Here is a 97,337-nt window from a genome sequence, read left to right as displayed (position 1 = left end):
CGGCTGACGGCTGACGGCTGACGGCTGACGGCTGACGGCTGACGGCTGACGGCTGACGGCTGACGGCTGACGGCTGACGGCTGACGGCTGACGGCTGACGGCTCCGGACGCGGGAGCCGTACTGACGGCGGCATCCCTGACGGCTGAGTTCTTCAAACTCACGACCAGGCTGCGCGTCGGCACGTACGAACCCGCACCGTGCGCCCCTCCAACACCGGACGTGTACCGGATTCACGATGCCCACACCAGTACGCTCTACCTAGTTCCGGACAATCACCCAAAGTGGTGCTTTGGCCAAGTTGCGCCGTAGCCGAAACATGAACTACCGCCCATCCTGGGCTTTACGGAGGATTGCCGAGCCCGGCACTTCGCACCTGGATCCGAACCGGCCGGATTCATACGCTTGATAGTTACTCATTCTGGTATGTGGCAAATACTTTCGATTGCCGACCTCTGCACCGGCATCCACCCTGATGTGTCGAATATGCCGCCGACCCCTGCACGCCCAACCGGGCAGGGGAATCGACCATGGGGGACGCGTTGGACATCATGCAGGTCGCGGGCGTGGGAGCTGCCGCTCTCGTCACCGAGATGGTCAGGAACACCTGGGACTCGGTGCGGGGTGCGGTGGCCCGGATCCTTCGTCGAGACGGCGAGCAGGGTGCCGGGCAAGTACTGCAACTGATCGACACGGCACGGCAGCAGCTCGTCGACAGCCCCGAAAGTGAACGTGGGACGGTGGAGGAGCAGCTGCGCCGTGACCTGCTGATCCAGTTGGCTGCTTTCCTCCAGAGGCATCCGGACGCGGCGCAAGAGCTTCAAGAGCTGGCCGACAAGGTCCAAGGGGACGACGAGGATTCCGGCGCGCGGACGAGCGTGCACCACAACACCAACAGCCAGGTCGTCATCGCCGGCGGTGCCATCAACGCCTCGGGCGGCTTCCACTACCGGACGCCGGAGGCAGGCCGGTGAGCGAGGAGAACGTTCCCGGCGCTGTCCCGCCCCCGCCTTCCGCTCCACCGACTGCCATCCCGGTACCCGGACTGCGAGTGGACGTAGGCAACAACCAGAACTCGAAGATCATCGTGGCTGCAGGCTCCGTCACCATGACGAGCAAGCCACAGCTGCCCGTGACCGATATTCCGCAGGCCGATCTCGACGTCGTACGCCTCGCCTGGGTGGGCCTGAGCTCGCGGGACGAGGAGGTGCGGACGGCGAGCCAAGTTATCGATCGTCTCACCGGAGGTGGACCTCGACTGGCCGTCGTCGCCGGACCGGGCGGCTACGGCAAACGCACTGCCGGGATCAAAGCCCTGTGGGAGGTCTCCCAGAAGGAACAGGCCGCTCCTGGCAAGCCGCTGACCCTTCGGGAGATCCGGCCCGACTGGGAGAAGCCCCGCTCGCCGGACATCTCCGTGCTGCCCGATGAGCCGGGCACGGGTTATCTGCTGGACGTGGCCGCAGAGATCAGTTCCTGGCACAACGTGGGCAACTTCGCGGAACAGCTAGTGAGTTACGCCGAGCAGCTGCTCTATGTGGGCTCGTACCTGGTCGTGATCGCCGACGAGCACGGGTGGCCCGAAGCCGCCTCCGGAACGCTGGCCCGGGTCGTCGCCCGCGCAACGACCAGGCCCTGCGCCCAACGAGTGGCACGGACGCACCTGGAGTACGTGCATCGCAAGCCGGAGCGGCTGCGTTGGCTGAACACGGCTTCCTCCGGGACAGGTCTGGTCGGCGAGGCCGCACATCTGCTGACCCACGACAGCCGTCCTGCGGATGGCGCCCGCCTGGCCGACAAGCTCGCCTCCGCCGAGGACTCCACAGAGGGGCTGAAGGCGGCGCTCAGCGCCTTCCAGGAGTGGCGGTCCGACGTCCAGAAGGTCTTCGCCAAGACGGAGGACAAGCCGGAGGACCGCGCCCTGCTCGTCTCCACCCTGTTCCTCAACAACAAGGACGCGCTGACCATCCAGGACGGATCCAGAATGCTCCTGGACGAGCCTCGGGAGACCAGCGTCCGGACGATCCTGACCGGACCCGATCTGACCACCCGGCTCAAGGCCTTGGGCGCGAAAGTCACCGGGCGGACCGTCACGCTCGACCACCAGAGCGGATACGCCCGCGCCGTGCTGCTCCACCTCTGGCAACAACGCGCTGACATCCACCTGCCGTTGCTGACCTGGCTCGACACCATCACGTCACCCAAGGGACCCGGTGCCGATCAACTCGCCTCCATCGGCGACCTCCTGGTCGAGCTGGCCGTCGCGGAGAACGACATCCGCGTCATCAAGCAGATCCACGCCTGGATCGACAACGGCGACAACAGCCCCGAGCACTTGGAGCTGATCGCTCGCGTCCTCACGGTCGCCGCCGAGGCGGACACCTTGGGCGCCGAAGTCCGTTCCCTGCTGCTGGACTCGGCACAAGAGACCTCGGAAGCCGTGGCGACCGTCGTCGCCCTGGTCTGCCAGGGAGACTTCGCCGACCACTATCCCCGCCAGGCCCTCGTCCGCCTGCGGCACATCCTCGACCGGCCCGACCCCGATGGCGCCGTGCTCGTAGCCCAGCGCGCGCTGCGCGACATCGCCGCGCGCGACGGTCAACTGCCCCGCGTGTGGAGCACCGTCATCAAGTGGGCCACCGAGAAGAAGCACCTGGCCGGGCACCGGGCCTTCCTCTCGCTCCTGGATCCACGTGTCGATCCGTACGTCTTGCAGGTCATGCTGGCGGCCGCGGAGCAAAAGGACGACGTCAAAGAGGCGCTCATCCAGGGCTGGAACGTGGCACTGGCCGACAACCGGGTCGACGCGGAGTGCCGGGAGCTGCTGACCGCCTGGGCGCAGTTCCGGCAGACGACAGAGGTGTCGCGCGGACTCGTGACGGAGATCCTCAACGAAATCGTCGTGCAGCACCTGTACTCCACGCCGATCTCGGCGCTCATCTTCGGCGAACCCGGCGTGGCCAACGACGAGGCCGTAATCGAACTGCGCAAGGACCTCAGGTTGCCCGCGGCGCTGTCAGCCGCGCGACTCAATTACGAGCCCACATCCGTGGAGTTCTGATCCGTGGCCTCCTCAGCCTGGTCGCGTCGCCGTATGCGCAAGGCAGTGCGGCGCGGCCTGACCGACTTCGAGGTCCGGCTGCGCAGCTCGCGCCCTGGAATCGGCTTCGCCGCCCGCATCACGGCCACGGTCCTCACCGAGCCGCCCTATCCGGCCACAAGCGAGGAGATCGCAGCGGCCGTCCGTGCGGTCCTCAGGAAGGCGGCGGCCGATGTCGCCGTGGCATGCGATCCGGCCGATCTCGCCACCGCGCGGGACGTAGTCGGGGAACACCTGCGCAGCAGACGCTCGCTGTCCACAGATCCGCCTGTCGACTTTCGGGCCTCACTCACGCTTGATCTGCCGCCCGACGACCAGGCCGCCGTCGCCGCTCTGCTGGCCGCGCAACGACAGCAGGCCATGACCGACATCCTGCGCCGACAGGCGGCCGAAGCCGTTGCCGTCGAACTCGCCGACCCTGTCGCCCTGTTGGTGCGATGGGTCGAGCGGGACGACGCCGACTGGTCCAAGGTCTCCACCGTGCTCGGCGACGCGGACAAGGTGGCGGAGGTGTTCGCCCGGTACCGGCCCGAGCACGAGCGGACGGTCGAGCATCAGGCTCTTGAGGTACTGCGCGAGTTCCTGGCCAGCTTCCCCGAGCCTAGTCAGAAACGCATGCTCTACACGTTGCTGGCCGCGGGCATGGAGAGCGCCCAGCGTCCTCAACACGCCTTGAAGGCACAGGCGTTGCTCAACGGGCACGCGTCGTCCGTCCTGACAGGTGACGCGTGACCGCCCCGAAGGCTACTCGTCCTGCGCACGAGATGGCGGGATGCCGGTGAGCACTCTTCTACTGCGGTGGCTGCTGTCGCCGCGGACCAGTTGGCATGCGTGGCGCCTGGTGCAGGCCAGCAACGGCGCCGTCTCCTTCGATACCGCGTGGCGGCGCACGCGAGTGGACAGGCACCCTGAAGAAAGGCCCTACCAGGAGTACGGCCACCGTTCTCCCGGGGACCCGGCGCCCCGTAGCGGCCGGCCTCCTCACGCAGCTCGCCCCTCCGATGGAGAGCGGTGAGCTCGCGTCACACGGCCCACCCAGGAAGCAAGCAAAATGGCCGTATGCAAGAAACTCATGTCAGAAGCGGGACGCCTGCTTGGCAGCTTCCGACCGACTGCACGCAGTCGGTCCTGGCTGGCACCCGCTGCTGCTGCGGCTGCACGAGCGACTGCTCGCCGTTGGGTCGGACTATCGAATCGAGGACCTGAAGGAAAAGCTCGGCGAGGTCCGGACGCACGTCACGGCGCCTTCCGCCACCGCGCGCTCAGAGATGCGCGGCCTCATCACTGAGGCCGAGAAGCAGTCCGCGACAATCTGTGAGTTCTGCGGGGGAGCCCGGGCGCCCGCAGGCGACGCATCGATGCCGCAGTAGGCTGGATAAAACGGTCAGCCGCTGGGAGCCATGGCTCTCTCAACCCTGGGCTGAGCGGCACGAAGGATCACCACAAACTGAGTGGTCTTCCTTCTGCGACAGCAGCTTGAATGCGGGCCGCGATCTCCCGCTCGGACTCACGGTCCGCCAGGCCGGCACGGATGGCCTTGCCGATGGCGCGGGAGCGCCTAGCGGGTCCGCGGATGTCGGCCAGAGGGCTGCACGGATCTCCGCGACGGATCAGCCATTCCGCCCGATTCTCAGCCGCCGTGCCCAGCCGAAGGTGCGCAGGCTGCTGGCACGAGTGGTTGTCGCAGGTGTGGCAAACGGTCGGGCTTTCGTTTCCCCAGCCCAGGCGGGGGATCACGCCGTGTGCGAGCTGGTATCCGTACAGATGGCTTGGCACGGTACCGCGCCGTGTCCGGCCCGGCCGCGATGCCGCCCTGAAGCTCGCGTGGCCCGTACTGGAAATGCCGCCAAGGAAGAACCAACAGTCCGTCTGTGACGAGGTCCGGTAGACCTTGGCCCAGTAGCGGGCCCGAACCGACTCGTTCGCCAGCCATGCCGCCCACTCAACAGCCGGGATGCGCACGGGCGTTGGCTCGCCGATGAGTGCGAGCTGTTCGTCAACGGGAGCGGGCCCGGACTTGTTCATCGCTGTAAGCGGGAACAGTCCGGGCCCGAGGTCATTCTCAGGAGGCATCGGCCTGGCCGCGGTACGGCGAGGAATCCAAGGCCGGTGCAGCGGGGGCAGGGGGCGGCGAGCCCGGTGGCCCTGCCTCGGGTGTGCGGGTTCGACGAGCGCCCGGTCGCTCGGCGCGGGCCCGCAGCGTCTCGATGACCTCCTTCGCGCGAGCGGCGGTAACAGGCTTCGCCTCACGCTCCAGTTCCTCCGCGGGTACGCCCACCAGCTCCGCGACCAACTCAGCGTCATTGTTGAACAGCCGCAGGGCGACCGCAGCGGCCTCCCGTGCTGCGACATCGGCCTGCTCCTTCGCCTGGGCGGCCTTGACCGCGGCCTCTCGTGTGACCAACACCTTCGCCGCTGCTATCTCGCGCGTCTTCGCCTGAAGTGCTTCGACAGCTCGAACGCGCCGCCTCAGCTCCGCCGCACTTACAGACGCTGCCGGAGTCGTGCTCATCCCTTCCCCCAGTTCCGTTCGAAACCACTGCTCATCGCGCGCACCGTAGACACAGGTCTGCGGACATCTCGAACCGGACAGGGGGTGCTGGCCTCAAGACTTGATGCCTCTGGCGGGTCCTCTCTTGGAGGGGGTGGGGGCTGGTTGGTTGGGTGCGGCGTCGTTGTGGTGCGGGTGAAGGCGGGGTTCCCTCCTCGGCCGGACACCCCAGGGGGCGTACCAGGAACCCGGACACGGCGTCCAGGCCGGGCCGCTGCGCGGTCGCTGCGCGAGCCAGGACACCGCGCCCGGAACCCTGGTACGGCGGAGCTGTCCGACCGAGGAGGGAACCCCGCCCAGGCCCGTTGTGGGCCGGGCCCGGCCGAGCGGGTGCGGACCGGTGACACGGGAAAAGGGCAGTTCAGAGCGTGTATTCGGGTTGACCCAACCCCTAGAACATGGTTTAATTAGTGATGTCGGAAGGGGAGGGTAACCCCCGACCGGCACCGGTAGGCCGACCGGCCGCCGACAACCCCTCTCACCAGGAGAACGAACGTGAGCACCACGAAGGCCCCTGCGAAGCTCGAAACCATCCGCGCCCTGCTCGCCAAGGCGGAAGACCCCCGTACGCCGGAGTCGGAGGCGGAGTTGGCCCGGAAGCGGGCGTTCGAGATGATGGCGAAGTACGGCGTCGAGCAGGCGATGCTCAACGACGCGGACCCGGCCGGCGATGCCCCGACGGACCGTCAGATCGTTCTGGACAACCCGTGGGCGATGGAGCGGGTCCGCCTTATCAACCGCATCGCGCTCGCTCTCGGTTGCCAGCTCATCCACCTTGGCCGGGAGGGTGGCGGCCCGTCCCGCCGAGTGCACATCTTCGGGTATGCGAGCGATCTCCAGCGCGTCGAGCTGCTGTACACCTCCCTTCTTCTCCAGATGAACAGCGGACTGGCCGCCCAGTCGGTCCCGGCCGGGCAGGGGGCGCGCGCATGGCGTCGCTCCTGGCTCCTCGGCTTCATCAACCGGGTGGGCGACCGCATCGAGGAGGCCGAGCGCGGCGCACGCGAAGAGGCCAGGGGTGAGACCACTGCCACCGGCCGCAGCGCGGCCCTCGTGCTCGCGGACCGCAAGGCCGTCGTTTCGCGCAACTACCAGCAGGCGTACCCGCGTTCGCGGAAGGGCGGCACCACCACCATGACCGGCAACGGGTACGGAGCCGGATGGATCGCAGGAAGCCGCGCCGACATCGGCGGTAAGCGGATCGGCCACACTGCGGCGGGTTCCATAGCCGCGTAGCCCCATCGAGGCCGGGGGCGGCCGTCCGCCGCCCCCGGCCATCGACCCGCGACCTACCCCAGGAGATATGACCGTGCCGTCTCGAAAGCCACCGGCCACCCCCGCCCGCATCCTCACCGCCGCCGCCGACCACATCGAACGCGTCGGTCTCTATCAGGGTGACCACCTCTGGCAGCCCGGCCGGTTGGGCGACACCGCCCCGTGCACAGTGCTGTACGCGTGGGAGCGCGGCGTACGTTCCGCCCGGCCCCGCTGGTCTGTACGCGGCGAACCGTGGGACATCTTCCAGCGAGCCCGATTCGACTCCCTTGTGGTGCTCAGCAACCACATCAACGGCCGCCCCGTGTCCGGCGTTCGGTGGCGAAAGCTGAAGCTCACGGAGGACGCCTACCGGCGCACCCTGCTGTGGTGCTGGGGAGACGAGCCCGAGCGGACCACCGCTGAGGCCGCCGCGATGATCCGCGCCGCCGCAGCCCTGCACCCGAGTGACGGCGATCACAGCATCCCCGGTTGCCTCACCCTCAAGAACATGGTTTAATTAATTGTGTCGGAAGGGGGAGGGCAACCCCCCGACCGACACCATCACCGGGCCGAACGGCCCGGTGAACTCTCACCAGAAAGAGAAGGACCGATGACCAACGTCAAGACCCAGGCCGGCGTCCAGACTGCCCCTGCCCCGTGGCCGACCCTCGCGGTCGCCGAACTCGCCGCGCACCCCGGCAACGTCCGGGACATCGAGGCCCCGGCCGATCTGCTGGCCGACGTGAAGGACAACGGCGTCGTGGAGCCGCTGTACGTCGTGCGCACCCACGGCGACGTGCCGCAGATCATCGACGGGTTCCAGCGGCTGGCCGCCGCCGTCGCCGCAGGGCTGGAGACCGTGCCGGTCACGCCCCGCCCCGTCATCCGGATTGACACGCTCACCCCGCACCCGAAGAACGCCCGCGAAGACCTCGACATCAACGCGCCGTTCGTGGAATCGCTCCGCGCCGAGGGGTGCCGCATCCCTGTCAAGATCCAGCGGCTTGACGGCGGGGTCCTCCAGGTCAACGACGGAAACCGCCGCTACCACGCAGCGAAGGACGCGGGCCTTACCCACCTGCCGTACGAGTGGGAGGACGACGACCGCGACGAGGCCGGGCAGTTCCTCGACATGATCACGACCGCCCAGCACCGTAAGAGCCTCACCACGGCCGAGATGAACCAGGCCATGTTCAGCGCCGCCGAAGCGGGCGCGCAGGTCGGCCGCATCGCCAAGGCCGCAGGCGTGCGGCAGAAGGACGTGAAGACGCTGGTCAAGGTGCGGTCGGACGAGAAGTTGAGCGCCGCCGTCGCGGGCGCTAGTAGTTATGAGTGGATGTTCGAACACCTGGCCGCGCTCTCGGAGTTTGCCGACGACCCCGAAGCGCTCGCCGCGATCACCGAGGCCGCCGCCGAGGACGACGCCGACGCCGGAGACGTCGACTGGGCCATTGCCATCGAGCGGACCAAGCGCGACAAGCGGACCAAGGCCGAGGCCCACCGCGCGGAGCTGGAGACGGCCGGGCAGAAGATTCGGGACGCCGAGGAGCTGTCCGAGCGCGCCATGCCCGTGTGGCGACTGCGTGGCATCAGCGCCGAGGAGCACGCCGACTGCAAGGGGCTTGTCTGGGTGTTCGACGAGCGGCGGGGGGACCGGTACGAGCCCTACTGCTCCGCCCCCGGCCTGTACGGGCACGCGGTGCCCGAGGGGGTCAGCGCCAGCGGCGGCACGAAGACCACCGCCGAGAAGGAAGCCGAGCGTTCCGCCCGCGCCGCCGTCAAGAAGGGGAACATCGACTGGGACGCGGCCGAGGCCCTGCGCCGGAAGTGGATCACGGACCTGATCAAGCGGCGCAACCTCCCGAAGGCCACCACCAACACCCTGATCGGGCACGTCAATAACGCTCTGCTGAACGGCAGTTGGGGAATCTGCGACGACCTGAACAAGGACGGCACCACCGAGATCCTGGCCGGATTCCTGGGCCTGAACGCCCAGCAGGCCAAGGACCGGGGCAGCTTCGCCGGACATGTCGCCAAGGACCCGCGCCGCGCCCCCCAGCTCCAGTTCGCGGCCATCGCCGCAGTCCGGGAGAAGTGCGCGAACCGGTCGGCGTGGCGGACGGACAGCCAGCACGCCCCGTGGACGCGGAAGCCCACCGGCCGCTGGTTCCAGGTGCTCGCATCCCTGGGGTACCCGCTCACGCCCATCGAGCAGTCCGTCGTGGACGACGAGCCCTACGACCCGTCGAAGAAGAAGCCCCGCGCCGCGATCACGTCCGGCAGTGAGCCGGAGACCGAGCAGGAGTCCGGCACCGACGAAAAGGCGGACGAGCCGGAGGTCGAGGAGGGCGACGAACCGGCGCACGACGACGAAGCCGCCGCCTAAGCACCTCAGCCCGATGCCGGGGCGGGAACCCACCCGCCCCGGCCGCCCCAGGAGCCCCACAATGACCCGTACAGCTCTGTTCGAGACCCACGCCGACGACCACGGTTGCGGATGCGTCCCCGCCCCCGCCGAGCCCGACCCCGGCACCACCGCCGACATCATGCAGGCCCGCGCCATCGCGGCCGGACTCGCGGAGTTCGGCATCGGGCCCGCCCGCTGGTCCGCCGCCTACGACCACCAGGCCGCCGCCGTCGTCCTGCGCGTGGACACCCCGCGCGGACTGTACGCACTCGCCATCCCGGCCCCCGGCCAGCCGTTCCCCGTCCGCCACCGGGGCGAGCGCATCGGCGCGCTGGACTGCCGCCGCACGTACGGCACCGCCGACAGCTACACCGCCGCCCTGTTCGCCGCGTTCCTGCGCGACCGCGCCGCACTCGACATTCCCGGCCGGGATGCTTGCCCCACACCCCAAAACATGGTTTAATTAATGATGTCGGAGGGGGAGGGCAACCCCCCTCCGACACCACGGGCCGCACGTCGGCCCCGACCCCGGCCGTACGCGGAGGGCAACCCGCCCGGCCGGGCGCTCGATTCCTCTCTCACCAGCAGGAGCACCCACGATGACCAGCGCAGCCATGCGTTTTTCCATCCCCGCCACGGCCGAGTCCCGCGTCCGTCAGCTTGTCGAGGCCACCAACGCCCGCGCCGCCGTCCACCAGCTCACCGCGTACACGCTCGACATCTCCACGCCGTTCCTGGCGGACTACCACGACGTGGACGGCCGCCTGATCGGCAAGCGTCCCACCGTCACCGTGACGATCTCCGGTGACATCCCCCGTCACCACGGCTGGACCGTCATCGCCCGCCTGGACCACGACGATGAGGGCGAGACGATCACCAGCCTGTTCCCCGGTCTGCCCGAGCAGGACGCCGAGGCCGCGCGCCAGTACCGCGCGATCGAGAACTTCTGCCACGGGTGCGCCATCGCCCGCCACCGCACCGCCACCTATCTCGCCCGCCACGAGAACGGCGAGATGCGGCAGTTGGGCACGACTTGCGTCGAGCCGTACACCGGTCTGCCGATCAAGGGTCTTGAGGCCCTGTGGAGGTTCGGCACGCTGAAGGACTCCGATTGGGACGGGGACGAGGGCGGCATCCCGGCCGATCTCCGCGTCCCGGTGGACAAGGTGCTGCGGGTGACCGCCGCCCTCGTGAAGGCCGAAGGCCGGTTCTACAGCCGATCCGAGCAGTGGAAGGACACCAGTCCGACCGCCGACGGCGTCGAGGCGTACTTCTTCGACCGCAAGGCCCCGAAGGAGTGGCGGGACGCGCTCGATGCCGACCCGGACGCGCCGGGCACTGCCGCCGCCGTCCGGGCATGGGCCATCCAGGGTTACGGCAGCCTCTCTGACTACCGCCACAAGGTGGGCCAGCTGGCCAAGGGTGAAACCGTCGACCCCCGCCACCTGCCGACGTTGGTGTCTGCCATCGCGGGTTGGTGCCGCGATCAGGAGAAGGAGGCCGCCGAGCGGGCCGCCCAGAACAGCAAGCCGCAGGGCACCGTGGGTGAGCGCATCACCACCACCGCCACCGTCACCACCGTGATCGAGCTGGAGGGCCGGACGTACGGCTACCACACCCAGCGCCGCCGACTGGTGAAGTTCCAGGACCCGAGCGGCAACGTGTTCGTCTGGTTCAGCTCCGCCGCCGACGTCCCCGACCAGGGCGACGAGGTCGAGCTGACCGGCACGGTCAAGGACCACAGCATCTACGGCGAGACCGCACAGACCGTGCTCACCCGGTGCCGCGTCGCCGCACGCGAACCGGTCGCCGCGTAGCAGCAGCCCCGGCCGGGCGGGAGCCACCGCCCGGCCGGGCCCCGGCCGCCGGGCCGTGGAGCGGGCGGCATCGAGCCGCCCACCCCACGCTCCGCCCACCACTGGTCCGGGGACGCCCGCGTCGGCGGCCGGCCCTGCTCACCGGCCCCGTACGAAGGGCGTCCCCCCGGGACGGCTCAGCCTGGCCCGGCTCGCAGCCGGCCGGAACGTCCGGGCCGCGGACGGCCCTCCCGCCCCGTCTGGACGTCGGGCCAACGGGCGTGCCCTGCGGGCACGACAGCACTGTCCATCGCGCTGGGCGCGACCACAGGCGGCACCTCTCCGACGGAGGAACGGCACACCGCCGACTGCACCACCGACAGACTCCGAGGAACATCCCCATGCCCGAGAACGCGTGCGCCGTCCAATCCCAGGTTGGCCCGGTAGGAGACCCGTCTCCGCAGACCTGTCTTCAGGTCGCCAGGCAGGCCGCGATCCTCGCCGTCACGGCAGCCGACGACGCCATGACCGCTGCGTGCCACAGCCGAGCCGGTGCCGCCGCCCGTCTGGAGGCGGTCATGCACGCGGCCCACAAGGAAGCCGTCGAGGTCGAGAAGTGGGCCGACCGCGCCGAGGAGTACGCCGACGACCCCACCATGCCGAGCAATGCCCTGCTGTACTGCGCCCGTGAGGCCGTCGACCACGCTGTTCGGGCGCAGTCGGCCGCCGGAGTCGAGACGACGGCCACCGACCTGCGGGCCGAGCTGGAGCGGAAGTTGACGACGGCCGAGTACGCCGAGCGGGAGACCGCACGCCGCCGAGAGGAAGCCGAGCGGGAGGCCGAGGAGCGCGCGGCCACCGGCATGGACCGGGAGAACCGCGACCGGGCGGCGAGGAATCGGTATCTCGCGGAAGGTCACGTTGCCGAACTCGGCTGGACGGCCGGACACGTCCGGGTGTTGGAGGCCGCCGAATCCGGACGCCTGTACTGGCGAGACGGGCGAGCCCGGCAGACAGCACGTCACGGCGTGTGGAACGGTGGCCGGCGGATCAGCCGCGAGCGGACCCAGGCCCTGTTCGCCGCACGCTTCCTCGCCGCCGTCCGCCAGGAGGACGGCACCCGCGTACTGACCCCAACCCCGATGGGCCAAACCGCCCTTGAACTGGCCCGCCTCCACCCGGCCGGGCTCCACGACAGCGACCAGGCCGCCTACGAGGCACGGCTCGCCCGAGTCCGGCGACGCCACAAGCGCCGCGACGACCAGAAGGCCGCCGCCCGAGTACTCCCGCCCCTCGATTCCAGCGCCCTGAAGCGGTACCGCAAACCGCTCCTGCTCACCGAACAGCAGGCCCGCGCCGAGCGCGACGCCGTTGACCGCTGGGAGGACGAAGGCGGCTACTGCCCCGCGGTCAAGGCGCCCCGCCCAGCAACCACCCCGGCCCGAGCCGGCCCCTGCCCCGACAAGTTCATGGTCGGGCGCGAAGTCCGCCGTGCAGCCCGCCTTGTGGTGACACCGGGCGCCGGCCGGAAAGACTTCTTGCCTCCGGCGGGTCCTCTCTTGGAGGGGGTGGGGGCTGGTTGGTTGGGTGCGGCGTCGTTGTGGTGCGGGTGAAGGCGGGGTTCCCTCCTCGGCCGGACACCCCAGGGGGCGTACCAGGAACCCGGACACGGCGTCCAGGCCGGGCCGCTGCGCGGTCGCTGCGCGAGCCAGGACACCGCGCCCGGAACCCTGGTACGGCGGAGCTGTCCGACCGAGGAGGGAACCCCGCCCAGGCCCGTTGTGGGCCGGGCCCGGCCGGGCAGGTGCGGGCCGGTGAGGTGAGAAAGAGCAGGTCAGAGCCTCTACCGGGGTTGACCAAAACCCTAAAACATGGTTTAATTAGTGATGCCGGAAGGGGAGGGCAACCCCCGACCGGCAGCCCCGGGTGAACGGCCCGGTGGAACCCCTCTCACCAGGAGATAGAAATGGACCAGCGGCCCACCGTCGCGGACTTGGCCCACCTGATCGCCATCGAACTCGGCGGGAACTGGCGACCGCAGCAGGCGTACTACGGCCCTAAGGCCCTGGACTATGCCGCCACTCTCACCCATCTTGACGGCCGACAGCTCCACCTCTCTGAGCGCTTTGATGACCCCGGTCACCTGCACATTCGAGGCGTATTCCCCGTCACCGACTATCCGTTCCGCAGGGGCGAGCGCGACAGCGTCCGCGTCGCCGCGGGCGAGGACCCTGCGGACATCGCGGCCCTGATCTCAGATGACCTGATTCCCGTACACCGTGACGTTCACGAGCGCGTGAAAGAGCACAACCGTGAACAAGCCGAGACGCGGCGGAGTGTTGAAGAGGTGGCTCGCGACCTCTCCGCCCGGCTCCCCGGAGCCCGAACCCGCATCGACGGGACAAGCGCCTACGTATACATAAACCTTGAGCCGGGCGAAGTGCGGATCGGGCTCGACGGAGAAGCGGTGAACATCGCGCTCAACGACGCTCCCCGGATCATCGCTGACGCCGTCGTCTTCGCCGTGAGCCGATTCCTTCCCCATGTTCAGACCCCAGAAGGCGAGCACGGATACGTCGACGGATACATCCTCTGACTCCCGAACACCTCCCGGCGGCGCGCTCTTGCAGCGCGCCGCCCCCTCCCCACAGCGAAAGATCAGTCATGAGTGCCGACATATTCGTCATCACGCCGCGATGGACCGTTCAGGCCCGCCATCTGCGGTGCACGCTCCAACGGGCTCTTGCCCTCCAGGCCATGCAGAATGTCTGGTCCGGAACCGAGAACATCAACAACGCCGTAGCCATGGCGTACGGCAACGAACTGCCAGACTCCGGAAGCTGGTTGCTCACCCGCTCGCAACTCCGCACGCTCAAAATCGCCATCGAGTGGCGCAGGGTGACGCGAGCAGCCCGTGACCGGAAAGCCGCACCCGACATCATCGAACATTGGACAGAGATCGAGGACCAGGTCATAGAGGCATACCGCGCCGCCAGCCACGCGGAAGGACTGCACTGGATTTAAGGAGTTGCCGAACAGCTCGGAACGTGGTTTAATTAATGATGTCGGGAGGGGAGGGCAACACCCCGAAACGACACCACAGGGCCAGCCGGCCCCGGACGCCAATTTCTCACCAGGAGGACCGCGATATGCCCCGCAAGCCGATGACCGACGAAGACCGCCGCGCCTACAGCGCCAAGATGCGCGGTGAACTCGAAGCCGTGATGGACCGCGCGTACGGCGCGATGGTCACCAGCGAAGAGTTCTGGGTCACGGTCATGCGCGCCGCCGCGACCCTGACCGACCGTAGTCCCGTCAACTCCATCGCCATCGCCGCCCAGTGCCCCCACGCCACCCGCGTACTCAGCTCCGGAGACTGGCGGAAGGTCGGACGGTTCCCGGTCAAGGGCTCCACCTCCATCCGTATATGGACGCCGATCAAGCGCCGGTCGGAAGAGGCCCAGGACGCCACGGCCGCAGCCGCCGACGGCGGGCAGCGGGACGCCGCCACCAGTGCCGAGGGCGGGGAGCGGAAGGTGTCCGGTTTCAAGGCCGGGCCGGTATTCGATATCAGCCAGACCGACGGCGACGCCTACGAGCCGCCCGCCGCCGCCCCGCTCGCCGCCGAGGTCATCCGGGACGTTCTGGTCAGCCAGTACCGGGACTGGTACCGCGAGGACCCCGAACAGGCCGGAGGGTTTGCATTCACCCAGGAAGCTCCCGACAACGCCGTCCGCATCCTGCTGTACGGCCACGCATGGCGACGCATCACCGAGGTCGCCGCCCCGCTCCCCGGCCGGCACGCCGCCGAAGTCGCCTCGGCCGCCCACGTCGCCGCGCTCATCCTCGGGATCGCTCCCGGACCGGCCGTCATGCCCCCGCTCGCGGGCATCATGACCCAGGACAAGAAGCCCCCGATTCACGAGTCCGCCGTCCGCGTCATCGAGACCGGCCGCGCCATCGCCCACGCCGTCACCATAGCCGCCGAGCGCCGCCGCGAACTTGCCCCGGCTGGTTGACCCAAGAGCATCAACATGGTTTAATTAATGGTACCGGAAGGGGGAGGGCAACCCCCCGACCGACACCCCCGCCGGGGCCAACCGGCCCCGGCGGAACCTCTCACCAGACAGGACACGACATGCTCACGACCGACAAGAAGCCCACCGTCCAGGACTTCCCCACCGCGACGCTCGTACTGGCCGGGCCCTGGTTCCGGGGCCACCAGCTCGACACCCGCCCCGCTGTCGTCGTCGGCCCGTTCGGCGGACCGGAGTTCGCGGACGAGGCCACCATGGCGGTCGTCTGGTTCTTCACCCTCGGGGCCCCGGAGCCCGGCGACAGCGTCCAGGCGATGTTCCCGCACGAGCTGACGCCGCTTGACGACACGCTGACCACGATGAACCAGGACGTTTTCCGCGACATCGTGTGCGGTCTGCGCCGGGGACGGTTCGCCTACGACGACGGGGACGCACTCCGCGCCGCCGTCCGCCAGGCATGGCGCGAGCGGACCGGACTGGCCGACGCCGACCCGGCCGCCCGCCACACACTCCACCGCAGCTGAACCAGGCCCCGCCGGTCCGGGGGAGGGCAACACCTCCGGACCGGCAGGCCCCCAGCACCCAAGCGGACACCCCTTCGGGGCGGCAGGACAGGTCCGGTGCGTTCACCGCCGTCGGCCGACTCCGCCGCCGGCCGACTCCGCCGCAGGCCGACTCCGCCGCAGGCCGACTCCGCCGCAGGCGGCTCCGCCGACCGACGACGGGCACCGGACCAAAGCGGACGCGCCCCGCGGGGGCGCGGCAGCCTCTGCCGTCGCGCAGGGCGCGACGGCCCGCGAGCCGCTCGTCCCTCACGGCCCGCGCCCGTGGTGCAGCGCCGCTTCCAACGCAAGGTCCGCCCTCCGGCCGGACCACAAACTCTCACCAGAAAAGACCAGTTCAGTGACTATCAAGATCACCCACACCCGCGCAGACGGCACCCTCGTGGAGGGCAGCAGTAAGGGCGACGGTGTGTACGAATTGATCCGCCCCTGCGGCTTCCGCTACTTCCGCTCCCTCGGGATGCTGGGCATCCAGCAGTCCCGCGACAAGGCCGCCAAGCGCTGGAAGATCAACGCCGCCGCCGAGGCCCTGCGCCAGGCCGGATGGACCGTCGAGATCGAGATCGACGAGGACACCCGCCGCACCTTCGCCGAAGCCGAACAGGAGCGGTACGAGCGGGCCGAGAGCCGCACCGAGCGGTTCGGCGAGTACGCCGACAACGCGGCGGGCCGATCCGAGGCCGCCCGCGAGCGCGGTAACCAGATCGCCGACGGCATCCCCTTCGGCCAGCCCATCCTTGTCGGGCACCACAGCGAGGCCCGCGCCCGCCGTGACCAGGAGCGCATCGACAGCGCCCTGCGTACGCACGTCGAGGAGGGCAAGCGCGCCGGGTACTGGGCAGCTCGTGAGAGGGCTGCCGCCGCCTACAAGGCGTTCCGCACCGATCCCGGCCGCACACTGCGCCGCATCGAGACGCTGGAGGTGGAGGACCGGCGCGTCGATAAGTGGCTGGACGGCCAGTCCGCCGGAGGCTACACCCGCTCCGACACCGACGAGCTCCACCGTAGGAAGGCCGAGATCGCGGAGCAGCTGGCCTACTGGCGCGAGGTCATCGCCGAGGCCGAGCGGCGAGGCTTCAAGGTGTGGCGTCCCGCCGACTTCGCGAAGGGCGACTTCGTCAACACCGGCGGCACCTGGTACCAGGTCCAGCGCGTGAACAAGAAGACGCTGACGATCCCGCACATCCACGGAGGGGTGGGCGTCCCGGTCCTGCGCAAGGACCCCAAGGAGAAGGCCCGCGGCGGCTTCACCATCCCCTACGACAGCGTGCGGGGGTGGGCATCCGCCGCGGACATCGCCCGGCTTGAGGCCACCGAACCGGAGCCCGAGGCCGAGCGCACCGTGTGCCCCCACTGCGTGAGGGTTGCGAACGGACAGAAGCGCTTCAGCGAAGCCCGCGGCATGTGCACGGTGTGCGGCCACGCCCAGCCAAGGAACTTCAAGGCGGCGCCCGCGCCCGCCCCGGAAGCCGCCGAACACCAGGAGCAGACCGAGCAGGCCCCGCCGGTCGAGGAGCTGGCACCGGCGGCCGAGACCTGCCCCATGTGCCACTCCAGCCAGTGGCACGCGGAAGCACGCCGCTGCGCTCACTGCCACCCCACCCCCGAGGAGAAGCCGGTCCCCGCGTCGGCCCCCACTGCGGGGGAGAGCTGGCAGGAGGACATGGCGCTGGTGTTCATCGCCTCGAAGAACTCCCGCCGCTCCCGCAAGCGCGCCCTGTGGGCGATGACCCGCCGCGAGGCACAGGCCGTGTGCGGTGACCCCCGCACCTCCGGCCGCTCGTACATGCTCACCTGGACCGATCGGCCCGGCACCGAAGGCCCTGACTGGGACTGGGTCCCGGACAACGGGAGCCTCGCCCCGGTCCTTGAGGACCTGGGCATCACCCCGCGCCGTGAATGGACCGCCGCCCCGAAGGCCCCGGCTGACGCCGCGTAACGACTGCCCCGTCCGCCCCGGCGGCCGAGCGCGCCGGGGCGGGCCCCTCTCTCACCAGAACAGGGCCCCACCATGACCACTGAACTTCTCGAACGACCCGCGACCGTCACCGTCCCCGACACCGGAGCGGGCAGGCTCATCGTCCCCGCGACCGAGGGCACCACCACCGTCCCGACGTACCGCGTCGGTTCCCCCGACATCCAGTGCCGATACCCCGTGATCGTTGGCGAAGACCAGGTCATCGGCCGCGCCTACCGCTGGCACCGGGACTGGTTCGTCCTCACCACCGAGGGCGAACGCAACCTCCGCCGCCCGCCGAAGGGGACACCCGGCACCGAGATGGCCGCCGCCCATCTCGCGGAGGAGTACGCCGCCGGTCGGATCGGCGCCGTCCCCCTGGACAAGGTGCTTGCCGAGACCCCCACGCCGTTGTGCGGGCCGGTGCCTCTCCTGCACCCCCGGATGCCGGTCAACGATCGCAACATCGAGAGCGCCCAGACCGCGTTTGCGGGACTCCGGGTCCACCACTGGCGGGCAGTCCTCACCGGGTTCCCCGGCAGCGACAACCACTGGTTCCTCAGCTGTGAATTGTGCCCCTGGGAAGGCCCGAAATTCTGGAGCCACCTGCGCGGGCGCAACGGAGAGCCGCCGAGCGCGCGCCGTCACAAGGGCGGGTGCATCGGAGAGGACAAGGTCCGCCGCTTGATCCCCGCCTACCAGTAGCAGCCCGACCGAGGGGCGGCGGCAGCGCGCCGCCGCCCCCGCTTTCCCGAAGGACAGCACCGTGCAGACTCGCCACACCCCCGAAAGCCTCGTCATCGCGGACACGCCCGCCGCGATCCTGGAATGGGCCGCCCGCCACATCGAACACGTCGGCATCTACCAAGGCCCCCGGCTGTTCGCTGGTCCGGGCCGTACGGCCACACTGTCGTGCTGGCCGCGCGGCGCCCTCGAAGTCGCCGCTGGCCACGGGCGGGGAGCCGCCGGCCGGACCTACGACTGGGACCGCATCAACCACGCCCGCGACCAGGCGTTCGGCATCCTCGCGGAAATCCTCACCGGTCACCCCGTCGACGCCGACGAACCCGCCGCCAAGGCCCTGCACCGCGAGGTCATCGACCGGTGGAGCGCCGAGCCCGGCCGCACCGCCGCCGACGCCGCCCGCGCGTTCCGCACCGCCGCCGCCCGCGCCGAACACGCCCTGTTCTGACACCCGCCACCCGCCAGCATCCCGAGTCATCGAAGGTCAGCACGATGGACGAGACGACAGACAACCGCAGTACCACCAGACGCCGAGCCGCCGAGGAGCCGCTACCCCCAGCCGGGACGGCGCCCATCGGCTCAGCGTGCCCCTCCACCCCCGGCTCAGCGCGACCGAGCTGATCCGCGTACTCCTCGCGGCTCCGGTGGAGACCGACCTTCACACCCTTGACCCCGTGCAGGTCCGATCGCTCATCGCCGACGTGCTCACCCAGCACGGCTATGCCGTGCTCGACCGATCGCCGTACTACCCGGAACTCGACCGCCACCAGGACGCTCGCCGCGCAGTGGACCGCGCGTACGGGCCGCGGTTCCTCGACTCCCCCGACGAACAGGCCGTGCTCGCTGATCCTCTCTGCGAAGTGCTCGCCGCCGCCGGAGGCGGGAAGTCGTGACCGCGTCCGTCACCGAGCCGACCGGAGCACGGACACGGCAGACGTACTACTGGCGGGTGCGCAACGCACGGACCCACCATCGCCCCGAGAGCGCGGGGCAGACATGGCACATCCAGCCCGGACACCCCGGCGGCGCGTACTGCGACCTCGGCCACGAGCTGAACCCACCCGCACACCACACACCCCGACCCTGCTCTCCCGCAGCCGGCCGACCGGCCGCCGGGGGGACGAGCAGGAGTTCCGGGGCGGGTGCCTCACCTGCGACTGGGAGGGCCCCGTCCACCGCGGCGACGGATACGGCGACGGCGACAACGAGGCGGTGGAGGACGCCCATGATCACGCGTTCCCGGGTTGGCGAACGCTGCCGCCGATCACCAGAGTCGAGGACAGATGGGAGATCCCGCGGAGCCGGGGCCGCTGGGCTCAGCTGACCTCCCGGTACCCGGTGGGGTGGGTCAACCAGGGCGCTCCCATCCTGGCCTGGAGCCGCTACCGCCGCGAAGTCCACGCCCCGCCGCACCGCGGACGCCCCCGCTACGAACTCCGGGTCGACCGGCCGCCGAGCAACCAGGGCGAGCGCCCAATAGATCAGGGGGCCCTTTTCTGATGAACTCCGTCCTCTGGCCGAGGGCCCCGCCACTTCACCGTAAAGGTGGTTTAATTACTTCGCCGTCAGCGGAGTAGGGCAACCTCCGACCGGCCGAGCGTCGAACCGACGACGCATGCCCCAAACAACGAACGACGGCCAGCGCACAAGGGCAACAAGGCGCTGGCCGTCAGCGTTCTCTCACCAGAAAGAACCCCACCATGCTATGCGACCGACACCCCGACTGTCCCCAGCCCGGCGATCTCGCCCAGCTCAAGAGGGGTAACAGCATCGGCGCCGACGACACCGACAGATTCGTCATCGTCGAGGACTACCCCCCGACCGGCAAACACCTCGTGCTCAACCTCCCTGCCAACCACCCCGGCCGGGCCGACTGGGCCGCCGCCGTCCCTCTGGACGAGATAGCTACGCTCACCCGGCTCGAACCGAGCGGCAGCCGCACATGGGCGCCGGCCCCAGAACCGGACGACACCGAGTGACCCCGCGAGCGGTCACGACCCCGACCAGGAACAGGAGACGAACGTGCCCCGCAAGACCGGCCGCACGCTCTACTCGCGCGCGGACCTGCGCCGCGTCCACAACATCAGTGAGCCCACACTTCAGAACCTCTGGACCGACCGCGAGAACAATGGCCACCCGCCCGTCGCGGAGACCATCGGCGGCGTCATGCACTGGGATGGCGACACCTGGGCGAAGTGGCACCACGAGCTTCAGCGTCAGCGTGCCGCCGCGAACACCACGAACCCTCCGAAGCTCGACGGCGACCCGGAAGAAGAGGTGGGGCCGGCCGAAGCCGCGAAGGTCTGCGGGTTCGCCGACTCCGCCACCGTCTCGCACTACGTCAAGAACCCGCCGGAGGGATGGCCCGAACCCGACGGATGGGATGAGCTTCCGACCCGGCGGCGCCCGAAGTGGAAGCGGTGGCGGCTGTGGCAGTACGTCGCGGAGCGGAAGGGCCGAGGGCATGCCGGCGGGCGGCCCCGGGGCCGCCGTGGACTGGCCTACCCCTACCAGGGGGACGAGCGGCTCACACTCGCGCGGCAGGCACTCGCCGCGAACCCTGCAGCTAGGAACGCCGAACTCATCGAAGAGCTTCAGGAGCAGACGGAGAAGACGTACTCCCGTACGGTCTGGAACCTAATCCTTAAGTCCGCACGAGAGCACCCCGAGGAGTGATTGTTGCCTGAGACCAGTTGCCCGCGCTGCGGCGGCCCACTCGGCGAACTGTCCGCGCGTTCCCGGCTGACGATCGAGCGTGAAGTTCGGATCTGCACCGCGTGTGGAACGGACGAGGCAGTCAGGGAAGCCACTGGTCGAACGCCGCTACCGTTCGGCGAGTGGCCGATCAGTCGATAGCAGTCCTGATGGCCAACCCGTTGCTGGGACGGACTCCGACGATGTGGGGGTCCGTCCCAGCACCCGGTGGGAGAGCCGCCCCTCAAGACAGCAAGATCATCAACATGCTCAGCGTGAGCGTCATCGATCCCACGAAGGTACCGGCGCCCCACCCCACGGCCTGAAGCCCGCGGCCCCCTGTGGCATACGCGAGGAGCGCTGCGGACTGCGCTGCGATGAGCGAGAGAAGAACCGCGACCACCACGAGTAGCACCCTCGTGTGAAAGTCCCAGTGCATGAATCCGTCCTCTACAGGGCTGCCGCCCCGAAGAGGGCTAAGCAGCTAGGGTCATGGTTATTTGCTGAGGCCATGACCGGACGCCCGGCGCACCCGGGATGATGGGCGCGGCTAGTCGCAGGACACCGCACGGCGACGACTCATGGGGTGGTACGGCGACGAGATACTGAAGGTGTTGGACGCCGCCGCAGAGAAATCCCTGGGTCAGAGCTCGAAGGAACTCCCCCAGTACCTCCGCGTCGTTGACAAGGCGCGTAAGGAACGATGCCGTCTGGATCCGCTCTGCTCGGTTCACCCGGCCTGCTCGCTGAAGCAGGGTGGTCAGTGCGGTGAAGGTCTTGCCGCTGCCCATGGCGGCGTAGACGATCTCGTTGACTGCTCCGATGTGATGCTCGTGGTTATGCCAGAGCTGGACCGGAGGCGGTGTGGGTTCGAGCCCCTGAATCAGCCCGGAAGTGATAGACGGGACGCCAGAGGCTTCCTCCACCGTGCGGAGCAAGAGCAACGTCAGCTCTTTGGCGAAGTCAGATGCGTGATCGCGTAGACCCTTGAGCTTTGAAGACCAGGTCTCTAGAACGTTCTGAGCCCGCCAAGCGGCCCCGGCGCGGCTGCCCTTCGCCTCAACGACGACGGTCATCGTGTCGGTGGTCCACAGGAAGTCGGGTCGCTGGAAGCCCGGATTTGCCTTGCCGAGGTAGAGGTAGTCCGGCAGTGCCTCCGCCGCAAGTTCCCAGAACGATGCCGTGTGGTGCGGCGTCTCCGGGAGTTGGGGGGAGTGCGAGGCGGTCACGTAGGCAGGTTACGTCACTTGCTGCTGCTTAAACCCGCGCTTGTGTCAACTGGCCAGCTCCGGCCCACCAGTACCTCTTGTCGAGCCGAAATCGGCTCGACAAGAGGTACCAGCGTCCCACCGAGCCCAGCCCGCAAACGGAAGAGGATTCCCCGCGGAACAGAGCAACCTCAGCCTTCTGTGCATCGATCTTGATGAATTAGGACCAAGGTATCGTCACTTCGTGACGATACAATCAGCCAAGACGACCGAATTTCACCGAATGGAAGCGGGGGGTGAGCGGGCCGGTGGGGTGGGTGACCATGATCGGCCCGTCCGACGAGCAGGTTGAGTACCGCCTTACCGGCGGTCACGGCTGCGGGAAGTCCACCACGGTCGACGCGGCCCTCCTCGTCGCCGCCATCGAGGCCAAGGCCGAAGCGGCAGGCGCTCCCGTCGCGTCCTTGCTCGGCTCCCGCGAGGCCAAGCGCGCCTTCTTCCGAGCCCGCGGGCTCATACGCAGCAAGGGCACGGCGCGGTTCACCGGGTTCGACGCCGTCGAAGTCGCTGCCGCCGCCGGCCTCGATGCCCGCGACCTCTACGGCGACCAGGCCCTTCCCCAACCAGCCGCCGACGGCCAGGTGGACTACCACCTCGATGCCAGCGAACGCCCCCTGGTCTGGATCGGCAACGGCCTCACCGAGTTCGACATCACCCCCGGCAGCATCCTCGCCCCCGAGCACTTCCAGGCCGCCCGACGCCTCATGCACGGTGAGGACCCCCGGACCGGGCAAACCCTCGTGGAACCCAAGCTCGCTATCGCGCCGGCCGCCAAGCTCCCCGCCGCCCCGCTGGCCCGCGCCATCCGCCGCGCCGCCGCCGAACGCAGCGTGAACCCCATCTCCCTGCTGGACTCCAAGCGCAAGCAGGAAGCCTTCCGAAGGATGGAGAGCCAGCTCAAGCGGTTCGGGGAATCGCACCGCATCCCAGCCTCCACCCTGCTCAAACTCGCCGACGCCGTCGGCATCGACGCCGTCGACCTGTACGGCGAAGACACATTGGAGAAGGCCGTGGCCGCCGAGGCGGGCGGCCACCTGGACGCCCGCGCACTCCTGCGCGCCGTCGAGGCGCGCGCTACCGAGATCGGTCAGCAACCCGCCGACCTGTTCACCGCTGCGTCCATGAAGCGCCGGTACGTCCAGACCGCGGGCGAGGGTGAACGACGGCTTCGGGACCTGTCTATGGACGTCCGTGAAGCCGTCGCCATGGCCAAGGCGGCAGGACTCGCGCCCGAGGACGTGTGGGACGCCGAGGAGATCAAAGCCGCCCTCCTCGAAGGCCGAGTGCAGGTCGGCAACTTCGGTGCCGACGTCACCTTGGACCTCGCGAAGTCGAAGTCCGCGTTCCTCGCCTACGCGCCCGAGGAGATCGCCGCCCAGGTCGAGGGCATCTACACCTCCGCCGGCCGCGAGTCCATCACCGCCCTGGAACGGTGGACCGCGTACGCCATGCGCGGCCACCACGGCGACGGTGACGAGGCCGAGACCGTGAAGACGAGCGGGTTCTCCGGCTGGATGATGGTGCACCGCGCCGCCCGGCCCGTGGACGGCGCCCCGTACGGCGACCCCCACTTCCACCTGCACTTCACCCTGGCCAACATGGTCAAGGGCGCCGACGGCAAGTGGTCCACTATGGCCAGCGGGGGCCGCGACCTGCACCGGCACGCCCGCGCCACACAGTCCCTCATGAACGCCCGCATTCGGCGCGAGTTGACTGACGAGTTCGGCATCTCCTTCCGTCGGGACGAGCGGACCGGTGCTTGGGAGATCGCCGCGATCCCCGAGGCCACGATCCGCCTCTTCAGCAAGCGCGACAGCCAGGTCCGGGAGCTGCTGACCAAGCTGGGCATCGATTACGACAGCGCCACGACCCGCGAGCGCACCGCGGCCTCCACCGCGTCCAAGGCCGCGAAGAACGGAGAAGCCGCAGGAGTAGCGGACGACGTCCTGCGCGACTACTGGCAGGCCGAAGGCCGCGCTGCCGGTGATGACCCCGACGCCATCGCGGCCAGCGCGATGGAGCCGAGCAACTCCGAGGAGAACCCGGGCCTGGGCGAACTGTGCGCCCAGGTCTTCGACCCGAAGACCGGCTTGACCAGCCACTCCAAGGAATTCACCCACGCCGCTGCCATCGCCGCCGTCCTGGACGCCCTCCCGTACGGAGTTGCAGACGTCGAGGAGGCCGAACACCTCACCAACTCGGTCCTCCGACACGCGGGGTACGCGGTCAAGCTGAACCCGAAGGGTGCCCAGCACTTCACGCACGCCGACCGATACACGACGGCGGATGTCGTCGCCGCGGAAACGCTCATCGTCTCCGAGACAACGAGCCGTCTCGACACACAGACCGCCGTCGTGAGCCGCGACACGGTCGACATGACCCTGTCGACCGTCGAAGCCCAGCACGGCGGCAGCTTCCAGTTCTCCGACGAACAGCGCGCGGTCCTCGAACGGCTGCTGACCGCCGGACACGGGATCGACGCCGTGGTGGGCATCGCCGGATCGGGCAAGACCACCATCATGGACTCCGCCCGGCAGGCGTGGGAGGCCAACGGACTCGTCATCGCCGGAGCCAGTACGGCCGCCGTCGCCGCCGCGAACCTCAAAGCCGAAGCAGGGATCACTTCACGCACCCTCGCGTCCTGGCTCACCGGCATCCGTACCGGCGGAGCCGGCCTCAACGGCGTTGACGTGCTGGTCGTGGACGAGGCTGCGATGTGCGATGACCGCGACATCGCCGAACTCCTCACTCACGCGGCGAAGACCGGCACGAAGGTCGTCGGCATTGGTGACCCGAAGCAGCTGCACTCGCCGGGCATCGGCGGCAGCTTCGCCGCTGTCCACCACCTTGTTGGAGGGCTCACCCTCAGCCAGAACTTCCGGCAGAAGGACGCGATCGAGCGCCGGGCACTGGAGCTGTGGCGCGACGACAGCCGCGTGGAAGCGCTCCGTACCTTCGCTGGAACCGGCCGCGTGCACGCTCTCGCTGACAAGGACGCCACCCTCGCCGCGATGCTCACCGTCTGGGCCGACAAGCGCGCCGAGCACACCGACGACCACACCGCCGTACAGCAGCTCCTCATGCTGGCCGCCACCAACGAGATCGTGGAGGAACTGAATGTCGGGGCCCGCGCCCTGCGGAAGGCGAGCGGCGACCTCACCGGCCCGGAACACGTCTACGCCCTCCCCGGCGGTGGCGAACTGACGCTGTCCGTCGGGGACCAGGTCCTCCTTCGGACCAACGACTACCGGGGCAAGCGAAGCCGAGGCGAGCACGAGGACGTACTGAACGGGTACCGCGGAATCGTTCGCGCCGTCGATGAGGAACGCCGGGTCCTGGTCGAGTGGCGCGAGAAGACCGCCGATGGCCACCGAGACGTAGCCGAATGGGTCGACGCCGACTACATCGCTCAAGGAGGACTCAGCCTCGGGTACGCGATCACCGGCCACAAGTCCCAGGGCCTGAGCGTCCAAGAGGCCCTGGTCTACGGTCCCGGTGCGCAGGCGAATGCGCTGTACACGATGATGAGCCGCGACAAGAAGGAGTCCCACCTCTTCCTGCCGCTGTCCGTCTACGAAACCGACGCTGACCGTGCCCACGGAGGCGACGCGCTCACCGAGCAGGAACAGCTTGACCGCGCTGTCGCGGGCCTCATCCGCGAGATCGAGAGCGGCACCGAAGAGCGCATGATCCTCACCGAACTCCCGAAGGCCGCAGTCCCCGCCCCCGTCCGGGAGGCGGTAGCCGATCTGCCGACCCCGCGCGCTCCCGGAACCGGTGACCCGCACGAGACGGACGACCCCGAGGACGCGCCGGAGACCGAAGGACGGCACACCCCGAGCACTGCGGAGCGGTACACCGCGCCGGCCTCAGCACCGGATACCGCGCCGACGGCTGACCGCCCGTACGCACATCTCAGCAACGCGGCCCTTCGCGACGCTGCGCGCAAAGCTGCCACGGCCGCGCGTGCCACCAGGACGGCGGCCGAGAAAGCGGAAGCGGCAGCCGACCGCGCCGAACAGCAAGCCGCCGCTGGAACCGGCCCGAACGTGCTCGCGCTCGACCGTCGCCAGCAGGACATTGCCCACCGCGCTGCCGCGATCGGTGAAGTCCAAGCGTTGAGGGGGGTTGTCGCCGAACGGACCGCTGATCTACGCGGCGTCGAGGAACGTCTTGAAAGGCTCCAGCAGCAGCTGACTGCCACCGGTCGATTCGGGCGACCGGTGTTGCGCGGGGATGCCCGGAGCACAGTCGAAGCCGACCGTGGCGAACTGCTTCACGGGTACGAAGAGGCCGTGCGTGAGCTGGAGCAGTTGAACGGGCGGCTCCGCGACGTGTCCGAGTCCGCAGGTCCTGCCGATGAGTTCGACGCCGTGCTCATCGAGGCGAACATGTCCGAGCCAGACAAGATCGCGCTCCGGCGGCGAGCCCAGGAGAAGGACAACCAAAGCGCCAAGAACCTCCGAGCAGAGGCAGTCACGGCGCGGAGCACCGCTCGCGGTGCTGAACACCGAGCGTCCGGTCTTCAAGAGGAGATGACGCGGCGGACTCAGGATGGACGTCGGCGGGCCGAGGTTGGAAAGCCCCCGACGCCGTACACCGCGAACCCGGAATCTCCGTACGCCAGCCGCACTACAGCGGAGTTCTCGCATCCCGATCAGTCTCCGGAGGCTGCCCCGGACACGCCAACGATGTAAGGAGCCCTTCGAGGCGCGCGAAGCCGACGTTCAGCACTGTCGAGGCCAGTCGAGGACGAGGCGGCTGGCGGGCTTATCAATGACGAAGCGCGGGACGGCGGCGCCGATCTGGTCGCGGGCGTCACCGACTGCCATGCGGAAGCTGGGGGCCGGTACCTCGTTGCCCCAGTGTCGATGCCATTTGTGAATTTCGGTGGCGACCTGTTCGGCGAGGTCTGCGGCCTGTGGGCCGTGACCGATGACACCGAGCTGCCAGAACGTGCCGTGCTCGTCCTCACCGTCGCGCTTGGTGAGGTAGGCGAGGGTCGCACCGTCGAGTGCTGTCATGGAGCCCCAACCGAAGTTGGGAATGAGGCCGGGGCGTGATCCGGGCATCCGGGACAGGCCGTTGGGAAGAACGTAGGCCAGGTACAAGTACAGCCACTCGTAGGAGTCGCCCGTGCGGAACTTCACGCTCGTGTTGATCTCGGCCGGGGGCTGGTCCAAGGCAGTGCGGATCGCGTCGCGGTCGACGTCTTGCTCCGCGTAGGTCTCCAAGCGGACGTCGCCCTCTCCGGCCATGTCGACCATGGTGCGAGTGTCGTCACAGACCCCCTTGCGTAGCGGCACGAACGTCATCATCTCCGTGGAAACGGTCTTCCACGCCTGACCGTCGCGTTCAAAGGCGAAGCTACGGGAGATGCTGCCGCGAACCCGAAGCGGGATAACCAGGCGTCCGTTTGGGGACAGTTGGTCGGGGATCTTGACGGGGATGTCGCTGGCTCCGACGGTGAATTGGATGCGGTCGAAGGGGGCGTGCTCGGGTAGACCGGCAGCGCCGTCGCCCAGCACGACGGTCACATTCGTGGCCCCGGCCTGCGTGAGGTTCTGCTGGGCGCCGTCGACAAGGTCCTGGTCGACGTCCACGGTCCACACGTGACCTTCGGGGGCCACGAGTTGTCCGAGCAGGTAGGCGTTGTAGCCGGTGGCGGCCCCCGCTTCCAGGATCTTGTGTCCGGGCTCGGCGCCCATCTGTTCCAGTTGAGTGGCGACGATCGAGGGTGCTGAGATGCAGGAGATCATCTCGCCGGTCTTGTCGTGTTTGGTGGGCACGGCGTCCTCGCTGTACGCGGCTGGTAGGTCGACACCGGGGAGGAACTGGTGGCGCTCGGTGCCCCGGAAGGCAGCGATGATTGCGGGGGTTCGCAGGTGTCCGCCGTCGATGAGACGAGTCACGAGCGCTTCGCGCAGTTCGGCGGGGCCGGTGACGGGGGTCAAGGGTGGTCTCCATTCGAGTGTGGTTGGGGCCGGAAAGTCTTCCGACGGCGATTGCCGCAAGTCCCCTACGTACGCGAGGCCCGGCGGGCGCGGATGAGCTGTACGACAACGGGGTTGTCGGCCTCGGGAGCATGGAGCAGATCGAGCGACTCCACCCGGAAGCCGTAGTCGACTAGTAGGTCCTCCCACAGTTGTGGAGTAAGCACCCACATCTGCACGGGGATTGGTTCCTGGTCGCGGATGCGGATCATCTCCTGCCGGGGCGCGACGGCAGGGGAAGGACCCTGATCGTGAAGGTTGGTGTGCAGGACGGAGAAGACCAGCGGTGCTCCGGCAATGAGTCCGTCCCGCAACGCTGGCAGTAGGTGGTGAGGGTCGGCGTAGGCGAGGGTGCCGATTGCGTACGCCGCCTCGTACGGCGCTGCCGGGCTCAGGTGGTCGACGACATCGCCCTGCACGAAGCGGACACCGCGTTCGTCGCCGAACCGATGAAGGGCCCGCTCGTGCTGTGTCGGTGACAACTCGATCGCGTCCACGAGGGCGCCGTGGGCGCGCGCGAGGTGTACGGCGTGGTGTCCAGGACCTGATCCGATGTCCAGGACCAGTCTTCCGGCCAGCGGTCCGAGGACCTCGTCGCCGGGTCCGACTCCGTCCCAGAACCCCCACCTGATCTGTTCGGGAACGGGCGGGAGGTAGCCGCGATCCAGCTGGATCTGCCCGTAGCGGGCCCAGCTCTCCCGGTTTCCTGACTGGCTGCTCACAGTGGTCTTCTCCGATCGGATTGGCGGGGTCACGGGCGGAGGGCGAAGCAGGCAAGCTGGTCGAGGTTGACGGCGGTCACGCTGGACCAGCGGGCGGTGAGGAGTTCTACGTCGGGCGCGGTGATGCCCAAGTCCTTGAGGGGATCGTTGTCGGCCCGCCGGTCAGCGAGCTCGGTGACCACCCAGAAGGTCCCGCCGGGGACGAGGAGCTGACGGACCTGGTCCAGGAAGCCGGCCTTGTCGGCGATGAACCGGAAGACGAGCCGACAGGTGATGACCGCGTATGCCGGGTCGGGCAGCTGGCTCACGTCGTCAGCCGCGAAGTCCATGACCTGGAACCTGGGCTGATCGCTTGAGCCCGGTTCAGCATCCATGGCAACGGTGATGGCACTGGGAGCACAGTCGACGCCGATGGTCCGGTAGCCGAGCTGGTGGTGTAGATGGCGGGCCAAGGCGCCGTCGCCGCATCCCGCATCGAGGGCCGGCCGTCCGTGGCCGGGACCGAGATGGTCGGCGAGGAGCTGGGTCTCGGCGTCGGTGATCTGCCGGTAGCGGCGGCCGGAGGCCCACCGGGGTTCCCAGTAGTCGACAGGGGAGGTGATCACGTGTTGTTCCCCCCGGCGCGATAGTCGGCCGTCGGTGCGGTGTGGCTGGCCGCGGGCCGAGTGGCGCCCTCTGCCACCAGGTCCCGAGAGGCGATGCGGTCCATGTGGCGTGCGAACACGGCCTGGGCATCAGGGTTCATACGGGCCAGAGCGACCATGCCGGTGACGATGACGTCGCAGATCTCGGCTTCGACGTCGTCCCAGGTGTGCGAGTGCCCTTTGCGGGGGTTCTGCCCCATAGCTCCGATCACCGCCTCGGCGACCTCGCCCGCCTCCTCCTGGATCTTGAGGAGCTGGAGCAGGATGCGTTGCTCGCGGGGAAGGGTCGAGTGGTCTTCCAACCGGTCGGCAAGGTCGGCGATCGTCTTCCAGGTATCAGTCATGCGCGTCTCGCTTCTGTGGAGGGAATGACTCTGTGCCGGTACGGTCAACGGTCTTGGGCCAGAGCGACGAGTTCGGCGAACAAGCCACCGGAGCTGACCAGGTCCTCGTACCGGCCGTGCTCGATGACTCGGCCCTTGTCCATGACAAGGATCCGGTCGGCGAGGCGGGTGTTTTCCAACTGGTGCGTGACCACGATCGTGATGCGGTCAGCGGCGCCGCGTTTGATCTTCTCGAAGATCTGGTGCTCGCCTCGGGCGTCCATCTGGGAGGTGGGTTCATCCAGGATGAGCAGTTCAGGGCGCCTGTAGATCGCGCGCGAGCAGGCCAGGCGCTGCCACTGCCCGCCGGAGAGTTCGGCGCCCCCGAAGACTTCCCGGGCAAGCAGCGTCTCGATCCCGTCGGGCAGCGCCTCGACCGCCTCTCGCATGCCTACGGCGTCGATCGCATCCCATACAGGCCCGTCGTCGCGGGTGCGGGGCTGCCCGAGGGTGACGTTCTCGCGGACCCGCAGGGGCCACTGGGCAAAGAGCTGCGGCACGAGCCCGGTACGGGCCCAGACACTGTTCTGGTCCAGGGTGGCGAGGTCCGCGCCGTTCCACAGAACGCGACCCTTGTCCGCAAGATAGATGCCAGTGATCAAGCGCAGGAGGGTGGACTTGCCGCTGCCGTTTTCGCCGACGATGGCCAGGATCTCGCCACGGCGCAGCGAGAGGGATACGCCGTCCACGGCCGGGCGGTCCTTGCCGGGGTACTGATAGATCACGTCGTCGATCCGGATTTCCTCCAGGGACGCTGGAGCTGACAACTCACCGCGCTGCGGGGCCCGTTGCGCGGCGTTGTCGAGGAACGTCTGCATGTCGGTCAGGTAGAGGCTGGTGTGGAACAGGGCCGCCCCGTTGATGACGACTTGGGAGAGCGCTGCGAGCGTGGTCTGAACGGCGACGACCGCGGTCGCGGCAATGGCGAGTTCGATGCGCCCGGTGATGGCCAGCCAGGCGAGGGCGGCCCAGGCCAGAAGCAGGAAGAAGCCGCCGACTGTCGAGGACAGCAGGGTGATGCGCAAGGTCCGTGGGGCGGCGTCCAGCAGGCGGCGGTCGATGCGTTCGGACAGTGACCGGTACCAGAACAGCAGATAGCCGGTCATGCCGTTGGCGCGGACTTCGTCACCGTGTTTCGGCGTGGTGGCCCACCAGCGCATCATGTGGCGCACGTTGCGGTCCGACACGTTCGCGTAGTGCATCTCGTAGTCGACACGCGCGGTGAGCACGGCGCCGACTCCGGCCGGCAGGACGGCGAGGAGGAGCAGCGGCAGCATCGCCCAGTGCAGCACGGACAGGACTCCGCTCGCGGCCACCATCTTGATGAGAGCGGCCACGAACCGCTGCGCGTCGGTCACCATCACGTGCGTGCGCACCACGCCCATCTCGGCGGCTTCCTGCCGGTCAGCGAACCCGTCCTGGGCGTAGGCAGCGGCTTCAACTCGGCACACAGCCTCGACCAGCGAGGAGTCTGCGTAGGTCGTCAGCGGCGGGGTGAGCCTGCGACCTGCGTACGAGGCGAGCGCGCTGGACAGCCGCCCGAGTGCCGCCGCGCCGGCCACGACGAGCAGCGCGGGTAGCGCCTGATGAAGCCTGTCGGCCACAGCTCCGGGGCCGAGGATCGGCTGCATGGCGCGGGCAGTTGCGGCCAGGCCCACCGCGGCGGCGGCGCCGGTGACCAGTTGGCAGGCGGCGAGGAGGAGAACGGCCGTGCGGTCGAGCTGCCAGGCCATGCGGCAGATGCGACGCAGCACAGCCGGCAGGCGGCCGCACATCTGCGTGAAGGACACGTCGCCGAGCGGGTTGACGGAGTACTCGCCGCTGTAGCGGATCTCCGCAGGTGGCGGAGGGGGCGGCGTCTCAGCGTTGGCAGTCGAGGCGTCAGTCACAGTCACCTGTGTCCCTCCTAGGGGGTCGGGGGCCGCACCTGGATGGCTCGGCGGTGCACGGCATAACGACGCGGCGCCGGAATCGAACGCGCTCGATTCCGGACGCCGTGGGGGCCTTGAAACGCAAGGGGTCGAACATGCGGACACGGTGGTGGAGCCGTTCCCGAGCGGAGAGGAATGGCCGAATCGCCGACGTCTGAAACGCCTGTGGCACAGGAGGTTTTCGGTGGGTGATCGGTGGTGCCTCGCTCAGGTACGGAGGGCCCGAATCAGGACGTCTTCCGTGCTTTCGACCGATGCCAACAACTCGGCGAGCAGGGAGGGCGGGATCGATCCGCGGCCGAGGCCAGCCCTGCGGACAAGCGTGTTCAGCGTTTCACTCTCCGCTGGCGTCATCTGCCCGCGAGCGGCGTTGTGGCGTAGGACCTCCCTGGCTGCGAAGGCATCTTCGGATTCCGCGGCGGCCCGGATCAGCTCGGAGCACAGGGCCTCCGCCTGTCCCGGGCACGTCTCAGTGGCGAGATCAACTGCAGTGAGGCCGAGCCGGAAGTGGAAGTGGGCCATGTCCTGGGCCGGTGATTGCCGGGCGTTCCGAACCACATCCAACGCCCGCGCGACGCCTTTGGGCGTCAGCTGATTGGTGCGCAGGTCGATGTAGCTGCGCAGACACGCCGCGACTGCCCGCTCCCATGGTTCGGTGGTCACGCTGGCTTCGAGGGTCGTGACTGCTGAGCGGGTATGCCCGTTGTGCAGGCTTTCAATGATCTGTGTTTGTCGGGACTCGCGCAGGCGTTCACCAGCGTCGTCGTACAGTGCGGCGTGCGCTGCGGCCCTCGTCCACTGGCCTGTGGATGCCAGGAGACGGGTGCCGTCTTCGAGCATGATTGCGCGCAGCCACGTGGTGGCCTCTTGCCGGTCTGCGTCTGTGGTGACGAAGTGGTCGAAGGGGATGGTCGTGCCGTGGACCAGGGCGTTTCCACCGTGGTGTACGGCGTGGTTCATGGCGTGCAGCGCATGGTAGGCGCCGTGAGGATCCCCGGCCCGATGGGTGAGACGAGCGAGGTTGACGAGCGGCTGGAGTGAGGCGATCGCCGTGCGACCGGTCACTGGCCACGCGGCCTGGAAGATATGAAACTGGCGTTCGCATAGGGATGCGGCGAGGTCGGGCATGCTGCAGTCCGCCGCGATCAGCGCCGCCAGGTTCCAGACCACGCAGGCTCGGTGACGCCGCTCGGCTGGTTCTGTCTGGTGCTCGCAAGCATTCGCATACCTCTGGACCTCCGCGATCCGGGTTTCGAGATCCGGGCAGGTCAGGCGGGGCCGGCACACCGCGGGAAAGTACGAAACCGCGCGATGTGCGATGGGACTACCGGGGAGGCGGTGTTGTGCCGTCGCGTTCATGTCGCGGCCTGCCCATCGCCGCGCTGCGCCACGAGCGATGATCCGCACTCTGCGCGGAGTCTTGTCCTGGTGATTCGTGCAACCGGCGCTGGGGCACCTGTCGGGCAGCCGTGCCGTACACCGTTCCTGCGCTCAATTGGCTGGCTGGGGAACAGCGCGCCCCAGGAGACGTTCAGCGCGGCGGCGAAGGGGGTCCGCGAGTTCGAGGTTGCCACCGTGGGTCGTGCTGTGAAGGAGCTGAGTGATGACGGCGAGTTCGGCATACCGGCCCTCGGGGGTGTTGAGAACGTCCTCCAGTTCGCGGCGGACGCAGGCGGCGACGGATGGGATGAGCAGACTGTGGCTGTGGAGCACAGCAGCGTCGTAGCCCGTCGGGGCGAGGCCCCACCCTTCCCAGTCGAATATGCGGAGTTCGGGAGCGCAGAGGTTCGCCCAGTGGAAGTCACCATGCGCTGTGGACCACGATGGCGGCGTGGTGTCGATTGGCTCGCCGAGGAACTGCGGCATGGCGCGATCGAGAAAGGGCTGGTGTACGGAGAAACGCTCTGTGGGCACTTGAGCGATGTCGCTCAGTACGGATCGGACGGCTTTCCACCAAGTGGACGGAAGATCCGGACTGGTAGCGAGTGTGGCGGTGGGCGAGGCGGGTCTGGCAGTGATCCGGTCGTACAGTTCCGCGCGGTACGCCCATTGCTCGTCGCTCCAGTCGTGGACGGTCCGCAGCCGAGGGCGCGGCACCGATGCCGGGATGGCCTGCTCGGCCGCAATGGAGCCGTCCCAGAATCGGGCGTCGATCGCGGTGGACGGGGCAGCGCCGACGCGGAGCCAGGCTGGACCGCTGGGGGTGAACACGGGCAGGCTCAGCGTTCGTCCGCGCCACCCCCACGCCTCGTCGGGTCCCTGTTCCGGGCGGATTCCAAGCGCGGTGCAGGCTCGGAGATGGGCGGTTCGCATCCGTGTAGTGACGGCGGGATCGTCGGGTTCCCCGTACATCAACTTCCCTCCGACGAGGGGGCATCGAGCCTGATGGCCCGTGGGGTCATTGCGGTTTCACGTGCCGCTCGCGCGAGGATGCCCTGTGTTCGGCTATCGAGGCCCAGCCGGTTCCAGGCGAAGATCACGTGGTGCGCAAGGATGTCCCGCATGCCCCGCGGGAGAGAGCCGGTGTGTGCCGCGAGGCTCAGGCGCCGACCCGCACTCTCGAATGCAGCGGCCCAGGGCGCGATGAAGGCGAGCGAGCCGCCCTCGTTGAACAAGGGGCTGGTGGCGCTGGTGTCGAGTTGCATCAGGACCTGAAGGGCCGCAGCCATCCCGGTCAGCCGGTCGGCGGGCGTATCAGACGGCAGAGGTCGCAGCTGTTCGACGCGGTGCCAGATGTCGGCCTGCTCGTGCGGTTCTTGACCAGCGCCGAAGAATAGGGTGCTGCACAGCAGGACGGACAGCTCTCGACGGCCAAGGGTGGTTCCAGGCAGTGCATCGGCGTCATGGCGGCCGACGTAGTCGAGGACACCCTTGCTGTCGGCATGGAATAGATCGTGGGCGATGACCATGCTGTGGGGACCGCCGAACACCAGGGACTCGGGCTCGTAGATGGTCTGCCACCATCGGTCAACGACTCCCTCGGCCATGAGCCTGCCCAGGATGTTGCTCACGGCGTTCCCGGCATCGGCGCGGGTGGCCGCAGGGCCGGGTCGACAGCGGAGACGCCAGCAGGGGTGCTTGCGAAGGAACCACCAACCCGTGAGCGCCCCCGTGTGCTCCGCCCGCTCCAGTTGTGGACCGAGGACGGTGGTGGCGGTCTGCTCGGCGGCACTCCAGTCCGCAAACTGAATGGAGACTGAGTACCAGCCACACGCGGCCTCAGCCTGCGCTTCGAGGGCGTACTCTCCGGCGGCCTGGTAGACCTCGACGGCATTGGAGAGATCATCGGTCTTCATCCCAGCACGGGCGGCAGCCTGGTGGAGCGGGACGCCGGCCAGAACCTCCAGAACGCTCTTGGCCACCTCGTGCGGCGAGACGGAATCTTCCACCCTTCCTCATCCCTTCCTGGCCCGGGGGCAGCTCAGTTGATCAAAAGGCACGAGTCCCACCCGGAGATCGGCGGTGTGGTGCGTGCGGCAGCGTGGAGGGCGAGGGCGAGTCCCGTGCTGCCTTCGAGTAGTCCGGTGTCCTCGCCGAGACGGGTGCGACATTGCTGGATGAGGCGGTCGGCCAAGGCGGGCACGTGCACGCTGATCTCCGGAGAGCACGCGTCGCGGGCAGACCGCCAGGCAGTCTGGAACAGCCCGGCCCAGCCATGGCAGAGGCTGGTGTCCGTGATCCTGCTGAGCTGGGCTGGGTCGGACAAGCAGCGGGCGAGGGCGTGTTCAGCCAGCTGCTGACGGGCGGAATCCATAGTGGCGATGGCTGCGAGCTGCTGAGCGCGGGCAAGGCCGGGAGTGCCGTAGCACCAACTCGGTCGCAGTGGGCCGAGCTGGCCCGGTCGCCCGGTACGTATCTGGTCTCGGGTGATCCACTGTGGCCACCACGGGCCCGAGTCGGCGTGCTGCCGCCAGGTGTCCAGCCACGTGGTGATCGCGTGCAGGGCTTCGTCGTGCCCGTCTACGGTGATCCCTCGGCGTCGAGCCTGGGCGAGGAGCGCGAGCGGCCCGGCGATGCCGTGCGCGATGCCGAAGTTGCCGTGCCCACCGGGGAAGGCACTGGCCTGCTTGCCCTGGGGGTCGTGGAAGACCCACCACCCCGGCAGGGTCTCGTCGTCAATCCGCAGCGGTTGTGTCAGGCGTACGAGGTAGGTCAGGACCCGCCCCAAAGCATCGTTACCGGCTGCGTGTTGAAGGAGATGGGCGCCGATCCCCGTCAGGCCGTGAAGGAGGTCGTACTCGCTGAAGGCGGGAAGCTCGCCGCGGGCGATACGGGCCTGTGCGAGGTCAACGCGGCGGTGGGTGAGTGCGGTGACATGCGTGTCCACGCCGGTGCGGGCTGGACCGTATCGGTCGGTTCCGTCGGCCCCGGCCGCGTGGAGAACGAAGGCGAGTGCGGGTGCGCCGAAGAGCAGGCCGGCGTCGTCGGCAGCACTGACTCCGTCCCCGACGGTGGCCGTCATCCAGGTGTGCACGGTCCGCCAACTGCCTTCCCCAGCGTGAGCGTGCTCGATGTGCAGCAGTGCGACACCGGCTGCTCCCTTGGACAGGGACTGCGTACGCCAACCCAGCTCGGTGAGGAGCGGTTCGGGCGTCGTCAGCTGCCGGGCAATCTCCTCCGCGGCGGCGGCGGACGCGGTGCGGGTCTGCGCGTTCACCGCGTTCCCTTCCGTTCGTGGGCGGTCTGGCGCAGGGCTGAGGCGCGGGCCAGTCGGTGGCTGACCCGTTCGCGGTCCGGATCGACACCGATGGTGCGGACGTGATGCATGTGGAGCAGGGACCTCAGCACGCCGTAGGGCTCGCGCTGTCGGGCAAGTTGCGTGCGGTAGGCGGCAAGGGCAATTCGGCGTCCTTCCCAGGCGTGTGTCACGTCGTCGGCGCCTGGCGTGGCGCGCAGCGTCGCCCACTCCTTGCCGGGGTCCGCCAATCGCATCCCGGCATCCCGCAGGGCCTGGTCCAACTTGCCCTGCTCGTGCGGGAGATGGTTGATCAGCCAGCGCATGCCGATGCCGGGGGTTTCTGCGTAGGAGGCGGCAAGGTCGACCAGGCCGGCGGCGGTGACAGCTTCGGGCGGCAGCCCGGTGCGGGCGACAAGCGTGATCTGGGCGAGGGCAGCGGCGGAGTCGGCGGCGAACACCTCATGCGCCGTGTCCATCGCCTCACCGTGACCGTAACGTCCCGCTTCGGGTTGGTAAGTGGCGAGCTGAAGGTGCGCAAGAAGGCCGCGGCCACGCAGGTCGGCGGCCCACTCTCCGACCCGGGTGGCGGCCTGTCCGTACTGATCGGGAGTGGGCAGGCGCAGGTGGAGACTCAGGTACTGCTCGGCGTCGGGGCGGGTGGTGTCGCGGTGACGCCTAAACCACCACTGCCGTACGCCGGTCCAGCCGTCGAAGAGGCGTGGCAGGTGCTCAGCCAGGACTTCATCCTGGCGGTCGGGGTGTCCATGAACCTGCGCGTACAGCCATTCAGCGCGGCCTGGCAGATGCCCCGCATCGCGTTCGATGACACGAAGGGGGGACGGCGTCTCCGGATTTCGTTCTACGGAGCGTGGGTGGGCAAGACGCAGCGGGAGGAGGAATTCGTGGGCGCGGCCCATCCACGCCAGGTCGGCGAGGGCCTGGGCCTCCTGCAACTCGACCTCGCGGGCCGCGTTGAGGCGGTTCCTCAGCAGCAGCCGGTGGAGGGGCTGGCTGAGGTCGAGTGGCAGGCGCAGGTCGGACTCGCACAGAACGACGGCTTCCGGCGCACGCAGCCGACTACGCCACGTCTCAAAGGCACCGTCCCATTCGGCCAGCGGGGCAGCGGGCTTGGGAAGGTCTGCTGCCGTCAGGAGCCAGCGTGCCGGCGAGAGCACGCTCCGGCCGTAGCGGAGCCGCGGCAGGTATGGCAGGCGTACCGCGGCTCCCCAGTCGAACGCCTTGTAGACGGCACAGCGTGCGGTGGTGATCTCGGCGAGGAAGCGGGCGAGCGGCGGAGTGAGGGTGCCCGCCTCCAGGGCATGCACGACCCGCGGTTCGATGCGCCTGCCGGTCGACAGCTGGACCAAGTGGAGCTGGCGCGCGTCTGCGGTGACCGCGAGGTCGTGTAGTTGTATGAGATCAGGGTGGGGATCGCGGTGCTCAGACAGGGAGATCACGCGCGGGAGCAGTTGGGGCGTCCGGACGACGTTCTCGCTGCGCCGCCTGCGTGGGAAGAACGACAGCTGGGCGGCGATGGCCTCCGGCGCGTCCGTACTCAGGGCGGCGTATGTGTCGGACAGGTTCTTCCGGTCGGCCTCGGGCAGCAGGTCAGTGAACCGTCCAGCCATGCTGCTGCCGGGGCGCGGGGTTGCGGTAACGAGCAGGCGAAACGACCCGTCGACTACGGCCTGTGGCGAGGCAGCGTGGATCTGAAAGGCGAGTTCGGCGCGTGGCGGCGGGAGCATCTCGGACGGGTTGCCGACCGTCAGTCTGCGGACCAGGGGCTCGGTCAGCACGATCTCTTCAGCACCGTCGATGACGGCCTGCTGGACAAGGGCGAGCAGAGTTTCATCGCGTTCGGTCAGCGTGCGTGCGGTGTTCGCCACCGACGAGCCCAGGTATCCGGCAGGCAGCCCTAGCCCGGTGTCGCCGACCAGCTCAGGCACAGGGACGACGGCCCCCACTCCGTACCGCTGCCGAAAACGGACGTGGAAGTCCTTCCACCGGGGATAGCCGAATGGGTAGGGCGTCAGACGCAGCAGCACGGAGGCAGCGCTCTCGGCCTCACGAATCACCGCCTCGGGAAGAGACACGTCGCAGTCCAGCGCTGTATCCACAACCAGCGGCTGTGATGCGATGTCGCATATCGCGTTCATGCGCTTAGCCACCGTTGCCCTCATGGCGTGGGCCGCGGTGGAGGATGCGGTGTCGTTGTGACACGACAGGTCTTCGTCAATCACCCGCAGTTCCTGCACCAGGCTGGTGAGGTCGGGCAGCTCGTCGGCATCAGCCGCCTCAAGCTGTGCCCGCAGGTGTCCCAAGGCGTCCGGAACGGTCATTGGCGCCCGGAGATTGGTGAGCAGGAGGTGCTGGGCAACGAGTCCGGCCAGCAGGGAACTGATCTGCTTCAGTGGCGCGCTCGGGTACTCGGCGGCCAGCAGTGTGACAAGCTCCCCGAAACGGATGGGCTCGCGAGCAGCCTCCGTCGCGGTGCGCACCGGACGCGTGCGGCCGACGGATATCTCGATCGGCGCGAGCACCCCAGGACGGTCGTCGGGAGGCTCACCGGGGACAACAAGTCGGTCCCCACGCACGAACGCGACGGGGTTCGTGATCACCATCAGGCGCTCCAACAGGCGGGGATGCTGCTCCAGACGGGCGACGACGGCCCCCAACCACTGCGCGTCCGCCCTGGCGACTGTGCGGTGCCTCTCTCCCCAGCGCACGTGCGCGTCAGTGCCGACTTGAGCCGTGCTGACCCCGGCGAACAGACCGAACGGGGTGGCTCGCCCCTGCCAGCGCAACTGGTAGGAGGCCAAAGACGCCACGAGGCGGCGCACCTCGCGGGACTGGGCAGCGCGCCCTTCAAACAGCTCAGAGATCTGCCGGGCCAGCACAGGGCTGGCGGTCTCCACGGCACGCCGGGTCTCCACGTGCTGCCACACCTGTTTCAGCCAGGCCAATCCCTCGGCCACGACTGCCTCAGGAGAACCGGTCATGTTCAGCCCCTCAGCGAGGGACGCCCCGTCTGAATGCGTCGTGGCGCGCACGAGGGGCACGCCAGCCAATCGGTACAGCAGCCGGTCCGCTCCTGCTGTCATCAGCTCCTCTTCCCTTTCGAGAGCGTGCCGGGGGTGCCAGTGGCGCCGGCCGGGATGTCCGCCCGACGCCCCCGGCAGTGAGCGGCGTCAGGCCGGGTCGCCCACGAACGAGGTGCAGGCCGTGCCCGAGCAGCTGGAGCCGCAGTTGTCGCTGGTGTCGCGCAGCAGGTCACGGACCGGCAGACCGGCCTCGATGACGCGGACGTCGAGCGTGAAGTCCACGTCGACCTGGGTGGTCGCGGCTTCGGGGTTCATCTGCATGCTGTTCGCTCCTTCTGAATGAGATGGTGCGGGTTGCCCTAGCTCGCCGGAGGAAAGTCCTCCGTCGGCCAGGAGATGAGGACGCGGACATGCCGCTTGTTGATGACTCGCCCCTCGGGGAGCCGGTCATCGGGGGTGTCGGCCGGGTAGGCCGCGATGCTCGGGCCGCGCCCGCCGCGATGGTCACGGCTCCAGACACGGATCTGCTCCGCCATGGCGTCGGCGAGCGCGGCAGCGTCCGGCCCGAAGGCGTGTGCTCCGAACTCGAACACGGGATCTGGTTCCTCGCCCAGCTTCCGCAGGGCGAGATAGGCGAAGCTGCCTCCCTCGACCACGGCCGGGCAAGCCATCTTGTTCTGCGGGGAGACCAAGCCCGTGTCCAGCTTCGGATCGACTGCGAGGAGACAGAAGCCGTCCAGTGCGGTGGCCAGCCACATCTGGAGCGTGTCGAACTGCTCCTGGCGAGGGATCTTCACCCCCGACCACACCTCGACTCGCTCGGTGTCGAGCGCGCCGTTCAGCGAGTCCGGTTCGGCCGGCCACTCGTCATCGAACCGCAGGCCGATCTCCTTGCCGCGCAGGAGTAGCAGTCGTTCCTGGTGCGCTCCAGCTCCCTGCATCGTGACGAAGCCGCAGATCTTCGCCGACTGGCTGACCAGGTGATCTCCTTCTCGGGCGAAGGTGATCGATCGGGTCAGGCCCCGCATCCGAAGGGGGACGGTGATGGTTCCGCCGTCGCTGAGCTGGTCCACCCATGCCGGCGGGATGTCCCAGCTGCCGACCGTGACGATCGTCCTGTCGTAGGGGGCATGCTCGGCGCACCCGTCCTCGCCATCCGTGAGGACGACGTTCACTTGCGGGTATCCGGCCTCCTTCAGGCAGGCGCGGGCCCGGTCAGTGACGTCCGGGTCGATGTCGATGGTGGTGACCTCACCGTTCGAGCCGACCAGCGAGGCCATCAGTGCGGCGTTGTAGCCGCCGGAGCCGATTTCCAGGCAACGGTGACCGGGCCGGAGCCCCGCCTGCTCCAGCATGGTGGCCTGGATTTCCGGAGCGGACACCGAGCTGATGGTGATGCCGTTCTCGTCCCGCTTCGTAGCCACATGGGTCTGGGCATACGCCTTCTCCAGGGGCGCCTCAGGGGCGAACAGGTGCCTGGGCACCGCGCGGAACGCCGCTTCGACCTCCTTGGTCTGGATCACGTGCTGGGTCACGAGCTCATTCACGAGCTTGTCTCGCAGCTCTGCTGCGGAGGCGGAGGGTGGGTCGGCGGTCACTTCGGTCATAGAGGAGCTTCCTTCGCGGTGGAATCGCGCAACTACGCGTGGGGAAAGGGGCCTTGGACCTGTACGTTTATGCAGATCACGCTAGTCAGAACGACGCGCCTTTCGCGCCGGATACGCGCCGCTGCGAGGGGCGCCTGCGGAGATCGGCTGGAAAGCAGTCTCGGAGATCGCCACTGGCGCTTGCCCGTCGCGGGATTGCTTTCGTCAGGCACGATCGAACCCCCGCTCCCGCTCGACGTCGGTGACCTGTCCGAGGTGTTGGGCAATCTCAGCCTCGGCGGCGCGGGCGTAGTGCCGTACGACGTCGGGTCCGAGCGCCCACGTGGCGAAGCTGCTGCCGGCGAAGTAGGCCAGTGCCTCGGAGAGGTCCCGGCGCACAGGGAGCGACTGCCGGTCGTTGTAGGCGTCGCCCAGGCATGGGGCGGGCGGCTTGAGCTTCTCGGTGAGCCCGTGCACGACGGCGGCGAGGGAGGCGGCGAGCGCGAGATAGGGGTTGGCTTCGGCGCCCGGCAAGCGGATCTCCAAGTGAGTGCCGTCGCCATGGCCGGTGACCCGGACAGCGCATCCGCGATTGTCGATCCCCCAGTTCATGAATTGGGGGGCGAAGGAGTGCGGGGTCGCGTAGCGCTTGTAAGAGTTGGGGGTGGGCGCGTACAGCGGGGCGAGGTGCGGCAATCCGGAGAGCAGTCCGGCGATGCTGTGCCCCATCGCATCCGTGGGGAGCTGGGTGCGGGAGGCAGTCGCAAAGGCCGGTGCTCCGTCCTGCCAGAGGGACAGATGCAGATGCAGGCCGCTGCATACGCCGGTGAACGGTGCAGACATGAAGGTCGCCGTCAGTCCCTGGCGCTGGGTGAGGTGCCGTACGACCTGCTTGTAGACCGTGTACGCGTCGCAGGCCTCCAGAGCCGGGCCATAGGGGAAGGTGACTTCCACCTGGCCGGGAGCGCCTTCGGTCTTGACGGCCTCAACCGGGGTGCCGACGTCGTGTAGGGCGTCTTCCAGATGGCGGAAGAAGTCCGTCAGCAGCGGAGGGTGGCTCAGGGCGTAGTCGAGGTTGTGCGGCACCACGGGCTGATGGCCCTTGCAGAGGAGGAATTCGCTCTCCAGGCCGACGCGCGCCTCGAAGCCGAATTCGGCCAGTCGGTCGAGCTGGGCACGAAGGATGTAGCGCGGAGCTACGTCGACGGGTGCGCCGTCGGGGTGGATGGCCTCGCAGTGCACAAGTGCTGTGCCGGGCACGTGTGGCAGGACGCGGAGGGTTTTCAGATCGGGAACGAATCCGATGTCCTGGAAGCCTTCTTCCCATCCTGTGAGGGCAAAGCCCTTGAGGGGGTCCATGTCGATGTCGGTGGCCAGTATGTAGGCGCAGGCCTCCGACACCGTCGTCCCCGAGGCGATCCGGTCGAGGAAGATGTTGGCGGCGAGGCGCTTGCCCTGGAGGCGGCCCATCATGTCCGGGACGGCAACCATCACCGTGGAGATCTCTTTGCAGTCCACGGCAGCGCGGAGAGCGTCGACGGAGATCAGCCCGGCCCGCTTCGCGATCGTGTCGCTGTGCTGAGTGTGCTGGCTGCTCATCAGACCACGTCCTCGGCCAGAGAGCTGTGGGAGGCCGCGTTGCCCAGGGCGGGGATGCGGTAGGTGCGGCGCCCCTTGGTGATCCACAGCAGCCATGCCAGCGTGAGTACGGCAATCAAGGCGACGCCGGCGTAGTTGAACGATGAGGTGGTGATCGGGGAGACCTGCGGCAGGCAGAACAGGACGGTGACGCAGCCGACCCAGGCGACGGCCGTCCAGCCGATGGGTTTGCTCCACCGGCCGAGGTTCCACGGTCCGGGCTGGAAGTGGTCCCCAGCCCGCAGGCGCAGGTAGACGGGGATGGCGTACGCAGGGGTGATGCCGATGACGTTGATGGCTGTGACTGCGGCGTAGGCGGTCGGCGAGTACAGCGACGGGGCCGCCAGGATGAGCGCGACTCCCACCGACAGCCACACGGCGGCAACCGGGGTCTTGGTGCGGGCACTGACGCGGCGCCAGGTTGCCGCGAAGGGAACCGCGCCGTCGCGGGAGAACGCGAACACCATGCGGGAGGCCGCGGCTGTCTCGGCGTTGCCGCAGAACAGTTGGGCCACAATCACGATCAGCAGTAGTGCCTTGGCGCCGGAAACGCCAAGGACGTCGAGGAAGATCTGCGCCGGGGGCACGCCGGTGGCGCTGTTCTGTGTGCCTGCGTAGTCCTGGATGGAGGATGTGAGCCCGGCCAACAGGATGAATCCGGCGATCCACGAGACCCAGATCGAACGGACGATGCCCTTGGGAGCGGATATCTGCGCCTGCGTGGTTTCCTCGGACAGGTGGGAGGAGGCGTCGTAGCCGCAGAAGGTGTACTGAGCCAGCAGAAGCCCGAGCGCCATCACGTACAGGCCGTTGCTGAAGCCGGTGTCGTTGTTGAACTGCGTGAACACGAAGTCGGCGCTCTGGTGATCGGCCGGAGCGAGGGTCAGGACTCCAACGATGACCGCGACGCCGACGAGGTGCCACCACACCGAGACCGAGTTCAGGAGGCTGACAAGGCGGACCCCGGCCACGTTCAGCAAGGCGTGCAGCAGCAGGATCCCGGCGAAGATCATCATGGTCTTCTCCGGTGTCGGTGTGAAGCCCCACTGGAGGTTGGCGAACGCGCCGACGAACGTGGCGGCGCCGTAGTCGATCCCGGCGATGGCGCCGAGCAGGCCGAGCAAGTTGAGCCAGCCGGTCACCCAGGCCCAGCGGGGCCCGCCGAGCCGGTGCGCCATGTAGTACAGGCCGCCAGACGTGGGGTAGGCGGACGTGACCTCGGCCAGCGACATGCCGAGCAACAGGACCATCAGGCCGACACCGACCCAGCCCCACATGATCACGGCTGGTCCGCCGGTGTTCAGGCCGAACCCGTAGAGGGTCATGCAGCCGGACAGGATGCTGATGACGGAAAAGGAGATCGCGAAGTTGCCGAATGGGCCCATGCGGCGAGCCAGTACGGTCTGGTAGCCGAGCCCGGCAAGGACAGCATCGTCGTCGGCCAGCCGGTGGGCGGCACTTCTCGGAGACACCGAAAGAATCCTCTGGATCGAAGGGGTGGAGAGACGGTTTGGCGCTGGGCTGGAGCGTCACGGGGTGGGCGGTGCTCGGCCTTTCATCTGCCGGACCGCCTTTTCAGGGCGTAGTTGCGGGCTTGTAGGAACTCGTCCTGCCACCACCGGCTTTCACTGACGTGCTGCCAGGGCGCGGGAGTGGCGAAGGAGCCGATCGCCTCGAACACCTCTGCCGCGCCGGGCAGGCCGCAGGCCGTCAGCGTGTAGGCCAGGTAGTTCAGGTCCACCAGGGAGCAGGTGCTCCAGTCGGTGATGTGGGCGAACCATCCATCTCTGGCCAGCCCGACGTAGTACTGGACCTGGTCGTTGGTCCAGAATCCGAGCGTGCTGGCGACCTGCCCGCTTGCTGTCCGTGTCCGGTATTCCTCGACGAAGGCGTACAAGGGGAGGGTGAGCAGTACGGATCCTGGCTTGGCTTGGGAGGCCACCCACCTCGTGAAGTCCACGGCTCCATGTGCGCGGGCCTGGAAGCACTGGAGCATCCGCTGGTAGGCCTCCCGGTTCGGCGAATCCCGCCGGTCTACCTGCCAAAGCAGCGGCCATGGCCCGCGCGGCAGCATGGATTCCGGCGCATTCGCCCAGTGCTCCACGAGATGCCATTGCCTGTAGTCGATATCCAATTGGGCAAGGGCGAGCATGCACACCCAGGGCACGGGGTCTGCCGGCCAGCGGCGAGCGGCGTCCTCGCATGCCGCGCGCGCGGCGCTGACCCTGGGGAGCAGGGTGTGACGGTCTGCTGTGCTGCGGTGAGCGGCCAGAACCCGGTGGGTCATGACGCGTGCGCGCATCATCAGGGCGTTCGCGTCTCCGGGGTCCTCTGCACACCAGGCCGCGATGGCGTCACCCTTCGCAGCGCTGGCCGCCAGGACCTGAGTACGGGACGTGCGCAGCGTCCAGCTGCGGGTGTTGGCCAGCAGAGCCTTGGTGGAGAGCCAACGGCCGATCAGGATGTCTTCCAGGGCCAGCCGCAAGTCTTCGTCGTAGCCCGCCGGATGGGGGGTCAGGGACATGTCAGCAGCCATCGGGGTGCCCCCACGACGTTCCGAGGAACGGCTGCCCGTGGTCGTAAACCGGGGCACCGTGCACAAGCGCGGGGTTGTGATCTGAGTGCGCGCTGACCGTCTCACGGGTTTGGGGCGGGGCGGGCTGCATCTGGGGTGTCCTCGCGAGGGGGATGTGGGGGGGTGGTTGGGTTTGTGGGTGGCTCCGGCCGCCCGACAGAGAGGGAAAGTGGGCGTCCGGAGCGGTCACCCCGAGGGCCAGTGCACGGGGAAGCCCGCGGGGGATCCATGGCGCGCGCCGATCAGGGCACGGCGCGCAGTTGTCTTCGCCGCTCGTCGGCAAGGTCGTCGCAGCTATCGGTGTGCAGGTATCCACGCATGCCACCGCTCGCGTCCGACGCGAACAGCGCTCGCTCGTATCCCTCGCCGTCCGCGATCGGCTGCGAGCAGGCCCCGCACACCTTCCGCAGTACGGCCTCCTCGATCTCGTCTCGGCGGGTCGGCGGACCGAGAGGGCCCGGATTCTTGTACAAGGCCAAGAGCGCGCGAGCGATGACCGAGAGGTCTTGGATGTGGCACGCCTGCGCGGCCGGTGAGTCGCCGGCGCCTTCCTCGATGAGGTGGTGAGCGCGCACGATGACGTGCACCGCGCAGCGCCGGTACTCCCCACGCATGCGAGCCGCAGAACGTGTCAGCTCGGGTACGAGGAGCTGCACATGCCCGATAAGCCTGTCGCGGAGCTGCTCCCGCTGCTCGGGCTCCTGCGGACAACAGGCCCACACTTCGAGCCCGGCCGTGTACGCCTGCCGAATCATGGCCGCATCGACCGGCGCCCGCTCGCTACTGCCCACCGCGGCCCCCTAGGGCCTCCGCGTCCTCGGCAGCCTGGATGGCGGCGAGATACGGCTCCAGGAGAGCGCCCCCAGGAGTCACCTCAGCGCACAGCAGCGCACCCGTCTCCTCATGGGCCGGAGGCACGAGCCAGCCGCGGGCGCCCACCGTCTCCGGGTGACACACGGTGGACGGGGGAAGGAGGACCAGCGTCCCCGGCACGAGGAGCGTGGAGCGGGGAGCGGACCAGCGGGGCGCGGAGCCGCGTTCGAGGATGAACTCCCCGCCGGACGGTCCGAGGATGACGGGCCCTACCCGGCGGCCGGCCTCACGCATCCGCCGGACGGTGTCCTCCGCCACGGCACCGGGGGTCAGGAGGACGTCGAAGCCGAGGCCGACAGGGACCTCCGCGAGGTGCCCTCGGCTCCATGCTGTGAGGACCTGCCCAAGGCGCCCTGTGGACGTGAGCCACGACATTGGGCCCACGGCGGGGGCCGCCCGCATCTCCCGTGGGAGCGGGCGGGGCGTGTGGAGCGCGGGTACGCACGTTAAGGCATGCGTGGTCACCGGCTGCCTCCCTCTGCCCGGGCTGCTCGCCCGTCGCGGACCAGCTCCTCCACCTCGTCCACCAAGCAGAGGTCCCCAGGGGACTCCATGGGGCGGCACCAGTACGCGCGCCCCTGCGGCTCAGTGAGCCGGATCGACGGGACACCGAAGTAGTTGTCACTGCGCAGGCACTCCACCCCGGGGAAGTCCCGGTCATTCCACCGCCACGCGGTGGTCCCGGGTACCAGGGCGTAGTACAGCTGTGCGTGGAGGTCCATGAACACCGCGCCGCCGTCGAACCACTGGCGGAGGAAGGCGTCCACCCTTTCCAACTGGTCCGTTTTGGCCACGGCCCACACCAGGTGAGCGGGAATCCGTACGGCGGCAAGGATGCCGCCGCAGGCAAGGAGCGCGATCCCCCCTTGGTCGTCCCATTGGCGGCGCGCAAGGTTCTGGTCCTCTGCGGCGCCGAGGAGCCAGTGAGTCACGGCGAGCTGGCGTTCTGGCAGGGTCGTCACACTCGTTGCCTCAAGCCCGCCGCCTTCCGAGTCAACCGGCATCTGCTCTCTGGACGTAACCGCTCTCGTCACAACGCCTCCCGACCTTGCGGGCTCTCATTCGTATCGCTGTCGTTGATAAGGAAGTTGGCCCAGACGTCCTTGCCGCCGTTGATGAGCGAGCATCCGAAGTCGTCTGCGGAGGCCACAACGAGATGCAGCCCCAGACCGCGCTCGGCCTCAAGGCCAGCGTGGGCGAGCTGCGGTAGAGCGACGTCGAAGTCCCGTACGCAGATATTCAGCGCTCCGGGCAAGCGCGTGACCATCAGCCGTGCGCTCCTCGCCCCCGTATGCGCGTCAGGCTGCGTGTGCCGAAGGACGTTGGTCAGCAGCTCCGTGACCGTCAGCGCGACGCGGTCAGTCAGGCGGGACAGGCCCCACAGCTCCAAGTGGGCGCGCACGATGGCCCGGACGCTGGGCACGGCCTCGGGGGTGACGTCGAGGTCTATCTCCAGCTGTCCCGGCTTGCTGCGCGTCATCGCGCGCACGCCGGTTGCTGGCGCAGCGGGTACTTCCAAGAGGAGGTCGGCCATCTCAGATCCACTTCGGTCTGGCGGAATCCCCACCAATGAGTTCTGACTGCGGTGTCTACTGGTGGAACCGGTCGGCAACCATTCAGTCAGGCCGCGAGACCCGCGTGCAGATCCGGATGCGGAGACCTGAGATATCCGCATCAAGACCTAGGGGACGCTGATGCCGCAGCCCGAGAAGGAGCTCAAACCCGACGCCTCACCACAGGAGTGGTTCGGCGCGGAACTGCGCTACTGGCGCAAGCGCCAACCCGGTTTGACCGCCGCCCAGTTGGGGCCGATGGTGCAGGTCAGCCCGGATATGATCTCCAAGATTGAGAAGGGCATATACCGGTGCCAACGGGACCTCGCTGAGCGCCTGGACGCCGTCCTCGAAACTGGCGGAGTCCTCACCCGCGCGTGGGGGATGGTGTGGGGTGATGCGGATAAAAAGCGGGGCGATGCGGATAGTGTCCGCAAGGGGCCGGTGGAGGGCGCCATTCAGGTCCACCGAGGCCGCATGCTGGGCGGAGAGACCTCAGCCCCGCTACTTGGGAGCGTTCCGCCAGTGGACCGACGCGCCTTCCTGGCTTACACCAGCCTTGCCGCCATCGCCCCGATAGACCTCGCCGGCCTCGTAGCTCCGACTGCACCACCTGAGATCCCGAAGCGGATTCGGCCGAAGGAACTCGATCACCTCAGTCTCATCGCGGACGGCATTCACCGTTGGGACAACACCCAGGGCGGTGGGGGGCTGGTCGGCGACTTCGCGAGTCGCTCCCTGGCATGGGCCGTACGGCTGCTGTCCGTCGACTGCCCGCAGCAGCTCCGCCCCGATCTCCTCAGCAGCGTCGCGAGGTTGGGAATAGTCGTCGGCGCGACCCACTTCGACGCCTACTCCCACGACGAGGCCCGGGTCGCCTTTAAAGTCGCCTCCGAATGCGCGGAGGAGGCCGGCGACTGGTGGCTCCGCGCGAAGACGTTCTCATTCCTCTCCCGTCAGGCGACCTGGCTCGGCGATCCGGATGCGGGCCTGACGTACGCAGAGAAGGGCCTTGTCCGCTCCGATCGGCTCACCCCGACGATCCGGGCCATGATGCACAGCGCCCGCGCCCGCGCCTTCGGCAAGATGCACGACGTACAGGGCACGATGGCCGCAGTCGGCGAGGCCGATGACGCCTTCGCCCACTCGAACCCGGCCGAAGACCCCACGTGGATGCACTACTACGACGAAGCGCAGCACCACGGCGACACGGCACACGCGCTGTGGGACTTGGCCATCCACGCTGAGCAGGACCCGGGGCGGGCTGCGGACCGGTTCGCGAAGGCGGTAGCCGGACACAGCGACGACTACGCCCGCTCGCGCGGGATCTCCGGTACGAAACTGGCGTCGCTCGTCATGGCGAAGGGTGACCCGATGCAGGCCATTGCTCTCGGCCACAGGGCCCTCACCGACGTCGGCCGTCTCACCTCACAGAGGGCAGCCGACGATCTGAAGGAACTTCGCCGATTCGCCGGACAGCACCGCACGCTGGAAGAGGCGGCGCACCTGCGCCAGCGCATCACGGCTACCTTGCAGGCATGACGCTCTCGGATGGCCCCGCCCGCACCGTACTGGAAGAAGCCTGCGGCGCCGCTGGCTTCAACCCGGCAGGCGCCGAGCCCGTTCGCATGGCCGAGAACGAGATATGGCGCCTCCCCGGTAAGGTGATCGTCCGCATCGCGCGCGCCGGCCAGTGGAAGGCGGCCGTCCGTGAGGTCCGCGTCGCCCGCTGGCTTGCGGACAACGACGTGCCGGCCGTCCGCGCACTGCCGATCGAGCAGCCTGTAGAGGCCGCGGGCCGCCCCGTGACATTCTGGGTTGAGCTCCTGCCGCATGAGAACGGCACCGTCCGGGACGTCGTCACGCTGCTGAAGATGCTCCATTCGTTGCCCAAGCCGGACTTCCCGCTTGACCAGCTCGACCCGTTTGTACGGCTCGCTGAGCGGATTGATGCGGCGACGTCCCTATCGGAGGATGATCGGGAGTGGCTGCGGCACCGGCATGCGGAACTCCGCACGCGGTGGGAGCACAAGCCCGCCGGGCTGGCTGAGTGTGTGGTGCACGGTGACGCGTGGGTCGGCAACGTCCCCCGGACCGCAGATGGGCCGCTCCTGATGGACTTTGAGCGGGTCTCCATCGGCCCGCCGGAGTGGGATCTCGTCTCCACCGCGGTCAAGATGACGACGACCGGCGCCGTGACCGAGGACGAGTACGCCGAGTTCTGCGAGGCATATGGGGCGGACGTCACCGCGTGGGAAGGGTACGAGCTCCTCGCCGGGGCTCGCGAGTTGCGCATGACCACCTACGCAGCCCAACACGCGGCCACGCGGTCAGAATGGCAGGCAGAGGCTCAGTACCGCGTTGACTGCCTGCGCGGCCGAGCAGAACCACGCCCTTGGCACTGGAAAGGGATCATGTAGCGCCCGAGTCGGCACGGGAGTCTCCAACAACTCGGCCCGCAGGGCAGCTGCGTCGGCGTCGAGCAGGGCGTCACGATCGCGTTGCCCGGCTGCAAGTGCCCGGGGCAGCATTCCTCACCGGGGATCAGCCAGCGCACCAACCGATCGCATTGCGAAGATCGCAGAGAAAGAGGCGTCCCGGTTTCTGGGTAACTACACCCCCTGGAAGGTCTAGGAGCCCCGCGGCCTTGAAGGCGTCATCGTCTGCGACCACCGCGCCGGGCGAGAGCGCTGCGCTTCGAGGTCGACGGCCGCGCGGTGTTCTCCGTCTACGCCCGGCATCCAGGACACGGCCGAACCCGTTCCTCCAGAGGGGTTGCGGGTTCGGTCTGCTGGCCGTCCATCTTGTTCTGGAGCAGCGGTGGCCACACCTCGGCTTGACGTGGGGCCACCGCTGCTCCCTGCTGTCACGGCGGGTCGACGGTCACTCGCAGCATCCGTCGCTCGCGCACCCGGTGCTCTGAACTGTCGGCGCCGCCTCCCTGCAGCCGCTGTCCGTTTCCCTGTCGCAGCGCGCGTCGGCCCCCGGATCCAGGGTGCCGGTGGCGGTGCAGTCGTGCTGCTCGTGTTCGTGGTCGCCGTGGTGGTGATGCCCGTGGTCCTGGTGCGGTTGCTGCTCGGCCATCATCGATTTCCCTCCGTGCGAAGTGAGTTGTACGGATGCAGAGGACCCACGGTGGGGCGCGAGGTCGTCGCACGGCGGGCTCAGCCCGCCAGCCGGTCGTCGGCGGCTGGCGGGCGCGGGTGGTTGTTGATCTGCGACGGAGCGACCTGTTGCGGCACGGCGCCGTATCGCGGCTGCCATGCGGGCGATCCCGGAGTCTCGGGCGGGGCCGGAGAGGAGGCGGGGAGCGCGGCAAGGAAGTCCTCGGTCCGGCGCTCGACGTCATCGAAGTGGGTGCCGAGGCTGGTTTGCAGCCGAGTGCGGTACTCCGCCACCAGGGCTCGCAGTTCGGTGAGCTGACGTGCAACGACCGCCTTGGAGCTCTCCAGGGCGTCGAGGTCCGCGCGTGTCTGTTGCATCTGGTGGTCGTCGACGTGCGTTCGGTCGGCCGCGTCTTGCTCGATCTGCTCGGCTCTGCCTCTGGCGTCGCGTTCCAGTTGCTCGGCGTGGTCCCGAGCTCGGCGGACGATCTGGTCGGCCTCGGTGCGCGCGGCGGCGAGGGTCTGGCCCGCGGTCTGCTCGGCGAGGGCGATGATGCGGGCGGCGATCTCGCTGTCCTGGCGGGACTCGTCGGGGACGGGGTGGCGGAGGTCGGTGGGTTGCTGCTCGCGCAGGGAGCCGTTTTCCCGGTACAGCCGGTCGATGGTGTACTCGACCTCGTGCAGAAAGTCGTCCACTTCGCGCAGGTCGTAGCCCTCGCGCAGGCGCACCGTCGTGAACCACTTGTGGTGCACGTCGTCCGATGTCAGTAGGGGCTTTTCCTGGCCGGGGAGTTCGGGATGGCGGTTCTGGTGTTCTGAGTCTCCGGCGTTCGTCGCGGATTCATTTCCGCAGCATGCGTCGCCCACAGCCTATTGCACCTTCCTTTCGTCCTATGTGGGTGCGATCCGGGCGGGAGTCAGTGTGCGGCATAGAGAAGGGCTCCCATCGCGAATGTGGTGACGGCGGCCGTGACCAGGTGCCAGCTGGGAAGCTGCCCTTTTTCCCGCTTGAGCGCCGCGAGTCTGAGCCCCACGACGGCAATGCGCAGAATTACGCCGGCCACCAGGGCGAGCGCCACCGGCAGCACGACCTCCGGGAGGGGGCGGACGATGGTGATGAGCACACCCACAGCCGGACTGACACAGGCCACCGTCAGCCAAGGGGTGAGGCGCTGTTTCGTCTCCCGCAGCATTGCCGCGAGCGCCAGTCCGTCGCTGGCGGAGCCCACCATGAGAGTGAGCAGTACGGGCAGGGAGAAGGCCAGGGCGAGCGCGGTTCCTTCGACGAGGCGGTGCGTGGCCAGCGCGGCCGCCGCTCCCAACCCCACCGAGAATGCGCCTGCCGTCTCCTTCACCCTGCGGTGACGTCCCGGCGTGTGGGCACCCGCGGCCTGCGCGGCCATGTCCGCGTCGCAGCCACAGCCGTTGCGGGTGAAGACCGTCATCACCAGATAGCCGACCACTGCGGTGGCCATCGCGATCCAGGCCGACAGGCCCACGGCTGTCGCCTCGTGCCACGCCTCTGGCAGGAGGTCGACGGTGGCGGTGATCAGCATCATGCCTGAGGCGATCACCAGCACGAGGGCGGCTTGTCCCGAACTTCGATGGGCGAGCAGAGCTCCCGCGACGGTGGCGGCCGCCATGGCCACCACCGCGATCCACGCGGCACCACTGAAGAACGTGAACGAGTGGATGGCTTCTGGCAGCTGGACCGACTCCACGACCGACGTCACAACACCCTCCTGTGGTTCTCCGGAAAACTCGCACGAACCACGAGTCCTCTTGTCGGAGAGAAGAATTTCGTTGATTTCTCGGCAGGATTGACAGGAAGATGCGACGCACCCTCGGATTTGACGTGACTCGCTTCGATCGTCCCCGTGGGCGATGGCTGAAAAACCACCGGTAAGTGCCTTAAGGGCGGGGTGGATTTACCGGAAGGGTGATCGTATGAATTTGCGTGGGAACTCTCGTCGTTCACGCCGCCCTGTCGCCGGAAAGTTCCGAGCCCCGTGCGCTTCCCGCGTGGACCGGGCCGTGCGGGTCCGAGCAGTGCGCGTCGGCAGGTGCTGTGGACGCGCGAGAGACGTGGTCGACCTGAAGGGTGACGTGGTCGATGCTGTACCGGTCATGAAGCAGGTGCTCGGCGGCCGTACGCACCGCGTGGCAGTCGGCGTCGGCCGCGACCAGGATGTGGGCGGACAGCGCCGGGTAGTGGGAGGTGACCTCCCAGACGTGCAGGTCGTGGACCTCGGTGACGTGATCGATGGAGGCCATCCGGGCGCCGATCTCGTCGGGGTTCAGCCCCGCCGGAGCCGCTTCCATGAAGACGCGCCCGGAGTCGCGGACGAGTCCCCAGCCCGCCTTCAGCATGAGGGCGGCGACGACGAGGGCGGCGATCGCGTCGGCGCGGGCCCAGCCGGTGAGCCACACGATCAGGCCGGCGATGGTAGTGCCGATGAACGCGTACAGGTCGTTGAGGAGGTGCTGGAAGGCGCCTTCGACGTTGAGGCTCGACCGGTTGGCCTTGCTGATCAGCCAGGTGGCTGCGATGTTCACGGCGATTCCGGCCGCACCGGTGACCACCACGTACAGGCCCTCCACGTCGGGCGGCTCGATGAGACGGTGGACGCCCTCGTAGACGAAGTAGGCGCTGAGCAGGAGCAGGGTGAGGCCGTTGACCTGGGCGGAGACGATCTCGGCGCGTTTGAGGCCGAAGGTGAACCGGCCTCGGGCGGGCCGGGCGGCGATCCGCATGGCGATGAGTGCGAACACGATCGCGGCCGCGTCGGTGAGCATGTGCCCGGCGTCCGAGATCAGCGCCAGCGAACGGGCGATGAGGCCGATGACCACCTCTACGGCCATGAAGCCGGTGATCAGTACCAACGCCCCGGTCAGGTAGCGCTGGTCGGCATCCGCGCTGACCCCGTGTTGATGCCCGAGAGTGTGTGCGTGGCCTTCGGCGTGGCCGTGGCCGTCGATGTGATCGTGCTGGCCCATGACTGTCCCTTCAGACGTGCAAAGTCGTGCGAGAGGAGGGAGATTGATGGGGCAGGGCGGCGGCGCTGTCGGTCAGCAGCAGCCCTTGTCCTCGGCATCGGGGCAGGCGGCCTCGGTGTTCACGGCCAGCACCGTGCCCATCAGGTCGCCCACGGCGTGGGCGAGCCGGGGATCACTTAGTTCGTACCGGACGCGGCGGCCCTCCGGGACGGCGACGGCGAGGCCGCAGTCGCGAAGGCAGGCGAGGTGGTTGGAGAGCCGGGGGTGACTGATGCCCAACTGGTCCGGGTCCGCCAACTCGACGGGACAGTCGGGGCGTTCACGCAGGGCGAGCAGGAGTCGGCAACGGATCGGATCGGCCAGAGCGCGCCCGAAGCGCGCGAGCCCCTCGGCCTGGGTGGCAGCGACGAGCACTCTTTGACAGTACAGCGAATCCTGAATTCATCGCTAGGTGTATCACTCTAACGAGTGCGTGGGCGTGCGACGGTCCGCGGCGCTTTCACTGCCGCGGACCGCCGGTTCTGCGCGACTATCTCGGGGCGGAACCGCGTTCCTTGAGCATGTCGGTCATCAACTCCATCTCCGACTGCTGGCCCTGGACCATGCCCTGGGCAAGCTGCTTCTCGGTCTCGACCCCGCATTGCCTGACGCAGGCTTGGGCCATGTCCACGCCTCCCATGTGGTGGTCGTACATGAGCTGCAGGTAGAAGACCTCTGCCTGCCGGCCCTCCAGCTCGCGGAGCTTGTCCAGTTCGGTATTGCTGGCCATGCCCGGCATCAGGGAGCCGTCCCTGGGCTCGTGGCCCATGTGCCCGCCGCCCTCCATCCAGGCCATGTACCCGTCGGGCGAGGTCTTCGGCAGACCCCACAGGTCCAGCCAGCCCTGCAGCATGCCGCGCTGGTTGGCCTGGGTCTGGGCGACGTCGTACGCCAGCCGCCGGACGTCCTCGTTGTCCGTCTGGTCACGCACGATGTAGGACATCTCCACCGCCTGCTGGTGGTGAACGGCCATGTCACGGGCGAAGCCCGCGTCGGCCGATTCGGCGGCCGGCGTCGAGACGGTGGAGTCGTCGCTGCCGCTGTCGGCGGTCAGCGCCCACACCACCAGGGCCAGTACGACGACCACCACCGCGGCGATGAGCAGCGGCAGCGTCGCAGGCCGGGGTCGTGCAGCGCCGGTTTCGGTGTCGGCCATGTTGGTCTCTTCGGTCAGTGTGTCCACGTCGCTCACGCTTCAGTCAGTCCGCCACCGCACGTGGCGCCCTTCTCCGGAGTCTGGGCGCCCTGGACGTACTTGGTCAGGAACTGCTCGACGCGGGGGTCCGACGCCTTGTCCACGGTGAGCTGGTGACCCCAGGCCGAGAGCGTGATCGTCCCGGTCTGGTCGGTGGCCGGGCTCATCAGGGTGTACGGGGTCGTGGAGACCTTGTCGCCGAGCGTTTTGATGTCCGCGTCGGTGGCCTTGTCGTTGTAGGTGACCCAGACCGCGCCGTGTTCGAGGGAGTGGACGGCGTTCTCGTTCGCTATGGCCTTGGTGTAGACGTTGCCTTCGCAGGTCATCCACGCCTTGTTGTGGTTGCCCCCGACGGGCGGGTTCATCGGGTAGTCGACGGTGCCCGTGACGTGTTTCTGGGTGAGCTTCTTCGCCTCCCAGGTCTTCTCGCCACGCACCGGCTTCTTCGCCTCGGCGGCCTGCTGCTCTTCCTTCTCGTTCGCGCTGTTGATGGCGTACGCGCCCCAGCCGGCCAGCCCGACGACGATGACCGTGCTGAGGGTGATGGTGATGATCCGGTTGCGGCGCTCCCGGGCTCTCTCGGCGCGGCGCATCTCCTCGATCTTGGCCCGCCGTGCGGCGGAGGCCGCCTTCTTGCTGGTCTTGCTCATGACTGTGGGTTCCTTCTCCCCGCCGCACGGTGCTGTCGGGCGGCGGTGGGTGCAGGGGGTGGATGGACGGCTGTCGTCAGCGGTGCCGCGAGTGCACCGTGCTGCGGCGTCCGTCTAGATCCGTTGCACCTGAAGGACGTGGAGATCGGGAGCGCTGGCAGACGTCACGGGTTCCGTGAAACGCGACGGGGTCTGCGGTTCTCGGGGGAGATCCGGCATGCGCGGCAGAATCGCCTGCAGAGGTTGGGCCGGAGCGAGGAGCACGGCTCGAAGGCCGTCGCCCGCTGGGCCGCAGCACATGTCGCCGGCGGGGCAGTCAGTCGGGTGCGCGAACGAAGCCGCGTGGTGACCGCCGACCGGGGCGCTCGTTGGGCTCGCGGGCGCGGACGCGACAGTCATCGAGGCGGTGACGGGATCACTCTCGGGGTGGACCGCAGGCCCCAAGCACACGACCAACGCGGCGAAGAGCGTCACCAGGGCAGGGCAGAGCGCCGCGATTCGCGTGGTCCACCACGCTCGGCGGGTTGTGTTCTGCGTCCGTCTGCCCATCACACGTGATAGTAGGCGGTTTCCGTGGCCAGGCAGGAGGCTTCGCTCGATGCCTCATTGGTCATGGCTGGCCTCATCCGTCTCGGGATCGACGAAGACGGCCGGGCAGTCAATTGGTGCCGGCGTCCAGCGCCCGCGGGGGCCCCGATTCCGGCCCACGTGGCCTGTGGACTCCCGAGGCGACCTATATAGCGTGCGGGCGATCCCGATGATCGACGGGGACGCGGGATTGGCCCGTCCGTTGATCAGGAAGGAGAAGCGGCGGATGTCCTGGATCGTCAAGCCCGCCTCCCGGATGGCGCGTTCGGTGTCGCGCGTGAGTCGGCGACCGCCACCGAACATCCGCCACGGCAGGCCATGGCCCTCTGTATGCGCAGGAAGCCGGACCGTTCAGAGCGCACATGCTCGTAGAAGCGCAGCTGACCATCCGGCTTCAGGGCCCGCCGGACCTCCTCTGCCAACGCACCCGGCACGTCCGCGATCGTGCACAGCACCAGCGAGCACACCGCCACGTCGAAGCCGTCATCTTCCAGCGGCACATCCTCCGCCCGGCTCGCAACCAGCTCCACCCGGCACCGATGCCTCGGCCGCCGTATCGGCCGGCACCCGCAGCCTCGGCTCCGGCTCAACTGCGACGAGCTGGGCCACTTCGGGTGGATGGTGCCGGAAGTTCGAGCCCGTCCCCGCCCCGATCTCCACCACCCGACCGCGCACGCCCGCCAGCATCTCCCTGCGGTGCTCGATCGAACCGTGCGCCTCGGCGAAGGCGTTCATGCGTGGATAGAGACGCGCGAAGAGCGGATTCGACACCGCCTTGCCCATGACCTCCTCCTCGGTCGTGGCGGGCCGGGCACCCGAATGATCCTGCTAAGTAGATTAGTAATAGGCTCGCGTGGGCGGCCCGAAGTGGCGTGCCGCCCACCGCTCCGCCCTGCCCCGGAGGCCATTCGTGAGCCAAGGTATATCCGAAGTCGTGTCCAGCGGCCCGCTCCTGCTGGCGGCGCCACTCGCACTGCTCGCGGGCGGGGTGTCGTTCTTCTCGCCGTGCAGCCTGCCGCTCGTGCCCGGCTACATCTCGTACGCCACCGGCGTTTCGGCGGCCGATGCGCAGGCGGGCCGGGAGAGCCGGGGCCGGATGATCGCCGGGACGGCGCTGTTCATCCTCGGCTTCGCCACCCTGTTCGCCAGCTACGGCGCGGCCCTCGGGTACGCGGGAAACCAACTCCTCGAATACCAGGACCTGATCACGCGGATCCTGGGGGCACTCACGATCCTGCTCGGGCTGCTCTTCCTGGGAGCCTTCGAACGCGTCCCGTTGGCCGGACGCACCTTTCGCATCAGCTACCACCCGCGTGCCGGACTGGTCGGGGCCCCACTCCTAGGGGTGATGTTCGGCCTGGGCTGGACCCCGTGTATCGGCCCCACCCTCTCCGCCGTGATGAGCCTGTCCTTCACCACCGGCGGCGCGGGCCGCGGCGCACTGCTCGCCTTCGTCTACAGCATCGGCCTGGGCCTGCCGTTCCTCGTTGCGGCCATGGGCTTCCAACGTGCACTGCGGGCCTTCGGGTTCGCCCGCCGCAACGCCCGCGGCATCATGCGCTTCGGCGGCGCGATGCTGGTGATCGTCGGCATTCTGCAGGTCAGCGGAGCATGGACCTACCTGGCAGGGCTGCTGCGCTACTGGATCGCGGGCTTCCAGCCGGCGCTTTGAGTCCCGGAATGGCCCGGAACTGCCGACGCTGCCCGTCAGCAGGCCCACTGCCAAGTCGGCCTGGCCCGCGCCGTGCGGACGGTGCTGGGGCTCAGGGCCGGGACGCGGCGAAGAACGGCATGGTGTCCACCGGGACGATCTCGATGTTCTTGCCGGTGCGCGGGGCGTGGATGGCCTTGCCGTTCCCGACGTACATCCCGTTGTGCTGGCTGTCGTTGTACCAGTAGATGATGTCGCCGGGCTGCATGTCCGACCTGGACACCTTCCGGCCGGCGTCGTACATCTCCTTGACGGTGCGGGGCAGGGAGACCCCCGCCGAGCGCCAGGAGGCACCCACCAGTCCGGAGCAGTCGTAGGAGTTGGGGCCGGTCGAGCCCCACTCGTACGGTTTGCCGAGCTGGGCGTAGGCGAAGTCGAGTGCGGTCTTGGCGCGACCGCTGGCGGGACCGTTGTAGCTGGCCGCGGAGTCGCTGACGCCCGCGGCCGCGTCGTCGCGCTCCTGGGCGGCCTCCATCCTGGCGCGCTGCGCGGCGGTCAGGCTGTTGAGGAGCTTGCGCGCCTCGGTGAGTTTGGCCTGGACCGCGTCCTTCTTCTCCTTGGCCTTGGTGCGGGTCTCCGCCAGGGCCTTCAGCCGCTCCGTGGCGTCCGCGCGTTCCTGGGCGAGTTCGCGCTGCTTGCCCTGCAAGGCCCGGAGGGCTTCGGCCTGACGCGCGCTCGTGCGGCCGAGCACCTCGGCCTTCTCCAGGAAGTCGTCCGGATCGCTGGAGAGGAAGAGCTGCACGCTCGAATCGATGGCACCGCTGCGATACTGCTCCGCCGCCAACGGGCCCAGCTTCTCGCGCAGTTCGTTGAACTCCTGCTGCTTGCGGGCCAGCCGGTCCTGCGCACTGTCGACCTCGCGCTGCAGCTTCTTCTGCTTCTCCAGGACGCCGTTGTACTCCTCGGTGGGGCCCGTGGCCTCCTCGTAGAGCTTCTCCACCTGCTTGCGGACCTCGTCCACCGTGGGCTTCGGAGCCGCCTGGCTCTGCGTCGGGATGAGGCTCACCGCACCGGCGGCGACGCCGAGGGTGGCTATCCGGGCGCGGCTGGGCGGCTTGGGCCGACGGTGGGTTCCCATCGTGGGATGACTCCTCTGCGCGTGTGTGGACCGAGCGACGGCTTACGGCCGTCGGGTCGGTGCCGCGGCATCGGCCGACAAGCGCGTTAGAACTTAGTACCTTAGTAGTTTGGGTCGCAAGTGAGTCCGAGTGACAGGTGCGTCAACTGGTGTCGATCAGCCGAAAATCGGCGGACAGGCGACGAGTAGCGGCAGCAGCGGAACCACCACGGCCGCGGCGGCCACAGCCCCCCAGAACGCGGGGTTAGGGGCCTGGCGTGGGCCGAGGACTCGCTGCAGGCGGATCAGCACCGTCTGCCCGCCCGCCGCGAAGGCGCCCTTCGGCGTGCGGGCCGCCGCCATCTCGTACATCGCCGTGGCCAGGGCCTCACCCGAGTGGCGGCGCAAGGCGCGGTCATCGGCGACCATCTCCAGGAGGAGCGCGGTCTGTTCCCGACCATGGCGGGCCAACGTCAGCCGGCGGAACACCGAGTGGAACGCCTCCGCGGCGGCCAGGGCCAGATGATGACGCCCCACGATGTGGCCCTGTTCGTGTTCCAGTACGGCGGCGAGCTGCTCCGGCGCGAGTTCACGCACCGCCGCGTCACTGATCACCACGCGTGGGCGGCGACCGGGCAGGCAGTACGCGGCGGGGATGTCGTAAGGCAGGACCGTGGCGGACAACCGGGCGGAGTGGTGGCCGACCAGATCGACTGCCTCACGGTGCCGTGTCCGCGCGCGGCGTGCCCGTATGACATGGAAGGCGAAGCTCGCGATCAGGGCGATCCCGATGGTGGCGGGCAGGGCGACGGCGAGCCGGTCCGCCGTGGCGGGGTCGGGCTCGCCCGGGCCCACGTGCAGTCCGCAGGAGTGGAGCAGGCCCACCAGCCCCGCGTGCAGGTGCTCGGTGGGCATGGCCAGGTTGTACGCGGCGAGCGCGGCCCCGATCGCGAACGCGGCCATCAGCGCGTGCCACACCGCCGCCGCCAGGGCCGGGGCCCGGTGCGGCCAGGCCGCACGCAGGAGCAGGCGCGGGGCGACAAGACCTACGGCTGCCGTGTAGCAGACCAGGACGGGAGCCGCGTTCACGGCTTCGCCTGTCGTCCCACGTTCTGCAGGGCTTTGCGTAGCGCGGCCACCTCGTCCTCGGACATGCTCTCGACGAAGTGGACCAGCGCGGCCGAGCGGTCCTTGCTCTCGCCCAGGCCGTCCTCCATCAACGCGGCGGCGTACGCCTCGCGGCTGCGGACCGGTGAATACAACCAGGCCCGCCCCCGCTCCTGCTTTCCGCGCTGCAGCCAGCCCTTGGTGTAGAGGATGTTGGTGACGGTCATCACCGTGGTGTAGGCGATGGGGCGGGTCTTGTTGATGTCGTCGACGACTTCACGGACCGTGGCGGGACGGTTCCAAGTCCACAGGCGATCCATGATCTCCGCCTCGAGATCCCCCAGCCGCCGCATGACCCCGACTCCCTTTCACCACCGAATACGCAGGGCCATAGTAGACGTCTGCCCTGCACGGATTGCGCGGGCGGCTGACGTCACCGTGATGCCTGGACCGCAACCGCTGAGGAAGGTGTGGCCGGCCGGGGAGACCGGTCGGCCGCACCTGTCCCTCCCACAGGGCTCAGGCGGGAGCGAGCTGCGGTTCCTCTCGTGCGGCCAGGCTTCCGCTGCGCGAGAGCCCGGCGACCGAGGCTGCGCAACCGAGTCCGACGGCGGTGAGGACGCACCAGGCCAGCCATAGAGCGTCGTGTTGTTGCGCGAAACCCCAGAGAGCGCCGATGGCGAGGTTTCCGAGGGTGATGCCCAGACCGGAGACGGTGTTGTACAGGCCATAGTGGGTGGCCACGAGCTGGTTACCGGAGAGCCGGACGACCGTGTCCATCTCGAAGGGGTAGGCCACCGCGCTGCCGACGGCGAGCAGCGTTACCGCCGCGACGAGTGCGGCAAGGACGACCGGGGTGGCGCCGGGCGGGGTGAGGGCGAGAGGCAAGAAGGCCAGCCCCATCGCGGTCAGCCCGCGCACCATTGCCTGGGCGGGACTCCAGCGTTGCTTCGCCCAGCCCGTCAACCGCAACTGCCCGAGGACGGCGACCGCGGCCGAGACGACGAAGAGCCCGCTTGTCGCCCAAGTCCCCTTGACGCCCAGGGCAGCGGCCGCAGCCAGGGGCAGGGCCAGATAGACCTGGAAGGTCAGCACGTATGAGCCGATCATCGCGGTGGCGAAGAGCAGGAAGGGCCGGTTGGCCACCACCGTGCGCCATTGCGCCAGCACACCGTCCGGCGCGCCTGCTGTGCCTGCCGCCTCGCCGCGGCGGGCGGGCAGGGCACGCCACTGCAGCACCGTCAGGACGCCGAAGATCGCGGCTGCCACGGTGCACACGAGGCGGAAGTCGGCCGCGAGCAGCGCGAGTCCGACCAGCGGGCCGAGGAGCATGCCGGCCTGGTAGTAGACGTTGAAGGTGGCGAAGGCGTCCACGCGCCGCTCACCGGCCTCGGCGGCGAGGTAGGCGCGGACAGCCGGGTTGAACAGGGCGCCGGCGAAGCCGGTGGCCGCCGAGGCCGCGATCAGGGCGGGGAGGTTGTCGACCCAGCCGAGCAGGCCGAAGCCGAGCGTGCGCAGCAGGCAGCCCGCCATGATCGGGCCCTTGTAGCCGAAGCGGTCGGCGAGGGTGCCGCCGATGAGGAACATGCCCTGCTGGGAGAAGTTGCGCACGCCCAAGACGAGCCCGACCGCCCAGGCCGCCAGGCCGAGACTGCCGGAGAGATGGGCGGCGAGGTACGGCATGAGCATGTAGAAGGCGAGGTTGATGGCGAACTGGTTGGCCATCAACAGCCGCACGGCGGGCGGGAAGGAGCGGGTCTGGCGCCACAAGGTCTTCACCGGGCGGCCCCCGCGAGAGCCTGCTCGGCGACGCTCCACTCGCCGGTCGCGGCGACGGGATCAGCGATGTGGGTGCAGCGGGTCCAGCGGGTGACCACTCGGTCGGTGGCGTGGGCGATCTCGTCCGGGTCGTCGGCGGGCAGGTGGCCCAGGAGGCGGTGCTCGCCGCAGTAGGCGTCGTCGAAGACCGTGCTGACGTAGCGCTGCGGGCCGTCGGGGAAGACGGCGACGATCCGGTCCTCGGCAGGCAGGGTGCGGGCCAGCCAGCGCGCGACCAGAGCGACCGCGCCGACGCTCCAGCCGCCGGTGGCGTAGTGGTGGCGGGCGAGTCGGCGGGCGGCCCACACCGCTTCGGGGGCGGCGACCCAGTGGACCTCGTCGAACAGGTCGTAGGCGACATTACGGGGGTAGATGCTGCTGCCCAGGCCGCGCATCAGCCGCTGTGCCGCGGGCTGGCCGAAGATGGTCGAGCCGGTGGTGTCCACGCCGACGACCCGCAGGTGAGGGAAGTAGCTACGCAGTACGGAGGCGATTCCGGCTGAGTGACCCCCGGTGCCGACCGACACCACCAAGGTGTCGATACGGCCGAGCTGGGCGACGAGTTCGTGGGCGAGCGGGGCGTAGGCGGTGACGTTGTCGGGGTTGTTGTACTGGTCCGGACACCAGGCGTCCGGGTGGGCGGCGAGGAGTTCCTCGACGCGCCGGCGGCGGGCCTCCTGCCAGCCCCCAGCAGGATGTGGGGTGTCCACGAGGCCGACCTCGGCGCCGTACGCGGTGAGCAGCCCGGTCATGAGGGGTTCCATTCCGGGGTCGGTGACGACGGTGACCGGGTGGCCGTAGGTGGCGCCGGCGAGCGCGAGGCCGAGACCGAGGGTGCCGGAGGTGGACTCGATGATGCGCGCGCCGGGCAGCAGCTGTCCGCGTTCGCGGGCGGCACGGACCATGTACAGGGCGGTGCGGTCCTTGATGCCGCCAGGGTTGTGGCCTTCGAGCTTGGCCCAGAAGCCACGTCCGGCGGCGGTGAAGGGTTCGCCGATCCACAGCGTGGGGGTGTCGCCGACCAGGCCGGCGGGTGTGTGCATCGGGCGTTTGGTGTCGGACAGCAGCTGGGCGGGTGAGGTGGGGACGGCAATGCGGGTGAGGTGGTTCATGGCGTGCTTCTCCTGCGGCCGGCGCCGCGAACGGGAGCCGGTCGTGTGCCGGGGGAAAGATGCGGAGGTGATCGGGCTACCGCGCCGGAGTCGTACGTAAGGGCGCGGCAGCGGAGTCGATCAGGTCCGCCACACGCCGATGCGCGCCCGCGTCTGCCCGGTATCTGGCACGCCGGGCGCCGGGGGTGAGGGCTGCAGGGCCGGAGACAGAGACTGGGTATGCGTGCCGGGTTGCTCGGCGGGCGGGGCGTCAACGACCGCGGGAACGGCCAGGGTGACATCGCGCGGGGGTTGAACAGTCGGCTCGTCCAGGCCCCAGCAGTGAACACCACCGTTGTCCGCTGGAGGAGTCTGCTGGATCGTCGCTTGCTGTGACGGCACCGCAGTCGGCCCGCAGTTCGCGGAGGAGGCGAGCAGCAGGGCGTCGGCCTGCCCTGCCGGGGTCGTTGCAGGGCCGTGTGCGCAGGCCAGAAAGTGCACAAGCGCGGCCAGCAACACCACGAGCACCGCTCCGGTCCGTGACACGGAGCGGCCGCTTCGAGGGATCGAGCCAGCCCACATGAACACAAAGAGTAATCACGCGAGTACATAAGGTTCTTGTCAAAGGAAGCGTCTCCGCGCGCCCTCAAGCCTCGGCACGAGGCTGACATTCCCCGCACTGCCTGGACCCGTACACGTTTTGGGCGGATGCCGGTACGGGTGGCTCACGTTGCCGCCGATCACCGCATCGGGTGAATCCGGCCCCCGATCGGCCTCATCCAACCTCCGTCGTCCGGCATCCGGAGGTTTCCTGAGCGGGAGTACACCAGGAGACCCGGATGCGGCACACCACTACCAGCACGGTCAGGCCCGCGGCAGCCCGCGGCCTGGGTGCTGTCGTGCTGCTCGCTCTCCTGGCCCTCCTGCACGCGACGTTCAGCCCCGGCCCGTCCCACATTTCCGGGCTGGACCTGGACGGCTGCCGACTGCGAGCGGCCGCCTCGAACCCACATAACTGCCAGCCGGTGGCGAACGTGCTTGCCACTGGAGTAGGCGCCGCAGGGCACCACGGCGGCGACGCCTCGCAGTCCTGCGACGCTCCCGGTTACGGGCCACGCCAGCTCGCGGACACTTCCCCTTCGCGTGCCGCTTCCGGCGCCACGTCCGGCGTTCCCATGCCCCCCTCGCAGGGCAGCGCGTCACCCGCCGAAGCGGGTGCTTCCGCGCACGACTCGCCCTCTGGATCGGTCGTCCTGCGCTGCTGAGCGGAACCGGCCGCCCCGCCCCGACCTGGGTGCGGGGCGGTCCGCCGTTCCACTCATTTCCCCAGCAGCACTGTAGGAGCACCGCCATGCCCGGAGACGTCTACGCCGCCATCAGTGCACTCGCTCGCGCCGAGATCACCCGCACACTCACCCAGCCCGCCTGCCCTCCGGCGAAGGAAGCCGCAACGCCCGACGAGATCGTCACCGCGAGGTCCTCGGCCGAAGTCGCCTCGTCCGCGCACTCCCGGCGGCGTCTGCGCACACGGGCCACCGCGGTCCTGCGCCGTCTCGTCGCCGTCCGCGGGTAGCGCCGCACCGCCAGATCGGCTCTCACCGGCTTCCTACATCCGGCAAGGTCCGCCGAACCGGGTGATTGCTCCTGCAACGAGTGTGCCGGTGTTGCTCATGTCACCTTTTCTACCGAGGAGTTCAGCATGTCCAAGGGATGCAGACCGGTAGCGTTTTGGCGTCGGTACGAGCGCAACGCCGGGGGTCCAGCCGTGATTCGTCGCATGGCAGCAGCAGTCGTGCTGCTGGCCGCGGCTGTCCTGTTGCACTTCGGCACGCCTCACCACAACTCGGCCGCACCGAACATGGTGTCGGCGATGGCACCCGCAATCGAATCGGAAAGCAGGAAGCCGCAGGCATCCTCGTCCGTTTCCCTGCATGTCGGCACCGGCTCGAAGCCTCACCAGGCAGACGCGGAGACTCTCGCGCTGCCGCCGCGGACGGGACATCCCGTCGAGACGCCGTCGCTCTCCACCGACGCAACCGCGGACCCTACGGTCACGTCGCTCGCCTCGGTGTCCGGCCGGGCCCATCCCCGCACAGCGAGAGACGCCTGGAATCCGGGCGCCGGACTCGCACCTGACTCCACCACACTGCAGACCTTCCGCTGCTGATCGGCAGCGTGCTGCACGCACCCATCCCCACGTCCGGTACGTACTGCAACCACCGTCAGCCGAGCGACGAACCGCCGCTCGCCACGGCTCGTTGACGCACACCCGGACGCGTGCAGCACGCACTCTTCGCGCCCCTTCGTCCTAAGAGCCCCACGAAGAGTCACGAGGTCGATTCACATGCACACCCTCATCGAGCACGCCCGCGAGTTCCCACAGAAGATCTCCGACCAGCAGGAGGAGTTCGGGCGGCTGGCCCTGGGCCAACAGCCCCAAGCCCTGTTCATCTCCTGCTCCGACTCCCGCGTCATCCCTGCTCTGTTCACCGGCGCCCGCCCCGGTGACCTCTTCGAGCTGCGTACCGCGGGCAACATCGTCCCGCCGTACCGGAGCCAGACCGCCTGCGGTGTGGCCGGCTCCCTCGAATTCGCCGTCCAGGCCCTGGGCGTGCCCGACATCGTCGTGTGCGGCCACTCGCACTGCGGTGCCGTGCAGGGGCTGATGCGCGAGCAGAACGTGCAGACGATGCCGCTCGTAAGGCGCTGGCTGGCCCGGGCCGGGTACCGAGCCCGGGGCGACGAGGCGTGGCAGACCCGAGGTCTGGGCGAGGACCCCACCGCCGTGGCCCAGCAGCACGTGCTCACCCAGCTCGACCATCTGCGCAGCTACCCGTTCATCGCCCGGCGCCTGTCGTCGGGGCGGCTGCGGCTGCACGGCTGGTACTACACGGTCGAGACCGGTGAAGTCCTCTTCGCCGTGCCCGGCACCCGTGGCTTCAAGCCCCTGTGACCCGACCGGACCACGGCCCCACACGGCCCACCTCGTTCCGGTCGCCCTTCACGCGACGTTCCTTCCCCCACAGAGAGAACGCCATGACTTCATACTTCTCCTCCCTCCGGTCCGCCCTGCGTACCGACTTCACCTCGTCCCTGGTCGTCTTCCTCGTCGCTCTGCCCCTGTGCGTGGGCGTCGCCGTCGCCTCCGGCGTCCCGGCCGAACTGGGCCTGATCACCGGCATCGTCGGCGGCCTGGTCACGGGGCTGCTGCCGGGCAGCAGCCTCCAGGTCAGCGGGCCAGCCGCCGGACTCACAGTCCTCGTTCTCACCGCCGTCCAGGACTACGGGCTGTCCACCCTCGGCGTGATCGTCCTCGCCTCCGGACTGCTCCAACTCACCCTCGGAGCACTGAGGTTGGGCCGCTTCTTCCGCGCCATCTCGCTGTCCGTCGTCCACGGCATGCTCGCCGGCATCGGCCTCGTCCTGATCGCCGGACAGCTCTACGCTCTGGCCGACCGCAAGGCGCCGGGCACCGGCACCGCGAACGTCGCCGGACTGCCCGACCTGGGCATGGACGTTCTCCTCTCCGACCCTGCCTTGATCGCCGTCGGCATCGGGACGGGGACGATCGCCGTCATGGCGCTGTGGAAGAAGCTGCCCGGCAAGGCGCAACTGCTGCCCGGTCCGCTCGTCGCGGTCGGCGCGGCCACCCTGGCCACCGTCGTCTTCGACCTGCCCATCGCCCGCGTCGAGGTCAGCGGCCTCATGGAAGCGATCCAGCCGCCCGGCGGGAGCGACTTCGGCAAGCTGACCGAGGCCGGGCTGCTGACCACCATCGTCGCGTTCACCCTGATCGCCTCAGCGGAGTCACTGTTCAGCGCCGCGGCGGTGGACCGGCTGCACACCGGCCCGAAGACCAACTACGACAAGGAGCTGATGGCCCAAGGCGCGGGAAACACCATCTGCGGGATGCTCGGCGCGCTGCCCATGACCGCCGTGATCGTCCGCAGCGCCGCCAACGTCCAGGCGGGCGCCCGCACCAAGGCTTCCCGCGTCCTGCACGGCCTGTGGCTGCTGCTCTTCGCCGCCCTGCTGCCCGGCGCACTCGGCGTGATCCCCGCCGCCGCACTCGCCGGGGTTCTCATCCACGCCGGCTTCAAGCTGCTGCCGGTCAAGGAACTGGGGCCGCTGTGGCGCGAACACCGCAGTGAGGCCGTGGTGCTGGTGATCACGGCCGGGGCGATCCTGGTCACCAACATGTTCGAGGGCGTTCTGATCGGGTTGCTGCTCGCGGTGGTGAAGACGGCCTGGGAGACCTCGCACGTCCACGTCGACGTGAATGACGAGGGGGCGGGCGCGGTGCGGGTGAGTATTCGCGGTCACGCGACCTTCCTGCGCCTGCCGCGCATCCTCGACGCCCTGGAACGGCTGCCCGCCAACCGGCCCATCGAGCTCAACCTCACCGGTCTGCGGCACCTCGATCACGCCTGCATGAGTGCATTGCAGCACTGGGCGGACCAGCACAACGCGCACACCGTTCAGCCCGAGCGCACCATCGCCTCGGTGTGACCCGGCGGCCCGTGGGTCGGTGTTTCGGCCGACCCGCGGGCCTTCGGTTACATACGGGGTGAACGGCTACCGGCGTTCACCCGTACCCCCTGTCGTAGTCGTACACCCGGCCGCCGGCGCGGCAGGACCAGCCCGGATACGGAGAGGCACGTGCCACAGCACCCCGAGCAGTCACAGCAGCCCCAGCGAGGACGCACAGGCCGTGCCCAGCCCACCTCCCGCCTCATAGGCGGCGTCGCACTGACCGCAAGCCTGGCTCTTCTTCCGCTGGCCACCGCATGCAGCGGAAGCGGTGAAGACGACGCAAAGGCGAGTAGCAAGCCGACGAAGATATCCGCCTCACCGGCGGCCGAACTGGTGGCGCCGGCGAAGGTGGAAGTGATCGCCAATCTGACCGGCTGCAAGCCCAAGATCCGTATCGACGCGGACGAATTGCGCCAGGGGCTCTGCCACACGCCGAAGGTCGACTACCTCATCACCACCTTCCCGGAGGAAAAGTACAAGCAGACCTGGCTGGACTCCGCCGCCATTTACGGGGGCAAGTACCTGGTCGGCACGCGCTGGGTCGTCAGTGCGAAGGAGCCGGAGATGCTGGACGAATTCCGCGCCAAGATCGGCGGGAAGATCCAGCAACTGCGTGGCATAGGCCCGACCCCGGGCCCGTCCTAGCCGCCGTCACATCCCCCACCAACCACGCGGCCCCAGTCGGCCACGACCACCCGCACAACCCCCGTCCCCGGAGGCTGCTCCATGCCCACGGCACCACGCCGGACCAGGAAACCGCTGACCGCCCTACTCCTGGTCGGCGCGGTGCTCACCCTCCTCCTCGGCGGCGCCGGAACCGCCTCCGCCCACGCCGTCCTGACCAAGTCCGACCCGGCTGACGTCTCCGTCCTCAAGACCGCGCCGAAGCAGCTCACGCTCACTTTCAACGAAACCGTCAGCCTCGCCGACGGCTCACTGCGCGTCCTGTCCCCGAAGAACCTGCGGGTCGACCGAGGAACCGTCGGGCACGCAGCCGGGAAGACGAACACCGCCCGCGTGCAGCTGACCGGCAAGTTGCCCGAGGGCACCTACACGGTGTCATGGCGGGTCGTCTCCTCGGACAGTCACCCGATCTCCGGCGCGTTCGCCTTCTCCATCGGCCAACCGTCCACCACCACCGCCACGGTGCCGGTCGAATCCCGGGCCGACACCGCCACCTCCCGTCCTTACGGCTTCTTCCGCTACGTGGCCTACAGCGGTCTGGCCCTGCTCATCGGCGTCGCCCTGTTCACCCTCGTTTGTTGGCCGGCCGGCGCAGGCTTGCGTCCGCTGCGCCGGCTCCTGTTGACCGGCTGGGTGGCGCTGTTCGCCTCCACCGTTGTCCTGTTGCTGCTCCGCGGCCCCTACGAGACCGGCAAGGGCCTCGGCGCCGTGTTCGACCTGTCGCTGTTGGGTCGGACCCTCACAGGTAGGAGCGGGTGGGCTCTGGGCGCACGGTTGTTGCTGCTCGCGGCGGCGGGAGTCTTCTTGGCGCGGCTGGTCGGCCGCCTCCGCAGTGAGGGCGACAGCACGTCGCCCGATCCGGTCACCGCACCCACCTCCGACCAGCTCACCGCGCGACCGCAGTTCGGTGTCGGCACACGAGTCGTGGGCGTGCTCGTCGCTGTGTGCCTGGCCCTCACCTGGGCCGCGGCCGAGCACGCGTCCGCCGGTCTCCAGGTGCCGCTGGCGATCCCTGTCTCCGTGCTCCATCTGCTCGCCATGGCGGTGTGGCTGGGTGGTCTGGTCGCGCTGGTGGTCGCTCTGTTCCGGGCGCCCGCCGACATGGTGATCCCAGTTGCAGCGGTCGCGCGCTTCTCCCAGCTGGCTTTCACCTCGGTCGCCGTCCTGGTCGTCACCGGTGTCTACCAGTCCTGGCGTCAGGTCGGTTCTCTTGAAGCGCTGTCCACCACCGAGTACGGCAGGGTCCTCGCTCTCAAGTCCATCGCCGTGGTCGTGGTGCTGACCGTGGCCGCCTTCTCGCGCCAATGGACCGCGCAGCTCCTCCGGGAGAAGCCACAGAAGGCGCTCGTACCCGCAGCCGAGCCCCAGCACGTACGCGTCGCGCAGACCGTCGGCGTGGGCGCCTCCTCGACCAGCGCAATCGCCGAGAACGCAGACAGCCTCACGGGCCCTCCCGCTGCGGGTGATCCCGCCGAAGAACCAGGCTTGCCCGATTTCGGCACACCCCGGCGCGCCCTGCGCCGTTCGGTCGCCGTCGAGGCAGTGCTCGGTGTCGTCGTCCTGGTGATCACCACAATGCTCACCGGAACCCAGCCCAGCCGAGCCGCCGTGGAGAGTGCCGCCGCGCTCGCCGCATCCCGGGAACCCACGGTGCAGGTGGCGTTGGTCCCCTTCGATGTCGGCATACCGAACGGGAACGGCAGGGTGCAGATCACCTTCTCCCCGGGGCGCGTTGGCGACAACACCGTGGAGGCCGTGACGTACGGGGCCGACGGGCTTCCTTTCGCAGCCCCCGAGGTCCGTGTCAGCCTCACGCAGCGTGCCCAAGGGGTGGGCCCGTTGGATGCGAAGCTCGTTGACCGGGGCGGCTACTGGACCACCGACCGCCTGCGGCTTCCGTTGCCCGGGTCCTGGACCCTGCGTGTCACCGTGCGCCTGACCGACATCGACCAGGTCACGGTCACCAAGGACGTGAACATCAGGCCGTCACCGGCCTGACCGACCTGGCGTCCGGCACGCTCCTCGCAACCGACGGGTGCGCACCGAACCTGGGCGGCGGAGGCTCACGGCGTCGGCTCCCGACCCACGAAAGGGCGGGAACCACCGGGCGCGCCCCCGGCGGATCCCGCCCCTTCGTACGTGGTGGTTCAGGCTGCCAGTGTGGAGACCTGGCCGCGAGCAGGCTTCGGTTCGAGGACGCGTTCGGCCAGGAAGCCGAACAGGAGCCCGAACGCCGACCACAGCACGGCCTGCACGCCGACGGACGCCAGCCGGAACTCCCACAGGTCGGTGGCCGGGAAGCCCTTAGGAGTGTTCTCGCCGGACGGCAGAACGACCATCGCAATCGCCACTACCGCGACGAAAGCGAGGCCGGCGGCGATGGAAGCGTTCCAATTCCCCCACGCCGGGGCGAGCCTTCGACCCAGCAGGAGGGCGGCGATGCCCAGCAGCACGCTGAGGGCGATCATCAGGACGAACAGGATGGTGCGCTTGTCGAGGGTGTCGGGGTTGCCTACGGCGGGCGGGTTGGCCGGGTACTTCAGGATCGGCACGAGGTAGACGAGGAGGAACCCGGCGAGGGCAGTCAGCCCCGCCGTAGCCCGGGCGCCGAACCGGCCTATGCGACCCAGCGCGAAGCAGAAGGCGAGGGCAGCGATGCCGCCGATGGCGACGCCGAAGACGAGGACACCCGTGGCCAGACCTGCGGTCGACTGCACGGATCGACTGACGAGTTCCTCGCCCATGGCGCCCATGTCGTGGGAGTTGGCCTCTTCGAACGCGATGGCCGCATCCACCGGGCCTTCCCCGACCAGGTAGGCGAAGACGAAAGCGAGCACGCCCGCGCCGATGCCGGCGAGCATGCCGCGCACCAGCAAGGTGCGTACGGTGACGGAGTTCATGGCAGAGGCTCCGTCAGTGGCAGGGGAAGCCGAGGAGGTGGCGGGCGTCGTGCACCCACTCGTGCACGCCCTCACCGGAGACCACGGCCGTGGCGCCCTGCTCGGCGCCGACGAAGTACAGCAGGACCAGCATCAGAACGCCGAAGAAGACGGCCCAGGGGGCGATCGCCCGCAGCGGCAGCGGCGTGAGGGTCTGAGTGGTGGGGGTGGGGGCAGCGGTGGACTGCGCCATGGCGAGACCTCCTCGGGAACATCGCGTCCCGCATCGTGTGGAGCACTCGACGACAGCGTTGGGTCTGACTCACCACCCTCGCCTCGTTGGCTGGGTGGCACACAGTGGCGCGACCGTGCCGGGCTTGCACCGGCTTCCGTGGCGCCGTCGTCCTTGTCGCCCCAGATGGTAGGGGTAATACGAACTTCGGCCAACATGGCGTACGCCACCTACGATGAACCGCCCCCGGCGACCCGACGAAAGGCCCCGCATGACCGTCCGGCTCACCCTGCTGTGCGCCGCCGCTTCCGTCGAGCGCGACGCACGCTTCGCCGACGTGCCCCTCGACGAGCGAGCACTGCGGCAGGCGAAGGCAGTAGCCGCAGCCCTGCCCTCGGCCGCCAGTCTGTACGCGGCGCCGTCGCAGCGGTGCACGCAGACGGCCCGAGCCCTGGGCTGGGATGCGGTCACCGCGGAACCGGCGCTGCGGGACATCGACATGGGCTCCTGGCGCGACCGCACGCTCAGCGAGGTCGCGGCCAGTGACGGTGCCGGTCTCGCCGCCTGGATGTCGGATCCGGAAGCGGCGCCGCACGGCGGCGAGTCCCCAGCCGACATCTGCCGGCGGGTCGCCGCCTGGCTGGACGCGCTGCCGGCCGACGCAGGGCGAGTTCTGGCCGTGGTCGAGCAGGCGGTCGCGCGCGCCGCTGTGGTCCACGTGCTGGACGCGCCGCAGCGGTCCTTCTGGAACGTCGACGTGCCGCCGTTGTCCGCCGTGCAGCTCACCGGCCGCAACGGCCGCTGGAATCTGCGGATGGGGGATGTCTCCTCCGGCACGCCAGTGGGTGGAGACGACTGAACGTCGTGTTGACACGCATGCCGTGGGCGCCGGTTCCTTGCGCCCCCGCGTGTCTGTGGGACGGAAGTGGTTCCGCCCCACAGACACACGAAACGCGGATCAGCTCGGCGACGAAGCGGCGCGCCGCTTCACCAGCCACCACGCACCGCCGCCCCCGGCGAGCAGCGCCACGACGATCCCGCCGATGAGCACGCCCGCGGAGCCGTTGTCGTCCTCCTTGGCTGCCTTGGCTGCCTTGGCGTCGGTGTCGGAGCCCGCGGCCGCGACGTCCGACTCGGTGGCCGACGGGGTCGGGCTGGGCTTCGCACTCTTCGTCGGGCTGTCACTGGGACTGGGGCTCACCGGCGTGGCGCCCGGGGCAGCGGCTTTCAACCTCAGGACGGGCGCGGGCTGTTCGGGCTCCGCACCGCCGTCGGGCAGCTCGATCCAGCGAGAGACCTCGCCGTTGCTGTAGGTCTCGATCGTCTTGAACGCGATCTCCTTCGCGTCCGGCAGCTGCCGCACCTTGATCTCGTACTCGGCGTCAACCCCGGCCTTGAGAGCCGTACCGCCGACGGTGTATCCGTCCGCGGTGGCCTTCAACTTCCAGCCCTTGGGGGCTTCTTCGAGCGTCACGTCGCCGGGAGCGATGCCGTCGGGCAGCACAATGCGCAGTTCGGTGAAGCCCGCGGAGGCGGACTCGGCTTCGGAGACGAAGCTGAGCGTGACGTTCTCGGCCAGGGCCTGGGCCTTCTCGGACTCGACTTCCGCGTGCGCGGCGGCAGGTGCCGCCAGGGCGAGCGTGGCCGTCAGCGCGACGGCACCGGCGAGCGCGATACGGCGACCCGCACGGGCCACGGGGTGCGTGGACATGGACACAGGGGGACTCCTTGCTGATACGGGAAGAGCCGGTCCCGTGGCTTACCGGGACCGGGTGACGGGCTGGAGGTGCTCCCGCCGCGGTGGTCCCCTGCGCACCACCGCGTGCTCCAGTACGTCGTCCCATGCCGGTGCCGCCACCTCGAACGAGGCGTCCAGGCGCCGGTCGGGCAGCGCGAACACCCTCCGGCCGGTGCCACAAACCGGTCGGGGCAGCACCTGAGACAGGGCCGCGACGGCTGCCCTGGCGAGCGTGCCCAGCGCGCCGAGCGCGGCTGTGACCCGTGCGTCCGCCCGGTGCAGCAGCCAGGCCACGACCAGCGCGGCCACGACATGGACGGTCGTCATCGCTGTTCCGGCATGGTGCCAGGCGTGGCCGTCCCCGACCGCAGCCGCGCGGTGCCCCGCGTGCATCGCATGTCCCGCCATGCCTGCCGGCGACGCCGGCGTGCCACCGTCCGCGTAGGACATGGCGAGATGCAAAGCGCCCTGCATCGTCAGCGTGCACGTGACAGTCGCGGCCGGCGTGTAGCGGTGTCGGGCCAGCGGCCAGACCGCCGCGAACTGGGCCACGATCGACGCGCCCACCAGCCGCCAGGGCACCGTGCCTTCGGCGATCGCGTGGTGACCGAACGTCGCGAGCACGGTGCCGAGCACGGCGAACAGACCGGACCGTGCGCACGTCCCTGCGCGGCTGGTCCGGCTGTCTCCGGCACGCTCTTCGTGCCCGGTCACGTGATCACGTGGCACGGTCGCCCATCATTCCTTACCGAGCGCCTTGGCGAGGAGGTCCGGAGTCCGGGTGGAGAGATAGAGGTAGGGCGTGGGGTCCTCCGGATCGAGTACCTCGACGCGCACCGCGTTGGGCAGGAAGCTGCGCATCACCATGAAGGCCCGAAGATCTGCTTTGTACGTCCGCCACGCCCGGGCCTCCTCGCCTTGCAGGGCCTCCGGCTGCCCGAGGTCCTTCAGCGGGATGCGGGCATCGGCCACGAACAGCGTGTCGCCGGTGACCCGGATCCGTGTCGAGCCCTGTGAGCTGACGTACATCCCGGCCAGACAGGTGCCGATGGCCAGAGCGATGAGCGCGGCGACGGGGCCGTAGGGAAAGAAGACGAGGGCGAGGGAGATGCCGAAGAGGGCGGCCATGACCCACCAGGTCTTCGGCGCGGTCAGACGTTCGTCGTAGATGATCCGGCTGGTGGAGGTCACGGGCGTTCACCTTGTCGTATACGGCAGATGCGGTGGGGCTGTTCACAGGGGCAGGAAGGTGCGGGCACGGGGGTGGTGGGTCAGGGTCGCGCCGGTGTCGATCTCGTGGAACCAGGCGTGCAGGCGCAACGATCGGTCCGCCAGCCGGGGCACGACGCACGGATAGGCGCTAAGCACGTCGACCTGTGTCAGGACGTGCCAGTGCCCGGCGGCGGTGAAGTCTTCGGTCAGTGGGGTGGCGTCGTCGGACCCGGCGGCGACGGCCGTCGTCAGGTTGCCGTGCATCTCCGCCGAGACGACGTCGCAGTGCGAGTGGCCGCAGACGATGATGTCCGAGACCCCAAGTTCGTTGACCGCGTACTCGATCGTCCTGGCTTCGCCGCTCGGCGTCTTCGCGTCGTAGGGCGGTATCACCCCTCCGTACGTGCGCAGTTCGAAGAGGTCTCCGGGCTGGGCTGCGGTGAGGAGCGCGGGCACGACGCGGGCGTCCGAGCAGGCGATGAACACCGCCCGAGGGCGGTGGTACCGGGAGAGGCCGCCCAGGTGCAGGGTGTGGGCCGCCGCGCGGGCGCGGAAGACCCGGGCCTGGTCGATCAGGTACTGCATGGTGTGGCCTCCCCGCTCACGTCAGTCGGCCAGCTTTTTGTCGATGAGCGCCTTGAACGCCTCGTAGGAGCTGGGGTTGGTGATCCGCTCTCCGTCGAAGAAGAAGGTGGGGGTGCCCTGGACGCCCAGGCCGAGGCCGTCGCGCTGGTCGGCCTGGATGCGTGCGGCCACCTTCGGATCGGCGAGGTCGGCGTTGAATCGGGTCATGTCGAGGCGGAGTTCCTTGGCGTAGTCGCGGAAGACGGACTCCTTCGACTCCTGGGCTTCGCCCCATTCCTTCTGGGTGGTGAAGAGCTTGTTGTACATCTCCTCGAACTTGCCCTGGCGGGCGGCGGCTTCGGCGGTTCGGGCGGCGAGTTCGCCGTTGCGGTGGCCGGGCATGGGGAAGTAGCGGGCGACGAAGGTGACCCGGTCTCCGTACTCCTCGCGCAACTGTTCCACCACCGGGTAGTAAGCCCCGCAGCCCTCGCACTCGAAGTCGAGGAACTCGACCACCGTGAGCTCACTCTTCTTGGGCTCGCTCAGGCGGTGGCTGGAGTCGCGCACAGGCAGAGCCTCAGCCGCCGGCTTCACATCCAGGCCACTACTGCTCCGCTCTTCGGGGGAGAACAGCAGGTAGGAGCCGAAGGCGGCGGCGAATCCGGCCACGAGTACGGCGGCGGCGATCAGTTGCTTCTTCAGCTTGCTCATGATTCCTCGGGGGTACGGGTGTGGGCGGGGCGCCGGTCTCGGGCGTGGAGGCCGGCCAGGTAGGCGTTGTAGGCGGCGAGGGGGTCGTTCGCGTCGCCTCGGTCGATCTGCCGGTCGATACGGCGGGCTTCGCGCTGGTCGGAGCGGACCCACTGGATGGCCAGGATGATCGTGGTGATCAGGACGGGGATGTCGCCGGTGGCCCAGGCGATCGCGCCGGCGTCGTACTGGTCGTCCATCGCCCGCTCGACCCATGGCCGGTCCAGCAGCGACCACCAGCCCTCGCCGATCAGCGCGGTGGAGCTCATCAGCGAGATGCTGAACCAGGAGTGGAACGGCATCGTCAGGATCAGCACGAACAGTCGGCCCAGGTGCGGCGGGCGGCGCGGGCCGGGGTCGATGCCGATGACCACCCAGAAGAACAGCAGGCCGACGGCGAGGAAGTGCACCAGCATGAACATGTGCCCGAGGTGGCTGCGCATCAGCGTCTCGAACAGCGAGGTGTAGTAGACGACGAAGGCGCTGCCGATGAACAGCACGCTCGCCACCACGGGGTGGGAGACGACCTTGACGTAGCGGCTGTGCAGCAGCTTCATCAGCCACTCGCGCGGCCCGTCCGGTTCGCCCTTGGGGGCAGTGGGCAGGGTACGCAGGGCGAGGGTGGCGGGGGCGCCGAGGACCAGCAGGATCGGCACCGTCATCGCGAGGATCATGTGCTGGCCCATGTGCACGCTGAACAGCACCTTGCCGTACACGTTGAGCCCGCTCATGGTGGCGAGCACGGTCACCGCCAGGCCCGCGAGCCATGAAATCGTCCGGCCGACCGGCCACTTGTCGCCCCGTGCGCGGAGCTTCCGTACGCCCGCCAGGTACAGAAGTGCCGCCGCGGCCGTACCGAAGGCGAACAGCGGGTCGAAGTGCCACTGGGTGAACAGCGGCGTCCACGGGAAGTCGCCGAGCGGTGGCGGCATGGCGAAGCCGAGCAGTTCCTCGGTGGGGGAGAGCTCGGCGTCTCCTGAGCCGGGTGCCGGGGTGCGGGCGAGTCCGACGGCGAGGCCCATAGCGGCCGCCATGAGCAGGAGTTCGCCGGCCGCGAGCCGCACGAACGCACTCCGCCCGCCCCCGTTCAGGGCGGGCAGGGTGCGCCGTCGGTGCCACCAGCCGATGCCGCCGAGGACGGCGAGCGCCGCTGTCTTGGCGAGCACCATCAGCCCGTAGCGGCTGGTGAACACCTCGCCCACGGTCGGGAACCGGACCGCTGCGTTCACGATTCCGCTGGCCGCGACGGCAATCAGTGCCCAGCCGGCGAGCGGGCTGAAACGCCGGATCGCGGTCGCCGCATCCGACTCGCGGCGTGCGGCGGCCACGAGGACGAAGAGCAGCCCGCCGACCCACACGGCCACACCCACCAGGTGCAGGGCGAGGCTGGTGACCGCCGCGTCGTGATTGCCCGCCGCCGAGGAGTGCCCGGTGAACGCGGGCGGCAGCAGCCCCGCGAGCGCGACCAGCAAAGCCAGGCGAGCCCACCACGCCGTGCCGATCCCCACACAGAAGGTCGCGACAACTCCTGCTGCCGCCGCCATGAGGGCGTACGAGCGACCCTGGGCATCGGTGGTGACGAAGTCGGCCACCACGGCGGCGGACGCCACCTCGCCGACCGGCTGGGCGAACAGGTCCGACAACGTCAGGATGAGGGTCGCCACTGACGCGGCGGCCCACACCCCGGCCCCGACTGCGGCCCAGGTGAGATAGCGCAGTTGGGTCGGGCCGAGCTTCCTGCCGCCGGGCAGCAGCACGGCGACGAGCAGCAGCGCGCCGATGGTGGCCACGGCGGACGCGTCGACGATCGTACGGGCCACCGGCAGGCCCCAGGCGGTGAGCGCACCGGCATCCGGGATGCCGGGGACCTGGGCCGCCGCGCCGCCGCCGGCCCACACGGCGACCGCCATCACCGCGACCGCGACGCCGAGCGAGGCAGCCAGGACGAGCGGCAGCCGCGGAAGCCGACGGGGTTTGACGGTGGCCTCAGCCGCCATGACCGGCTCGCCTCCGCCGCACCACGTACACGCCCACGGCCGCCAGGGTCAGGACCAGCGCGCCGCCACCCACGAGGGCGGAGACGCCCGTGCCGGATGATTCCCCACCCGGTGCGTCGGCCTGGGCCGCACGGGCGGCAGGCGACGGTGGTGCGTCGGCCGACTGTTCCGCTTGCGGCGTCGGGCTCGTGCTGCCGACCGCCTTGACGGTGAACGTGTACGAGCCGGAGACCGGGTGGCCATCGGCGGAGACCACCCGGTAGCCCACGGTGTAACGACCGGCCGGTGAGCCGGTGTCGAGCGGCAGGGTGACGGTTTTACCGTCAACCTGCGGGTCGCCCGCGGCGGCCGACTTCCCGTCCGGGCCGGTGACAGCGACCTTGGCATACTTCTGGGTCATCGAATCGCTGAAGGTCAGCGTGGCGTTCGGAGGCAGCCCGGCGAGCGTCGCTTGGGCGCCAGGACTGCTGGTGTCGAGTTCGGTGTGGGCCGCGGCCTGCGGAGCGGATACGGCCAGGGCCGCCACGGCGGCGGTGAGTGCGACGAGGCTGCGTGCCGTCCGTGTGGCGGCACGCCGTTCGATGGCGTTCATGGTGCGGGACTCTCTGTGTCCCCCGGCGAGTGGCCGCCGGGACAAAAGGGGCCCGGCCAGCCAGGCGGATCGTCGCCTCGTACCCGTCAGGGCAGGCAGGGACCGCCGATCGGCATCGGCCGGAGAAGGAAAAGGGGGACGGCGGACTGGCCGCGTCCGTGGGGCGGGGGCGCCCTGCCCTCGTTAAGCCGAACCAGGAGCGCCGACATCAGCGGCGCTGTGCTCTGGGGGAATGTGGTCCGCGGGCCGTTGCCCTCACGGCGGCTCAGCAGCGGCCAGAGGAAAAGCAGCAGACGTCGTACGACTGTCAGCAGCGTCCTGCTCTGCCACAGCAGCCGCTCGGAGATGCCCAGCAGACGCGCGGCGAGCAGCAGCATGATGAGGTGACCGGCCAGCACCACCCCGGGCGACGGATCGGCGACCGTGCCATGCTCCACCAGCCGGGACAAGCCGCCGATGGAACCGCCCTGTTCCGTCACCGCCGCGCACGCGCCCGGCAGGGAGTAGGCCGCGTGGTAGGCAAGCTGCGCGGCCGTGAGCACGGCCAGCACCTGGGAGTCCGTCAACCGCCGCCGCGTGAGTACCACCGAGCCCGGGCCGGCCACCGCGGCCATCCCGGCCACGATGATCCACCGGGGCGCGTGGCACTGCGCCAGCACGTGTCCGGCCAGCGGCAGCAGCACACACAGCACTGCCAGCACACCTGCCCTGAGCCCGCGCAGCACGCCGGACGCCGGTGAGGCGGTTCCTCGCGGGCGGTGCGGTGGCATCAGGTTCGGGCCTTCGTGAGCCCCGTCCGGGATCGGACGGAGGAGCGGACATCGGACGGCGGGGCCGGATTCCCCGTACGCCCTGGCAGCGTACCGACCTCCCCGCGCCTCGGCTCACAACAGGGTGGCACCCGCGGCCAGGCCGTTCGTCCCACCCTCGACGTCAGACAGTTTCCGCAGGTCAGAGGCTACTTATCGGTCATGACAACGGTCACCGATGCAGCCTTTGGTGATTGGCGTATGTGTGCGCTTCACTTCGGGCAAGGCATCCGTCTCAGGGGGAAGGCATACGAAATGAGTGATCACGGTCACGAGCACAGCCCGGGACACGAGCACGGGGAGGGTGGGCACGCCGGGCATTCCCATGGGGTCTCGGCGGACAGCGACCGCCGCTGGCTGGCCATCGCCCTCGCACTGATCACCGGCTTCATGGCGATCGAGGTGGTCATCGGCATCATCGCTCAGTCGCTGGCGCTGATCTCCGACGCGGCGCACATGCTCACCGACGCCGTCTCGATCGTTCTCGCACTGATCGCCATGCGGCTGGCCGCCCGCCCGGCCCGCGGTGTTTACACCTACGGCCTCAAGCGTGCGGAAATACTCTCCGCCCAGGCCAACGGACTGACCCTGCTCCTGCTCGGCGCGTGGCTGGCGTACGAAGCCGTGCACCGCCTGATCGACCCGCCCGAGGTCGAGGGCGGTCTGATGCTCGCCACCGCGCTCGCCGGCATCGTCGTGAACGTGGCCGCGGCCTGGTGCATCTCCAAGGCCAACCGCTCTTCCCTCAACGTCGAGGGCGCCTACCAACACATCCTCAACGACCTATTCGCCTTCATCGGCACCGCGGTCGCCGGCCTGGTCGTCGTCCTCACCGGCTTCGCCCGCGCGGACGCGATCGCCACCCTCGTGGTCGTGGCCCTCATGTTCAAGGCCGGCTACGGGCTGATGCGCGAGTCCGGCCGCATCTTCCTGGAAGCCGCCCCGGCCAACATCGACCCCGACGTGCTCGGCGACAAGCTGGTCGCCCAGCCGGCCGTCGTCGAGGTCCACGACCTGCACGTCTGGCAGATCACCTCCGGTCAGGCCGCCCTCTCCGCCCACATCCTGGTCGAGTCCGGTGGCGACTGCCACGCCGTCCGCCGCGACCTCGAAGAACTCCTGCGTCACGACTACGGCATCACCCACACCACGCTCCAGGTCGACCACACCCCCGATCTGGTCCTGCAGGTGACGTTGCCCGCCGACCGTGGCCTGCTGCCGACGGACGACACCTCGCACTGCGAGGAACCGCACGGGCCGATCCACCGCGAAGAGCCGCACGAACACTGACGGCAGATAATCCAGGGTTTTCTGAATCCACGAATACGTGTACCGTCGGAGGCATGCTGAGCATCGCCTCCGACATCGACGCCCTGGCCCGCTTCGGCCGTGCGCTCGCCGACCCGATCCGGTGCCAAATCCTGCTCGCTCTCCGGGAAGCCCCCGCCCACCCGGCCGACCTGGCCGACAAGCTGGAGATCTCCCGCACCCGGCTGTCGAACCACCTCGCCTGCCTGCGCGACTGCGGCATCGTCGTCGCCGTCCCCGAAGGCCGGCGCATGCGCTACGAGCTGGCCGACGCCCGACTCGGCCACGCCCTGGACGACCTGCGCGGCGCGGTCCTCGCAGTCGAAGCCGACCGCACCTGCGTAGAGGCCGAAGAGAAGGGCTGCTGCTGATGACAGCCATCTCCCTCGGCCCCACCCCGGCCCGCCGCACCCAACTGGCCCGCCGTATACGCCTGCTGGTCGCCGCCACCATCACCTACAACGTCATCGAGGCGATCGTCGCCATCACCGCCGGCACCCTCGCCTCCTCCACGGCCCTGATCGGCTTCGGCCTGGACTCGGTGATCGAGGTCTCCTCCGCGGCAGCCGTGGCCTGGCAGTTCTCCGCCACCGACCACGCCGCCCGCGAAGCCCGCGAGAAGACCGCGCTGCGCATCATCGCGTTGTCCTTCTTCGCCCTCGCCGCCTACGTCACCGTCGACTCCGTCCGCGCCCTCGCCGGTACCGGCGAAGCCCAGCACTCCACGCCCGGCATCGTCCTGGCCGCGCTCTCCCTCGCCGTCATGCCGTTCCTGTCCGCCGCCCAGCGCCGCGCCGGGCGAGAACTCGGCTCCGCCTCCGCAGTGGCCGACTCCAAGCAGACACTGCTGTGCACCTACCTGTCGGCCGTCGTCCTGGTCGGCCTGCTCGCCAACTCCCTGTTCGGCTGGAACTGGGCGGACCCGATCGCCGCCCTGGTCATCGCCGCCGTCGCGGTCAAGGAGGGCCGCGAGGCGTGGCGCGGCGACAGCTGCTGCGCCGTCCCCATCGGCGGGATCGCTGAAGCGGAGGGCCAGAGCGACGGCTGCGGCTGCGCTCCGGGCTGCGCCTGCTGCACGCCCGGCGAGGAGAAGGAGGTGGGCGCCCGATGACCGGCTGGGCCTGGACGGCGCTGGCGCTCTACGGGTTCTGGCTCCTGACCGCCTTCGGTATCCGCACGCTCATCCAGCGCCGTCGCACCGGCGACTCGGGCTTCCGCGGCCTTTCCGGGACCCCCGGCTCGGCCTCCTGGTGGGCCGGGGTGCTCTTCGTCGTCGCCCTGCTCGGCGCCGCCGCAGCGCCCGTGGTCACGCTGGCGGGTATGCCGGTCCTCACGGGCCATGCTCCGGCCGTGCACGCAGTCGGCATGGCGATCGCCGTGCTGGGCGTCGTCGGCACTCTGATGGCCCAGCGCGCCATGGGAACGTCCTGGCGCGTGGGCGTCGACCAGGAGGAACGCACCGCGCTCGTCAGCGATGGCCCCTTCACCCTCGTCCGCAACCCGATCTTCACCACCATGGCCGTCACGGGCCTCGGACTCACCCTCATGGTTCCGAACCTGCTTGCCATCGCTTCTCTGGCCGCACTGGCCATCGCCGTTGAGCTGCAGGTGCGCGTGGTAGAGGAGCCGTATCTCAGGGCAGTACACGGTCCGGCGTACACCGCCTACGCGGCAAGCGCAGGCCGCTTCGTACCCGGCTTTGGACGACAGCGGCCCAGCCCGATTGACACAAATTCCTAGCTTGGCGGAGGCATTCGGTGCCGTCGGCAGCCCCACCTTCGAGGCGGTGCTCCAACCCCCGCGCCTCGACGTCTTCGGCCGAGGTGGGACCTGACACCTACCTAGTGCGCCGACTGCCTGCCCTCCCATGACTTCCCGATGCTGATCGAGGATTCAAGGCGGCTTGGCTGCTGGCCGGGCAGCCATGGCCGCCACCTTCTACCAGTCGGCGTTCGCCCCCGTAACACGCTGGTGGGTGAGGACCTCGTCCGTGTCCTCACGACCCTCACCCTCGTCGGCGGCCTGGCCTCCACCGTCTTCGCACCCCTGACAGCCACACTTGCCGAGCGCTTGAGCTTGCGCAGTACGTATGCGGTCCTCGCGGCCGTCACGATTCCTGCCCACACCCTCGCCCTTCGCGCCTCATGGCCCCGGCACCTGTTCACCTCGCCCAACAGCCCGACGACAGCAGGTCGGTCGCACGTAGCCGTCCATTCCTGGTCCTGGCCGCCGCGCTCACCCTCAACGCCTTCGCCATGTACGCCGTTGTCATCGCCCTCGTCCCCCTGCTGACCGAACGCGGCGCCAGCCCCACGGCGGCAGCCTGGGCCCTCGGCCTCGGCAGCGCGCGCCAGACTCTCGGCCGTACCCTCTACGCGACCCTGACCCGCCACACAGGCGTCACCACCCGCACTGTCACGCTGATCGCCGCGGGCGGTGCCACCACGATGGCCCAGAGCCGGAGCTTTTTCAGCATCCGGCGCAGACAAGGGTCTTCGCCCAGGTTTTGCGCGGCTTTGTCGCCTCGGCGGCGGACCGAACTCAAGTGATGTATGCGACTCACAGTCCGGTATTCATCGACCCTCGCAACTACGAGCAGATCCGTCGGCTGGCCAGGGTAGGCGGTTGGGATCATCCCGACGTGAAGGTGCGGCAGCTCTCCGAACAGGATCTGGTGGCGTCGCTCAGCGGCCGTGTGACGGAGAAGTCCGTCTGGCGTCACGCGACAACGCGCTACGTGAAGGACCTGGCAGAGCTAAGAGCTGTGTGCCCTAACGGACTACACCAAGATGCGGTGGCAGATGACCGAAAGCAGTGTGAAGGAGATCAACCAAGGGTCAGACAGCAGGTTTATGGTCTTGGAAGTAAGGCATCGTTCTATTTGGAGACGGATTGTCAAGGAAACACCCTCGCATTTACATTGTGCTCTTCGGGCTCCTTGTGTTCCTCCTCGTAGCTGAAAGCTGCCTATTTGCATGGAGCGCAGCCAAGGACGTAAGTTACTTTGCGAGAGAGCAGGTTCTTTCAGCACTGCTCAGACTTGTAATCGTCGCCCTCAATACTGGCGCACTGGTTCATATGTTTCACCAGTTATACGAGCGCCGCAAGGCTGCCCGAAAGCAGGTACCGATCATTTTTACTGCAGTCGGGGACCGAGGTCCGTGGCATCATCCACTTGTCTTGCTCTCCCAGGCTGCCGCTCTTCCAATGTTTTTCATTCCAATTTGGATTGAGCTGAGGAGCCCGGAAACGGATTCGGGAGATCTGAAGTGGCTCATTGTCTCTATTCTTCTATTCTTGGGCGCCGCAGTAATCCTAGTCAGCGCTTTGATCGACGGACACGTAAACTTCGGCTGGGTGGCCGTCGGCGCACTATTGCCACTGCTGGGATTTTTTCAATTCGCATATCTGACATTCTATAAGCCAGCCCATGAGCAGCCAAAGGTTGACGTAACAACTCGACTCGAAAGGGTGAATGCATCGAATGGAGTCACGCGACTTCGCGGTGTTGTAACGCTAAAGAATAATGGGGAGGCGCCAGCTGAGGCGCTCGGGGCCGTCTACTCGGTTACTGGCCATTTCATGGAGTCGGCAGAGCGAATGTCTACTCGTGAAATGAAAACAAAATTGGACCGTTCGGAACCGAACCTGGATCATTTTGGAAGGTTCGTGTCCCTTCTCACCCTCGATGACCTGCTTAGGACTGGCGAATCCCTGGCGCCCGGGGAAACTCGGACTCACTCATTCGTCTTTGATGCCCGAGACGACAAACAGAACCTTGTTCGCTTGACGGCCTATACTTCAATGTCCACACCAACGGGCGACTCAGGGCATGCTCAATGCAGCTCTGGGGCGAAATCTGAAAACGTCTGCACGAGGACAGACTTTTCACCTTCAAGTTGGGTTCGCAAAACTCTAGGGGATGAGCCTTTCGCCCGTACTGTAGTGCACCTTGACGCCATGAAATCTCGCCCACCTGCGCCCCCATATCTCTCGACCAAGTATGGCTCTAGTGGTGGAGGAAAGCGTGATGAGGTGCAAGAAATTGACCCTCTTGTTCGGGATCAGTTCACGCAGTCAATCACAGAATTTAGATTGGATCCCTAATTAGTACTGCAACGACAGTTGGGTGACGTGTCAGGCTCCAGGTCGTTGGTGGTGCGTGGGTGGGAGCGTCTCGATTGACGAAGTCCGCGGCTGGGCTGCGGGGTTGAGCTGGGTTGCATAGCCGGTTCGGGTCGTGCTTTCGCAGGTCGGAGCCTCGCCGGCGGGCGTTGGAGTACATGCGGGGGCTGCTGTCTCCCCTGGAACGCCAGAGTGGGTGGCCGCTGGCTGAGCAGGCCGGTGATCGGGGCCCGGAAGGAATGCAGCGGCTGCTGAACCAGGCGGACTGGGACAACGATGCGGTCCGGGACCGGGTCCGTGCCTACACGGTGGAGCACATCGGTGCCGCGGACGGAGTCCTGGTCGTCGACGAGACGGGGCTCGTGGGGAAGGGGGTGCGCTCGGCGGGGGTGCAGCGGCAGTACACCGGTACCTCCGGCAAGATCGACAATTGCCAGCTGGGGGTGTTCCTCGCCTACGCCTCCGGTGCGGGACCGGCGCTCATTGAGCTTCTTCAGCGTTGCCGCTCCAGGGTGAGGACAGCTTTCGCGATTGACGTCATGCGGTTCGGGCTGCATCGGGATCTGCGGAAGATCCGCCAGGACTTCAGCTGTGCGACGCCGCGTTCGACCGGTGCCCGTGCCGTGGTCAGGGTCCGGTTGACGGTCTTCTCGGTGAGGGTGAGTTCCTGCAGGGGCCCGCGTTTGATGCCCGTGGTCACCCAGGGGCCGCCGCCCTGGTAGGCGAGATCGGCCGGGATGGGGACGCCCTGGCGCTCGCAGATGCGGATGATCCGGTGGGTGCGGGCCGCGGTCAGGTCGTGAGTTCGGCCTGGCAACGTGGGTGAGAGCCATAGCAATCGGCCGCCGGGATCGGTGACGTCTCGGGCGACGTTCGGACGTGGGCCCCGAGCCGAGTGGCAACTCTGCAGGCGGGCAGTTCGGCCTGGCCGCGCTCGCGGCGGTGCGGTACGACCAGCCCGGTGCCCCGGGTCCCGGACTAGATCGATAGGTACCCGGGACCTACTGGCGAAACGGGCTTCCTGAGACGACTGCGTCGCCGTAAGCCGACTGTTGCCGCCCCGGCGTGGGTTGATCGTTTTGAGTGGCTACTTTTGGGCGAGCCTCGGAGGTCTCCCGCGCAGCGACCTTTGTGAACACCTGCTCCGCGCGGTCCAGGGTCAGCCGCATCGCGCCGCAAGGTCCCACCGCGTAACCGGTGCGGTGGCCGTGAAGGTGCAGTTCTGCCACCGCCTGAACCGCGGCATCGACCTGTGGCACGTCGTCCGGCGGGACGAGAGCGTGCAGTTCCTCCACCCACTCCCAGCCGAGATCACGGAGCACCGTTCGAGCTTCATCCTTCTCCCAGCCGCTTCGCGCCACCAATCCATGACGGGGTCCGCCGAGAAGACCATGTCGGGGTTCGTCATCATTGCGCCATCTCCTCGGCTCGTTCCGCAGGCTCGGCTTCTTCGCGGCCTCCATCGGCTTGTGCGGGCCAGGCTGCGAGCTGGAAGCGCGCTGGACGGTCTTCGTGCCGTCCGACTCGGCATTCGTCGCCGGCCTTTCCGAGGGCCTTGTTCATCCGCGCGAGGAACCGGTCGTACTGCTCGTGCCAGATCACGGTCGAGCCCGCGTCTGCGTACGCATCGGTTCGGGCGAAGGCCAGGGCCGCGATCTCGTACCCAAGGCCCTCGTGCTTCGCCCAGCACGGCGGGATGACGTCCTGCGGCTGCCAGGCATACGTCCAGTTCAGCCAGCGGCACACGGAGTCGAGCCACGCGGGCATGGGCGCGATCAACTCGGCTGGCAGAGCCCTCAGATCCCACGGAGCGGGGCCGTCGACCACGGACTCGTCTGCGCTTCGCTCCGCGATGTACTCCAAGATCAGCGCCGGTGGCTCGGGGAAGGGCTCCAATTGCGCAAGGGGATTCGTCATGCGGCAGCCGCCCCCTCGCGGTCAGCCCACGTGGCGGCGTGAGCCTTGGCCTGGTTCTTCTTCGCCGTGGCCTGCCGTGAGCGCTCCGCCTCGTTCGCCGCTCGCAGGGCGCGGACGTGACCTTCGATCTCGGTCCAGGACTCCCAGGTCCACATGCCGTCGAGACGCGTGACGATGGGCGGGAGGTTGTCGGCGAGGACCAAAGCGTGGCCTTCCGGAAGACCCCTGATTTCGTCACCGCGCAGGACCGGTTCCAGTGCCATGTGCGTGGCGGTCGAGTGGCCGCCGCGGTCTCCCCCAGTTGTGGTCTTCGTCGTGCGCTCCCGTTCAACCTGACCGCAAAGATCGGACATGTCCTTGAGGAAGTCGGGGTCCTTGTCCCCGCTGAAGACCACGACGTTGTTGGTGAACGCTGCCAGCTCTTTCGCCGTGTCCTCGCCGAACCGGGCTCGGGCGGACGCCCAAGCCTGAAGCCCGTAGATGACCGTGATGCCTCGACCACGGCCGTCGGCGACGCGCTGACGCAGGCTCGGGATGGGTGCGATATTCGGCGCCTCGTCCAGCGCGGCGAGGAGGGCCGGGTCGAGCCGTCCGGCCGGGGAGGCAATGGCGTGAGCCTCTGCGAGGTCGAGCAGGTCTTCGGCTATCGCCGTGGTCAGCGGTGCGACGCTGTTTACCTCCGAGTCCTTGCCGAGCAGGTAGATGGTGCCTCCTGCGTCAAGGAAATCGTGGAAGTCCGTAGCGTCCTCTCCGTCGCCCTGGAGGGCGCGGATCACCGTCTGGTGCATGAACGGTTCCAGGGCCGCGTCGAGGGTCGAGGCGGTGTTGCCGACCGTGCGGCTGTCTCCTGTGGTGGCAGTGCGGAGCATGTCCGCCCAGCCGGGGCCAGCGCCGGGATGAGCGTTGAGGATGCCAAGGGGGGCGGGGTCCGTGAGCTTGCGGGCCCACTTCAGCACCCAGTCGAGGCTGGCGCCGTCGAGGGCGGCGGCGTGGAAGAACGCGGCGAGGATCTTGGACGCCTGTCCCTTGTAGAACGCGCTGCCCTCGCTGGACTGTGCCGCGGAACCCGGAGTCCGTGAACCCGCGACGAACGCCTTGGCCCTCATCATCGCGACCTCCGTTTCGGACGCGCCGTTGATTGGCGTCCAACGGAACCTCGGGAGGGAGGGTGCGATGTTCTGCGGGTCGAAGACCATGACGGGTCGGCCGTCCCGCCGCCGTGCGTCGAGGGTCAGTTCGACCAGGTCAGGTTTGGTCGAGGTGGCCAGGACCGGACCGGCCCAGTTGCGGATGGTCGGAGCGAAGAAGCGCAGAGTCTTTCCGCTGCCCATGGGGCCGATGACCCGGCATGCCTTGTCGGCGCGAGACCACAGCTCAACGCCTTTCGGGCGTTGCGAGGTTCCCAGCGAATAGCCGAAGTCGTAAGGATCAAGGAGGTGGTGCATGGCGTGCTCCGGAACAAAGTGGGGCGAGGAGAGGGGCGGATCAACGACCGACGGAGCGGTCCTTCGCGAGGCTCACCGCTGATGCACGAGCGGGCTCGTCGGCACCGCGGGTGAGGGAAGGGCGGATCTCCCTGGCTCTCAGGACCGCCTTGGCTGACATCTGGCGCTTCAGCTGCCCCTTGCTTGCGAATCCGGCATTGCGTCGGCCCCGGTTCATCAGGACCCAGACCGTCAACAGGACCACCGCGCACACAACGGTCAGGGCATAAAGGGCCAGGGAGACCCCACTGGGCATGACGTCCACTACTCGGCCCTCCGTGCGATGCGGGCCGCGAGGTAGCGCATCCGCCGACCGCAGAGCCGGGAGAGGGACGCGTCCGGCCCTGCACAGCGCGGCGGCGCCGTATGGAAGGCGCTGTGCAGGTCTTCGGCAGCTCGCCAGATATGGGCGACGGCCGTACGGACGCGGCCCCCGGCTGCGGAGTAGTCGCCGTGGTCCAGCACGTTGGCCAGCGCCTTCGTACGGCGGGCGAGGTCGAGAGCATCGGCGTGCAGTTGGTCGATGTCCTGCCGCACGGCGTGCTCGTCGGTCGGGAACGTGGTCTCGTCGGTGGTGATGGTCATGGAGGGGACGCGCTCCGAATCTGCGTGGAATGGGTCGGCGGCGGAGAAGTGGCGGTACTTGCTCATTCGGTGTGCGGGGATGTGCTGGTCAGGTCGGTCATCGAGCCGGAGGAGAAGCACAGGTGCTGCTCGGCCTCGACCAGGAGGTGTTGGACGCCGGGATAGATGACCTCGCCGACCTTCCACAGAGCGATTCCGCGGCGCAGGCGCATGATGTGCTCCGCCGTCCAGGACGGCAGGCCCAGCCGGGACACCGTCGCTTCTGCCTCGGATTTCTTCTGCGAGTAGATGACGATGGTGTCCGCCATCTTCAGAGCCGCTTGGGTCTCCGGGCTGTCATCGATGTCCGACAGGTGGTGGACGATGAAGATGCAGGACAGTCCGTAGCCACGAGCGAATTTGAGGAACTTCTCCAAGAGTGAAGCGAGTTGGGGAGTTCCGAGGATGTGCCACGCCTCCTCGCAGACGAGGATGCGCTTGCGCTGGGTGTAGCGGAGGCAGCCCGATTCCGGGTTCGGCCCCACTTCCCAGGCTCCGGAGTTCGCGTCGACCACGACCCGTTCGTGCTGTCCCGGTTCCGTACCGCACTCGCACAGCGGACGCAGCCACACCTCTTCGAGGAACACGCTGATGACGGCGACGAGGATGGTCATGGCGACGCCGCCGGACGGGACCTTCGTCAGGTCGAAGACGATCATGTCGGCGTCGAGGTCCACGCCGAGACTGGTCGGCCCGTCGAGCATGCCGGTGAGGTCGCCGGTCGCGTCCTGCTCACTGCCGCAGAGCCGGTCCAGCACGTAGGACGCTTCGAGGCCGTCACCAAGAAGTTCGTCCCGTGTCCGTTGCTTGGCCGTGGCGTCGGACTCCTCCGGAGACCGGAGCGCGGCGGCGACGTCTGCCAGGACCGGCGTGCGGCCAAGGGCACCCGCCCGCTGGTGGGCGCGGCGGATCGCGATGCGCAGTGCGGAGCCGGCGAACTCGTCCAGGGACTTCCCGAGGCCGAGTTCGACGATCGTCCGCACCAGCTCGATCTGCCGCTTGCCCGCGATGGCCGGGTCCATCGGGTTGATGCAGGAGGCACCGCGACCGCCCCCTGGGGCGAACTTCACGGGGGCCTTGCCGGTCAGCGAGTGACCGAGTGCGGCCCACTCGCCCTCTTCTCGCTCCTTCTGCTCCTTGGTGTCGAGCACGACCACCTGACGGCCGAGGCGGATCTGTCGTGCGGCGTAGGTCTTGGTGAGCGCTGACTTCCCCCGGCCGGTGTCGCCCATCACGATCATGTTCCCGCCGGGCAGGCCGTCACCGAACGCCGAGAAGGGGCAGTAGATGAACGCCTTCCCGCTGTACAGCTCCCGGCCGATGATCGCCCCCGCGGTCCCCAGGGTCGGGGGTGCGATGGGCAGGTACAGGGCCTGGCTGGTGGTCGTCTCCGTGTAGAGCGGGCGGCGCACCGTCTCATACATCGGGGACAGCGGGGCGAGATCGAGAAGCTCAGTCACTTGATGCCTCCGGCGAAGGGCAGCGTGGTGGCGAAGGCGCGAGCGTGTTCGAGGTCGAGCCACTCCACCCGGAGCTGGGCATTGCGGGCACGGGAAGCGGTCGTGCGCTTCGTGCGCTCCAGCTCTTCGGCACTGCGTGCGGAGATCGTGATGTAGCCGACGACTGCGGAACCGGCGGCACCGGACTGGGCCAGGGCCATGCCGCGCGAGCCGGTGGCGTCCGCCGCGATCTGGTCGCGCGGGTCGATGTTCTTGCCGCGCTTGCGGTCGCGGTCCATCTCCGCCTGGTTGTTGGTGTCCTCGGCGAGCATGCGCTCCACGGCCTTGTTGTTCGGCTCCAGCTGCTGAGTGATCGCGATGGTTCGGATCACGTCAGGCATGCCGATCAACAGGGGGGCCAGGAAGTCGGGGCCGACCGGTGTAGTGGGCCAGCCGACGACGGCCGCGGTGGCATGGAACCACTGGTTCGTGGAGCCTGCGGCTCGGGAGGCCACATGTGTGCCCTGACGGACATCGACGTTGCGCGGGAAGGCGTGTGCCTGTGGGAGCTCGGTGTCCCAGATGGCGTGGTCCGGGTCGTAGCTGTTACGGATGAACGCAGCCAGCCGGCCTTCATCGAGAGGTGCGATCACCGATAGGTCAGCATCCTCCGCGCGTGACCAGAGCTCCTCCAGATACGCGGCCATCGCCGCTGCGATCCCCTTGTCCCCCGTGCCTCGGGCCGCGCCTTCGGCCGCCAGGTCGCGGGTGAACTTCGCGTGGATGGTGATGTAGTAACGGTGTTCTTCCGCCGAGGTCGACACCGCGTTGGCCAGCACGTCGTACGAGTCCTTCAGCCACTGCGGAGCGGCGGCCGTCGCCGCTGACTCGTCCCGCTGAGTGATGAACCGCTGGTGCGCGTAGGGGTCGGACTTCATCTGCCGGGCGATGACCTGAACCCGCTTGACCGGGTGCTCGTCGACGTTGCCGAAGGCGTCGAGGAGTTCGCCCCAGCGCTCCAGCGCGACGACCTGTTCGGCGACTTCCTTGCCGCCCAGGCCGGGGGAGGCGATCTCCAGGGTGGCCGTGACACAGCGGGCCTCCGGCTGGAGGACGACCGCGGCTCGCTGACCGCGTACCGAGACCGGGACCCAGGTCATCCCCCCAATGCCCTCAGGCTCGGCCAGCGCGGCGTCCGGCGGCGTGCCGTCCCGGCGCACGCCGGCCTCGAACGCGGGGGATACCCACACGCCGCCCGTACGACGCAGCGCACGACGGTGGTAGCGGTTGATCCTCCACCACCGGTACAGCGTGCGCCGCTGGGACGTGCCCTTCGGCCGGTACGGGGCGTACACGACGACGAGCGCGAACAGGATCGGCGTCACAAGGCCGACTGCCGCGATGGCCGTGGCACCGCTGAAGAGGTAGCCGAGGAGGATACCGGCGACCGCGCCACCACCGAGTACGACCTGTTCGCCCATGTCGCGGCGGCCTACCAAGCCCGTGGGGCGGTGCGTTCCGAACTGATACGTACGAGTCGTCATGTCACTGGTCCTTGCTGGGGGTCGGCCTGCCGGGCAGTGGGCCGCCCGACGGCCGCGACGGCGGCGGGGACGTCACCGAGGGCCCGGAGCCCGAGGTGGTTCCTGATGCGGACGTGGGGGAGGCAGGCATCGCGGGTGAAGCCGGCGCCGCCGAGGCGGGCGGCTGCGTCGAGGTCGGGGGTGCCGGGATCGGTGTTCCGCTCGCGCCTGGTGGTCGCCCGGTGGCAGCGTGGTTGCCCGCGGATCCCCAGTTCGGAGCTGAGCCGACGACGGGGGAGGACGAGGCTCCCTCGGGGCGCGCAGCAGCTGGTGCACCGACCGATCCGGCACGGCTGTCGTCGCTGTGCTGTGCCTGGTCCTGACCGGAGCCGCCGTTGGCTGCGTCGGCGCCCTGCATGCCGGGAGAAGCGGCGGCCTTGTTCCTCGCCACGTCCACGCCCGCCTTGGTCGCAGCGGCCGCAACGCCGATCGGCCCGGCGGCAGCCACACCGCCACCACCCGTCGTCGCGGCCGTCTTGGCCGCCGTGCTCTTCGAGCCGCCCCCGACCAGCGCGTCCTGCACGTACGAGTTGATGGCCCGGTTCGCATGCTGGCCGGGGCCGTCGATCACAGAAGCCGGGCCCGCGGACTGGGCACTCTTCCGGTCGTGATGGAGCTGTGCCATCTCGTCGCCGAAGGCAGGCACCCACTTGTAGAGGGTGGCTGAGGCGAACACGGCCAGCAGCAGGATCAGCGCGCCTACCAGGGTCTTGGACACCTCGTCGGACATGCTGCCTGACGAGTCACTGAGCAGGGCGCCGCCCAGGCCGAGCAGGGCGAAGAGCACCGGCTTGCTCAACCCGATCGCGAAGATCGCAGCGAACCACCGCTTGCTCTTGCCCCACAGATCCTTGTCGACGAGTCCGGCGTTCACGATGGGGCCGAGCGCGACGCCCACGTAGATCGCCGCACTGCGGATCAGGAGCTCGACCCACATCAGCAGGGCGCCGATCAGCATGATCAGGTTGACGACTAGCAGCTGACCGACGCCTCCCGTCGGGTTCGCCGCCATCGTCTTGAGGATGTTCTCCAGGAATGGCCTGAAGTTCGAGGTCGCGTACGGCTCGAACATCGCGGTGACCTGGTCAATCGCCTTCATCAGAAGGGCGATTGCAGCCGGGGTCATGGCGTTGACTATGAACTGGAGCAGCAGGAAGCCGACCGCCTCGGAGATCGCGGTGGTCAGGGCGACACCGCGCACCGCCCGCTTCGCGACGGCGATCAGCCACAGGGCGACTGTGAGCAGGCTGGAGACCGCGAAGATGATCGCGTACTGCTTCAGGAACCCGCTGCTCGTGAGATCGATCTTCGTGGTGTTCTGGATCAGTTCCAGCATCTTCCGCAGGAACCAGATGTTCGCGTCGGTGAGCTTCTGAAGCAGAAAGCCCAGCGGATCCGAGACGAAATCGATCGCGGCCTTCGCCTCGCACACCATCGGGATGTAGCAGAACGGGTTGGCCACCGCGGACGGAACAAAGACGAATCCGATGACCACGTTGACCCAGACCACCGTCTGAAGACGGCGACCCCACCGGCCCGGCGTGCCCCGCTCGACGCTCAGGAGACCAGGGGCGTCATCACGCAAGCGCAGGCGCATTGCTGGCACCTCCCACGTCCGTGAAGCGGTCGGCCGGCGAGGCTTCCTGCAGAGCGGGCGGCGACGGCACGAGCGGCTCGGAGGGGGTTACGGCCGTCGTCTTCCATGTCCCGTCGGTCCACACCAGATCGACGGTCATGCGCAGGAACGCGATCTGCGGGCGCTGGGTCTCGTCCTTGCCAGCGACTCCGCCCACGGACGCCGTCCACAACTCGACGCTCGCGGCCTGGTCGGAGTACGAGATGGACCGGGTGGCGAGCGCCGCCGTCCGCGTGACCAGCTCGCTGCCGTCCGCGGTCTTGCCGTCGACGCCGACCCCGCGGTTCTCCATGACCAGGCGTGCCGTCGAGTCCGCATCCGAGGTGACCGCCTCCAGCACGCTCGGCGCGGCCGTGGCCGCCAGCATCCTCTGCCGCCAGTCGTCATTGACGAAGAACCTCGGGTCGCCGAAGAGCATCGCGGCGCTGACCGCAGCAGCGTGGGCGCCGCGCTCGTCCCGGGCGTAATTCGCCGGGAAGCCGTTCCTTCCGGCGGCGCCGCTCAGGACCGGGTCGTCGGCAGCCGAGGGGACGTAGTCAGAGAAGTCGTTCGTGACGTTGGACGCCTGCTGCTCGTCGATCGGGGCCACGAGCCCGCTCGTGCCCGAACTGTCCCTCAGCTTCCAGTCATTGGACTCCCAGGAGAGCGTGACCGTCAGCGACTGGAAGCCCACCTTCGGCGTCGCGTGCCCGGCTGCGCTGCCCCGAACCGTCGTCGTCCACAGCCGGACCATCGCACCGTGATCATCGAAGCCAAGCAGGCGCGCAGCGAGCACGCCGGTGCGGGCGATGGTCCGCTTCGGGTGCACCTTGGCGTTGTCGCCGCGAAGTGCGCCGACAACGCGGCGCGCGTCCTGGTCGGCCTTCCTCGTCACAGCCTTGGCGGCGGCGTCGCTCGCCATCACCGCCACCGCGCGGTGCCGCGCTCCCCTGTTCGTGAGGAACGCGGCACTGCCGCTGACGGTCGTGTAGTTGGCCGCTGCCGCTTTGGCACCGGCCTGCGTGCGCGGATAGCCCACAGGAACGCCGTTCACGGTGCGCACGCGCTCCTCGCCCACCCGCGGAACGGAGTGCGCGGGCGACGATTGCGCAGCAGCGGGAGCGGACGGGCTGCCGGTGGCGAGGCTGACGATCACCCCGGCCGCAGTGACGACTGCCGCCCCAGCGACAGCCACGCCCCAGAGCTTCGCGGACGACCGCTTCGCGCCGGCCGCCATCGCCGGATCGTTCCTTCTACGGGAGCGAGAAGCCATGGGTCACACACCCATGCCGTACGTGATGACGAAGATCGTGCCGAAGGACGCCACGAGGAAGACGCAGGTCAGCCCGCCGACCATCATGCCCTTGCCGCGCGAGCTCTCCATCGTGGAGTGCCCCTCTCCGAACCAGCCCTTGCTCTTGCCGACACCCGCGAGGAACGCCCCGGCACCGATGACGAGCACCACAGCCGCGATGACACCGAGGATCACCTTCGCCGTCCCGCCGAGCTTGCCGAAGGGGCCCCAGTCCGGCTTTACGCCGGACACAACGTCGGCTCCGGCGGCGAGGGTCGAGTGCAAGGAAGAGTCGGAGACGGCAGATAGGAAGCTGTGCATATTGGTTCCCCTGATGCTTTGGATATCGAATGGGTCGGATTCCCCGGCAGCGGAGAGAATTGCTCGGTCAGTCGAGCTGCATCGGCACGGGTACGTAGCGCTGGGACACCCAGCCGACCTTTCCCGCGTGCACGCCGTTCTTCACCTTCACGTACGACCAGCTCTTGTTGGAGCCCGTGGAACCACGGTTGCAGCCCCAATAGACCCGCGTGTCCTCAGCGAGTTGCCCCTTCGCCAGCCACTTGACCCCGGGCCCCGTCCTGAATTTCACGGTGGCGGAAACCCTGGTGTTCAACTTCACCGACTCGGTGCATGCCTTCTTGCCGACGCTGCTGACCGCGGCGTTGGCAGTTGCGGAGGTGGCGACTGTCACGCCAGCGACCAGCGAAAGGGTCAGTAGACCCGAAGTGGCCAGACGCGAAGTGCGTAGGTTCATGGAATTCCTTTTCGTCAGATGGGTATTCACGAGGATCTGCATGCCCGAAGGAGTGCAGAAGGACTTCGGCACACAGGTGCCGTTTTCCACGCCGGATTCCTCAGGAGAGCTGCATCGGCGTGTTGATGTAGGTCCGGGCCACCCAGCCGGTCTTGCCCTTGTTCACGCCGGACTTGACCTGGACGTGGCCCCAGGACTTCCCGCTGCCGGTCGATCCGCGGTTGCAGTCCCAATAGACCTTCGTGTCCTTGGAGAGCTGCTTGATTGCGACGTACTTGGTCCCCGGACCGCTGCGCAGCTTCACAGTGGCGGAGACGGTGGTCTTCAAATGCACCCACTCGGTGCAAGCCTTCGTACCGACGCTGCTGGCCGCGGCGCTGGCGGGCAGGGTGGTGGCTGCTGTCGCCCCAGCGGCCACCGACAGGGCCAGCAGACCCGCAGTAGCGAGACGGGCAGGGGTATGCAGATTCATGAAAGTCCTACCTTTCGAAGTGACTTGATTGGGTGATTACGGGGCGTGCGGAATTCGCCTAATCCGGCCGTGCGGCTGCGCCCTTATCGGCCAGAGATTGCTGGGATCCGGGCTGGGCGTAAGGCGAATCCGGTGTGTGGAGGTTCGCTAAGCGCTACACGGGACACGGGATTCCGAAGTGGTCATCCGACGTGCCGCATCGCGATGATCTGCGGCTTCCAGAAACTGAGCGGTTTGATCCGGACCTTCGCCCCGGTGTGCGGGGCATCGATGACCTGGCCGTCGCCGATGTACATCCCGACGTGCTCCGGGCCAGCTCTGCCCGGAACGCTGAACAGGAGGTCACCGGGGCGCAGTTGGGAGACGCTCTTGACCGCCGTCCCGGCATGAACCTGCTCGTAGGTGACCCGGGGAAGGTTCACGCCTGCCTGCTTCCAGGCCATCTTGGTCAGCGAGGAGCAGTCGCAGCCGTTCGCGCCCTCATACGGTTTGGCACAGCTGCCGCCCCACCGGTACCAGGTGCCCAGGGCAGTCTTCGCGGCGGAGATCGCGCGGGCGGCGCCTTTGCCAGCCGGAGCGTTGGGCTGGACTGCGTCGGCCCACTTCGCCGCCAACTGCCGGATGTCCCTTGCGTAGTTGCGTGTCTCGGGATACGGCGGGATGCCGCCGAACTCGATCACAGCAGGGCCGCCGGCGTTGTACGCGGCGAGCATGTTGTCCGTCGAGTCGCCCGGCACCTCTTTGACCTCTTCGGCGAGCGTGCAGTCATACTTCGCCTGAGCCGCGATGGCATCGGCCGGGTTACGGACGTCCTTGACGCCGTCCCCATCCCCGTCCACCCCATGCTGAGACCAGGTCGCAGGCATGAACTGCGCGATACCGAGCGCCCCGACCCGGGAATTCGCATCCGGATCGAACTTGCTCTCGGTGTAGAGCTGAGCCGCCAGGAGTGACGCAGTGACCTGCGGACACTCGCCCGCGTGCTTGCTGATCAGCGCTCGGACCCAGCCCGGAACCGGGGCGTCCGTCGTGATGCTGCCGCCCGGGCCGGTCTCCTGAGCGGAGGCGCTGTCAGCCCCGCCGAACGTGGTCAGCAGAGTGATAGTCGAAACGACCGTGAGTGCGAAGAGCCCCAGACCGAAGTGGATGCCCTTGTTCATCCCGCCCCCGTCACGCCCACGGCAGAGCCGTGACGCGCCAGCCTGTGGAGCTGTGCTCCAGACGCACGACCAGGTGGTCGCGGCTCTGTCGCACCTGCCCGGACTTCGGGGTCGTGCTGACTGTGTAGCCGACTCGGACAAGGGCCGAGGACGGGCTAACAGCGGGAGCTCCGTCGGGAACCACCACGGAGTCGATCTTTACGGTCTGGCGGGCCCTTTCAGC

The 97,337-nt window shown here is 68.6% G+C and carries 93 protein-coding genes, 4 pseudogenes and 1 riboswitch (1 of these 98 only partly in view); of the genes and pseudogenes, 39 read left to right on the top strand and 58 right to left on the bottom strand.

Annotated features, from left to right (window positions below):
- Window positions 1–528: 528 nt before the first annotated feature.
- The 4 genes from ACFZBP_RS37120 (at window position 529) to ACFZBP_RS37105 (ending at window position 4,468) form a co-directional block, all read left to right on the top strand.
- On the top strand, window positions 529–972 hold the full coding sequence (locus tag ACFZBP_RS37120; protein ID WP_391420073.1) for a hypothetical protein: 444 nt from the start codon (window positions 529–531) through the stop codon (window positions 970–972).
- A 134-nt stretch (window positions 973–1,106) separates the two neighbouring features.
- Window positions 1,107–3,059 carry a hypothetical protein gene (locus tag ACFZBP_RS37115; protein ID WP_391420071.1) on the top strand — a complete coding sequence of 651 codons (1,953 nt, stop codon included), beginning with the start codon at window positions 1,107–1,109 and terminating at the stop codon, window positions 3,057–3,059.
- Window positions 3,060–3,092: 33 nt separating this feature from the next.
- On the top strand, window positions 3,093–3,830 hold the full coding sequence (locus tag ACFZBP_RS37110) for a hypothetical protein (RefSeq protein WP_391420069.1): 738 nt from the start codon (window positions 3,093–3,095) through the stop codon (window positions 3,828–3,830).
- Between the two features lie 362 nt (window positions 3,831–4,192).
- Window positions 4,193–4,468: a hypothetical protein gene (locus ACFZBP_RS37105; RefSeq protein ID WP_391420067.1), complete on the top strand. Its 276-nt coding sequence runs from the start codon at window positions 4,193–4,195 to the stop codon at window positions 4,466–4,468.
- Between the two features lie 692 nt (window positions 4,469–5,160).
- On the opposite strand, the gene ACFZBP_RS37100 is transcribed toward ACFZBP_RS37105, so the two are convergent.
- Window positions 5,161–5,505 carry a hypothetical protein gene (locus ACFZBP_RS37100; protein ID WP_391420065.1) on the bottom strand — a complete coding sequence of 115 codons (345 nt, stop codon included), beginning with the start codon at window positions 5,503–5,505 and terminating at the stop codon, window positions 5,161–5,163.
- 639 nt (window positions 5,506–6,144) lie between these two features.
- On the opposite strand from ACFZBP_RS37100, the gene ACFZBP_RS37095 reads away from it, so the two are divergent.
- The 18 genes and pseudogenes from ACFZBP_RS37095 to ACFZBP_RS37010 all read left to right on the top strand — a co-directional run bounded on the left by ACFZBP_RS37095 (window position 6,145) and on the right by ACFZBP_RS37010 (window position 21,086).
- Window positions 6,145–6,885 (top strand): DUF2786 domain-containing protein, encoded by a 741-nt coding sequence (locus tag ACFZBP_RS37095; protein WP_391420063.1) that lies wholly within the window; start codon window positions 6,145–6,147, stop codon window positions 6,883–6,885.
- Window positions 6,886–6,958: 73 nt separating this feature from the next.
- Window positions 6,959–7,423 (top strand): DUF6197 family protein, encoded by a 465-nt coding sequence (locus ACFZBP_RS37090; RefSeq protein ID WP_391420061.1) that lies wholly within the window; start codon window positions 6,959–6,961, stop codon window positions 7,421–7,423.
- 93 nt (window positions 7,424–7,516) lie between these two features.
- The gene (locus ACFZBP_RS37085) at window positions 7,517–9,292 is read left to right on the top strand and encodes a ParB N-terminal domain-containing protein (protein WP_391420059.1); all 1,776 of its coding nucleotides are present in this window, start codon (window positions 7,517–7,519) and stop codon (window positions 9,290–9,292) included.
- A 61-nt stretch (window positions 9,293–9,353) separates the two neighbouring features.
- Complete coding sequence (locus ACFZBP_RS37080; RefSeq protein ID WP_366799564.1) at window positions 9,354–9,776, top strand: hypothetical protein; 423 nt, start codon at window positions 9,354–9,356, stop codon at window positions 9,774–9,776.
- A 136-nt stretch (window positions 9,777–9,912) separates the two neighbouring features.
- Complete coding sequence (locus ACFZBP_RS37075) at window positions 9,913–11,130, top strand: hypothetical protein (RefSeq protein WP_391420057.1); 1,218 nt, start codon at window positions 9,913–9,915, stop codon at window positions 11,128–11,130.
- A 380-nt stretch (window positions 11,131–11,510) separates the two neighbouring features.
- Window positions 11,511–12,722 carry a hypothetical protein gene (locus ACFZBP_RS37070; RefSeq protein ID WP_391420056.1) on the top strand — a complete coding sequence of 404 codons (1,212 nt, stop codon included), beginning with the start codon at window positions 11,511–11,513 and terminating at the stop codon, window positions 12,720–12,722.
- Between the two features lie 353 nt (window positions 12,723–13,075).
- Complete coding sequence (locus ACFZBP_RS37065) at window positions 13,076–13,705, top strand: hypothetical protein (RefSeq protein ID WP_391420054.1); 630 nt, start codon at window positions 13,076–13,078, stop codon at window positions 13,703–13,705.
- 68 nt (window positions 13,706–13,773) lie between these two features.
- Window positions 13,774–14,133 carry a hypothetical protein gene (locus ACFZBP_RS37060; protein ID WP_391420052.1) on the top strand — a complete coding sequence of 120 codons (360 nt, stop codon included), beginning with the start codon at window positions 13,774–13,776 and terminating at the stop codon, window positions 14,131–14,133.
- A 125-nt stretch (window positions 14,134–14,258) separates the two neighbouring features.
- Window positions 14,259–15,128: a hypothetical protein gene (locus ACFZBP_RS37055; RefSeq protein ID WP_391420050.1), complete on the top strand. Its 870-nt coding sequence runs from the start codon at window positions 14,259–14,261 to the stop codon at window positions 15,126–15,128.
- Window positions 15,129–15,247: 119 nt separating this feature from the next.
- On the top strand, window positions 15,248–15,670 hold the full coding sequence (locus tag ACFZBP_RS37050; protein WP_391420048.1) for a DUF6409 family protein: 423 nt from the start codon (window positions 15,248–15,250) through the stop codon (window positions 15,668–15,670).
- Between the two features lie 379 nt (window positions 15,671–16,049).
- Window positions 16,050–17,648 carry a DUF3560 domain-containing protein gene (locus tag ACFZBP_RS37045; RefSeq protein WP_391420046.1) on the top strand — a complete coding sequence of 533 codons (1,599 nt, stop codon included), beginning with the start codon at window positions 16,050–16,052 and terminating at the stop codon, window positions 17,646–17,648.
- Between the two features lie 72 nt (window positions 17,649–17,720).
- Window positions 17,721–18,371: a hypothetical protein gene (locus ACFZBP_RS37040; protein ID WP_391420044.1), complete on the top strand. Its 651-nt coding sequence runs from the start codon at window positions 17,721–17,723 to the stop codon at window positions 18,369–18,371.
- A gap of 61 nt (window positions 18,372–18,432) precedes the next feature.
- The gene (locus ACFZBP_RS37035; RefSeq protein WP_391420041.1) at window positions 18,433–18,858 is read left to right on the top strand and encodes a DUF6197 family protein; all 426 of its coding nucleotides are present in this window, start codon (window positions 18,433–18,435) and stop codon (window positions 18,856–18,858) included.
- A 28-nt stretch (window positions 18,859–18,886) separates the two neighbouring features.
- Window positions 18,887–19,303, top strand: coding sequence for a DUF6181 family protein (locus ACFZBP_RS37030; RefSeq protein ID WP_391420111.1), 417 nt, complete (start codon window positions 18,887–18,889; stop codon window positions 19,301–19,303).
- Window positions 19,300–19,479: pseudogene (locus ACFZBP_RS37025) on the top strand (DUF6349 family protein); the annotation flags it as partial. The gene ACFZBP_RS37030 and the pseudogene ACFZBP_RS37025, both read left to right, overlap by 4 nt.
- Window positions 19,407–19,910 carry a DUF6349 family protein gene (locus tag ACFZBP_RS37020; RefSeq protein ID WP_391420039.1) on the top strand — a complete coding sequence of 168 codons (504 nt, stop codon included), beginning with the start codon at window positions 19,407–19,409 and terminating at the stop codon, window positions 19,908–19,910. The pseudogene ACFZBP_RS37025 and the gene ACFZBP_RS37020, both read left to right, overlap by 73 nt.
- Window positions 19,911–20,110: 200 nt before the next feature.
- Complete coding sequence (locus ACFZBP_RS37015; RefSeq protein WP_391420037.1) at window positions 20,111–20,389, top strand: DUF6211 family protein; 279 nt, start codon at window positions 20,111–20,113, stop codon at window positions 20,387–20,389.
- Between the two features lie 43 nt (window positions 20,390–20,432).
- Window positions 20,433–21,086, top strand: coding sequence for a hypothetical protein (locus tag ACFZBP_RS37010; protein WP_391420035.1), 654 nt, complete (start codon window positions 20,433–20,435; stop codon window positions 21,084–21,086).
- A 494-nt stretch (window positions 21,087–21,580) separates the two neighbouring features.
- Here the strand turns inward: ACFZBP_RS37010 and ACFZBP_RS37005 are convergent, their stop codons facing one another.
- Window positions 21,581–22,333 carry a hypothetical protein gene (locus ACFZBP_RS37005; RefSeq protein WP_391420033.1) on the bottom strand — a complete coding sequence of 251 codons (753 nt, stop codon included), beginning with the start codon at window positions 22,331–22,333 and terminating at the stop codon, window positions 21,581–21,583.
- 275 nt (window positions 22,334–22,608) lie between these two features.
- On the opposite strand from ACFZBP_RS37005, the gene mobF reads away from it, so the two are divergent.
- Window positions 22,609–27,069, top strand: coding sequence for a MobF family relaxase (mobF, locus tag ACFZBP_RS37000; RefSeq protein WP_391420031.1), 4,461 nt, complete (start codon window positions 22,609–22,611; stop codon window positions 27,067–27,069).
- A 30-nt stretch (window positions 27,070–27,099) separates the two neighbouring features.
- Here mobF and fxlM (ACFZBP_RS36995) read toward each other — a convergent pair whose 3' ends face one another.
- From fxlM (ACFZBP_RS36995) to ACFZBP_RS36905, 19 genes are all read right to left on the bottom strand, one after another.
- Entirely contained in the window at window positions 27,100–28,326 is a 1,227-nt protein-coding gene (gene fxlM / locus ACFZBP_RS36995; RefSeq protein ID WP_391420029.1) for a methyltransferase, FxLD system, read from the bottom strand.
- 65 nt (window positions 28,327–28,391) lie between these two features.
- On the bottom strand, window positions 28,392–29,087 hold the full coding sequence (locus ACFZBP_RS36990) for a methyltransferase domain-containing protein (RefSeq protein WP_391420026.1): 696 nt from the start codon (window positions 29,085–29,087) through the stop codon (window positions 28,392–28,394).
- Window positions 29,088–29,116: 29 nt separating this feature from the next.
- Complete coding sequence (locus ACFZBP_RS36985) at window positions 29,117–29,692, bottom strand: methyltransferase domain-containing protein (RefSeq protein WP_391420024.1); 576 nt, start codon at window positions 29,690–29,692, stop codon at window positions 29,117–29,119.
- Window positions 29,689–30,075: a MazG-like family protein gene (locus tag ACFZBP_RS36980; protein WP_391420022.1), complete on the bottom strand. Its 387-nt coding sequence runs from the start codon at window positions 30,073–30,075 to the stop codon at window positions 29,689–29,691. The genes ACFZBP_RS36985 and ACFZBP_RS36980 overlap by 4 nt, the downstream gene beginning before the upstream one ends.
- 44 nt (window positions 30,076–30,119) lie before the next feature.
- Window positions 30,120–32,009, bottom strand: a complete 1,890-nt coding sequence (locus ACFZBP_RS36975) for an ATP-binding cassette domain-containing protein (protein ID WP_391420020.1) — start codon at window positions 32,007–32,009, stop codon at window positions 30,120–30,122.
- A 243-nt stretch (window positions 32,010–32,252) separates the two neighbouring features.
- Window positions 32,253–33,215, bottom strand: coding sequence for a hypothetical protein (locus ACFZBP_RS36970; protein ID WP_391420017.1), 963 nt, complete (start codon window positions 33,213–33,215; stop codon window positions 32,253–32,255).
- A 321-nt stretch (window positions 33,216–33,536) separates the two neighbouring features.
- Window positions 33,537–34,256 carry a hypothetical protein gene (locus tag ACFZBP_RS36965; RefSeq protein ID WP_391420015.1) on the bottom strand — a complete coding sequence of 240 codons (720 nt, stop codon included), beginning with the start codon at window positions 34,254–34,256 and terminating at the stop codon, window positions 33,537–33,539.
- 140 nt (window positions 34,257–34,396) lie between these two features.
- Window positions 34,397–35,434 (bottom strand): thiopeptide-type bacteriocin biosynthesis protein, encoded by a 1,038-nt coding sequence (locus ACFZBP_RS36960; RefSeq protein WP_391420013.1) that lies wholly within the window; start codon window positions 35,432–35,434, stop codon window positions 34,397–34,399.
- 32 nt (window positions 35,435–35,466) lie between these two features.
- Window positions 35,467–36,702, bottom strand: coding sequence for a lanthionine synthetase LanC family protein (locus ACFZBP_RS36955; RefSeq protein WP_391420011.1), 1,236 nt, complete (start codon window positions 36,700–36,702; stop codon window positions 35,467–35,469).
- The gene (locus ACFZBP_RS36950; protein WP_391420009.1) at window positions 36,699–39,824 is read right to left on the bottom strand and encodes a thiopeptide-type bacteriocin biosynthesis protein; all 3,126 of its coding nucleotides are present in this window, start codon (window positions 39,822–39,824) and stop codon (window positions 36,699–36,701) included. The genes ACFZBP_RS36955 and ACFZBP_RS36950 overlap by 4 nt, the downstream gene beginning before the upstream one ends.
- An 87-nt stretch (window positions 39,825–39,911) precedes the next feature.
- Window positions 39,912–40,085, bottom strand: a complete 174-nt coding sequence (locus ACFZBP_RS36945; RefSeq protein WP_330347690.1) for an FxLD family lanthipeptide — start codon at window positions 40,083–40,085, stop codon at window positions 39,912–39,914.
- A gap of 38 nt (window positions 40,086–40,123) precedes the next feature.
- Entirely contained in the window at window positions 40,124–41,371 is a 1,248-nt protein-coding gene (fxlM, locus tag ACFZBP_RS36940; RefSeq protein WP_391420006.1) for a methyltransferase, FxLD system, read from the bottom strand.
- 204 nt (window positions 41,372–41,575) lie between these two features.
- Window positions 41,576–42,949, bottom strand: coding sequence for a glutamine synthetase family protein (locus tag ACFZBP_RS36935; RefSeq protein WP_391420004.1), 1,374 nt, complete (start codon window positions 42,947–42,949; stop codon window positions 41,576–41,578).
- Window positions 42,949–44,469 carry an amino acid permease gene (locus ACFZBP_RS36930; protein WP_391420109.1) on the bottom strand — a complete coding sequence of 507 codons (1,521 nt, stop codon included), beginning with the start codon at window positions 44,467–44,469 and terminating at the stop codon, window positions 42,949–42,951. The genes ACFZBP_RS36935 and ACFZBP_RS36930 overlap by 1 nt, the downstream gene beginning before the upstream one ends.
- 74 nt (window positions 44,470–44,543) lie before the next feature.
- On the bottom strand, window positions 44,544–45,524 hold the full coding sequence (locus tag ACFZBP_RS36925) for a hypothetical protein (RefSeq protein WP_391420002.1): 981 nt from the start codon (window positions 45,522–45,524) through the stop codon (window positions 44,544–44,546).
- A gap of 281 nt (window positions 45,525–45,805) precedes the next feature.
- A complete protein-coding gene (locus ACFZBP_RS36920) occupies window positions 45,806–46,354 on the bottom strand; it encodes a DUF6415 family natural product biosynthesis protein (RefSeq protein WP_391420000.1) in 549 nt (182 codons plus the stop codon).
- Window positions 46,344–46,670, bottom strand: a complete 327-nt coding sequence (locus ACFZBP_RS36915; protein ID WP_391419998.1) for a hypothetical protein — start codon at window positions 46,668–46,670, stop codon at window positions 46,344–46,346. The genes ACFZBP_RS36920 and ACFZBP_RS36915 overlap by 11 nt, the downstream gene beginning before the upstream one ends.
- Before the next feature lie 227 nt (window positions 46,671–46,897).
- Window positions 46,898–47,398 (bottom strand): hypothetical protein, encoded by a 501-nt coding sequence (locus ACFZBP_RS36910; protein WP_391419996.1) that lies wholly within the window; start codon window positions 47,396–47,398, stop codon window positions 46,898–46,900.
- A gap of 68 nt (window positions 47,399–47,466) precedes the next feature.
- Window positions 47,467–47,970 carry an ATP-binding protein gene (locus ACFZBP_RS36905; protein ID WP_391419994.1) on the bottom strand — a complete coding sequence of 168 codons (504 nt, stop codon included), beginning with the start codon at window positions 47,968–47,970 and terminating at the stop codon, window positions 47,467–47,469.
- 160 nt (window positions 47,971–48,130) lie between these two features.
- Between ACFZBP_RS36905 and ACFZBP_RS36900 the strand changes: the two genes are divergently transcribed.
- The gene (locus tag ACFZBP_RS36900; RefSeq protein WP_391419993.1) at window positions 48,131–49,531 is read left to right on the top strand and encodes a helix-turn-helix domain-containing protein; all 1,401 of its coding nucleotides are present in this window, start codon (window positions 48,131–48,133) and stop codon (window positions 49,529–49,531) included.
- Window positions 49,528–50,409, top strand: coding sequence for a phosphotransferase (locus ACFZBP_RS36895; protein ID WP_391419991.1), 882 nt, complete (start codon window positions 49,528–49,530; stop codon window positions 50,407–50,409). The genes ACFZBP_RS36900 and ACFZBP_RS36895 overlap by 4 nt, the downstream gene beginning before the upstream one ends.
- A 744-nt stretch (window positions 50,410–51,153) precedes the next feature.
- Here ACFZBP_RS36895 and ACFZBP_RS36890 read toward each other — a convergent pair.
- The 8 genes from ACFZBP_RS36890 to ACFZBP_RS36855 all read right to left on the bottom strand — a co-directional run bounded on the left by ACFZBP_RS36890 (window position 51,154) and on the right by ACFZBP_RS36855 (window position 57,345).
- Entirely contained in the window at window positions 51,154–51,960 is an 807-nt protein-coding gene (locus ACFZBP_RS36890) for a DivIVA domain-containing protein (RefSeq protein ID WP_391419989.1), read from the bottom strand.
- Window positions 51,961–52,010: 50 nt separating this feature from the next.
- Window positions 52,011–52,826 carry a hypothetical protein gene (locus ACFZBP_RS36885; RefSeq protein WP_391419987.1) on the bottom strand — a complete coding sequence of 272 codons (816 nt, stop codon included), beginning with the start codon at window positions 52,824–52,826 and terminating at the stop codon, window positions 52,011–52,013.
- A 241-nt stretch (window positions 52,827–53,067) separates the two neighbouring features.
- On the bottom strand, window positions 53,068–54,090 hold the full coding sequence (locus ACFZBP_RS36880; protein WP_391419985.1) for a cation diffusion facilitator family transporter: 1,023 nt from the start codon (window positions 54,088–54,090) through the stop codon (window positions 53,068–53,070).
- A 72-nt stretch (window positions 54,091–54,162) separates the two neighbouring features.
- On the bottom strand, window positions 54,163–54,504 hold the full coding sequence (locus ACFZBP_RS36875) for a metalloregulator ArsR/SmtB family transcription factor (RefSeq protein ID WP_391419982.1): 342 nt from the start codon (window positions 54,502–54,504) through the stop codon (window positions 54,163–54,165).
- Window positions 54,505–54,619: 115 nt separating this feature from the next.
- The gene (locus ACFZBP_RS36870) at window positions 54,620–55,285 is read right to left on the bottom strand and encodes a DUF305 domain-containing protein (protein ID WP_391420107.1); all 666 of its coding nucleotides are present in this window, start codon (window positions 55,283–55,285) and stop codon (window positions 54,620–54,622) included.
- Window positions 55,286–55,317: 32 nt separating this feature from the next.
- Window positions 55,318–55,974, bottom strand: coding sequence for a DUF3105 domain-containing protein (locus tag ACFZBP_RS36865; protein WP_391419980.1), 657 nt, complete (start codon window positions 55,972–55,974; stop codon window positions 55,318–55,320).
- Window positions 55,975–56,801: 827 nt separating this feature from the next.
- A complete protein-coding gene (locus tag ACFZBP_RS36860) occupies window positions 56,802–57,062 on the bottom strand; it encodes a methyltransferase domain-containing protein (RefSeq protein WP_391419978.1) in 261 nt (86 codons plus the stop codon).
- Window positions 57,046–57,345 (bottom strand): hypothetical protein, encoded by a 300-nt coding sequence (locus ACFZBP_RS36855; RefSeq protein ID WP_391419975.1) that lies wholly within the window; start codon window positions 57,343–57,345, stop codon window positions 57,046–57,048. The genes ACFZBP_RS36860 and ACFZBP_RS36855 overlap by 17 nt, the downstream gene beginning before the upstream one ends.
- A gap of 151 nt (window positions 57,346–57,496) precedes the next feature.
- On the opposite strand from ACFZBP_RS36855, the gene ACFZBP_RS36850 reads away from it, so the two are divergent.
- Window positions 57,497–58,234: a cytochrome c biogenesis protein CcdA gene (locus ACFZBP_RS36850; protein WP_391419973.1), complete on the top strand. Its 738-nt coding sequence runs from the start codon at window positions 57,497–57,499 to the stop codon at window positions 58,232–58,234.
- Between the two features lie 91 nt (window positions 58,235–58,325).
- Here ACFZBP_RS36850 and ACFZBP_RS36845 read toward each other — a convergent pair whose 3' ends face one another.
- From ACFZBP_RS36845 to ACFZBP_RS36825, 5 genes are all read right to left on the bottom strand, one after another.
- Window positions 58,326–59,351: an NlpC/P60 family protein gene (locus tag ACFZBP_RS36845; protein WP_391419971.1), complete on the bottom strand. Its 1,026-nt coding sequence runs from the start codon at window positions 59,349–59,351 to the stop codon at window positions 58,326–58,328.
- A 156-nt stretch (window positions 59,352–59,507) separates the two neighbouring features.
- A complete protein-coding gene (locus ACFZBP_RS36840; RefSeq protein WP_391419968.1) occupies window positions 59,508–60,419 on the bottom strand; it encodes a M48 family metalloprotease in 912 nt (303 codons plus the stop codon).
- Window positions 60,416–60,790 (bottom strand): BlaI/MecI/CopY family transcriptional regulator, encoded by a 375-nt coding sequence (locus ACFZBP_RS36835; protein ID WP_391419966.1) that lies wholly within the window; start codon window positions 60,788–60,790, stop codon window positions 60,416–60,418. Before ACFZBP_RS36835 ends, ACFZBP_RS36840 begins: the two co-directional genes overlap by 4 nt.
- 166 nt (window positions 60,791–60,956) lie before the next feature.
- Window positions 60,957–62,216 carry an MFS transporter gene (locus ACFZBP_RS36830; RefSeq protein ID WP_391419963.1) on the bottom strand — a complete coding sequence of 420 codons (1,260 nt, stop codon included), beginning with the start codon at window positions 62,214–62,216 and terminating at the stop codon, window positions 60,957–60,959.
- Window positions 62,213–63,367, bottom strand: coding sequence for a pyridoxal-phosphate dependent enzyme (locus tag ACFZBP_RS36825; RefSeq protein WP_391419961.1), 1,155 nt, complete (start codon window positions 63,365–63,367; stop codon window positions 62,213–62,215). The genes ACFZBP_RS36830 and ACFZBP_RS36825 overlap by 4 nt, the downstream gene beginning before the upstream one ends.
- Window positions 63,368–64,697: 1,330 nt before the next feature.
- On the opposite strand from ACFZBP_RS36825, the gene ACFZBP_RS36820 reads away from it, so the two are divergent.
- The 6 genes from ACFZBP_RS36820 (at window position 64,698) to ACFZBP_RS36795 (ending at window position 70,561) form a co-directional block, all read left to right on the top strand.
- Window positions 64,698–64,919 carry a hypothetical protein gene (locus ACFZBP_RS36820; protein ID WP_391419959.1) on the top strand — a complete coding sequence of 74 codons (222 nt, stop codon included), beginning with the start codon at window positions 64,698–64,700 and terminating at the stop codon, window positions 64,917–64,919.
- Between the two features lie 204 nt (window positions 64,920–65,123).
- Window positions 65,124–65,513: a hypothetical protein gene (locus ACFZBP_RS36815; RefSeq protein ID WP_391419957.1), complete on the top strand. Its 390-nt coding sequence runs from the start codon at window positions 65,124–65,126 to the stop codon at window positions 65,511–65,513.
- A 177-nt stretch (window positions 65,514–65,690) separates the two neighbouring features.
- Window positions 65,691–66,299, top strand: a complete 609-nt coding sequence (locus ACFZBP_RS36810) for a carbonic anhydrase (protein ID WP_391419955.1) — start codon at window positions 65,691–65,693, stop codon at window positions 66,297–66,299.
- Window positions 66,300–66,382: 83 nt separating this feature from the next.
- Window positions 66,383–67,855, top strand: coding sequence for a SulP family inorganic anion transporter (locus ACFZBP_RS36805; RefSeq protein ID WP_391419953.1), 1,473 nt, complete (start codon window positions 66,383–66,385; stop codon window positions 67,853–67,855).
- Between the two features lie 150 nt (window positions 67,856–68,005).
- On the top strand, window positions 68,006–68,524 hold the full coding sequence (locus ACFZBP_RS36800) for a hypothetical protein (RefSeq protein ID WP_391419951.1): 519 nt from the start codon (window positions 68,006–68,008) through the stop codon (window positions 68,522–68,524).
- An 81-nt stretch (window positions 68,525–68,605) separates the two neighbouring features.
- On the top strand, window positions 68,606–70,561 hold the full coding sequence (locus tag ACFZBP_RS36795) for a copper resistance protein CopC (protein WP_391419949.1): 1,956 nt from the start codon (window positions 68,606–68,608) through the stop codon (window positions 70,559–70,561).
- Between the two features lie 149 nt (window positions 70,562–70,710).
- On the opposite strand, the gene ACFZBP_RS36790 is transcribed toward ACFZBP_RS36795, so the two are convergent.
- A complete protein-coding gene (locus ACFZBP_RS36790; RefSeq protein WP_391419947.1) occupies window positions 70,711–71,463 on the bottom strand; it encodes a CbtA family protein in 753 nt (250 codons plus the stop codon).
- Between the two features lie 13 nt (window positions 71,464–71,476).
- The gene (locus tag ACFZBP_RS36785; protein ID WP_046916555.1) at window positions 71,477–71,695 is read right to left on the bottom strand and encodes a CbtB-domain containing protein; all 219 of its coding nucleotides are present in this window, start codon (window positions 71,693–71,695) and stop codon (window positions 71,477–71,479) included.
- A gap of 62 nt (window positions 71,696–71,757) precedes the next feature.
- Window positions 71,758–71,833, bottom strand: a riboswitch (cobalamin riboswitch).
- A gap of 112 nt (window positions 71,834–71,945) precedes the next feature.
- Between ACFZBP_RS36785 and ACFZBP_RS36780 the strand changes: the two genes are divergently transcribed.
- Window positions 71,946–72,533 (top strand): histidine phosphatase family protein, encoded by a 588-nt coding sequence (locus tag ACFZBP_RS36780; protein WP_391419944.1) that lies wholly within the window; start codon window positions 71,946–71,948, stop codon window positions 72,531–72,533.
- Between the two features lie 99 nt (window positions 72,534–72,632).
- Here ACFZBP_RS36780 and ACFZBP_RS36775 read toward each other — a convergent pair whose 3' ends face one another.
- The 8 genes from ACFZBP_RS36775 to ACFZBP_RS36740 all read right to left on the bottom strand — a co-directional run bounded on the left by ACFZBP_RS36775 (window position 72,633) and on the right by ACFZBP_RS36740 (window position 79,297).
- Window positions 72,633–73,385 carry a DUF1775 domain-containing protein gene (locus ACFZBP_RS36775; RefSeq protein ID WP_391419942.1) on the bottom strand — a complete coding sequence of 251 codons (753 nt, stop codon included), beginning with the start codon at window positions 73,383–73,385 and terminating at the stop codon, window positions 72,633–72,635.
- A gap of 48 nt (window positions 73,386–73,433) precedes the next feature.
- Window positions 73,434–74,141, bottom strand: coding sequence for a hypothetical protein (locus tag ACFZBP_RS36770; protein WP_391419940.1), 708 nt, complete (start codon window positions 74,139–74,141; stop codon window positions 73,434–73,436).
- A gap of 9 nt (window positions 74,142–74,150) precedes the next feature.
- Window positions 74,151–74,603, bottom strand: coding sequence for a DUF3093 family protein (locus ACFZBP_RS36765; protein ID WP_391419938.1), 453 nt, complete (start codon window positions 74,601–74,603; stop codon window positions 74,151–74,153).
- 42 nt (window positions 74,604–74,645) lie between these two features.
- Window positions 74,646–75,209: a carbonic anhydrase gene (locus ACFZBP_RS36760; RefSeq protein ID WP_391419936.1), complete on the bottom strand. Its 564-nt coding sequence runs from the start codon at window positions 75,207–75,209 to the stop codon at window positions 74,646–74,648.
- 21 nt (window positions 75,210–75,230) lie between these two features.
- Complete coding sequence (locus ACFZBP_RS36755; RefSeq protein ID WP_391419934.1) at window positions 75,231–75,899, bottom strand: thioredoxin domain-containing protein; 669 nt, start codon at window positions 75,897–75,899, stop codon at window positions 75,231–75,233.
- Window positions 75,896–77,935 carry a cytochrome c oxidase assembly protein gene (locus tag ACFZBP_RS36750; RefSeq protein ID WP_391419932.1) on the bottom strand — a complete coding sequence of 680 codons (2,040 nt, stop codon included), beginning with the start codon at window positions 77,933–77,935 and terminating at the stop codon, window positions 75,896–75,898. Before ACFZBP_RS36750 ends, ACFZBP_RS36755 begins: the two co-directional genes overlap by 4 nt.
- Window positions 77,925–78,527, bottom strand: coding sequence for a copper resistance protein CopC (locus tag ACFZBP_RS36745; protein ID WP_391419930.1), 603 nt, complete (start codon window positions 78,525–78,527; stop codon window positions 77,925–77,927). Before ACFZBP_RS36745 ends, ACFZBP_RS36750 begins: the two co-directional genes overlap by 11 nt.
- 86 nt (window positions 78,528–78,613) lie before the next feature.
- Window positions 78,614–79,297 (bottom strand): hypothetical protein, encoded by a 684-nt coding sequence (locus ACFZBP_RS36740; protein WP_391419928.1) that lies wholly within the window; start codon window positions 79,295–79,297, stop codon window positions 78,614–78,616.
- 294 nt (window positions 79,298–79,591) lie between these two features.
- Here ACFZBP_RS36740 and ACFZBP_RS36735 point away from each other — a divergent pair, with 294 nt between their 5' ends.
- The 6 genes and pseudogenes from ACFZBP_RS36735 to ACFZBP_RS36710 form a co-directional block, all read left to right on the top strand.
- Window positions 79,592–80,626: a cation diffusion facilitator family transporter gene (locus tag ACFZBP_RS36735; RefSeq protein WP_391419926.1), complete on the top strand. Its 1,035-nt coding sequence runs from the start codon at window positions 79,592–79,594 to the stop codon at window positions 80,624–80,626.
- 53 nt (window positions 80,627–80,679) lie between these two features.
- Window positions 80,680–81,015, top strand: coding sequence for an ArsR/SmtB family transcription factor (locus tag ACFZBP_RS36730; RefSeq protein ID WP_381864333.1), 336 nt, complete (start codon window positions 80,680–80,682; stop codon window positions 81,013–81,015).
- Window positions 81,015–81,755, top strand: coding sequence for a cation transporter (locus ACFZBP_RS36725; protein WP_391419924.1), 741 nt, complete (start codon window positions 81,015–81,017; stop codon window positions 81,753–81,755). Before ACFZBP_RS36730 ends, ACFZBP_RS36725 begins: the two co-directional genes overlap by 1 nt.
- Complete coding sequence (locus ACFZBP_RS36720; RefSeq protein WP_391419922.1) at window positions 81,752–82,384, top strand: methyltransferase; 633 nt, start codon at window positions 81,752–81,754, stop codon at window positions 82,382–82,384. Before ACFZBP_RS36725 ends, ACFZBP_RS36720 begins: the two co-directional genes overlap by 4 nt.
- Before the next feature lie 152 nt (window positions 82,385–82,536).
- Window positions 82,537–83,097, top strand: a pseudogene (locus tag ACFZBP_RS36715) (MFS transporter); the annotation flags it as partial.
- A 1,767-nt stretch (window positions 83,098–84,864) separates the two neighbouring features.
- Window positions 84,865–85,257, top strand: a pseudogene (locus tag ACFZBP_RS36710) (transposase); the annotation flags it as partial.
- A 5-nt stretch (window positions 85,258–85,262) separates the two neighbouring features.
- Here ACFZBP_RS36710 and ACFZBP_RS36705 read toward each other — a convergent pair.
- The 14 genes and pseudogenes from ACFZBP_RS36705 to ACFZBP_RS36640 all read right to left on the bottom strand — a co-directional run.
- A pseudogene (locus ACFZBP_RS36705) lies at window positions 85,263–85,628 on the bottom strand (transposase family protein); the annotation flags it as partial.
- Window positions 85,629–85,770: 142 nt separating this feature from the next.
- A complete protein-coding gene (locus ACFZBP_RS36700; protein WP_391419919.1) occupies window positions 85,771–86,091 on the bottom strand; it encodes a hypothetical protein in 321 nt (106 codons plus the stop codon).
- Window positions 86,092–86,176: 85 nt separating this feature from the next.
- Window positions 86,177–86,686, bottom strand: coding sequence for a hypothetical protein (locus tag ACFZBP_RS36695; RefSeq protein ID WP_391419917.1), 510 nt, complete (start codon window positions 86,684–86,686; stop codon window positions 86,177–86,179).
- Window positions 86,683–88,017 carry a TraM recognition domain-containing protein gene (locus ACFZBP_RS36690; RefSeq protein ID WP_391419915.1) on the bottom strand — a complete coding sequence of 445 codons (1,335 nt, stop codon included), beginning with the start codon at window positions 88,015–88,017 and terminating at the stop codon, window positions 86,683–86,685. Before ACFZBP_RS36690 ends, ACFZBP_RS36695 begins: the two co-directional genes overlap by 4 nt.
- Window positions 88,018–88,434: 417 nt before the next feature.
- Window positions 88,435–88,755 (bottom strand): DUF6238 family protein, encoded by a 321-nt coding sequence (locus ACFZBP_RS36685; RefSeq protein ID WP_391419913.1) that lies wholly within the window; start codon window positions 88,753–88,755, stop codon window positions 88,435–88,437.
- A gap of 62 nt (window positions 88,756–88,817) precedes the next feature.
- Window positions 88,818–90,254: an ATP/GTP-binding protein gene (locus tag ACFZBP_RS36680; protein WP_391419911.1), complete on the bottom strand. Its 1,437-nt coding sequence runs from the start codon at window positions 90,252–90,254 to the stop codon at window positions 88,818–88,820.
- The gene (locus tag ACFZBP_RS36675) at window positions 90,251–91,777 is read right to left on the bottom strand and encodes an SCO6880 family protein (protein ID WP_391419909.1); all 1,527 of its coding nucleotides are present in this window, start codon (window positions 91,775–91,777) and stop codon (window positions 90,251–90,253) included. The genes ACFZBP_RS36680 and ACFZBP_RS36675 overlap by 4 nt, the downstream gene beginning before the upstream one ends.
- Before the next feature lies 1 nt (window position 91,778).
- A complete protein-coding gene (locus ACFZBP_RS36670) occupies window positions 91,779–93,413 on the bottom strand; it encodes a hypothetical protein (protein ID WP_391419907.1) in 1,635 nt (544 codons plus the stop codon).
- Window positions 93,394–94,668 (bottom strand): hypothetical protein, encoded by a 1,275-nt coding sequence (locus ACFZBP_RS36665; protein WP_391419904.1) that lies wholly within the window; start codon window positions 94,666–94,668, stop codon window positions 93,394–93,396. The genes ACFZBP_RS36670 and ACFZBP_RS36665 overlap by 20 nt, the downstream gene beginning before the upstream one ends.
- A gap of 39 nt (window positions 94,669–94,707) precedes the next feature.
- Entirely contained in the window at window positions 94,708–94,977 is a 270-nt protein-coding gene (locus tag ACFZBP_RS36660) for a hypothetical protein (RefSeq protein ID WP_244190583.1), read from the bottom strand.
- 136 nt (window positions 94,978–95,113) lie between these two features.
- On the bottom strand, window positions 95,114–95,572 hold the full coding sequence (locus ACFZBP_RS36655; protein WP_391419902.1) for a hypothetical protein: 459 nt from the start codon (window positions 95,570–95,572) through the stop codon (window positions 95,114–95,116).
- Window positions 95,573–95,582: 10 nt separating this feature from the next.
- Complete coding sequence (locus ACFZBP_RS36650; RefSeq protein ID WP_391419900.1) at window positions 95,583–95,954, bottom strand: hypothetical protein; 372 nt, start codon at window positions 95,952–95,954, stop codon at window positions 95,583–95,585.
- Window positions 95,955–96,136: 182 nt separating this feature from the next.
- Entirely contained in the window at window positions 96,137–97,114 is a 978-nt protein-coding gene (locus ACFZBP_RS36645; protein WP_391419898.1) for an NlpC/P60 family protein, read from the bottom strand.
- A 10-nt stretch (window positions 97,115–97,124) separates the two neighbouring features.
- A protein-coding gene (locus tag ACFZBP_RS36640) for a hypothetical protein (RefSeq protein WP_391419896.1) crosses the window boundary here: on the bottom strand, window positions 97,125–97,337 show its 3' end. 252 nt of this gene lie beyond the right edge of the window; the window shows 213 of its 465 coding nt (coding positions 253–465); its start codon lies beyond the right edge, outside the window; the stop codon is at window positions 97,125–97,127.

It is taken from the genome of Streptomyces sp. NPDC008086, assembly GCF_042957325.1.
Lineage (GTDB): Bacteria > Actinomycetota > Actinomycetes > Streptomycetales > Streptomycetaceae > Streptomyces.
The sequence above is the reverse complement of the archived record's forward strand: the minus strand, read 5'-3'. Positions and strand labels throughout refer to the sequence as shown.

Bases quoted from the DNA above. Each gene is read 5' to 3' on its own strand.
- ACFZBP_RS37120 (WP_391420073.1), top strand. From the start codon at position 529: ATGGGGGACGCGTTGGACATCATGCAGGTCGCGGGCGTGGGAGCTGCC.
- ACFZBP_RS37115 (WP_391420071.1), top strand. From the start codon at position 1,107: ATGACGAGCAAGCCACAGCTGCCCGTGACCGATATTCCGCAGGCCGAT.
- ACFZBP_RS37110 (WP_391420069.1), top strand. From the start codon at position 3,093: ATGCGCAAGGCAGTGCGGCGCGGCCTGACCGACTTCGAGGTCCGGCTG.
- ACFZBP_RS37085 (WP_391420059.1), top strand. From the start codon at position 7,517: ATGACCAACGTCAAGACCCAGGCCGGCGTCCAGACTGCCCCTGCCCCG.
- ACFZBP_RS37080 (WP_366799564.1), top strand. From the start codon at position 9,354: ATGACCCGTACAGCTCTGTTCGAGACCCACGCCGACGACCACGGTTGC.
- ACFZBP_RS37075 (WP_391420057.1), top strand. From the start codon at position 9,913: ATGACCAGCGCAGCCATGCGTTTTTCCATCCCCGCCACGGCCGAGTCC.
- ACFZBP_RS37070 (WP_391420056.1), top strand. From the start codon at position 11,511: ATGCCCGAGAACGCGTGCGCCGTCCAATCCCAGGTTGGCCCGGTAGGA.
- ACFZBP_RS37065 (WP_391420054.1), top strand. From the start codon at position 13,076: ATGGACCAGCGGCCCACCGTCGCGGACTTGGCCCACCTGATCGCCATC.
- ACFZBP_RS37060 (WP_391420052.1), top strand. From the start codon at position 13,774: ATGAGTGCCGACATATTCGTCATCACGCCGCGATGGACCGTTCAGGCC.
- ACFZBP_RS37055 (WP_391420050.1), top strand. From the start codon at position 14,259: ATGCCCCGCAAGCCGATGACCGACGAAGACCGCCGCGCCTACAGCGCC.
- ACFZBP_RS37050 (WP_391420048.1), top strand. From the start codon at position 15,248: ATGCTCACGACCGACAAGAAGCCCACCGTCCAGGACTTCCCCACCGCG.
- ACFZBP_RS37040 (WP_391420044.1), top strand. From the start codon at position 17,721: ATGACCACTGAACTTCTCGAACGACCCGCGACCGTCACCGTCCCCGAC.
- ACFZBP_RS37020 (WP_391420039.1), top strand. From the start codon at position 19,407: ATGGCACATCCAGCCCGGACACCCCGGCGGCGCGTACTGCGACCTCGG.
- ACFZBP_RS37015 (WP_391420037.1), top strand. From the start codon at position 20,111: ATGCTATGCGACCGACACCCCGACTGTCCCCAGCCCGGCGATCTCGCC.
- ACFZBP_RS36980 (WP_391420022.1), bottom strand. From the start codon at position 30,075: ATGACTGATACCTGGAAGACGATCGCCGACCTTGCCGACCGGTTGGAA.
- ACFZBP_RS36950 (WP_391420009.1), bottom strand. From the start codon at position 39,824: ATGACAGCAGGAGCGGACCGGCTGCTGTACCGATTGGCTGGCGTGCCC.
- ACFZBP_RS36945 (WP_330347690.1), bottom strand. From the start codon at position 40,085: ATGCAGATGAACCCCGAAGCCGCGACCACCCAGGTCGACGTGGACTTC.
- fxlM (WP_391420006.1), bottom strand. From the start codon at position 41,371: ATGACCGAAGTGACCGCCGACCCACCCTCCGCCTCCGCAGCAGAGCTG.
- ACFZBP_RS36935 (WP_391420004.1), bottom strand. From the start codon at position 42,949: ATGAGCAGCCAGCACACTCAGCACAGCGACACGATCGCGAAGCGGGCC.
- ACFZBP_RS36925 (WP_391420002.1), bottom strand. From the start codon at position 45,524: ATGGCTGCTGACATGTCCCTGACCCCCCATCCGGCGGGCTACGACGAA.
- ACFZBP_RS36915 (WP_391419998.1), bottom strand. From the start codon at position 46,670: ATGCGTGAGGCCGGCCGCCGGGTAGGGCCCGTCATCCTCGGACCGTCC.
- ACFZBP_RS36905 (WP_391419994.1), bottom strand. From the start codon at position 47,970: ATGGCCGACCTCCTCTTGGAAGTACCCGCTGCGCCAGCAACCGGCGTG.
- ACFZBP_RS36900 (WP_391419993.1), top strand. From the start codon at position 48,131: ATGCCGCAGCCCGAGAAGGAGCTCAAACCCGACGCCTCACCACAGGAG.
- ACFZBP_RS36895 (WP_391419991.1), top strand. From the start codon at position 49,528: ATGACGCTCTCGGATGGCCCCGCCCGCACCGTACTGGAAGAAGCCTGC.
- ACFZBP_RS36880 (WP_391419985.1), bottom strand. From the start codon at position 54,090: ATGGGCCAGCACGATCACATCGACGGCCACGGCCACGCCGAAGGCCAC.
- ACFZBP_RS36870 (WP_391420107.1), bottom strand. From the start codon at position 55,285: ATGGCCGACACCGAAACCGGCGCTGCACGACCCCGGCCTGCGACGCTG.
- ACFZBP_RS36865 (WP_391419980.1), bottom strand. From the start codon at position 55,974: ATGAGCAAGACCAGCAAGAAGGCGGCCTCCGCCGCACGGCGGGCCAAG.
- ACFZBP_RS36855 (WP_391419975.1), bottom strand. From the start codon at position 57,345: ATGGGCAAGGCGGTGTCGAATCCGCTCTTCGCGCGTCTCTATCCACGC.
- ACFZBP_RS36845 (WP_391419971.1), bottom strand. From the start codon at position 59,351: ATGGGAACCCACCGTCGGCCCAAGCCGCCCAGCCGCGCCCGGATAGCC.
- ACFZBP_RS36835 (WP_391419966.1), bottom strand. From the start codon at position 60,790: ATGCGGCGGCTGGGGGATCTCGAGGCGGAGATCATGGATCGCCTGTGG.
- ACFZBP_RS36825 (WP_391419961.1), bottom strand. From the start codon at position 63,367: ATGAACCACCTCACCCGCATTGCCGTCCCCACCTCACCCGCCCAGCTG.
- ACFZBP_RS36820 (WP_391419959.1), top strand. From the start codon at position 64,698: ATGCCCGGAGACGTCTACGCCGCCATCAGTGCACTCGCTCGCGCCGAG.
- ACFZBP_RS36815 (WP_391419957.1), top strand. From the start codon at position 65,124: ATGGCAGCAGCAGTCGTGCTGCTGGCCGCGGCTGTCCTGTTGCACTTC.
- ACFZBP_RS36810 (WP_391419955.1), top strand. From the start codon at position 65,691: ATGCACACCCTCATCGAGCACGCCCGCGAGTTCCCACAGAAGATCTCC.
- ACFZBP_RS36805 (WP_391419953.1), top strand. From the start codon at position 66,383: ATGACTTCATACTTCTCCTCCCTCCGGTCCGCCCTGCGTACCGACTTC.
- ACFZBP_RS36795 (WP_391419949.1), top strand. From the start codon at position 68,606: ATGCCCACGGCACCACGCCGGACCAGGAAACCGCTGACCGCCCTACTC.
- ACFZBP_RS36790 (WP_391419947.1), bottom strand. From the start codon at position 71,463: ATGAACTCCGTCACCGTACGCACCTTGCTGGTGCGCGGCATGCTCGCC.
- ACFZBP_RS36785 (WP_046916555.1), bottom strand. From the start codon at position 71,695: ATGGCGCAGTCCACCGCTGCCCCCACCCCCACCACTCAGACCCTCACG.
- ACFZBP_RS36780 (WP_391419944.1), top strand. From the start codon at position 71,946: ATGACCGTCCGGCTCACCCTGCTGTGCGCCGCCGCTTCCGTCGAGCGC.
- ACFZBP_RS36775 (WP_391419942.1), bottom strand. From the start codon at position 73,385: ATGTCCACGCACCCCGTGGCCCGTGCGGGTCGCCGTATCGCGCTCGCC.
- ACFZBP_RS36760 (WP_391419936.1), bottom strand. From the start codon at position 75,209: ATGCAGTACCTGATCGACCAGGCCCGGGTCTTCCGCGCCCGCGCGGCG.
- ACFZBP_RS36755 (WP_391419934.1), bottom strand. From the start codon at position 75,899: ATGAGCAAGCTGAAGAAGCAACTGATCGCCGCCGCCGTACTCGTGGCC.
- ACFZBP_RS36750 (WP_391419932.1), bottom strand. From the start codon at position 77,935: ATGGCGGCTGAGGCCACCGTCAAACCCCGTCGGCTTCCGCGGCTGCCG.
- ACFZBP_RS36745 (WP_391419930.1), bottom strand. From the start codon at position 78,527: ATGAACGCCATCGAACGGCGTGCCGCCACACGGACGGCACGCAGCCTC.
- ACFZBP_RS36740 (WP_391419928.1), bottom strand. From the start codon at position 79,297: ATGCCACCGCACCGCCCGCGAGGAACCGCCTCACCGGCGTCCGGCGTG.
- ACFZBP_RS36735 (WP_391419926.1), top strand. From the start codon at position 79,592: ATGAGTGATCACGGTCACGAGCACAGCCCGGGACACGAGCACGGGGAG.
- ACFZBP_RS36730 (WP_381864333.1), top strand. From the start codon at position 80,680: ATGCTGAGCATCGCCTCCGACATCGACGCCCTGGCCCGCTTCGGCCGT.
- ACFZBP_RS36725 (WP_391419924.1), top strand. From the start codon at position 81,015: ATGACAGCCATCTCCCTCGGCCCCACCCCGGCCCGCCGCACCCAACTG.
- ACFZBP_RS36720 (WP_391419922.1), top strand. From the start codon at position 81,752: ATGACCGGCTGGGCCTGGACGGCGCTGGCGCTCTACGGGTTCTGGCTC.
- ACFZBP_RS36695 (WP_391419917.1), bottom strand. From the start codon at position 86,686: ATGACGAATCCCCTTGCGCAATTGGAGCCCTTCCCCGAGCCACCGGCG.
- ACFZBP_RS36690 (WP_391419915.1), bottom strand. From the start codon at position 88,017: ATGGGCAGCGGAAAGACTCTGCGCTTCTTCGCTCCGACCATCCGCAAC.
- ACFZBP_RS36685 (WP_391419913.1), bottom strand. From the start codon at position 88,755: ATGACCATCACCACCGACGAGACCACGTTCCCGACCGACGAGCACGCC.
- ACFZBP_RS36675 (WP_391419909.1), bottom strand. From the start codon at position 91,777: ATGACGACTCGTACGTATCAGTTCGGAACGCACCGCCCCACGGGCTTG.
- ACFZBP_RS36670 (WP_391419907.1), bottom strand. From the start codon at position 93,413: ATGCGCCTGCGCTTGCGTGATGACGCCCCTGGTCTCCTGAGCGTCGAG.
- ACFZBP_RS36665 (WP_391419904.1), bottom strand. From the start codon at position 94,668: ATGGCGGCCGGCGCGAAGCGGTCGTCCGCGAAGCTCTGGGGCGTGGCT.
- ACFZBP_RS36650 (WP_391419900.1), bottom strand. From the start codon at position 95,954: ATGAATCTGCATACCCCTGCCCGTCTCGCTACTGCGGGTCTGCTGGCC.
- ACFZBP_RS36645 (WP_391419898.1), bottom strand. From the start codon at position 97,114: ATGAACAAGGGCATCCACTTCGGTCTGGGGCTCTTCGCACTCACGGTC.